The sequence below is a fragment of the Candidatus Pseudomonas auctus genome (assembly GCF_048654275.1).
In the GTDB taxonomy this organism is placed as follows: Bacteria; Pseudomonadota; Gammaproteobacteria; order Pseudomonadales; family Pseudomonadaceae; genus Aquipseudomonas; species Aquipseudomonas pharyngis.
Genome location: NZ_JBJYZK010000009.1, coordinates 115,344 through 230,686 on the forward strand (window position 1 = coordinate 115,344; position 115,343 = coordinate 230,686).

Below are 115,343 nucleotides of genomic sequence, written 5' to 3' on the forward strand. Positions count from 1 at the left end.
TGATCCGCGCCCTGCTCCCGGCCATGCTGCCGGAAGAGCCCGAAGCGCTGGAGATTCTGCGCAACGCCGCACAAAACCGTGGCGAGTTCCAGCGCATCTTCGCCTTGATCATCGAACGCTGGCTCGCCGGCACCTACGACACACCTGGCCTGGAAAGCTGGCTGGCTTTCGTCGAGCGGGTACAGGCCGGGCTGCAGCGGATTCTCGAACAGGCCGACAACACCCAGAAAATCGCGGTGTTCACCTCCGGTGGCACGATCACCGCCCTGCTCCACCTCATCACTCAAATGCCCGCCCGGCAGGCCTTTGAACTGAACTGGCAAATCGTCAACACCTCGCTCAACCAGCTGAAGTTCCGCGGTCGCGAGGTGGCTCTGGCTTCCTTCAACAGTCATGCGCATCTGCAACTGCTGAAGGCCCCGGAACTCATCACCTTTCGCTGAGTCCGGATTACTGTGACCCTGCTGCAATCAACCAAAAAGGATCGAACCATGACCTCCGTAGCTGATGCCGTAAAAGCAATGCAAGCCAAGTTCAACCCAGCCGCCGCTGCCGGTCTGGATCTGGTCTTCGGTTTCAACATCACTGACGAAGACAAGCAATACGCCCTGATCGTCAAAGACGGCACCTGCGACATCCAGGAAGGCGAAAACCCGGACGCCAACTGCACGCTGGTGCTGGACAGCGAAACCCTCAAAGGTATCGTCAGCGGCGAAACCGACGGCATGCAGGCTTTCATGGGCGGCAAGCTGCGCGTTGAAGGCGACATGATGCTGTCGATGAAACTGTCCGAGCTGTTTCCGGCGTAAGATCGCGGCTCCGATATTGCGGAGCCTGTCTGATAAAAAAATCCCGTACTTGTAACGGGATTTTTTTATGGTTTGAAAAAATCGGGTCGGTCAGTGCCGAGAACGTTCAGCCTCGTCCATCGCTCTGAATTCCTGTAGGTATTCAGCATCTGCTTCCTGGTCAACCGAAACCTTTCGCGCACTGTTGTTGTCGATCAGATCACCTGTCTGCGCATCCCTGCTGAAAGTGATCACAAAACGTTGCCCATCCAATTCAAGATAAAGGTTGTATAGATCAACTGGCTTGTCAGGCTGATCGAACTTGCTGACCCAATATCTGACACGTTGAGTCAATTGTGGCGGATGGTTGATCAGCGAGTCCGTATTGATTTCGGGAAAGTCATACTCGAGCGCAACCCCTGCAATCGCCACCAGATCCTCATTCATCTCTCGTGTTACAGGCAGTGGTTTGTTGCGCAGCATCGTGTCGACGCTGATTTCTGCTGGCGTCCCTGTCGTGCGCCGGCGGTACATTCCGCTTTCGAACCAGCGAGATGCATCGAAACGATTGTCTTCAGGGCTCCAGAGTCCGTAATTCATCATCACTTTTGAGGACATGTCGTCTTCCTTGCCAACCAGAAAATAGCCAATGCCTGCCACCACAAGAATCAGGGCGGTTACGGCGAAACACTTCGATAGTCGTGTTGTGGTCGTCATTTGACGGGTTTGTATTCGCATAGCTTTTTTGGAACGCCATCCGGCGTATTACCGGATCGAACGGGGTGGACAGCGCCTTCGGCATCCAGAGGATAACCAAGGGTGCTGTTGTACTGATCTCGTCCCTGAGCCTGTTTGAGCAATGCAGCATCTCTCTCCGACAAGGTTTTTTTCGGAGCAACGGGAGCGGTTTCGTGCGGTAACTGCGCTTCGGGATTTTTTTGCGCCGTTCGATGAGCAGCCAGGCGTCGCTGATAGTCACTCAGTTGTTTGCGATAAGCACGGCTCGCCGCCTTGTCGGCTTCCTGGCGGGCAGGTGCTTTCTCGACAGCCTGACGATCCTCGTCGGTTCCATAGGTCTGGTCATACAGACTGCGTCGCGGAAATGCCCACACAACGGCACCGGTCGCATTCGCCATAATCTGCGCCAGACTGCGTTCGTAGTGGGGATCCTCGTTTTCTCTCACCGTCAAATCAGCATCGATTCCCAGCCCGGTACGACAGGCGTAGGAATAGATCCTGGCTCCATAAGCGAAAGCATCGGGTGTAAACATTCGGGCCTGGGCGTCGCGCAAGCGGTAACTTTCACGCTTGTCGAGTTCATAACCAAACTCGATAGCACCCACCACGCCGTGTGAGAAGAAATCCATCTGCTTGATTTCACGCCCCCTGCGCTTGCGCGAAACCACAAAATCGACCAGTTGCGAGATATTGTCGTATTCGCGGTACTCGGCCTTATAGCGTTCCGTCACGATCTTTTTGACTTCGGCGAGAAGTTTCGGATCGTATTCATCCTTGAAGATGAGAAATGCTCTTTGCACGGAATAATTCGGTGTGGGCTCAGGATAGTTTTTTATTTGCCGTATACCCTGATTGATGAAGTTCATCATGTTGCCGCGCTGACCACGGATATTGGCCATGAAACTGATGTAGGAAGCCCCCACCACCGTCACATAATCCTGGGCGAGCGTACCTTTGACCTGAGTCGTCCCATGCTGGTCAGTGGTCTGGGCCTGTTTCTTTTTCGGTGCTGCCACGCGTCACCCTCCTTAGTAATCGATACCCAAAGCATCCAGATGCGCAGCTGCTTCCTTGCCCCATTGCACGGTTATGGAGGTCGGATTGGCGGTAAACACTCGCGCGGCATTGCCGTGGTTATCGGTGTGGCCGACCAAACGCTGGCCATCACCGGTTTCGATGCAATAAAGCATATCGGGAATGGCATCGCCGGTGTTCTCGTCCACCAACTGGAAGCGTTCGCTATGTTTAGGCACTGTAACGATCGGGGTGAAGGGAGCCTCGCCCACCTGCGTGCCGACAAAAACGTCGCCGGAGCCGGTAATGATCATTCCGCCATGGGCTGTGGCGCTGCCGAGGAAGGCGATTGGCTTGCCGTTGATCAGGATGTTGCCGATGCCCTCGGTGACGGAATCACCGCAGGCGGTGGTATCACCGACTCGCAGCACGGGCATGCCATTGATGTTCACATTGGGTGAACCGCTGGTGCTGGGGTTGGTACTGTGTCCAGTGATCGGGCAGGCATTGAGATCGCTGAGGCGCGCGGCAGGTTTTGCCATCATCTACATCCTTGTATGAGCGGAGCCGGGAAATTTACCGGATCTGCTCCGTGGGTGAAAGTCTGCCCTCCTGGCTGCCCGTTTCTGCCGTGACCGGTGTCACAAACGACGCCGCCAGCAGCTCCCGCGTATACGGGTGCCGGGCCGAATGGAATAACCCGGCCGTTTCGCCACGTTCCACCACCTCGCCATCCTTCATCACGATCAGATCGTGGGCCAGCGCGCGCACCACCGCCAGGTCGTGGCTGATGAACAGATAGGTCAGCCCGTATTCCTCCTGCAACCGGCGCAACAGCGCAACGATCTGCTTCTGCACCGTGCGATCCAGCGCCGACGTCGGCTCATCCAGCAGGATCAGATCCGGCTTGAGCACCAGCGCCCGGGCGATGGCGATGCGTTGCCGTTGCCCGCCGGAAAACTCGTGGGGATAGCGATGACGCGTCGCCGGATCGAGCCCGACCTCCTTCAGTACATTGATCACAGCCTGCTCGCGCGCCTGCGCATTCAAGTCGCTGTGCACCTGCAAACCTTCGGCAATGATCTGCTCCACACACAAGCGCGGACTCAGGCTGCCGAACGGGTCCTGAAACACCACTTGCAGGCGTTTGCGCAGCGGACGCAATTGCTTGCCGCTCAGTCGTTCAAGCGCCTCACCCTTGAAGCGGATGCTGCCGTCGGCGTCGATCAGACGCAAAATCGCCTGACCTAAAGTGGACTTGCCCGATCCGGATTCACCAACAATGCCCAAGGTCTTGCCCCGTTGCAGGTTCAGATCGATGCCATTGACCGCGTGCAGATAAGTCTTGGCCCGCAGCCATCCGCCGCCCAGCGGAAAACGCACATTCAGATCGCGAACCTCGAGCAAATCCTCCGCCGCATCACGACACAGTGCCGCACCGCCGGGTTCGGCGTTGAGCAATTCGATGCTGTAGGGATGTTGCGGCGCACGGAACAACTGCTCGCAGCTCGCCTGTTCGACGATTTCGCCCCCGCGCATCACCGCCACCCGCTGGGCAATGGTGCGCACCAGATTCAGGTCGTGACTGATGATCAGCAGCGCCATGCCCAGCCGCTGTTGCAGTTCCTTGAGCAGCAACAGAATCTTGCGTTGCACCGTGACATCGAGGGCTGTGGTCGGCTCATCGGCGATCAGCAACTGCGGTTCGCACGCCAGCGCCATGGCGATCATCACCCGCTGCCGCTGCCCGCCGGAGAGCTGATGCGGATACGCTTTCAGCCGCTCGCGCGGACGTTGAATGCCCACCAGTTCCAACAGCTCCAGAATCCGTTTGCGCGCCGCCGTGCCCGCCAGGCCTTTGTGCAGCGCCAGGCTTTCGCCGAGTTGCCGCTCGATGCTGTGCAACGGGTTCAGCGAACTCATTGGCTCCTGAAAAATCATTGCGATGCGGTTGCCGCGCAGTTGCCGCAGATAGCGCTCGTGCACACCCAGCAGCTCTTCGCCGCCATAACGGATGCTGCCGTCGATCTGCGTGATGTTCGGGTCCAGCAGTTGCAGAATGCTGTGGGCCGTCACTGACTTGCCGGAACCCGATTCGCCCACCAGCGCCAGGCATTCCCCCGGGCAAATGTCGAGGTCGATGCCGTGCACCACTTCCTGCCCTTTGAACGCCACCCGCAGGTCGCGTATTTCGATCAGATGTTCACGCATATCAAGTCCTGGGGTCGAAGGCATCACGGCAGGCTTCGCCGATGAAAACGAGTAAAGAAAGAATCAGCGCCAGGGCGAAGAACGCCGTCAGGCCCAACCACGGGGCTTGCAAATTGTTCTTGCCCTGACCAATCAATTCGCCCAGCGAAGCACTGCCGGCGGGCATGCCAAAGCCGAGAAAGTCCAGCGCCGATAACGTGGCGATCGCCCCGGTCAGAATGAACGGCAGGTACGTCAAGGTCGCACTCATGGCGTTGGGCAGAATGTGACGCACGATCACCTGCGAATCGCCCACACCCAGCGCCCGCGCCGCTTTCACGTACTCAAGTCCGCGGCTGCGCAGAAACTCGGCGCGCACCACGTCCACCAGACTCAGCCAGGAAAACAGCGCCATGATCCCCAGCAACCACCAGAAATTCGGCTCGACGAAGCCCGACAGAATGATCAGCAGGTAAAGCACCGGCAGCCCCGACCAGACCTCCAGCAAACGCTGACCGAGCAAATCGACCCAACCGCCGTAATAGCCTTGCAAGGCACCGGCCGCGATGCCGATCAACGCGCTCACCGCTGTCAACCCCAGAGCAAATAACAGCGACACCCGCGTGCCGAATATCACCCGCGCCAGCACATCCCGCGCCTGATCGTCGGTGCCCAGCCAGTTTTCAGCGGTGGGCGGGCTCGGGGCCGGTTCGCTGAGGTCGTAGTTGACCGTGTCGAAACCGAACGGGATCGGCGCAAACCACATCCGTCCGCCCTGCCCCTCGATCAGTTCACGCACCTGGGCACTGCGGTAGTCAGGCTGGAACGGCAGCTCGCCGCCGAAATCCTGCTCGGTGTAGCGCTTGAACGCCGGGAAATACCACTCGCCCTGATACGTCACCAGCAACGGTTTGTCATTGGCGACCAGTTCGCCGCCCAGGCTCAGGCCGAACAGCGCGAGAAACAGCCATAACGACCACCAGCCGCGCCGATGGGCCTTGAACCGCGCCCACCGGCGCTGTCCGATTGGAGAAAGCGTCGGCATCAGGCAGTCCTCGCGGTGAAGTCGATGCGCGGATCGACCAGCGTGTAACACAGGTCGCCCAGCAGTTTTATCAGGAGCCCGAACAGGGTGAAGATGAACAGCGAGCCGAACACCACCGGGTAATCCCGCGACACCGCCGCTTCGTAGCTCAGGCGGCCGAGCCCGTCGAGGGAGAAGATCACTTCGATCAAGAGCGAGCCGCCGAAAAACACCGTGACCAATGCCTGAGGCAATCCGGCCACCACCAGCAACATCGCGTTGCGAAACACGTGCCCGTACAACACCTGTCGTTCACTCAAGCCCTTGGCCCGGGCCGTGACCACGTACAGCCGCGAGATCTCGTTGAGGAAGCTGTTCTTGGTCAGGATCGTCAGCGTCGCGAAACCGCCGATCACCAGCGCACTGACCGGCAACACCAGATGCCAGAAGTAATCGGCAACCTTGCCCCACAGCGACAGCTCGGCGAAGTTGTCCGAGACCAGCCCGCGCACCGGAAACCAGTCCAGCGCCGTACCGCCGGCGAACACCACGATCAGCAGCAGCGCAAACAGAAACCCCGGCATGGCGTAGCCGATGATGATCGCCGCGCTGCTCCAGACATCGAACGCCGAACCGTTGTGCACCGCCTTGCGAATCCCCAGCGGGATCGACACCAGATAAGTGATGAGCGTCGCCCACAAACCCAGCGACAGGGTCACCGGCAGCTTCTGCCAGATCAGCTCGGTCACCGTCGCGCCACGGAAGAAGCTCTTGCCGAAGTCCAGTTGCGCGTAGCTCTTGAGCATCAGCCACAAGCGCTCGCCAGCGCTTTTGTCGAAGCCATACTGCCGCTCGATCTCGGCCACCAGTTTCGGATCCAGGCCCCGAGTCGCGCGGGACTCGCCGCCAATGCTTTCGACATGGCTGGCACCCACCGCCGCACCGACACCGATCCCCTGCAATCGGGCGATGGCCTGCTCGACCGGGCCACCGGGCGCGGCCTGCACAATCACGAAGTTCACCAGCAGAATCGCCAGCAAGGTCGGCACGATCAGCAGCAGACGCCGCAGGCTATAACCCCACATGGGCGTACTCCTTGTGCTGTTGCTGCATCTGCGTCGAGGTCAGCGCGGTCGGGCTGATTTCCCACCAGGTGTCGAGTCCGGCGTCGTACAACGGCGCAATTGCCGGGCGACCGAAGCGGTTCCACCAGACCGTGGAAATCCCCGGCGGGTAATAGTTGGGAATCCAGTAGTAGCCCCACTGCAGCACCCGATCCAGGGCATGGGCGTGGCGCAGAAGGCTCTCGCGATTGTCGGCCTGCACAACGCCTTCAAGCAGCGCATCCACCGCCGGATCGCGCAGCACCATGTAGTTGTTCGAGCCAGGATCGTCGGCACCCTCGGAGCCGAAGTAGTTGAACAGCTCGCGCCCCGGTGCCTGACTCACCGGGTAACCGACGACGATCATGTCGTAGTCGCGGCTGCGCACGCGGTTGGTGTATTGCGCGGTGTCGACCTGACGGATATCGAAGCCGATGCCGATCTGCGCCAGGTTGCGCTTGAACGGCAGCAGCAGGCGCTCGAAACCCTTTTGGCCGTTGAGAAAGGTGAACTGCAACGGCTCGCCGGCGGCATTCACCAATTGATCGCCACGGGGTTTCCAACCGGCGGCCTCCAGCAGTTTCAATGCCTGCAACTGTTGCGCGCGGATGTTGCCGCTGCCGTCGGTGCGCGACGCTTCGAACACTTGACTGAAGACTTCATCGGGAATCTTGCCGCGCCACGGTTCGAGGATTTTCAGTTCTTCGGCATCCGGCAGTTCGGTGGCCGACAACGCACTGTGGGAAAAGAAGCTGCGCTGGCGCAGGTACATGCTGCGCATCATCTGCCGGTTGCTCCATTCGAAATCCCAGAGCATGGCAATCGCCTGCCGCACCCGACGATCCTGAAACATCGGCTTCTGCAGATTGAACACAAAGCCTTGGGCACCTTGCGCGGCGCCGGGTGCGAGGTGTTCGCGCAGCAACTTGCCCTGCTCCAGCGCCGCCCCCGCATAACCGATGGTGTAACTGGTGGCGGAGAACTCGCGGTTGTAATCGAAGCCGCCGGCCTTGAGCACTTGTCGCGACACATCGGTGTCGGCAAAAAACTCCACGCTCAACTGATCGAAGTTATAAAGCCCGCGAGTGATCGGCAGATCCCTGGCCCACCAGTCCTTGATCCGCTGGAATTTCACACTGCGCCCGGCGTCCACCGCGCTGATCTTGTACGGCCCGCTGCCCGGCGGAATCTCGAAACCTGCGCCATCAGCAAAATTGCGCGTGCGCCACCAATGCTCGGGCAGCACCGGCAACGTCGCCAGATCCAGCGGCAAGGTACGGCTCTCGTTGTTCTTGAACACGAAACGCACCTGAGTCGGCGACTCGACCTGCACCTCGGCGACATCGCGAAACTGCTGGCGATATTTGAGGCTGCCCTGAGTGGTGAACAACTCGAAGGTGTAGCGCACGTCCTCGGCGGTGATCGGCGTGCCATCCTCGAACTGTGCCTTGGGGTTCAAGTAAAAGCGCAGCCAGCGCCGGTCCGCGTCCAACTCCATGCGTTGGGCCACCAGACCGTAGACGCTGTAAGGCTCGTCCTTGCTGCGATAGGCCAGCGGCGCATAGAGCCAGCCGTCAATGTCGGCAACGCCGGTGCCTTTGTCGATGTAGGGAATCAAGTGATCGAACGGACCGCTCTCCAGCGAAGAGCGGCGCAGGGTTCCACCCTTTGGCGCGTCGGGGTTGGCGTAGGCCAGGTGCTGGAAGTCCGGGGCGTATTTCGGGGCTTCGCCGTAGACCGTGAGGGCGTGTTGGGGCGCGGCGAAACTGAGCGGGCTCAACCACACTAAGGCGGCAAAAAGCATGAGTCTGAAGCGCATTGGCAAGGTCCTGATGATTGGGCGACGCCAAGGGCCTCTTCGCGAGCAAGCCCGCTCCCACACAGGTTCGTGGTGAACACAAATCCCTGGGGGAGCGAGCGTGCTCGCGAAGAGGTCAGAGCAGTCACCACACCTCCTGCCTACCTGGGATGTGCAGCAGGCAGGCATTTTTTATAGGGCGGGGTTTAGAACGATAAGTGACTAAAACCCGCCACGACCGATCATTTTCAGAACTTGTAATTGACCCGCGTGTACAGCGTGCGGCCAAACGGGTCGCCGTATTTCGGGTCGTAGCCGCTCTGGAACGTGTAGGTCTGGTTGCTGAACGGCGGCTCGCGGTCGAACAGGTTTTTCACCCCGAGGGTCACCGCCAGGGTCTTGCGCCATGTGTAGGTGCCGGCCACGTCCCAGACGTTGTACGAACCGACGTAATCGTGAGTCTCGCGATCCGAGTCGTGGTAACCACTGGTGTAGCGGTTGGTCAGGCTTGCGCCGAGCGGGCCGTAGTTCCAGCTGCCGGTCAGGCTGTGACGCCAACGGGCCACGGCGCCGGCCGAGGCAAAGTCGCCGCCGCGAAAATCGCCGAGCTTGTCGATGTAGTCACCCTTGAGCTGCTGCTGATAGTCATAACGGGTCACGTAAGTGCCTTGCAGACCGATGCCGAAATCACCGTACGGCGTGCTCGGCAGGCGATAGTCGAAACTCACGTCGACGCCGTTGGTCTTGATCTTGCCGAGGTTGGCCAGCCCGGTGACGATGTGATCGATGGAACCGTCGGGCTTGCGGATCAGGCGCTCCGGGTACAGCTCCGGGTTCTCGAACACCGCCGATTCGGGGAACTCGGCGATCTGGTTGGCGATGTCGATCCACCAGAAATCCAGGCCGGTGGTCAGGCGATCAAACGGCTGATATACGAAACCGAGGGTGACGTTGCGCGCGGTCTCCGGGCTCAGGTCGGTGTTGCCGCCGGAGGTGCGATTGAACTGCTGGGCGCAGTCGCGGTTGGCAATGCCGCCGTTGCTCGGGTTGCCTCCAGCGCACAGGCGCGGGTCGTTGTAGTTGGCGTTGGTGAACGAAGTAAACGTCGGGTTGTACAACTCGTACAGCGATGGCGCACGGAAACCTTCGCTATAGGCGCCGCGCACCACCAGTTCCTTGAACGGCTGGAAGCGGAACGAGTATTTCGGGTTAGTGGTGCTGCCGAAGTCGCTGTACTTGTCGTGGCGCACGGCGGCGGACAGTTCCAGGCTGTCGAGCACCGGCACGTTGACCTCGGCGTACTGCGCCGAGACGCTGCGATCCCCTTGTACGCTGCCGTTGGGATCAACACCCAGGCTCTGCACGTCGCCGGCAAACGCGGCGAAATCCTGATGGAAATCTTCCTTGCGGTACTCACCGCCCAGCGCCAGTGCCGAAGGCCCTGCACCAAACCAGTCGCCGATCTCGCGGCTGATGCGCCCGTCAATCGCCTTGACCCGGCCCACTGCCGTCGCGTAATCGCCATTTACCTCGTTGGCTGCCAGTAATGCCGAACCGGCAGCGGTCTGCGGGCCGAACGGGTTGATCACACCGTTGGCGATGCCCTGGCTGACGGCACGGTCGTTCACATAACCGCTGCGAATCGTGTTGACCACTTTGTTCTGGTTGTACGACGCGCCGAGGTTGTAATCCCACCCGACCAGGGTGCCGTCGAAGCTCAACAGCAGGCGCTGACCGGTGTTGTCGTCCTCATGCTGACGGGCACCGACGGCGGTTTCACGCCAGTTCACGTCCACCGGTTGCGTAGGGTCGAGGGCAAAACCGCTCGGTCCGGGCGTAATGCCGTTCCCCGGATAGAACGCCGTGCCAGGGTTGACCTGATTGCCCATCAAAGTGCCGGGCCCGATCTGGGTACGGTTTTCGTTGCGCGCCCAGAAGTATTCGAGGCTGACGTTGTGATCGTCCGACAGCTTGCCGGTGGCCTTGGCGAAGGCCGAGGTCTTCTCGGTTTCCGGCACCAGATCCAGGTAGCTCCACAGGCTCTGGCGGCAGATACCGTTTCGCGACAACAGCCCCGGCGCATTGCAACCGGAACCGGCCAGCGGGTTGGTGGCATTGCTGCCCTGGCTCCAGTTGGCGGGCGATGCCGTGCCGGAGGTGTAATCCAGACCGCGCCCTGGCTGGTAGTTATAGGTGTAGCCACGATCATCGGCGGCCAGGCGATTCTGCTTGTCGTAACTCACCACGCCGAAAACGTTGAAGCGATCGTCCTGTAAATCGCCAAAACCCCAACTGCCGCTGAAATTGCGACTTTCGCCGCCGCCAGAATGGGTCGGTGTGTCGTAGTTCGTGCTGATCTGACCTTCGGTGAGGCTGGTCTTGGTGATGAAGTTGATCACCCCGCCGATGGCATCGGTACCGTACAGCGCCGAAGCGCCGTCGCGCAGCACTTCCACCCGGTCGATGGCGGCGAACGGAATGGTGTTGAGGTCGACGCCAGAGCCATTGATCGCATTGGTCGCGTTGTTGCTCAGACGCCGACCGTTGAGCAGCACCAGGGTTTTGTTCGGGCCAATGCCCCGCAGGTCGGCATAGGACGCCCCGCCGCTGCTCGACCCCACCGAGCGCCCGGAGCCCACCGAAGACTGGTTGGCCGAGATGCGGTTGACCAGCTCTTCAGTGGTGGTCACGCCCTGCTTCTGCAACTCCTCGACCCGCAGGATGGTGACCGGCACGGCGGTTTCGGCATCGACCCGGCGGATCGCGGTGCCGGTGACTTCGACCCGTTGCAGTTGGGTGGTCGGTTCGTTTGCCGTGCTGTCGGCAGCGACTGCCGGCAACGTGTTGATCGCCAGCAGCAAGGCCAGGCTCAAAGGGGATTTAACGGGTGAAAAATGGATCATGAACAGCCATCCCTGCGTTTTGGTTTATGCAGGGATGTGCGATGGCAGACAGGGTTTTATAGGGCGCGATTTAGACCGTTGGGTGCTGAGGTTATGCAAAAAGACGCGCGTGATTTTTCATACCAGTTCCGCGTCCTTGAGCAATCGCGTATCCAGCCCGAATCGCTCTTGCGAGACCATCCTGAATTGCCCCTCTGCCAAATCGCAGCTCACCAGCAAATTCCACGAGTGCCGGGTGGCTGCCGATGGAATCAGTACAAACGGGTGCTCGGCGAGCAACGCGTCGGCAAAATCCTGCTGGTTGGGCGAGGCCTGTGCGGGACTCATCCAGTAGGGGTTGGGCAGCTCCTCGGGTTGCACGATTTTCACAAGCGCCTCACTGACCACCTCAAAGCACGTCAGCACATAGGGACTTCTATCAAGTGCGTTGAAACTCCCGTGAGCGGCCACCTCCAGAATGGCTGTAGATGGATCGATCGAAGCATAAACGACACGGCGGCCGGGCCGGTTCCATCGCCCGCCCTGCAGTTCTGAACCGATGCCGCTGTCCCATGTGCACCGGTAAAGCTCAGGGTCCAAACGCCACGCATACCAGCGGTCGTCCCAAGGCAGCGGGTTCATTGATAAACCCCGTATTTAATCCGGTGCAGATAAGCAATGACCGATTGATACCCCAGTGAGCTTTCGATCAATGCAACGGGTCTGTAACCGTTTAACCATTTGGTCGCCTTGCTCATCCACTCCTCGGCGCTCGGCTGATCGTGGAACACCTCGATAGCGGACTCAAGAGCGTGCGCATACTGAAAAGCGATCATGCTCTGCTGTCGGCTCATTCGCGTCGGCTCGCCACTATTCAGCAAGCGCCGCACGGTTCTGACGGACTTTCCGGTGATGAGCTGCACAAGCTCGCTTTCCCGGTAGAGCTCGGATGTTGAAATCATGTTCACAACGTCCCGCAGATCAAAACCTTCCCGCGCGTAACCAACAATGTGCATGGTGTCTCTGTCCCATATCCGGCCGTTCAGCAACACCTCAACAGGCTTCCCCTCGACCTTCTTCAGCCCCGTAAACCGGGGTGCTTTCGCTTGGGGCATCGGAACACCCTCCATAGGGCATCTGGCGTGATCGTGGCGCCAGGAATCACGAGGGGAATAAGTAGAGTTTTCGTGCTCGAGATGTGGGATTCGCATAATCCATCCAATGTCAGGGGCCCGAGTCTCCAGGCCGGTCAGTGACTTCATGTCACGACCGATGCTATAGGCCCCGCTTCCGACGGCCAACCTTAAAAAGTCGTCGGAAATATCCCCGTTTTCGCCCAAAGCCCGGCAACTTCCGTAGGACGCTGCCGGGCATTATTCCGTCCTCAACTGCCGAAGTGATAACTCACATCCAGCCACCACTGGCGCCCGTACGGGTCGTAGTTGCCGGTGGGGTAATACGGCCATCCCGCCGAGTCGTCATGCTTGACCTGATTGAGCACATTGTTCACGGTCAGCCCGACGCTTGCCCGGTCGTTGAGCTTGTACCGCGCACTGGCGTTGAACACCGTCCACGGCGACAGACGCCCGTCGCCCGCGCCATTGGTGACCGAGCCGTAACGAATCCCCATCAGCGTTACCGTGGCCTTTTGGTAATCCCAGGTCAGGCTGGCGTTGACCTTGCTGCGCCAGTCGTAGTTGGTGCGCGAAGTGCGCCAGTCCTGGGTCGGCGCCTCGTCCGATTCCTTGTAGTAATGCGAGAGCACCAGGGTGTAACCCAGCGCCGAACTGAACGCGCCGTACTGCCCGGCGCCCCAGCGGATGTTGCTTTTGAAGTCCAGGCCGCTGACCCGTTCGCTGGCGGCGTTGATCGCGTTCACCCGTACCCGTTGCAACTGATTGGGATCGACAGCGGCATTGCCGGGATTGCGATCGACACGCGCCAGGGTCGACTGGCAGTTGGCCGAGTTGATGTCCTGGGTGCCATTGCGGCATTCGTTCTCTTGCTGCAGCAGACGGTTTTCGTCGACGGTGGTCAGCAGGTCATCGATCTCCACCCGCCAAAAATCCGTGGAGAAATCGAAGTTGCGCGACGGCGACCAGACGAAACCGTAGGTCCAGGATTTGCCGCGTTCGGATTCCAGATCCGCCGTGCCGCTTTGGGTGTAATCGACCCGCCCGCGATCACAGGCGCCCTCCACGCCCTGGCTGCAGCCGTAATAGTCGATCTGCGCCGGGTAGTAACCGTTGCTGTCGGACTGATAGATGTAGTTCAGGTCCGGCGCGCGGAAACTGGTGCCGTAGCTGCCGCGCACCAAAAGGCTGGTCACCGGCCGCCATTCCAGGCCGAGGTTGTAGGTTTTCTGCTGCTCGGTGCGGCCGCTGAATTTGTATTGGTCCCAGCGCCCTGCCGCTGTCGCCAGCACCGTGTCGGTGACCGGAATGCTGAACTCGCCACCGGCCGCATAACGCTTGCGCGAGCCGCCGGAGCTTTGCGCAGGCGTCACGCCGTAGAAACTGCCGTCGTTGAGGCTGTCATCCGGGTCGATGCGGTATTCCTGCTTGCCCGCCTCCAGCACCCCGGCGAATCCCACCGGACCGGCGGGCAGGTCAAACAACTCGCCGTTGACCGACGCGTTGTAACTGGTGGAAACCGACTTGCTGCTCTGCGTCAGGTTGCCGCGAAACTGCTCCCACTCCTGGGTTGTCAGTGGCCGGTCGAGGCGCGAGGCATCCGGCGCGAACACCGGGTAACCGTCACGGGTGCCCAGCTGCGGGCCGAGGTAGAAATCCTGGATCGACGACAGCGGCGTGTAACGGGTGGTGCGCACGCTTTTGTACTCGGACCGGTTGGCCGCCAGTTCATAGTTCCACCCGGTGTCGGCGATCTTGTCCGAAAGGCCCAGGGTGCCGGTCCAGGAGGTGTCGCGCCACTTGCTGTTGTTGCTGGTGCGCCCACCGATTTCCTCTTCGCCGAAGCGTCGATACCAACGCTCCAGATTGCCGCTGTTCTGGTTGATGAAATCCGGCGAGGTGAAGCTCGGGCCCCGTGTGTTGTTCTGGATGTGATCGAGGCCGTACATCAAATCGGCGAAGACCTGCCCGCTGTCGCTGAAATGCCAGGTGCCACGGGTGTAGCCGTCGTAGTTTTCCTTTTGCGTCTGCACCGTCCAGTAATCGTTGTAGATCTGATCGGTGCGGCAACGTCCGCCGCTGTTGAACAGCTTGTTGTCGAACGTGCCCTGATACGCGCCACAGCCGGGTCCCAGGTAGCGGTTGTTGGTCAGGTCGCGACGGTAGCCGACATCCGCCAAAGGCCCGCTCTGCATGAAGCCGCGATCATCGGCCCAGATCGGATCGCGGTTGGTCAGTTCGAGCCCGAACAACCCGTCGAAGTCGCCCCAACTGCCGCCGCCGCTGATCTGCAAGCGTTGGTTGTCACCGCCGCCGCGCTCGCTGGTGCCGCCCTTGAGGTTGACGTCGACGCCATTCATTTTGTCTTTGAGGATGATGTTCACCACCCCGGCAATCGCGTCCGAACCGTAGATCGCCGATGCGCCGCTGCTGAGCACTTCGATGCGCTCGATGATCGCCGACGGAATGTTCGCCAGGTTGGTGAAGTTGACCTTGCCGTCATACGGCGTCGGGTAATCGGCGACCCGTCGGCCGTTGATCAGCACCAGCGTGTGGTTGGGGCCGAGGCCGCGCAGGTTGAGGGCGCTGGCCGCCGGTTGCCAGGTGTTGCCGTAGTCTTCGCCCTGGGTCATGCCGGTGTTCTGGGTTTGCGTGGCGAGGGCGTCGTAGACGTTCTTGTAGCCGCGCGCTTCCATCTCTTCGTGGGTGATGACGTTGACCGGGGTCGCACCATCGCTCTGGGCGCGGGCAATGCGCGAGCCGGTGACGGTGACTTTTTCCATGCGGTAATCGGCAGTTCTGGCGGGTGCCACGGCAGCGGCCTTGGCCGGCGCGGCACTCGGCGTATCGGCCGGGCGAATGCTCAGGCCCTGGCTGCCCTGCTCGACTTGCAGGCCGCTGCCGATCAAGGCCTTCTCCACCGCCTGGCGGCCACCCAATGCGCCGCGCACCGCACTGCTGCGCTTGCCCTGCACCAGATTCTGACTGAAGGAAATCGGCACGCCGGTCTGGCGCGAGATGTCCAGCAGCACCTCGTCGAGGGCCCCGGCGGCAATGTCGAAGGTAAAGACCTGAGCGGCGGCGTCTTGTGCCTGAACGGCGACCGGAACCATGCCCGTCGCCAGCACGATGGCCAGCGTCAGGCGGGACAATTGTTGTTGTTTGAATGAGAACATCGAGGGGCTTCCCTGTTGAAGGCGTCTGCAGGGAATGAGCAGCGGGCCGGCGCTTTTTATAGGGTCGCGGATAGACCGGGAAGTTATGGATTTATAACCGTGCTTCGATGCTGACCCAGTACGGGTTGTGCCAGGTGACACGGATCGGCAGAGAACGCTCCAGCAGCTGCAGGGTGCGGTCGCTGTCGTCCAGCGGATAGAGACCGCTGAGGCGCAAACCGGCGACCTCGGGACTCAGGTGCAGGATGCCGCGACGGTAGCTGCGCAGGCTGTCGATGACTTCGCTCAAGGGGCGATCACGCACTTCAAGCCGCCCTTGCACCCAGGCACTTTCCTGCCCTTTGCTGTGTTCCAGCGCGAGGATTTCCTGAGCGTTGAACAGCAGACTTTCGCCCGCCTCCACCACTTGCCGCGCGCCGCTGGCGGTGACCACTTCGACCTGTGAATGCAGCATCACCAGCCGCGTTGAATCCTCACCGCGCTGCACCAGGAATTTGGTCCCGAGCGCGCGCATCCGCCCATGCTCGGTTTCGACCACAAAGGGGCGTCCCAGATTTTTCGCCACATCGATCAGCAGTTCACCGCTGCGCAAGTCCAGCAGACGCTCAAGATTGTTGAAGCGCGGCACCACGCGGCTGCGGGCATTGAGGGTCAGGGCGCTGCCATCCTCCAGCGTGAACGCCCGACGCTCGCCCGTTCCGGTCGACAACTCGCCGGCCTCCGGCAGCCAGCCATAGCGTCGCCCGAGCAGACCCGCCAGCACCGCGATCCCGAGCACACTCAAACTGCCGCTGAGGAATCGACGCCGACTGGACGGCGCATTCAGGCTGTGCAGGACACTTTCACGCGGCAAGCCGCGCAGGTTAGCATGGCGCAGCAGGTTCAACCCGCCACCCATTTGCTCGATGATTTGCTGATGCCGTGGATCCGCCGTGCGCCAGGCGTCGAAGGCCGCGCGCTCCTGCAAGCTGACGTGCCCCGATTGCAGCAGCGCCATCCATTGCGCGGCTTCGTCGATCAGCGTGTCGTCCGGCCTCATGCCTGCATCGCCTGATAGCAACGTTTGAATGCCTCGACCATGTATTGCTGCACTCGGCTGGTGGACACGCCGAGGCGTTCGCCGATTTCGCTGTAGGTCAGGCCATCGAGCTGGTGATAGAGAAATGCAGCCTTGGCCTTGGCCGACAGGCCGTTGAGCAAGCGATCCACCGCCAGCAGCGTTTCGATCACCAATTCCCGTTCCTCGGGCGACGGGTGCACCGGTTCCGGCGCCAAGGCAAGGCTTTGCAGATAAGCGCGCTCCAGATCCTGCCGGCGCCAGCCTTCATAGACCAGCCGCCGCGCAATCGTGGTCAACAGCGCGCGGGGTTCGCGAATCGCCAGCGGATCGGGCAGTGCCAAAACCCGAAGAAAAGTTTCCGAAGCGATGTCCTGCGCGCTGTGCGGGCAGCCGAGGGTACGACTGACCGCCGCGCACAACCATCGGTAGTCCTTTTGGAACATTTGCCCGATGACCTGGTAATGCGGGTTGTGACTCCCCATGCCTTACTCCCTGAAAACGGGCTCCACCCGCTGCGAAAATCCATGGATACGCCGGGATCTTCCGGCGGTGATCAAGGGTGCGACTGTGCAATAGCGCCGGATACATTTGAAGTAATAAAAAATCAGGATCAGCAAACCTTTGAGAATAAGGCACGCCGTCGGCACGGCAACATTGCCTGACACAACGTTGATCTCGATCAGTGGCGCCCCCCACGCCAGTCTCTAACCTTGCGCCTCCATCGATAGCCACGGACGGCTCACCGGGAGCCTGCGGCTGAACTTTCAAGGAAGAGCAATCATGCGATCACTCAACATCATTCTTCTGTCGTCGGCGTTCAACGGCTTGACCCAGCGCGCGTGGCTGGAACTGCGCCAAGCCGGGCACTCACCCAGTGTGGTGCTGTTCACCGATGAAGCCGCCGTGTGCGAACAGATCGAAAACAGCGGCGCTGACCTGGTGATCTGCCCTTTCCTCAAGGACCGCGTTCCCCACGCGCTGTGGAGCAACCCGCAGCGTCCGGTGGTGATCATCCACCCGGGCATCGTCGGCGATCGCGGTGCCAGCGCACTGGATTGGGCGATCATGCGCGAGCTGCCGTCCTGGGGCGTGACCGCCCTGCAAGCGGTGGAAGAAATGGACGCCGGCCCGGTCTGGGCCACCTGCGAATTCAACCTGCCGACCGGCCTGCGCAAATCCGAGCTGTACAACGGGCGAGTCAGCGACGCGGCGATCCGTTGCATCCGTGAGGTGGTGGAAAAATTCATCGACGGCTTCGTGCCGGTGGCGCTGGACTACAACGATCCCAAGGTTCGTGGACGCTTGCAGCCGAACATGAAACAGGACGATCGCACCTTCAGCTGGCACGACTGCTCGCGCTTCATCAAGCGCTGCATCGATGCGGCGGACGGCCAGCCCGGCGTACTCGCCAGCCTGGCCGGCGGGCAGTATTACGTGTACGACGCACACCTCGATCATCGCACCGGCATGCCCGGCGAGATTCTCGCGGTACACGACGACGCGGTACTGGTGGCGACCGGTGATCACAGCCTGTGGATCGGCTCGCTGCGGCGCAAACCGCAACCGGGCGAAGAAACCTTCAAGCGTCCGGCGCGGCATGTACTGGCCGGGAAGTTGTCTGGCGTGCCGGTGCTGGACTGGTCGATTGCCAACGCGCCGTTCACTGACGAGATGTATCAGCCGATTCGTTATCGCGAGTCCGGTCAGGTCGGCGAGCTGACGCTGGAGTTCTACAACGGCGCCATGAGCACCGAGCAATGCCAGCGTATGGCCGAGGCGCTGCGTTGGGCCAAATCCCGCGACACTCAGGTGCTGTTGATCAAGGGCGGTCGCGGCAGTTTTTCCAACGGTGTGCATTTGAATGTGATCCAGGCCGCCGAAGATCCGGGTGCCGAAGCCTGGGCCAACATCCAGGCCATCGATGATGTGTGCAAAGAATTGCTCAGCGCACGGCAACTGGTGGTCAGCGGGGTTACCGGCAATGCCGGCGCCGGTGGTGTGATGCTCGCCCTGGCGGCTGACATTGTGTTTGCCCGCGCCGATATCGTGCTTAACCCGCATTACAAGAGCATGGGCCTGTATGGCTCGGAATACTGGACCTACAGCCTGCCCCGCGCCGTCGGCCCGGCCATGGCGGAACAATTGACCCAGGCCTGTCTGCCGGTCAGCGCGGCTCAGGCGCTGCAACTGGGCATGGTTCAGGAAATCGGCCCGCGCTGCCCGGACGAGTTCTCGCTGTGGCTGCTGCAACGGGCCAACAGCGTGCTGAGCGATCCGACTTATGCGCCGGTGCGCGAACGCAAGCTGCGGGTCGATCATGTGTTGATTCGTCAGTGCCGCGAGGCTGAGTTGCAGGAGATGCAGGAAGACATGCTGTACAACCGCAATCAGTTTGCCGAGAAGTGCCGGAATTTTGTGTATAAGCGCAAGACTTGCTGCACGCCGGCGCGGTTGGTGGAGGAATGGGCGCGGGTGGTTGATACCGAGCTGGTCAGTTGATCGGCGGCGTCTGTTTTTCCCCTCACCCTAGCCCTCTCCCGGAGGGAGAGGGAACCGATCGGGGGAAATTGAGGAGTTACATCGACTTGAAAGATCTGCTTTGAATCCATAATCGACACGATTTTTCAGGTCGATGTACAGCGCAAGACAACTCGGTCAGTCCCCTCTCCCTCCGGGAGAGGGCTAGGGTGAGGGGCTTTTGACTTACAATGCCCCAACCTCAACCACCGGCCCGCCCATGGACATTGACCTCGCCCGCACCTTTCTGGAAATCGTCCGCCACGGCAGCCTCGCCGCGGCGGCTGAAAAGCTGTTTGTCACGCAAACGGCAATCACCGCCCGGGTCCAGAAACTCGAAAGCCAATTGGGCAGCACGCTGTTCGTGCGCAACCGTGCCGGTGCGCGGCTGACCGCCAACGGCGAGGCCTTCGTGGTCTACGCCAATCAGCTGGTGCAGACCTGGGAAGCCGCACGCCGCGACCTGCCCTTGCCCGAGGGCTATCACAATGTGCTGCACATCGGTGGCGAGGTCAGCCTGTGCAACCCGTTGATGCTCAGTTGGGCCGCCGAATTGCGCGAGAAAATCCCCGGCCACGCCTTGCGCATGGAGATCCGCGATGGTGAAAACCTGCTGCGTCAGCTAGAACTGGGGGTGCTCGATGCGGCGCTGGTCTATCAGCCGGAATACTGGCCGGGGCTACAGGTCGAGCAAGTGCTGGAAGAGAAACTGATTCTGGTGACCACGCCCGGCCGCCCTGCCCCTTACGTGTACATCGACTGGGGCCCGGATTTCCGCCGCCAGCACGACGCCGCCCTGCCGGAAAAAGCCAAGGCTGCCCTGAGCTTCAACCTCGGCCCGCTGGCCCTGCAATACATTCTGGAGAACGGCGGCAGCGGCTATTTCCGGACCCGGGTCGTGCGTACTTATCTGGAAAGCGGCGCACTGGAGCCGGTGACCAAAGCCCCGGAATTCGGCTACCCGACCTACCTCGTCTACTCCCGCGACCGTGACTCGGCGATCCTGCAACAGGCGTTCGACCTGCTGCGTGAGGTGATCAGAGCCGATGACGACTGGTCGCAGCGCTGGAACCCGTTGAGCTGACGGCCGCTATGCACCGGAGCATGGCACTTGTGACCTGAAGGTTGGCGCTGCACAAACGGCCGGATCGGCTACGCTGCCGGGATAACGACAATATCCGCAGGTGAGCGCAGTGAGGCAGACCACCGAGGCATTTCGCAGCCGCTACCGGGCGGCGATTCATCCCCGCTACAACCCATGGCTGCACGGCGCGTTCGTGCTGCTGTTCGGCATGCTGGCCATCGGCGCGTTCTGGAGCAGCGTGCACCAGGTGCGGCCGCTGGAATGGCTGACCGTGCCGCTGACCCTGCTGTTCTTCAATTTCGGCGTGTACATGGTGCACCGCCACCTCGGCCACCACAAAAAGAGCTTCGCGCGGATGTTCTACGCCCGGCATGCCGGCGATCATCACAGTTTCTTCACCCCCGGCCACATGACCTACGACGGCGCCCGCGACTGGCGGGTGATCCTGTTCCCGGCCTGGCTGATTGTCCTGCACACGCTGGCGATCACCCTGCCCCTGTGGTGGCTGTTCGCGCAGGTCAACAGCAACGTCGCCGGACTGTTCGGTGGCTGCATGGTGTTCGGTTACCTGACCTATGAAGTGTTTCACGCATGCGAGCATCTGCCGCCGCAGAACCCGCTGACCCGCCTGCCGTGGATCCGCCAGATGCGCCGTCTGCACGAATTGCATCACCGTCGCGAGCACATGCAGGAGCGTAATTTCAATATCGTTTTTCCGCTGATGGACTACCTGTTCGGCACCCTCTACCGGGAGCCGGAAATCGCCCCTTTGACCGATTCGAGAACGCCCATGACCCGCATGCAGCACACAGTCGATATCGCCGGTGATCCGATTGCCGTCCTCGCCTACGCCGCCACCGTCAGTCGCTGGCCGGAGTGGCACCCGTCTTCGCTGAAGATCGACGGCCCGAGCGGTGCGTTGCATGCCGGTGCGCGATTCGACGAGGACATTCACGCCGGCGGTCGCGAGGGGCATTTGCGCTGGGAGGTCACCGAGTACCTGCCCGGCCGACGCTGGTGCGCCCGGGCCCAGGGTGATCAGGGTCTGTCGTTGCGGCTGACCTATGAATGCTCGGCGCACAACGCTGCCACGCGGTTCGTGCGCACCCTCGATTACCAGTTCGAAGGGATCGGCCTGCGCATCGCCAACCATCTGCTGCTCAAGCGGCGCATCGAGCGCGAGTCGGCAACGTCGATGCTGGCCCTGCGCGACATGGCCACCCGGCATCTCGCACTCGCGGGAGCCCACGTGTGAGATGGCGTTATCTGGTGTTGCTGCTGGTTGTCGGGGTTCTGGGCTTTTTGCTGTTGATGCCGACCAGGGTCGAGCCCGTGGCCTGGACGCCGCAACCGGCGCCCTCGCTGACCGAGGGCCAGTACGCTGACAATCAGCGGCTCAAGGGCGCGGCGCAAGTCGGCCCGAGTAACATCGAAGGCCCGGAAGCGCTGCTGCTGGAAAACGACTTTCTGATCACCGGACTGCACGACGGACGCCTGCTGCGCACCAGTCTCGATGGCCAGCAGCGCAAGGTGCTGGCCGATACCGGCGGCCGGCCGCTGGGGCTGGCGCGGCATCCCAACGGTTTGCTGGTGATCGCCGACGGGGTCAAGGGTTTGCTATCCCTTGATGCACAGGGGCAACTGGTGGCGCTGACCACCGAAGCCAATGGCCTGCCGTTCGGGTTTACCGATGACGTGGCCATCGACAAGTCCGGGCATTACGCCTACTTCAGCGATGCCTCCAGTCGCTGGGGTTATGGCCACGATGGCGAAGCGATCATCGAGCATGGCGGCGACGGGCGCCTGCTGCGTTACGACTTCCAGACCGGAAAAACCAGCGTATTGCTGGACAGGCTGGAGTTCGCCAACGGCGTGACCCTCGGCCCGGAAGACGCCTATGTGCTGGTCAACGAAACCGGCGCCTACCGTATCAGCCGCTATTGGCTGACCGGGCCCAAGGCCGGCACCCACGATCTGTTCATCGACAACCTGCCGGGGCTGCCGGACAACCTGGCGTTTAATGGTCGGGATCGTTTCTGGGTGGCGTTGTACACGCCTCGCAATCCGTTGCTCGACCGCACCGCCGCCCACCCTTTCGTGCGCAAGATGCTGGTGCGGGCGATGACCGTGCTGCCCAAACCGGTGGAAAAGCGCGGGTTCGTGCTGGGGCTGGATCTGGAGGGCAAGGTGATCGCCAATCTGCAGGATGCCAGCGCTGGCAATTACTCGCCGATCACCACGGTGCGCGAGTATGGCGACTGGTTGTATTTCGGCTCGCTGAAGGCGACGCACATGGCGCGGATGCCATTGGACGCCGCCTTGAAGTGAGGCCCTGGACTTTGTATTGAGTCGACTGGCCCTATCGCCAGCAGGCTGGCTCCCACAAAGAATTTGCATCCCAAATGTGGGAGCCAGCCTGCTGGCGATAGCGGATAGTCAGTTACTGGATCTATCGAAGGTTTCCGGGTCTTCGTCCTCCGGCACTTCCTCGCTCTTGCGGTCCTCTTCAGGATTACGGACGGTATGCGCCGGACTGTTGGGCTCGGGATGGGTGGGAACCGGGTCGAATGCGCCCTGTTCTTCACTGGGGAATTTTGGATCTTTCATAAGGCACCTCGTTGAGAGTCGCAATGTGAAGACTCTGAACATTCGAGGTGCCGGTCGGGGCTGTCGTTCCAGTCAATTCACCACCGCAGGCCGGTGGTGCGACTGACGGTCAGGATCGAGCCTGCAACTGCTCGACGATCTTGTCTTTGACCTGTAGGCGTTTCTCTTTCAGTTTCTTCAGGGTGTCGTCACTGGGCGCATCCGAAGTCGCCGTCTCGGCCTTGACGACGTCGGCGTCCGCCTGGGAATACTTGTTGATCAGTGCATCCAGATGTGGATCCGCGGTGCGTCGTTGCTGGATCTCTTCCTTTGTAAGTTTCAAGTCCTGTAACAAATCATGGGTCACCGGCATGGAACACCTCCGTCAGTTGATCGGCAGCCAACGCGACCGATTGCGCTGGCCAAGTATCAGAATGGCCTCGGTTGGCCACTTCTGTCGACCACCTGTCAGACCAGCGGTGTCCGTTCGTCGCCCATTCGCAAATGCGATAAAACCTTTGGTCGGCGAACTCCCTCCATTGAATAACGCTCACAAAAACCTGCGTGGAGAAACACCAATGGACGGATTCAAACTGCGTCATCTCTTTCTGGCCGTTGCGTTGAGCACCGGCATTGGCTCGGCTTTCGCCGCTACCGACAACGATTTTGTCGACAACGCAGCGGCCGGCGGCATCGCCGAAATCGAAACCAGTCGCCTGGCGCTGGAAAAAAGCCAATCCGCCGACATCAAAGCGTTTGCCAACATGATGATCACCGACCACGGCAAGGCCAACGATGAACTGGCGACGATTGCCAAGGCCAACGACATCGAGGTGCCGGACACCACGACCCTGGTCAAACAGGCCAAGGAAAAAATACTCGAAGTCCGTGATGAGTCGTTCGACGCCGCCTATGCCAACAATCAGGTGAAGGCTCACGAAGAAACCATCGAGCTGTTCAAGAAACAAGCCAACACCGTGACCGACGACAAAGTCAAAGGCGCCACCGAACTCAAAGCCTTTGCGCAGAAAATGCTGCCGGCACTGGAGAAACACCTGGCCCACGCCAAAGAGCTGCAGGCCAAACACCCCAGCAAGTAATCGCCAGGTACGCAAAGAGGCCGCCTCCATTGGACGCGGCCTCTTTGCGTTGGGGCTTTGTTGCAGGCAAGAGATCAGCATTCCTGGCCGCGCCGACTAGAGTTACGGGTGCGTTACTTGCGGCAGATCAAAAATATCCTCGGGGGAACGAACAACTATTTCGAACGGCCAAGGTCATTCACTTCGCGCCGGTCATTTCCCGAAGAACCGGCCCCCAATTCGCAATGGAGCAACAGGCACATGGCAGCACTGCAGAACAGCACACTCGATGCGATTAAAAACAATCAGGTTCAACTGCTGGGCGAATGGATCAAGGGACTGCAAGACAGCGGCGCCACCCGCAATCTCAAAGAACACGACTTGCAGCAGCAGACCAGTGAATTCCTGCAACTGGTGGTCAGTGGCCTGAAAAACGACAGCGGCACCAACATCACCGCGCCGGGCTGGGAAGGCATGCGCCAGTTCCTCGAAAAACTCTCCCACAGCCGTGCCCAGCTCGGTCAGGATTCACAGCAGACCGCCAGCTTCATTTTCTCGCTCAAGGGCCCGCTGTTCGCCCTGCTGCAAAACCATTATCAGGACCAGCCCGCCCTGCTCGCCGAACAGCTTTGGGAAATTTCCGAATTGTTCGATGCTTTCGGCCTGTACACCATTCGCACGTTCCAGAAGTCCCGTGAAGCGGTGATCAAGCGCCAGCAGGAAGAACTGCTGGAGTTGTCGACCCCGGTGGTCAAGCTGTGGGACGGCGTGCTCGCGCTGCCGATGATCGGCACCCTCGACTCGCAACGTACCCAAGTGGTGATGGAATCGCTGCTGCAACGCATCGTCGACACCGGCTCGGAAATCGCCATCATCGACATCACCGGCGTGCCGACCGTCGACACGCTGGTCGCCCAACACCTGCTCAAGACCGTGACCGCGATCCGCCTGATGGGCGCCGACTGCATCATCAGCGGCGTGCGTCCGCAGATTGCGCAGACCATCGTCCACCTGGGCCTCGACCTGCAAGGCGTGGTCACCAAAGCCAATCTGGCCGACGCACTGAAGCTGGCCCTGACCCGTCTGGGCATCACCCTCACCAAGACGGTCTGAACAATGGAACGTATCCCGATTCTTCAGATGGGTGACTTCCTGCTGGTGACCATCCAGGTCGACATGCACGACCAACTCGCCCTCACCCTCCAGGACGACCTGTCCGAACGCATCAGCAAAACCTCCGCGCGCGGGGTGCTGATCGACATCTCGGCGCTGGACATGGTCGATTCGTTCATTGGCCGGATGATCGGCACCATTTCCGGCCTGTCGAAAATCATGGATGCCGAAACCATGCTCGTCGGCATGCAGCCGGCGGTCGCCATTACCCTGGTCGAGCTCGGTCTGTACCTGCCGGGCGTCAGTACCGCGCTGAACGTCGAGCGCGGCATGAAACTGCTGCAGGAACGAGTACGCCAGCAATGACCGTGCGCAGCAGCGGTACCCAACCGATCAACATCGAGCAGGACGTGGTGCTGGCCCGGCAACAGGCGCGCAAACTGGCCACCGAATGCGGCATGCGCCTGATCGACCTGACCAAACTGGTGACCGCCGTCAGCGAGCTGGCGCGCAACACCATGGTGTATGGCGGGGGTGGCGACATGGACTGGCAGATCCTCGACGACAACCACAAGGTCGGCCTGCGCCTGACGTTCCGCGACGAAGGCCCGGGCATTCCCGACATCAAACTGGCGATGACCGACGGCTGGACCTCCGGCAGCGGTCTGGGCCTGGGCCTGACCGGGGCAAAGCGTCTCGTGGACGAATTTGAACTGGACACCGAGCCCGGCAAAGGCACTCGCATAACGATCACCCGATGGACATGAACATCAGCGGGACATTGACCCAGGTGTTGGTGATCGAGGACAGCAGCCAGATCGGCCATGCCCGGCGTACGGCCCAGCGTCTGGCCGAGCAACACGGTTTTGGCGAAAGCGATGCCGGCCGCGTCGCGCTGGTGGCCACGGAGCTGGCGAGCAATGTGCTCAAGCATGCCGGGCGCGGGGAATTGCACCTGCGCCTGTTGCCCCGTCAGGGTGACGACGGCATCGAGATGATTGCGGTCGACCGTGCCCAGGGGTTTGATCTGGACGCGTGTCTGGCGGACGGCTTTTCCACCGGTGGCACTCAGGGCATCGGCCTCGGTGCAGTGGCTCGACAGGCGGATATCTTCGACGTATTTGCCGATCATCGCGGCGCCGTGCTGCTGGCTCGTCTGTACCCGCGCAGCGACCGTCAAGCGGATCTGCCGTATGGAGTCAGCCAGCACTCGCTGCACAACGATCCAGCCTGCGGCGACGTCTGGCATCTGGCGATTCATGGCCGTGACATCAGTGCCCTGATCGTCGACGGTCTGGGCCATGGCGAGGACGCCGAGCGTGCGGCCCGTGCAGGAGAGAAAGCCTTTGCCCTGAGCCCGTTCGGAGCGCCGACGCTGCTGATGGAAGACATGCACCGCGAGATGATCGGGAGCCGGGGTGGCGCAGTGGCATTCGCGCAGTTTCACGCAGGGCGTGCCAGTCTGTCGTTCACCGGTGTCGGTAACATCGGTGCCAGCCTGATCGCCTCCGACAAGTCGCGCGGACTGGCCTCGCATCCAGGGATAGTCGGCGGCCAATACCGAAAAGCCCAGCCCTTTGACTATGCTCACGTGAACGGACATCTATTGATCATGTACAGCGATGGCTTGCAGTCCCGTTGGAACCTTCAAGACTACCCCGGTCTGGTGCATCGCCATCCCGCCGTGATAGCCACCGTCCTGCACCGCGATTTCTGTCGCGGGCGCGACGATGTAACGGTGCTGGTCGTTGCCCTGGAGGCAGCCCATGGCTGAGTCCCCGACACTGAGCAATGCCGAACAGGCTGCGTTGATCGCCCAGTTGCAGAGCGAAACCGCTGCGTTGCGTGAAGAGCTCGACGAAACCAATCAGGGCGTACTCGCGCTGTACGCCGAACTCGACACCCAGGCCGAACAACTGCGCCAGGCGTCCGACCTGAAAAGCCGCTTCTTGTCGTACATGAGTCACGAGTTCCGCACACCGCTGGGCTCGATCCTGAGCATCAACAGCCTGCTGGCCGACGAACTCGACGGCCCGCTCAGCCCCGAGCAGCACAAACAGGTGGCCTTCGTCAGCAGCGCCGCCCGGGAACTCAGTGACATGGTCGACGACCTGCTCGATCTGGCGAAGATCGAGGCCGGACGCATCAGTATTTCTGCGGCGTGGTTCGACATGTTCGACCTGTTCGCGGCGTTGCGCGGAATGTTCCGGCCGATTGTCGACGCCACCGCCGTCGACCTGATTTTCGAGGAGCCGGTAGGCCTGCCGCGTCTCTATACCGACGACAAGAAGCTCGCGCAGATTCTGCGCAACTTCATTTCCAACTCGCTGAAATTCACCACCCGTGGCGAAGTCCGGATCTCGGCGCGCCTTGAAGGTGAGGACAAGGTGCGGTTCGCCGTCAGCGACACCGGCATCGGCATCGCCCCCGAACTGCACGGCACGTTGTTCGAGGACTTTTCACAGGTTGACTCTCCTTTGCAAAAACGCCTGCGCGGCACCGGGCTCGGATTGTCCCTGTGCAAACGCTTCGCCGAATTGCTCGGTGGCGAGGTCGGCGTCCAGAGTACCCCGAGCGTGGGTTCGTGCTTTTTCGTGATCATCCCGTTGGCGATCGCCCAGGAGAGCGTCGATGAAACATGACATCCGTCTGTTGATTGTCGACGACAACGTCGCCACCCGTTACGCCTTGCGCCGACGGCTGGAACGCCACGGCTATGAGGTGTCAGAGGCCGGCACCGGTGGCGAAGGCCTGGCGTTGATCGCCAGTGAAAAGCTCGACGCGTTGATTCTCGACGTCAACCTGCCGGACATGAGCGGCTTCGATATTGTCCGCGAACTGCGCGCCGACGCCCGCACCGCCCTGCTCCCGGTGATCCACGTGTCGGCCGCGTCGATCCAGACCGGCGACATCATCACCGGCCTCGATGCCGGGGCCGATGCGTATCTGATTCACCCGGTCGATCCCGATGTGCTGCTGGCAACATTGCGCACCCTGCTTCGGGTGCGCGACACGGAGAACGCGTTGCGCGAAAGCGAGGCGCGTTTCCGCGAGATCTTCGTCAACATCTCCGCGCCCATCGCGGTGCTGGATGCCGACCTGAAAGTCCACGAGTGCAACCACGCTTTCTCCCAACTGATCCAAGACAACCGCGACCCGCAGACCCTCAGCGAATGCTTCGCCGAGGATCAGAGCGCGATCCTCGACGAACTGCGCCTGCGGCTGGTGGATGGCGAACGCTGGAAAGGCACGCTGAACATGCGCGTGCAGGGCGAGATCCGTGAGACCGAGTGGCAAATTTCCCCCTACCGCACCCCGAAACTGAGCCTGGTGTTCGTCGAAGACGTCACTGAACACCGTCACCGCGAACGTTCGCACCTGGCGCGGCTGGACGACACCACCACGCAACTGGCCAAGGAAGTCGCCGACCGGGTGCGTGCCGAATCGCAACTGCTGCAAGTACAGAAAATGGATGCGCTGGGCAAACTCACCGGCGGCATCGCCCACGACTTCAACAACCTCCTGACCGGGATCATCACCAGCCTCGAACTGATCCAGAAACGCGTCGCCGATGCGCGCCCGGACAAGGTCCAGTTCTATGCCGAAGCGGCCCTGAGTTCGGCGATGAGCGCGGCCTCGCTCACCCATCGCCTGCTGGCTTTTGCCCGCCAGCAACCGCTCGACACCCGTCCGGTGGACATCAACAAGCACGTCCGCTCGCTGGAAGAATTGCTGGTGCGCACCATCGGCGAACGCATCGCCCTCAAACTGGAAATGACCACCAAACCTGCCATCGCGCTGGTCGATCCGATCCAGCTCGAAAGCGCAGTGCTCAACCTGGTGATCAACGCCCGGGACGCATTGCCACGGGGCGGCAATATCTGGGTCAGCACTTACGCGGCGTATTCCCACGGCGACCCGAACCTCGCCGATGGTTCCTATGTGGCGCTATCGGTGCGCGATGACGGTACCGGCATCGAGCACAGCGTCATCGATAAGGTGTTCGAGCCGTTTTTCACCACCAAACCGCTGGGCCAGGGCACCGGGTTGGGGCTGTCGACGATCTACGGTTTCGCTCGTCAATCCGGTGGCGATGCGCACATCCGCAGCGTGGCGCGACGCGGCACCGAAGTGACGATCATGCTGCCGGCCACCAGTGATCCGACCGCTGTCGATGTGGCCCCTGTGACCATCGATCCGCAAGGCTCGGGCGAACATGTGTTGATCGTCGAAGACATGCCGGCCGTGCGCCTGTTCGTCACCGAAGTGCTGGAGGACGCCGGTTACCGCTGCACCCAGGCCGGCGACATCGAAACCGCACTGGAACGCTTGCAGAACGACCCGTCGATCGACCTGCTGCTGACCGATGTGGGTCTGCCTCGCATGACCGGCCGTGAACTGGCGGACGTTGCCCGGGGCTGGCGTGAAGCGCTGCCGATCCTGTTCATGACCGGTTACGCGGAAACCGCGATCAACCGCCAGGTGTTCCTCGGGGCCGGCATGGAGATGCTGGTCAAACCGTTCCAGATCCGCGAGTTGCTGGACAAGGTGCGCCGCACGCTCGACGGCGCCTGATACACCGCCATTGCGTGCAAGCCCGCGATGAGGCCCGCCTAGGCGACGCAGTTATCGGTTCAAGGCACGGGCTAGAAACGGCGCAGTCCGGCTCTTCTTGCTCGCCGCCACTTTCTGCGGCGTCCCGGCCACGACGATCTTGCCGCCCTGATCCCCGGCGCCCGGACCAATGTCGATCACCCAGTCGCTCTGCGCCACCACGCGCATTTCATGCTCGACCACGATCACCGTGTGCCCCGCCGTCACGAGCGTATCCAGTTGCTCCAGCAAGCGGTCGACATCGCGCGGGTGCAACCCGGTGGTTGGTTCATCCAGCACATACAACGTCGCGCCACGCTGGTTGCGCTGCAGTTCGGTGGCCAGTTTGATGCGCTGGGCTTCGCCGCCGGACAACTCGGTCGCCGGTTGCCCGAGGCGCAGGTAACCGAGGCCGATGTCGCGCAGCACCTCCAGCGAACGGCGGATCGCCGGTTGCTCGGCAAACACCGTCACCGCTTCGTCCACCGTCAGTTTCAGCACCTGCGCGATGCTCAAGCCCTGCCAGACAATGGCCAGGGTCTCGGGGTTGTAACGCGCGCCGTGACAGGTCGGGCACGGCGCATAAACGCTGGGCATGAACAGCAATTCGACACTGACAAAGCCCTCGCCTTCGCAGGTCGGGCAGCGTCCCTTGGCAACGTTGAAGGAAAACTGCCCGGCGTCGTAACCCGCGGCTTTCGCCTCATCGGTCGCGGCAAACAGCTTGCGCACGTTGTCGAACAACCCGGTGTAAGTCGCCAGATTCGAACGCGGCGTGCGGCCGATGGGTTTCTGATCGACCTGCACCAGACGCTTGATCGACTCCAGCCCGGCGCTGACCTGGCCGGTGCTGGCAGACGGGGTATCGTCTTCCAGATTGAGTTCTTCCGGCTCGGCGTCACTGACGCTGCGCCCGAGTTGTGCGCCGACCAGTTCCAGCAGCGCCTGGCTGACCAGACTGGATTTGCCCGAACCGGAAACACCGGTGACCGAGGTGAAACAGCCCAAGGGGAATTCGGCGCTGAGGTTATTCAGGTTATTGCGGGTGACGCCGTCGAGCTTCAGCCAGCCCGACGGTTTGCGCGCGGCGCGGTTCGGCCGTTGATGTTCGGCGAACAGATAGGCGCGGGTCTGCGAGTCCTCGATCGCGGCCAGCCCCGGTGGCGGGCCGCTGTAGAGAATCTGCCCGCCCTTTTCACCGGCCGCCGGGCCGACGTCGATCAGCCAGTCGGCGCGGCGCATCGTGTCCAGATCGTGCTCGACCACAAACACGCTGTTGCCGTCGGCTTTCAGGCGCTGCAAGGCTTCGAACAGCGCCTCGCCGTCAGCCGGGTGCAGGCCGGCGGAGGGTTCGTCGAGCACGTAGATCACGCCGAACAATTGCGAGCCCAATTGAGTGGCCAGTCGCAGGCGTTGCAATTCGCCGGACGACAGGGTCGGCGTGCTGCGCTCCAGCGCCAGATATCCGAGCCCGAGATCGGTCAGGGTGCTGACCCGCTCCAGCAAGTCCTCGGCAATGCGCTGCGCGGCCAGGCGTTTTTCCAGCGACAGGTTCGGCGTATGGCGCACGTCCGGCGCGTTGGCGTGGCCGCTGGCGCCATGAGCCACGCGTTGCTGGCGGGCTTCGCGGGTCTGGCTGTGGGTCAGGGTTTCACCGCTTTCATCGGCGTGTTCCAGCCAGCTCGCGTCCGCCACCGGCTTCAAGACTTCGGCGACTTGCAGCAGCGGCATCCGTGACAACTCGCCGATGTCATGCCCGGCAAACGTCACCGACAGCGCCTCGCGCTTGAGGCGCTTGCCATCGCACAGCGGGCAAAGGCTGCCGATCATGAACTGCGACACGCGCTTCTTCATCAGCGCACTTTGCGAATGGGTGAACGTGTGCAGGATATAGCGCCGGGCGCCAGTGAAGGTGCCTTGATAGCTCGGTTCCATGTTGCGCTTGAGGGCGACGCGGGTCTCTTCCGGCGTCAGCCCGGCGTACACCGGAACGGTCGGTGTTTCCTCGGTGAAGAGGATCCAGTCACGCTGTTTTTTCGGCAGCTTGCGCCACGGGATATCGACATCGATGCCCATGGTCACCAGGATGTCGCGCAGGTTCTGCCCCTGCCAGGCCAGCGGCCAGGAGGCCACGGCGCGCTGGCGGATGGTCAGATTCGGATCGGGCACCATCAACGCCTCGGTGACCTCGTAAACCCGGCCCAGTCCATGGCATTGCGGGCACGCGCCTTGTGGCGTGTTCGGTGAAAAATCCTCGGCATACAGCATTGGCTGACCCGGCGGATAGCTGCCGGCGCGCGAGTACAGCATACGGATCAGGCTCGAGAGCGTGGTGACGCTGCCCACCGACGAGCGCGTGCTCGGCGTGCCGCGCTGTTGCTGCAGGGCCACGGCCGGGGGCAGGCCTTCGATGGAATCGACGTCCGGCACGCCGACCTGATCGATCAGCCGCCGCGCATAGGGCGCCACCGATTCGAAATAGCGCCGCTGGGCTTCGGCATACAGCGTCGAAAACGCCAGCGACGACTTGCCCGAACCCGACACCCCGGTGAACACCACCAGTGCATCGCGAGGAATGTCGACGTCCACGTTCTTCAGATTGTGTTCACGGGCACCGCGCACGCGAACCATGCCGGCGGCAGAACTGGAATTGCGTCTGGAAGTCATCGGCCAGCCTTGGTCAGGGGATTAGAGCTCAGGTGCTGAGCACGGAACGGATCATCTGCAGCAGTGCTTCGGGGCCATAGGGCTTGCCGAGCAAATGGGTGTCGGGGCTGAGTTGGTGGTTGCGCGAGATGATGTCGCGGGTGTGCCCCGAGGTGAACAGCACGGCCACCGGAGGCATTTGCACCTTGGCCCACGCCGCCAGATCGGAGCTCTTGATAAGACCGGGCATGACCACGTCGGTGAAGATCAGGTCGACCCGAGCGCCTTCCATCAACATCTGCATGGCCGCGTCGCCGTTGCCGGCGATCAGCACGCGGTAGCCTTCTTCGCGCAACAGTTCGACCGCCGAGGTGCGCACCGCTTCGTTGTCCTCGACCACCAGGATCGTCTCGTGACCACCCGCCTGCTGATGATTGACGCTCGGCGAGTCATCGAGCACGGGGCGCAGGCTGCGTGGAAAGTACAACTGCACCCGCGTGCCTTCGCCGATCCGACTGTCGATCTCCACATGCCCACCGCTCTGCTTGACGAAGCCGAACACCATGCTCAAGCCGAGGCCGGTGCCCTGGCCGTCGGCCTTGGTGGTGAAGAATGGTTCGAACACCTGCTCGAGCATGTGCGGGGCAATGCCCACGCCGCTGTCACTGACCGAGACCCGCACGAAATCCCCCGGCACGATGCCCTTGCCCGAACAGAACGCCCGATCCAGTGAGAGGTTGGAGGCGCCAAGCACAATCGTGCCCTCGCCCTTCATGGCGTCCCGGGCGTTGATTGCCAGATTGAGAATGGCGTTTTCCAGTTGATTGCGGTCGACGTTGATGTGCCACGGCTCAACAGGCAGTTGCACGTCGATCTGAATGGTTTCGCCCAGCGCCCGTTGCAGCAACTCGCCCACGCCTTCGAAGATCTGGCGGGGGTTGCACACCGCCGGCGACAGCGGCTGACGCCGGGCAAACGCGAGCAGTTGCGAAGACAGCTTGGCGCCGCGCTCCACCGCCGCCAGCGAGGCGCTGACCCGACGCTGGACGTTGGCATTGTCCGGTTCATGGCGAGCCAGCAGGTGCAGATTGCCGGCGATCACTTGCAGCAGGTTGTTGAAGTCATGGGCCACGCCCCCGGTGAGGCCACCGATGGCTTCGAGCTTCTGCGACTGACGCAATTGCTCTTCGGCGGCGAGGCGCGCCTCGACTTCATCCGCCACCCGCTGTTCGAGGTTGCGGGTGAACTTGAGCAGCGATTCCTCGGCGGTCTTGCGCTCGTGAATATCGATCAACACACCGGGGAAACGGAACGGCCGGCCCTGCTCGTCGAATTCGCAGGCGCCGCTGGCAAGCACCCACAGACAACTGCCATCGGCACGCACCACCCGGTACTCGGCGTTGTAGGGCTCGCCGGTACGCACCGAATTCTCCACGCACTCCTGTACCCAATTGCGATCGTCCGGGTGAATGTGCGCTTCGGCGATATGCTGCGGCAGGTTGCTCAGGTCTTGATCAGGCGGGTAGGAAAATGTCCGGGCGAATCGCTCGTCGGCCGACAGCACGTTGTTTCTGACGTCCCAGACAAAAGAGCCGAGCAATGCCCCGGCATTGAGTGCCAGTCGCACCCGCTCGTTATCGGCGCGATAGGCATCTTCAGCGGCCTGGCGCAGACGCTCGGACAACACCAGTTCAGTGGTTTCCACCACCATCGCCATCACGCCCGAAGGCACGCCGGCATCGTTGGCTACCGGGCTGTAATACAAATCGAGCCAGACATCCTCGGGCACGCCGTCGCGCAGCAACACCAAGACCTTGTTGCGGTATTCCAGGGTGCCGCCGGCCAGACAGGTGTCGACCACATGCCGGTTGAAATCGGCCACCTCCGGCCAGCCCAGTTCCACCGGCGATCCGAGCAGGTACGGATGCCGGCCGCCGGCGAATCGCGAATAGGCGTCGTTGTAGATCATGTAACCGGCATGCCCCCAGAGCATGACCATCGGCAGCGGCGAGGCCAGCATCAGCTGGACCGTGCTGCACAGGCTGGCCGGCCAGGTTTCGAGGGGGCCCAGATCAGTCCTGCTCCAGTCAAACGCACGAATGCGCCCGGCCATCTCGCCTTGCCAGCCGTCACACCCATGGCTATCGGATAAAAACTGCATCAGCTGCTTCAACGCCTTGTAGTGGGTCCGGTTCTATCGCCGCGCGTTCAAACGCCACGCCCGTCTGTTTCGAGCGTGTCGGGCAGCGATGGTTTCATTAGAGGTATAGCCGATTTCACCTGCACTCGACGCTCACACTCCGATCAGGTGTTTGAGCGGATGGTAGCCGGTCTTCATTTTCGCAGCGACGTCGAGGATCGCCTTCTGGATGCCGTCCAGGTGCATGCAGGTCAGCTCGATCGCGGCGCTCTGATTGCCGGCCTCGATGTACTCGATCAGGCGCAGGTGCTCGTCATCACGGCAGGCTTCGTGGCTGTCGTCATCCAGCGCGGCGGCGTACAGCGAGGCGCGGGAAATCAGCTTCTGGAACCAGTCGAGCAGTACCGGGTTGTTCAGGCTACGGGCGAGTTTGATGTGGAACTCGCCAAGCAGGTGTATCAGCCGCTCGTGGTCGCCGGCTTCGTGGGCTTCGTCTTCCAGCAGCAGGTGGTCGCGCAAATCCTGCATCGCCGCAGAGTCCTTGCGCCGGCACAGTTCGGTGACGATGCCGATCTCGATCAGGCGCCGGGTTTCGAACAGCGAACGGATTTCCTCATCGCTGGGCAGCGACACCGACGCACCTTTATTGGGCTCGGTGGTGACCAGTCCGTCGGCCTCCAATTGCTTGAGCGCCGCGCGAACCGACGTGCGGCTGACATTGAACAATTCCGCCAGCGACGCCTCGCCCAGCTTCATCCCCGGACGCAGCGAACGCTTGCTGATCGCCTCGTAAACCCCTTGGTAGACGCGGTCGACCGTGGTTTCCGTTTTTTTCTCGGTCATTTGGAAGCTCCTTCAACGCTGGCGACGCTGCCCGACGAACGACTCAGTCAGGGAAATGGGGGGTTGCGCCAGCAGATTAATCCGGGTATTTGTAAATTGCATTCAGATATTGCATACAATAATTAGAGGATTGCACCATTATGGGTCAACCAATAGCCATTGAAGTGCGTAACGTATCCAAGCGGTATTCTGATGACCCTGGCCTCGCGCCTGCCCTCAACAACGTGTCGGTGAACATCGCCGACAACGAGTTTTTCACCCTCCTCGGCCCCTCGGGCTGCGGCAAGACCACCCTGTTGCGCACCATCGCCGGTTTCGAACACGTCAGCGACGGCGAGATCCGTCTGGCGGGCGAAACGGTCAATCACCTGCCGCCGTTCAAGCGTCGGGTCAACACGGTGTTCCAGAGTTACGCGCTGTTTCCGCACATGAGTGTCGCGCAGAATATCGCCTTCGGCCTCGAGATGCAGGGTCTTGATCGCAAGACGATTCCCGGACGGGTCGACGAGATGCTCGCGCTGGTGCAGATGGAGCACCTGGCCGGGCGCAAACCGGCGGAATTATCCGGCGGCCAGCAGCAACGCGTGGCGCTGGCCCGGGCCCTGGCGCCGAAACCGAAAGTGCTGTTGCTCGACGAGCCGCTGTCGGCGCTGGACCTGAAGCTGCGCAAGGAAATGCAGGTCGAACTCAAGCGCGTGCAGCAGGAAGCCGGAATCACCTTCATCTTCGTCACCCACGATCAGGAAGAGGCCTTGACCCTGTCCGACCGGATCGCGGTGATGTCCGCCGGCAAGATCCTGCAGATCGGCACCCCGACCGACATCTATGAACGCCCGCAGCACCGTTTCGTCGCCCAGTTCATCGGCGACATCAATTTCCTCCCCGGCGAACTCAAGCGCGGCGACCACAACGAAAACCTCTTCGTGCCCAGCGGCATGCCGGTGGAAATCCCCTGCCCGCCCCAAGGCGTCAGCGGCAGCAGCGTGCAACTGGCGTTTCGTCCCGAACGTTCGCAACTGGTCGCAGCGGATCAACCGCATCATCTGCGCGGGGTGATCGAAGCGGTGCTGTATGTCGGCACCGCGACCCTTTACCAGTGCCGTTTGAACAACGACATCAAAGTCATGCTGCGGGAAAACAACGAAGGCCTGAACCGTGGTCGTGCAGTCGGCGAGCACGTGGCGGTGCATTTGCCGCCCCAGGCCTGCCTGTTGATGGAGGCCTGAGATGAGCGTCAGCAGCACTTCCCCCTCCCTCAACCGCGCGCTGTTGCTCAGCCCGGTGGTGTTGACCCTGCTCGCCCTGATCGCCATTCCGCTGGGCATCATGGGCTACATCAGCCTGCTGCCGCGCAACACCTACGGCGGCGTCGACTGGCAGGCCCAATGGCAACTGCAAAGTTACGTGCAGCTGTTTTTCCAGGAAGGTTTTGACGGCGAACTGGAGCTGAACTGGGTCTACGCCCAAGCGCTATTGCGTTCGGTGTTCCAGGCCGGCGGCACCACCGTGCTGTGCTTCCTGTTCGGGTTTCCGGTGGCGCTTTGGATGTCGAGCCTGACCCCACGTCGGCGCAATGTGATGGTGTTGCTCATCACCATTCCGTTCTGGACCAACCTGCTGATCCGCAACTACGCGTGGCTGATCATCCTGCGCGAACAGGGCTGGGTCGCCCAAAGCCTCAACGCGCTGTTCCCGAGTGCCGGCGGCATCACCCTGCTCTACAACGACTTCGCGGTCAGCGTCGGTCTGGTCTACAGCTTCTTGCCGTTCATGATCCTGCCGATCTACTCGACCCTGGAAAAACTCGACTGGCGTCTGGTGGAAGCCGCCTATGACCTGGGCGCCAACCGCTGGCATGCGCTGCGGCGGATCATCCTGCCGCTGTCGATGCCCGGCGTGATTGCCGGCGCGTTGCTGGTGTTCGTACCGAGCCTCGGCGCCTTCATCACCCCGGCGATCCTCGGCGGCGGCAAGACCCTGATGATCGGCAACCTGATCCAGCAACAATTCGGCACCGCACGCAACTGGCCGCTGGGCAGTTCGCTGTCGTTCCTGCTGCTGGGGATTCTGCTGTTGTCACTGGTGCTCTACGCCCTGTATAGCCGCAGCGCGGCGAAAACCCTGAACCGGGGAGCGAAAGCATGATCTCTCTGCACCTGAAAAAACTCCCCGCAACCCGCGAAATCAGCCTGCTGATCCTCGCCTATCTGTACGTGCCGATCCTGGTGTTGATCGCCTACAGCTTCAACGCCAACCGTTCGGCGACGGTGTGGACCGAGTTCTCGTTCGCCTGGTACGGGCGGATCCTGGCCAACCCGTCGATCCAGACCGCAGCGCTGAATTCGATCATCGTCGCGACCATCGCCACCGTCTGCGCCACGGCGATTGCACTGCTGGCGGCGCTGGCGACCTACCGGCCGTTCTACGGGCAGAAAATGGTCGAGGGCGGGATCAACCTGCCGCTGATCCTGCCGGAGATCGTCACCGCCGTGGCCACCCTGCTGCTGTTCATGGCGCTGGGCATCAAGCTCGGGCTGATGACGGTGATCGTCGCGCACATCGGCTTCTGCATTCCGTTCGCCTACCTGCCGATCCGCGCGCGGCTCAACGATCTGGACAAGAGCCTGCTGGAAGCCGCCAACGACCTGTATGCCAATCCGTGGCAGGTGTTTCGCCGCGTGACCTTGCCGCTGCTGTGGCCGGCGGTGCTGTCCGGATCGGTGCTGGCGTTCGTGGTCAGCCTCGACGATTTCATCATGACCTTCTTCGTCGCCGGGCCCGGTTCGACCACGTTGCCGGTGTACATCTTCTCGGCGATCAAGGCTGGCGTAACACCTGAAATCAACGCGATTTCAACCCTGATGCTGGTGATTTCCATCGTGCTGGTGGTGCTGGCCTTCTGGCTTGGCCAACGCGGCAAACAACAATAAACCTGGAGCGCGCTCATGAAAGTGAAAAACATGCGTCTGGCAGTATCCGGTCTGGCCCTGAGTTGTTTCACCGCGTTCGGCGCCCACGCCGCCGAGCCCAAGCAATTGTTCTTCTACAACTGGACCGATTACTACCCGGTGGATCTGCTGGCCAAGTTCGAAAAGGAGACCGGGATCAAGGTCACCATGGACGGCTACGACAGCAACGAAACCCTGCTCGCCAAGTTGCAGGCCGGCGGCGCCGCGTATGACGTGATCGTGCCGTCGCAGTCGATCATGCAGACGCTGATCAAGCAGGACCTGCTGCTGGAAATCGACGCCCCGACCCTGAGCAACTTCCAGTACGTCAAAGGCCCGTTCCGCGACCCGAGCTTCGACCCGGGCCGCAAGTTTTCGGCGCCTTACCTGTGGGGCACCACCGGGTTTTCCTATGACAGCGCACGGGTGCCGGGCGGCAAGCTCGATGATTCGTGGAAAGAATTCTTCGAGCCGCGCAAGGAACTGCAAGGCCAGCTTGCCGCCCTCGACACCTCCAGCAGCGTGATCAACGCCGCCAGTCATTACCTGAACGTCGACGAATGCACGGAAAACCCGCAGGACGCCAAGCGCATCCTCGAGCTGCTGCAAAAGCAGAAACCGTTTTTGAAGATGTACAGCTCCGACAATACCGTCGACCGCATGGCCTCGGGCGAAGTGATCATGATGCAGAACTGGAACGGCTCGACGGCCCGCGCCACGTTGCAGAAGAGCACGATCAAATACGTGTACCCGAAAGAAGGCCTGGCAATGTTCCAGGACAACTTCGCCGTACCCAAAAGCGCGCCGCATCCGGGCAACGCGAAGATCTTCATCGACTGGATGATGAAGCCCGAGAACGCGGCGGCCGTGTCCAACGCGATTGCCTATGCCAACGGGATTCAGAGCGATCAGTTGCTGGATGCGAAATGGAAGGTCATGGACGCGATCAACATGCCCGAGGAGTACGCCTCGCGCCTGCGCCCGGAGAAGGAATGCAGCAACAAGGCGCGGGAGTTGCAGGATCGGATCTGGTCGAAGCTTAAGGGTTGATCCGAAACCGCAGCCCTCACCCTAGCCCTCTCCCAAAGGGAGAGGGAACCGATTGGGGAATATTCAAGAAATACACCGACCTGAACGTTTTGCTCTGAATCCATAATCGACTCGGTCTCTCAGGTCGGCGTAGTACCTGAGACGACTCGGTCGGTCCCCTCTCCCTCCGGGAGAGGGCTAGGGTGAGGGGAAAAAATCCAAAGAACAAATGAGGTTCCAATGACTGCCCCCCGCTGGCTCAGAAACATCCGCCCCTACGGCGCCCCCGCCGAAGACCTGCTGATCGAAAACGGCAAATTCACGCAACGCCGCCCGGCCTCCAATGCTCCGCTGGCCGCCACCGACATCGACGGCCAGAACCAGCTCCTGACCGCCCCGCTGGTGGAAAGTCACGTCCACCTCGACAAGACCCTGTACGGCCAGCCCTGGCGCCCGAACAGCGCCGGTCCGACGCTCAAGGACTACATCAGCAACGAGCGCCGCGTGCTGCGCGAAGTCAAAGCGCCGATCGCCGAACGCGCCGGCGCCCTGCTGGAGAACTGCATCGCCCGGGGTTCGCTGACGATGCGCTGCCACGTCGACATCGACCCGGAATTCGGCCTGCGCCACGTCGAGGCCATGCAACAACTGCGCGAAACCTACAACGACCTGATCGACCTGCAGCTGGTGGTCTTCCCGCAAACCGGCCTGATCAGCCGCCCCGGCACCGCCGAACTGATGCGCGAAGCCATGGCCCTGGGCGTGGAGAACGTCGGCGGGCTCGACCCGTGTGGCATCGACAACGAGCCGATCGCGCAACTGGATTTCGTGTTCAAACTGGCCAGTGAATTCCAGCGTGGCGTCGACATTCACCTGCATGACAAAGGTGAACTGGGCCTGTGGCAGATCGCCCGGATCGCCGATTACACCGAGCGTTTCAACCTGCACAACCGGGTGATGATCAGCCACGCCTATTGCCTGGGCATGCTGCCGTGGAGTCAGGTCAAACCGGTCGCCGAACGCCTTGCTGCACTGGGCATTTCGCTGATGAGTTCGGCGCCGGCCGACTGCGCCGTTCCGCCGTTTCTGGCGCTGCGCGAGACCGGCGTCAACGTGTGCCTGGGCTCCGACGGCATTCGTGATGCGTGGTCGCCGATGGGCAATGGCGACATGCTGGAACGGGCAATGCTGCTGGCGTTTCGTTTTGATCTGGGCAAGGACGATGAACTGGCGGCGGCGTTCGACGCGGCGACGGTCAACGGTGCGCGCGCATTGGGGATCGAGGATTACGGCTTCGCCATCGACCGGCCGGCGGACTTTCTGCTGATGCCGGTCGAAACCCTCGGTGAAGCGGTAGTCGCGCGGCCGGTGCGTCAGGTCTATCGCGGCGGCGAACTGATCGCCAGCGGCGGTCGTTTGCTGGGCAGCCGTCTGTGAAACGCATCGGCCTGAAGGCCGGTTGCGTGGTCGGTTTCGACGGCACGCAACATGTGCTGTGGCGCGACGGCGAAGTGGTGTTTGCCGGCTCGCGCATCGAATTTGTCGGGCGCGGTTATCAAGGGCCGGTGGATCAGTGGATCGACTACGGCAACGCACTGATCGGTCCCGGTTTTATCGACCTAGATGCCCTCGGCGATCTCGACTCCACGGTGCTGACCCTGGACAACGGTGACGAGCGTGCCATGGGCCGGATGTGGTCGGCGGAGTATCTGGCGGCCGGCCCGCGTGAGTCGTTCAGCCCCGAGGAAGAGGTCTTCAAATACCGCTACGCCTTCACTCAGTTGATCCGCAACGGCATTACCACGGCCATGCCGATCACCTCGATGTACTACCGCGAATGGGCGGAGACCTACGACGAGTTCGCCGCTGTCGCTGACGTGGCGGGCGAGTTGGGCCTGCGTACCTATCTCGGCCCCTGCTACATGAGCGGCATGAGTTACTGGCGCGCCGACGGCAGCCTCGCCCATCACTGGGATGAGGCTCGGGGCCTGGCTGGACTGGACGCGGCCGAACGGTTTTTCAAGGATTTCGATGGCGCCCACGCCGGGTTGATTCGCGGCGCGCTGCTGCCGGATCGCATCCAGACCTGCACGCCGAAACTGCTGCAACGCACATCCGCCTTGAGCCGCGAACTGAACGCACCGATGCGTCTGCATTGCTGTCAGGCGCCGGGAGAAGTGGCGATGGTCGAACAGTTGCGCGGCACCACGCCGCTGGGCTGGTTGCAGCAACTCGACCTGCTCACCCCGCGCAGCCTGCTGCCCCACGGCCTCTACACCTCGGGCGATGACGACTTGCAGCGGATCATTGATGGCGGCGCCAGTCTGGTGCACTGCCCGCTGGTGTTCGCCCGTGACGGCGAGGCGCTGAATTCGTTCGGCCGCTATCGTGCCAAAGGCATCAACTTCGCCCTCGGCACTGACACCTGGCCGGCAGACCTGCTGGAGAACATGCGCCACGGTTTGAACATCGCCCGGCTCATGGAAGGTGGTCCATCGCTGACCAGCAGCCTCGACCTGTACAACGCCGCCACTCTCGGCGGCGCCAAGGCGCTGGGCCGTGACGACCTCGGTCGTCTGGCCCCCGGCGCCAAAGCGGATATCACCGTGTTCAACCTGCGCGGTCTGCATCTGGGCCCGCTGTTCGATCCACTGAAAAACCTGCTGCTGGCCGGACGCGGCGACGACTGCCTCGCCAGTTACATCGACGGTCGCTGCGTGATGCAGGACGGTCAGGTCATCGGCGTCGACTACCCCTCTCTGCAACGCCAGGCCCAGCGCCAATACGAAAAACTGATGCGCAGCCACAGCGACCGGGCCTTTGCCCGACCGGATTGGAAAACCCTGTTCCAGCCGGCCATTCCGTTCGCCGACGACTACAGCGCCGAAGCGCCGTTGAGCGCCATCGATCCACTTCTTTAGAGAACACTGCCATGCACAGCTTCGATTTCAGCCAACTGAGCCCACGGGAAAAGTACAAGATTCTGATCGGCAGCGTGGTGCCGCGCCCGATTGCACTGGTCACCACCATCGACGGCGAAGGCCGGGTCAATGCCGCGCCGTTCAGTTTTTTCAATGCGCTGTCGGCAGATCCGCCCATTCTCGCGCTTGGCGTCGAGAACTATGGCGACCAGAGCCCGAAGGACACCACGCGCAATATCCAGATGAATCAGGAGTTCACGGTCAACATCGTCAGCGATGCACTGGTGGAAGCCATGAACGTCTGCGCCGTGCCGTTTGCGCCGGGCTTCGATGAGTTGACCGCTGCGGGCCTGACAGCAATCCCCGGCACCTCGGTCAAATGCCCGCGAATCGGCGAAGCACCGGTGGCGCTGGAATGCCGACGGATGATGGCGCTGAACATCGGTCAGTCCCGGGAGATCATTTTTGGCGAGGTGTTGATGGCGCATGTGCGCGACGAGTTGATCGACCCGAAAACCCTGTACATCGATCAATTGGGGCTGGATGCGATCGGGCGCATGGGCGGCCATGGTTATGCGCGGACCCGGGATTACTTCGACCTGCCGACCCGCTCGTTGCAAGCGTGGACGGAAGCGCCGGGGGGTGGCGAGCGGTTCTGGCCACAGCGCTGATCAGTGGAAGTCGCGGCTCTGTACGCGGATGCCGTTGAGCAGCGGAGTCAGATCGCTCAGGCGTCCGGCAATCAGGTGCCGCACCTCGCCTTCCCGCTCCCAGCGGCCATCGACCTTGAGCAGTTGTGAGCCCACCAGCACCTGACGCTGACGCTCGGCCAGATCGCGCCAGACCACCACGTTGACGTTGCCGAATTCGTCTTCCAGGGTCACGAAGGTCACGCCACTGGCGGTGCCCGGTCGCTGGCGACCGGTCACCAGCCCCGCCACGCTGACCGGCCGACCATGCTCGACTTCCAGCAACTCCCGGGAACTGCGGCAGCGCCGCGCCCGCAACTCGTTACGCAACAACGTCAGCGGGTGCGGCCCCAGCGTAGTGCCCAGCGTGGCGTAATCGGTGAACAAATCCTCGCTGACACTCGGCGTCGGCAGCAGCACATCCGGCTCTTCCTGACTCGGCAACCCGGCAAACAATCCGAGCTGTTTCTGCACCCCGGCCACTTCCCAGCGTGCCCGATGACGATGACCGGCCAGACCGCGCAATGCCCCGGCATCGGCCAACAGCGCCTGAGCGCGACTGTCGAGCCCGGCCCGTTCGCCCAGATCGGCGACATCGGCAAACGCCCCCCTCGCCCGCGCGCTTTCAATGCTGCGCGCATCTTCCTCGCGAAAGCCCTTGATCATCCGCAGGCCCATGCGGATGGCAGGTTGCTCGCCGGTGATCGGCTCCAGGCTGCAATCCCAGTCACTGGCGCGCACGTCCACCGGGCGGATCTGCAAATGATGCCGGCGCGCGTCCTGAAGAATCTGATCCGGGCTGTAGAACCCCATCGGCCAACTGTTGATCAGCGCACAGGCGAACGCCGCCGGTTCGTGGCACTTGAGCCAGCAACTGGCATAAGTCAGCAAGGCAAAACTGGCGGCGTGGGATTCAGGGAATCCGTAACTGCCGAAGCCCTTGATCTGCTCGAAGATCTGCGCGGCGAATTCCGGGCTGTAGCCGTTTTTCTTCATGCCGGCGGCCAATCGCTCCTTGTGCGGCTCCAGCCCGCCGTGGCGCTTCCACGCGGCCATGGAGCGGCGCAACTGGTCGGCCTCACCGGGGCTGTAGTCGGCGGCGACAATGGCGATCTGCATCACCTGTTCCTGAAACAGCGGCACGCCAAGGGTGCGCTTGAGCACCACTTCCAGTTCCGGGGACGGATAGGTTTCCTCTTCTTCCTGGTTCCGGCGGCGCAGGTACGGATGGACCATCCCGCCCTGGATCGGCCCCGGCCGGACGATGGCCACTTCGATCACCAGGTCGTAGAAGGTTTGCGGGCGCAGGCGCGGCAGCATCGACATCTGCGCCCGGGATTCGATCTGGAATACGCCGATGGTGTCGGCGCGGCTGATCATGTCGTACGTGGCGCGATCCTCGGCCGGAATCGTCGCCAGGCTCAGCTTCTGGTTACGATGACGGCGCAGCAGGTCGAAACAGCGGCGGATCGCGCTGAGCATGCCGAGGGCGAGGATATCCACCTTGAGCAGCCCGACCGCATCGAGGTCGTCCTTGTCCCACTGGATAATCGTGCGGTCGGCCATGGCGGCGTTTTCCACCGGCACCAAAGTGTCCAGCGGTTGCTCGGAAATCACGAAACCACCGGGGTGTTGCGACAGGTGCCGGGGGAAGCCGATCAGTTGCCCGGTCAGGCTCAGCACCCGGTGCAGCAGCGGACTTTCGGGGTCAAAACCACCTTCGCGCAGGCGCTCCACGGGCGGCGTGTCATCGCTCCAGTGGCCGCAGCAGTCGGCCAGCGCATTGATCTGGTCCGGCGGCAAACCCAGCGCCTTGGCCACATCGCGGATCGCGCCGGAAGCGTGGTAGGTGCTGACCACCGCGGTCAGCGCCGCACGACGGCGACCATAACGACGAAACACGTATTGCAGGACTTCTTCGCGGCGTTCGTGCTCGAAATCCACGTCGATGTCCGGCGGCTCGTTGCGCTCCCTCGACATGAAACGCTCGAACAGCAGCGTGGTGCGGTCCGGATCGATCTCGGTGATGCCCAAGGCAAAACACACCGCCGAGTTGGCCGCCGAGCCCCGGCCCTGACAGAGGATTTTCTGCTCCCGGGCGAAGCGCACCACGTCGTGCACGGTGAGGAAGTAGCTTTCGTAGCCGAGTTCGGCGATCAGCTTCAGTTCCTTGTTGATCTGCCTCAGCACCTTGAAGGGCGCGCCGTTTTCCCAGCGCCAGGCGATGCCCTGTTTAGTCAACTGTCGCAGCCAGGAACGGCCCGAGTGTCCATCGGGCACCAGCTCTTTCGGATATTGATAACGCAATTGGCTCAAATCGAACGTGCAGCGTCGGGCCAGGCTCACCGACTCGTCCAGCAATAGCTGCGGATACAGTTCCCGCAACACATCGAGGCTGCGCAAATGCCGCTCGCCGTTGGGGTGCAGGCGCAATCCGGCTTCCGCTACCGGGACGTGGTGTCGGATCGCGGTCATGGTGTCCTGCAAGGCCCTCCGGCCACGGGCGTGCATGTGCACATCGCCACTGGCCACTGCCCGAATCTGCAGTTCATCCGCCAGACTCAGCAGTGCAGCCAGTCGCCGCTGATCGTCCTGCCCGCGGTGCAACTGCACCGCCAGCCACAGCCGCTCGCCGAAGGTCTGCTTCAGCCAGCGGCCCTCTTCCACCTCATCGACCGAATCCGGCACCCACAGCACCAATAGCCCCGGCAGCGGTTCGCTGAAGTCCTCGCGCAGTATTTGATACTGGCCTTTCCGGGTTCGCCGTCGAGCCTGGGTGATCAAACCGCACAACGCCTGATAACCCTCGATGTTCTCGACCAGCAACACCAGTTTCGGGCCGTTCTCGATGCGGATTTCGCTGCCGATGATCAGCGGCAGCTCCACGGATTTGGCCGCCTGCCAGGCACGAACGATCCCGGCCAGGGTGCATTCATCAGTGATCGCCAGTGCCTGATAGCCGTGTTTTTTCGCCCGCTGAAACAGCTCCAGTGCACTGGACGCACCACGCTGGAAACTGAAGTTCGACAGGCAGTGCAGTTCGGCATAACCCTGACTCACGCGAACCAGCCCTGCAGCCACAACGGGCCGCCCTCACCCACTGCTCGGTACGCCCAGCCTTGCTGGCCGGCGCGGTTCTGGATCAGGTAATAGTCGCGGCGCACGTCGTCACCGTCCCACCAGCCGGACTCGATGCGTTCCGGGCCCATGAGAATCCGCGCCGAACCTTCGGGCACGGATTGCGGTTCGCCCAACAACCAGCCCGGACGCTGCACGCCCGGCAATGCAGGGCAACGCTGTTTGTCATCGGCGTTCTGCCACGCGCACTCCGGGCGATGATCGGCCTGAAAGCGCAGGCCCTGCACCGCCTCATCCCCCAGTCGCGCGCGCAGGCGTTCGCGCAACTGCTCCCAGGGCAAGGTCTGCTGCGGACGGTCGTCGAACAGCTCCTGAAACTGCGGCACGAAACTCGGCAGATCCTCGGCGCGCAGACGAAAACCGCGCACCGGGGCTTCGACCTGCACCTGCTCCAATCGGCCACGGGCCAGTTCAAAGAGCATCGCCGGATCGCGCTCGGCGCTGAGCAGGCCGACCTTGATCAGCGTGTCCGGCAACCCGGCGTGTTCCAGATGCAGGTCGAAGCGCTGCACGCCGCTGTCGCGCCCGCACAAAAACGCCGCCAGATCGGACGTCAGGCGGCGCAATGGAAACAGCAGCGCCTGATGGGACTGCACGTCGAAATTGAGTTCGATGCGCACATCGAAGCGATCCGGCGGCAGGTAGAACGCCAGCGCCAGCGGCCGTGCGCCGAACAGCGTGTCCAGGTGCTTGAGCATCGGTGCCTCGAAACGCCGGGCCAGGGCCTGACGCGGCAGGTTCTGCACCTGATGGAGGTTGCGCAGGCCCATGCGCGACAGCGCCGTGGCCACGCTCGGTTCAAGCCCGATGCGGTCGACCGGCAATTGCCCGAGATGATGACGCAGGGTTTCACCGTCGGGCACCACCAATCCGTCGTAGGCGTTGGCCAACACCCGCGCCGCCACCGGATTGGGCGCGGCGACGATGCGATGACGAAAACCCAGCTCCGTCAGTTCCGTGCGCAAGCGTGCCTCGAACTGCGCCCAGGAACCGAACAGGCCGAGGCTCGATTCGATCTCGAACACCACGGTGCGCGGATAATGCACGCTGACCTGGGCGCTGAAACGATAGGCCCAGGCGGCGAGAAACTGCTGCCAGTGCTCGACCTCGGCTGCGTCGTAATCGACGGTGGCAAACCCTTTGCTCATGGCCTGCGCGGCGGTCATCGATTGCCCGGGACGCAAGCCCAGTGCCCGCGCCGCCGGGTTGACCGCTTGCAGCACCCGGCGCTGGGCCGGGCCGCTCAGCAGCGCCAAGGGTTGCTCGGGATCGGGGCGCTGACGCAGTACGGCGTCGAGAGCCAATTGCGGGAACAGAATGCAAACCCAGCGCATGGCGACCTCAATGCCCCACGGCGAAGGCAATCGGTGCGCTGCGCGCCAGACCACCCCGGCACTTGAGCACGCGCAATTGCGCGGGTCGTGCATCGATGGCAATGCGCAATGCGGCCGGCGACGGGTTGACCGCCTCGCTCAATGGGCGCCACGCGAACGCCAGGGTCTGGCCGGTTTCCGCCGCTACCTGCAAACGGCGCAAGGCACGGTCATCGGCCTTGTGCGGCCAGCACAGCACCGCGCCGCAACTGCCCGAGCGCAGGCATTGTTCTGCCGCCCACAACGCATCGCGCTCGCTGGCCTGGATCACCGACAACTGCCGCAGATCGACCCCGGCATTGGCCCAGGCCTGCGGGTACGGCACAAACGGCGGCGCCACCAGCACGATGCGCTCGCCCGCCGCCGACAGCCGCGCCAACGTCGGCCACACCAGTTGCAGCTCACCGACACCGGGCCCGGCCAGCAGGATTTCGCTCAGCGCCGCTTCCGGCCAGCCGCCACTGGGCAAGGCCGCATCCAGCACCGCGTGCCCGGTGGGTTGCGGGCTGGCGGCCGGTGGCGCAGGCCGGCCCTTCCAGACCTGGCCGCCATTGAACAGCGTATCCAGCGCAACGACGGCCCCCATCAGCCTTGCCTCACCAGACCGCAGAACACCCCTTCGATGGCCAGATCCTGATCGCCCCGCACCACAATCGGCTGGTACGCCGGGTTGCGCGGCAACAGGCGAACCTCATCGCCGACCCGCTCGAAGCGTTTGATGGTGACTTCACCGTCGAGCCGCGCCACCACGATCTGGCCGTTGAGCGCCTCGGGGTTGCGCCGCACGCCAACCAGATCGCCGTCGAGAATCCCGTCCTCGATCATCGAATCGCCCTGCACCCGTAGCATGTAGTCGGGCGTGCGGGAGAACAGCGCCGGGTCGAGCATCAGCCGATTGTGCAGGTCGGCATCGGCGCCGATAGGCGCACCGGCGGCCACCCGGCCGAGCACCGGCACTTCGAGCAGTTCCGGCCGCGCCGGCTGCCCGAGCAGGCGAATGCCCCGGGCCTGATGCGGATTGACCTCGATGAACCCGGCTTCGGTGAGCGCCAGCACATGCTTGCGTGCCACGCTGCGGGAGGCAAAACCAAAAGCCTCGCTGATTTCAGCGAGGCTTGGGGGCTGACCGTGTTCGGCGATGCGTTCGCGGATGAAGGTCAGGATGGCGGTACGGCGGGGAGTCAGGGTCGTCATGGAGTACATTTGTACTCTTGTGGGAATTTCCTGACAAGCACCGCCAGTCAGCTCAAACCGCGTTCGGCGAGAAAGCCTGCGATGTAGTCGATAAACGCCACAACCTTGGCCGTCGCCCGTCGATGGCTCGGGTACACCGCCAGAATGTGCGGGCCAAAGCTGTCCGGGTCGATCTCGTAATCGGCCATGACCCGCACCAGTCGCCCGTCGGCGATGTACGGCGCAGCGCTCCACAATGGCGTGTGCAGCAAGCCGCGCCCGGCCAGGGCGCTGGCCAGCAGCAAATCGTAATTGTCACTGCGCAACAGCGGCGCCGCCGGTTGCGCCAGGCTCAGGCGCTGGCCGTCGCGCTCGGCCCACCAGAATTCGCGGCTGAGCAACGGATGCCGGTACAGCAGCCATTCATGCTGATCGAGGGTTTGCGGCGTGACCGGCAACCCTTTGCGCGCCAGGTATTCAGGGCTGCCGCACAGCGCCAGCCGATTGCTGCCGACCACCCGCGCAATCAGCCCCGGCAAATCATCGTGCCCTTCGCGCAACGCCAGGTCGTAACCGCTTTCCAGCAGATTGACGAATTCGTCGCACAAATCCACTTGCAGGCTGATCTGCGGGTATTGCTGCAAAAAGCCGTCACACACCTGATCGAGAAACGCCCGCCCGTAGGCCAGCGGTGCGGTGATTTTCAGGCTACCGCGCAGGCCGTGCTGCAACTGCTCGATTTCCTCGCTGGCCTCGTCCAGCCGCTGCAACACCTGCCGTGCGGTTTCCAGATACAGCCGGCCGATTTCGGTCAACAGAATCCGCCGCGTGCTGCGCTCGAACAGCCGCGCGCCGAGTTCGGATTCCAGATGATTGACCGCTTTGGTCAGGGCCGACGGGGTCTTGCCCAATTGCTCGGCAGCACGGCTGAAACTGCCGAGCTGCGCGGTGACCACGAACATTTTCAGTGCACCCAGCTTGTCCATGCTTTTTCCATTCAGGCAAAAACGTTTTTCGTGAGGGAGGCGTTCTGTCGGGCGTTGGCAGCCACTAATCTGGCCATCAGACGCAATAACAAGGAAATGTTCAATGAAAAGATTCATCCCGCATTTCACAAAAAATCTGCTGATCGCCGCTATGAGTTTTGCCTCGATGGAAGCCATGGCCGCCACCGATCTGGTGCTGTTCAATGGCAAGATTTTCACCGCCGACCGCGCTCAACCGAAGGTTCAGGCGCTGGCCGTGGAGAGCGGCAAGGTGCTGAAAGTCGGCAGCGACGCGCAGATCAAGGCCTTGATCGAGCCCGGCACCCAGGTGATCGACCTGAAAGGTCAGGCGCTGATGCCCGGCCTGATCGACAGCCACTCCCACGCAATTTTCGGCGGACTGGAAATGGTCTCGGCCAACATGGAAGACGAGGTGGTCGAACTCGACGAACTGGAAAAACGCCTGCGCGGCTGGCGTGACGACGGCAAGGCCCGGCATGGCGATGTGTTGAGCGTGGCCGGCATGAGTTCGGCGTATTGGGCCAAGGCTGAAGCGCTGGGCAAAATCTTCAATAACGGCGAATGGACCGACGTGCCGGTGGTGTTCACCGGCAGCGATCACCACACGGCGTGGGCCAACAACGTGATGCTCAAGCGTGCGGGCATCGACGCCGCGCTGCTGAAAACCCTGCCGGACGCGGAAAAAGACACCATCGGCAAACTGGCCAACGGTGAACCGAACGGCTTTGTGGTCGACGCCGGTTGGGATCGGGTCGCCTCGAAAATGCCGGTGCCGAGCCCGGCCGACATGCTCAAGGCCGCGCAATCGGCGGTGCGTTTCAACAATAGCCTCGGCATCACCGCGTGGATGGACCCCGCCGCCAACGCCGCGCCGGGCGAGCCGGTGTTCGCCCTCAAGCCCACCGAGAAAACCGTCGGCGTGCTGCCGGCCTATAAAGCCTTGTCGGAAAGCGGCGGCATGACTGCCCACGTCGTCGCACTGCTGGTGGCCAATCCGAAAAGCGTCCCGGCCGATCTCGACACCCTCGACAAGGTGCGCCGGCAGTTTCAGGGCATTCCCAACCTGACGCTGCCGGGGATCAAGATCTTTGCCGACGGCGTGATCGAATACCCGGCCCAGAGCGCGGCGATGATCGATCCCTACAGCAACTCGCACAAACAGGGCGAATTGCTGATCGATCCGCAGCATTTCGGCGAACTGGTCAGTGCCATCGACCAGCGCGGCTGGCTGGTGCACATCCACGCCATCGGCGACCGCGCGGTGCGCGAATCGCTGAACGGCATCGCCCAGGCGCGCAAGGACCGGCAAAGCGGCGTAACGCACTCGATCACCCACCTGCAAATGGTCAACCCGAAGGAGTTCGCCCGCTTCAAGCCGCTGAACGTGATTGCCTCGATGCAACTGCTGTGGGCCAGCGCCGACGACTACACCACCGACATGATCAAGCCTTACGTCAGCGCTCTTGCCTTTCGCTATCAATACCCGGCGCATTCGCTGCTCAAACAGGGCGCGACGATTGCCGGCGCCAGCGACTGGCCGGTGTCCTCGCCGAACCCGTGGAACGCCATGGCCCAGGCCATCACCCGCACCGGGCCGCTGGGCGTGCTCAACGCCGACGAACGCCTGGACCGTGAAACCATGTTCTACGCCTACACCGCCAATGCCGCGCGGACCATCGGCCTGGAACAACAGATCGGCTCGCTGAGCCCTGGCAAACAGGCCGACTTCATCGTGCTCGATCGCGACGTGTTCAGCGTCGACGACAAGGCCCTGCATGACACCCAGGTGCTGCAAACCTGGTTCGCCGGCCGTCAGGTCTACGCCCCTACCCTCCAATAACAATCGCCGTATCCGCTGCCCGACCCCGCGCCCGTCGCCGGGGTCCGGCGCAGCCTTGCCCGCTTCCTGCCCATAACAACCACAACAACGGGACTTCACATGAAAGCCTTGCCCTTGCTCGCCCTTACTTCCTTGAGCCTGCTGCCTTTTAGCAGCCACGCAATTGCCCTGAACGATGATTTCGCGGTGCTGGTCGATCTGACCCTGGCCAGCGATTACCGCACCCGCGGCATCTCCCAGACCCAGAACGACCCAGCCCTTCAGGCCGGTCTGACCCTGGCCCACAGCAGCGGCCTGTACCTCGGCGCATGGAGCTCGAACGTCGATTTCGGTGGCGGCCTGAAAACCCGTCAGGAAGTCGATTACTACGCCGGCTGGCTGTGGCAGGCCACCGAGGCTGTGAGCCTGGATCTGGGCTAAATCAAATACGCGTATCCCAAAGAGAGCCAGTTCAACCAAAGCGAGGTGTACTCGATTCTCAGCGCCTACGGCGTAAAACTCGCGGCCTATTACTCCAGTGACGCGCCGGGCATCGACAGCAAACAGAGCTCGCTCTACAGCTACATCGGCTATGAAACCGAATTGCCGTTCGATTCCGGGCTGAAACTGCGCTACGGCAACATGGACTTCAAGGATCCGCATATGTATTCGGCGTCCGGTCACAGCGAAGAGTCCTACCGGGAGTGGGAAGTCAAACTGACCCACAACCTGGCCGGCGTAGTGCTGGGCCTGAGCTACATCGACACCGACCTGTCGCAGAGCCAGTGCCTCAGCAACTGGGGCTTCAAGGACGTGTGCACGGCCACGGTCGTCGCCAGCGTCAGCAAGTCCTTCTGACCCGCCGCAAATCTCCCGTGGGAGCCGGCCTGCTGGCGCCCACATTTTTTTTGCACTTACCGTGATTTTGTTACCGGATGTTTACGGAATTTTTACCAATGCTCTTCTACAGTTACGCGCGTAACCGTATGGGTTTTCGACTGACGTAGAGGAAGGTTTCGAAATGGCTTTGGGCAAGGGACTGCGTTTACCGTCCATCACTCCGACCCGCCTGGTGCTGCTGTTTTCCCTGGCACTGGTGGCGCTGTACAACCTGGCGACCTGGAATGCCCTGGGAACGTTGATTACCCTACAAGGCGCACAGAAACTGGCGTTTTTCGCGTCCTTCGGGCTGTTTCTGTGGGCGGCGATCACCCTGCTGCTGACCCTGGTGTCGTTTCGCTGGACGCTGAAACCGGCATTGACGCTGGTGGCTGTGCTTTCGTCTTGCGCGGCGTATTTCATGAACGAATACGGCATCACCATCGACACGGTGATGATCCAGAACGTGTTCGAAACCAACCCCGGGGAAGCCACGGCGCTGTTCAGCGGCAAACTTCTGGCTTACGTGCTGGTGCTCGGTGTGTTTCCGGCCGTGCTGATCTGGCGCTGGCCGGTGGTTTATCGGTCGTTCTTTCGGGGCTTGCTGAACAAGGTGCTGGTGATCGTGGCCTGTGTGCTGGTGATCGGCGCTTCGGTGGGCGCGTTCTATTCGACCTACGCGCCGATCTTTCGCGAGGAAGACAAGCTCACCCACTTCATCAACCCGACCAACTACATCTACGCGATCAGCAAATACACCAAGCAACGGCTGGGGATCAAAAAGCATTTCGTGGTGCAGGCCATCGGCGAAGACGCAGTCATGAGCGCCAAGGCGGCCGGTCGCGAGAAGAAATCGCTGATGGTGTTCGTGGTCGGTGAAACTGCCCGGGCCGACCATTTCTCGCTCAACGGTTATGAGCGCGAGACCAATCCCGAGCTGAGCAAACTCGACATCATCAACTTCACCAACGTGCATTCCTGCGGCACCTCGACGGCGGTGTCGGTGCCGTGCATGTTCTCGATGTTCCCGCGCGAGGACTACAGCGACAAGAAAGGCAAAACCTACGAAGGCCTGCTGGACATCCTGCAACGGGCCGGCGTGCAAGTGCTGTGGCTGGACAACAACAGCGACTGCAAAGGCACCTGCCTGCGGGTGCCGAACCGCGACATCGCGAAGAACCAGCCGGGGCCGTTCTGCGACGGCAACAACTGCCTCGACGAAGCGCTGCTGGCCGACCTGCAAGGCTACATCGACAGCCTCAAGGGCAACGCGATCATCGTCCTTCACGCCGACGGCAGTCACGGCCCGGAATACTACGAGCGCTATCCGAAGGACATGGAGCGCTTCAAACCGATCTGCCACACCAATCAGTTGGGCAGTTGCAGCCGTGACGAACTGGTCAACGTCTACGACAACACGATCCTCTACACCGACCATTTCCTGGCCAAGGTGATCGAGCTGCTCAAGCGCAATCAGGACCACCTCGATACGTCGATGCTGTACGTCTCCGACCATGGCGAATCGCTGGGCGAGAACGGCCTGTACCTGCACGCCGCGCCCTATGCGCTGGCGCCGGAAGCGCAGACCCATGTGCCGATGGTGATGTGGTTCGGCAACAACACCCTGGCGCAACTGGGCATCGACCGTGGCTGCCTGCAAGGCAAAAGCAGCCAGCCGGATCTGAGCCATGACAACCTGTTCCACTCGGTGCTGGGGTTGTTCGAGGTCAGGACGTCGCTGTATCAGCCGGGGCTGGATATTTTCCATGGCTGTCGGCCGGCGATGACGGCGGGACAGTGATCCCCTCCAGTTGCGCCAGATAGGCCCACGGGTAAATCCCACGCTGATGGCCATCGCTGAACACCAGTTGCAGACCGTAGCCCTGAGCGTTCAATTCGAGGACCCGCACACGCGGGTCAACCATGGGCGGCGAGCCCCGAAGGCGAAACGCCCGGCATTGCGAGCACGGGCATTGGCGGCGCAGTTCGGCATGGTCAAGCAACTGCTCGCGGCCATCCGGCCAGCTCAGCCGCAACCGGTGCTCAGTTTGAGAATTGCCGACCGACAGCGGATTCATTGCAGCTGACTCAAGGCAATCCGCACGGCTTTGCGCACTTCCGGATCGCCGTCGTCCTGCGCGGCCTGCAATGCGGCCACGGCCCCATGATCGTTCAGTTCGCCGAGGGCCAGCGCGGCTTCCTTGCGCAGGTTGCTGATGCGGTGGCCGAGGGTGTCGATCAGCGCGTCGAGGGCTGGCACGTAACGCAAACGGCCGAGGCTGCGGGTCGCGCGCAGGCGCACTTGCCAGTAGTCGTCGGCCAAGGCTTCGATCAGCGCCGGGCCCGCATCGGTGTGGCCGACCTTGCCGAGGGTGGTCGCGGCTTCTTCGCGCACTTGCCAGGCTTGATCCTGCAAGGCCTGACGCAACGCAGGCAGCACGTCAGCGTCACTTGCCAGGCCCAGGGCGCCGGTGGCGGCGCGGCGCACTTCGGTGTCCGGATCATTGCTGGCCAAGCGGGCCAGGGCCGGCAGCGCGTCGAGTTGCTTGAGCCAGCCAAGCACGCCGACGGCTTCACGGCGCACGCTGGCGTCGGCATCGTTCAGCGCCTGAATCGCGGCCGGCGCAGCGCCGGGGAAGCGCAATTCACGCAAGGCCCGGAACGCGGCAATCCGCACGCCGGTTTCGGCATGGGCGGTCCACGGCAGAATCACCCTGCCCGCCGCTTCGGTCTTGAGCAGGCTCAGGCTTTGCGCCGCAGCGGCTTGCACCGCCGGCGACGGATCCGTCAGCGCCTGGCACAGCGCTTCAACCACCGGTTGGTCTTCCCAGGCTTCCAACAGGCGCGCCGCTTCGGCACGCACTTCTTCGGCGGGGTCTGCGGCCAGGCGCTCGACCAGCCAGAGCAGACCGTCCGGCTCTTCGAGGTCGGCCAGGTCGATCAGGGCAATCCGCCGCACCCCGGCATCATCGGCGGTCAGGCGTGGTTGCAGGGCGAGAATGTCGTCGTTATCGGTCAAAGCAAAAAATGAAGTCACAGGGCAAATCTCGGCAAGGCGTTTTCAGGAGGCAAACCGAGCGGATTGAGGCGCGGCAGCGGTCGGTCGTTGTCGTGGCGCAGCAGGTCGAGGCAGTGGCGCTTGAGGCGCGAGAACTCGTGGCTGGTCACCAGTTCGGTGGTGCGTGGCCGGGGGAATTCCAGGCGCAGGTCTTCGATGATTCGCCCCGGTCGTGCGCTCATCACCAGCAAGCGGTCGGCAAGGAACAGCGCTTCGTCGATGTCATGGGTGACGAACACCACGGTGGTGCGAATCCGTGTCCAGATGTCCAGCAGAAGTTCCTGCATGTTCAGCCGGGTCAGCGCGTCCAGTGCGCCGAAGGGTTCGTCCATCAGCAACAGCCGTGGCCGGTTGACCAGCACCCGGGCGATCTCCACCCGTTGCTGCATGCCGCCGGAAAGTTGATCGGGCCAGCGTTCGGCGAAACCTTCGAGGCCGACCAGTTTGAGGATTTCATCGGCGGCGCGATGGCGCTCGACTTTGCCGATGCCGCGCATCTTCAGGCCGAAGGCAACGTTGTCGCGCACCGTGCGCCACGGGAACAGGGTGTGATGCTGGAACACCATGCCGCGCTGTGGCGACGGGCCGGACACTTCGGCGCCATCGACTTTCAACTGCCCGCCATGGGGCTGCAGATGCCCGGCCAGCGCGCCGAGCAAGGTCGACTTGCCACAACCGGACGGACCGAGAATGCACACGAACTGACCCGGCTCGATCTGGCAATCCAGGCCCTGCACCGCTTCGAACGCTTGCCGGCCTTCGCCAAGGACGATGGATAGCTGACGGATATCGATCCGCCCTTCCGGGGTTTGCATCACGCTCATCAGGCTTTTCCTCGTGGTCGATGCCAGGGCGTGAATAGCCCGCCCAGGCGTTTGATCAGCAGGCTGCTGCCCATGCCCAACACGCCGATCAGCAGCATGCCGACCACGATGTCCGCATAGTTCTGGATGGTGTAGGACTCCCAGGTGTAGTAACCGATGCCGAACTGGCCGGAGATCATTTCAGCGGTCACCAGACAGAACCACGACGTGCCCATGCCGATCGCCAGGCCAGTGATGATGCTCGGCGCGGCGCCTGGCAGGATCACTTCCAGCAGAATCGCCCGACGCCCGGCCCCGAGGCTTTTCGCTGAGGCGATCAGACGCGGGTCGACGCCTTCGACGCCGTGCACGGTGTTGAGCAGGATCGGGAACAGCGCGCCGGTGAAGGTGATGAAGACCATCGACAGTTCCGACGACGGGAACATCAGGATGGCCAGTGGAATCCATGCCACGGCGGGGATTGGGCGCAGGACTTCCAGTGGCGGCAGCAGCAGGTCTTCGGCCCATTTCGAACGGCCGATGGCCAGGCCCAGGGCGATGCCGATCACCAGCGCCGCGAGGTAGCCGGCGAAGACCCGGCCGAGGCTGGCGCTCAGGTGCTGGATGAGCTTGCCGGAGTCGCCGAGGCCGAGGGCGGCTTCGATCACGGCCAGCGGGGTTGGGACGTTGGCGAAGGTGACGAGGCCGAGGTTCCAGTGGTGGCTGGCGGCTAGTTGCCAGAAGAGAAGGCAGAGCAGCAATGAGGCGGCTCTCGATGTCCAGCGTAGGGTGGGTGACTTCATGGATCGGGTTTCCAATTATGGAGCTGTGTTGTGGCTGAGATTTACCCCCTCACCCCAGCCCTCTCCCCCAAGGGGGCGAGGGGGAAAGGGAGCCGATCTTCAAGCGTTTCAAAATCTCGATTCGACTCGATAACGAGCAGGTGTTCATGATGTTCAAAACCTGAGCTCGACTCGATATTTCAGGTCGGTGTAGCTCCAGCAAACACCTCGGTCAGTCCCCTCTCCCTCCGGGCGGTCCGACGTTTCGGGAGGGTTAGGGTGTGGGGCTCTTGATCTTCAATCAGCGTGCAGCAACGGCCTGGGTCGTGGCATCGGTGAAGTCGAAGACCTTCCCACCCTGCGCCGACGCGTATTGCTGGGCTTGGCCTTTGAGCAAAAACGCGCTCAACCGCCCCTTCGCATCGCTGGCAAACCACGCCTGCTCCGCCAGCAACTTGATCCCGCTGTCACTCGCCTGGGCATAAACCGCCCGGATGTTCTTGCCTTCCGACTTCAGGCCGGCCAGCGCGGTGAACGCCTCTTCAGCCGAGGCATAGCGCCGGACCTTGTCCTCACCGCGCACCCAGATTTCCGCGACATGGCTGAAATCGCTGATAGCTTTTCCAGTCACCGCATCGACAGACTTCAACGGCGTCTGCGCGTAGTTGGCCAGTTGCGCGGTGTAATCCAGATTCGAGGCCTTGAACGCCGCGCGGATGTACTGATCGTCGATAAAGGTGTTCAGGTCGAGCCCGCGATCGGCCTTCTTCAGCAGCTTCAGCGTGTCGATGGCAGTGCCCAAGGCCTGGCGGTATTCCGGTTTCCAGCTCAGGTCGCGGGTCTGCACGCCGAGCGGGCCGTGGAACAGATAATTGACCTCGGCATCGACGCCGGTGACCTTGGCAATCAGCTCGCTGTATTTCTCCGGTTCGGCGGCCAGCAGTTGATTGGCCTCGATGCTGGCGCGCAGGTAAGCAACGACGATTTCCGGGTGTTTTTTCGCGTAGGCCTGATCCACCAGCGCACCGTGGAAGGTCGGTGCATTGGCCTGGGCGCCGTCGTAAATCTTGCGAGCGAAGCCACGGCTCGGGAACAGCTCGGCGAACGGTACGAAGTCGGCGTGGGCGTCGATCTTGCCGGCCTGCAACGCGGAACCTGCGACCTCCGGCGGCTGGGCGATGATGTTCACGTCCTTCAGCGGGTCCCAACCCTGCTCCGCCACCGCGCGCAGCAGCATGCCGTGGGCGGTGGAGGCGAACGGCACGGAAATGGTCTTGCCCTTGAGTTCGCTCAGCGACTGCACGCCCGACGCGCTCGGCACCACGATGCCGTTGCCGCTGCCCTTAATGCTGCCCGACAGCACGCTGATGAACAGGCTGTGTTTGCCGGCGGTTTCAAATGCCACACCGTTGAACGCACCGGGGAAATCGGCCATGGCGCCGAAGTCGAGTTTGCCGGCGACCATCTCGTTGGTCAGCGGCGCACCGCTGGTGAAGTTTTTCCACTGCACGTCATATTTGGCGTCTTTATAGGCGCCCTCGTGAGGCAGGTATTTGTCGAGCAGGCCCAGCTCACGAATCAACAGGCCGCCGGCGGCGCAGTTGATGGTGGTGTCCTGGGTGCCGATGGCAATGCGGATGGTTTCGGCCGAGGCCGACAGGGTGAACGAAGCCAGTACCAGACCGGCGATTGCTGCACGCAACATGGTTGAATCCCCTCGAATCATTTATAGGATGTTCGTCTCCGCCGCGATCAGGGCGCGGTGGGAAACGAGGGGTGTTTTTCAATTCAGCGTCCGGGGTTTACCGGATGGCTATCGGCTCGCCACAAATCCCCTGTGGGAGCGGGCTTGCTCGCGAAAGCGGTGTTTCAGTCAATAGTGATGCCAGCAATGCCGGCCTCTTCGGGAGCAAGCCCCCTCCCACAGTGGATTGGGGGTCACCGCAGGAGGTAAGGGATGTCCACTTTGACGGCACCGGTCGGGCAGTCCTTTTCGCACGGCATGCAGTACCAGCATTCATCGAACGCCATGTAGGCCTTTTGCGTGGCCGGGTTGATCGCCAGCAGGTCCATCGGGCAGACGTCGACGCACACGGTGCAGCCCTTTTCGGCGATGCATTTGTCCTCGTCCACGGTGACGGGGGCGTTGGAGCGGAAGAAGATTTCCTGGGCTTGATAGGCCATGGTTCGGACTCTCTCTAGTGATGCATCAAGCGGCGAAAGCGCCGACCCGCAAGCGGTCGTAGGCCTGCATTTCCTCGGCATCGAGGGGGATGATGTAAGGCTCGACGGCTTTCTTGAAACTGGTCATGCGCCCGTCCTCGCCCTTCTTCAGGTGGCAGTGGCAGAACCATTCGCGGTCGTCCCGTTGCGGATGATCGACGCGGTAGTGATACAGGCCCCAGCGGCTTTCGGCGCGGAACAGCGAGGCACGCGCAGCCATTTCGGCGCAGTCGCGGATCACGCTGGTTTCCATGGCGCGCATCAGTTCATGGGCGTTGTTGGCCTTCATCTCGTTGAGATCGCGCTCGATGTCGCTGAAGCGTTGCAGGCCGATTTCCATCTTCTTCGTCACTTTCGGCGGTTGCAGGTAGTCGTTGACGAAGCGCCGCAGCTTGTACTCGACCTGCGCCGGCGGCAGACCGTGTTCGCGATCCAGCGGTGCGTAGACCCGGGCCTTTTCCTTCTCGATCTGCTCGGTATCCAGCGCGGAGAACTCGCGCCCGGCAACAAACTCCGCCGCGTTGTTACCTGCGAACCAGCCGTAGGTGAACGCGCCGAGCATGTAGTTGTGCGGCACGGCAGCCATGTCGCCGGCCGAGTACAAACCCTTCACCGAGGTTTCGGCGCGCTCGTTGACCCACACGCCGGACGCCGAATGGCCGCTGCAAAAACCGATTTCCGAGATGTGCATCTCGACCATCTGCGTGCGGTAATCGGTGCCGCGATTGGAGTGGAACTGGCCGCGACTCGGGCGCTCGTTGCTGTGGAGGATTTCCTCGATGTTCTGGATGGTTTCCTCGGCCAGGTGATCGAGTTTGAGGAACACCGGACCGTTGCCGCTCTCCAGTTCCTGGTGAAACTCCCACATCATCTGCCCGCTCCAGTAGTCGCACTCGATGAAGCGTTCGCCCTTGTTGTTGGCGGTGTAGCCACCGAGCGGGCCGGTGACGTAGGCGCAGGCCGGGCCGTTGTAATCCTTGATCAGCGGATTGATCTGGAAGCACTCGAGGTTCGCCAGTTCGGCCCCGGCGTGGTACGCCATCGCGTAACCGTCGCCAGCGTTGGTCGGGTTTTCGTAGGTGCCCATCAGGTAACCCGAGGACGGCAGACCTAATCGGCCGGCCGCGCCACAAGCGAGGATTACTGCCTTGGCCTTGATCACATGGAAGTCGGCGGTGCGACAGTCAAACCCCATCACACCGTTGACGGCGCCCTCCTCGTCAGTCAGCAGACGGGTGCAGACCAAGCGATTGGTGATGTTGACCCTTGCGCGTTTCAACTGGCGATACAGGACTTTCTTGATGTCGTGCCCTTCCGGCATCGGCAGCACGTAGGCGCCCATGTGGTGGACTTTCTTCACCGCGTAATCGCCGGTTTCGTCCTTCTCGAACTTCACGCCCCAGCGGTCGAGCTGCTCGATGGTTTCGAAACTGTGGGTGGCATAGGCATAGACCGCTGCCTGATTGACGATGCCGTCGTTGGCGATGGTGATTTCCTTGGTGTACTGCTCGGGCGTCGAGTGGCCGGGGATGATCGCGTTGTTCAGGCCGTCCATGCCCATGCTGATCGCGCCGCTGCGCTTGACGTTGGCCTTGTCGACCAGCAGCACGCGCAACTCCTTGTTCTTTTCCTTGGCCTTGATTGCGGCCATCGGGCCGGCGGTGCCGCCGCCGATCACGACGATGTCGTATTCCTGTTCGAGGGTATTGCGGGTCATGGTCACGCCCCTTTTTGCCGGTCGATCCGCAGGCGGTACTGGAACGCATCGCCACGGTAGTAAAGGTGTTCGAAGTCCAGCGGCTGGCCGTTGGCGTCGTGGGTCAGGCGTTCGATACGCATGATCGGCGAGCCGGCCTCGACGTTCAGCGCCTGAGTCAGGTCGCTGTCGGCCAGCACCGCGTCGATGGCCAGATCGGCGTGGCCGAGTGCGATGCCGCAGTCGTTTTCGAGGATCAGGAAGATGTCGCGGGTGACCAGATCGGCCTTCTCCAGACGCTCGCCGACCGCTTTGGGCAGGTAGGTGATTTCCAGCGAAATCGGCTCGCGATTGATCAGGCGTACGCGTTTGATCTGCGCAACAGTTTCGCCTTCGGCGACCTGCAAACGCTCGGCGACCAGTTTGTCGGCGGCGATGAATTTGAAGCTGCGCAGGCGGTTGATCACCTCGTAGCCACGGCCGGTCATGGACTCGGCGAGGCCTTGCAGGGTGCTGACGTTTTGAAAGGTCTTGGGCTTGGCGACGAAGGTGCCCTTGCCGTGGATCTTGAAGATCAGCCCTTCCTTCTGCAGATCGCCCAGGGCCTGGCGCACGGTGATGCGACTGACCTTGAACAGGGCGCCGAGCTCGCTTTCAGACGGCATCTGGCTGTCTTGCGGGTATTCACCGTCGAGAATCCGGGCGCGCAGCACGTCGCGCAGTTGAGTGTGCAGCGGGACGCTGCCAAGAGAGAGAACGTTATCGGTCATCACGGGATCACTTGTTATAACGAGTTATGACGTGATCTTAGAGACGTTATGACAAGCTTGAGAAATACCGAATGAGCATAAGGTTAGATGCGCACAAAATACTGTGGGAGCGAGCCTGCTCGCTCCCACAGGGGATTTGGGTCAGGTTCGTTTGAGAATTTGATCCATGACCCAATCGGTCTTCAGGGCTTCGGCGGCGACTGCCGGATGCCGGGACTCACCGCGAATCTGCGCGTTCATGCCCAGTACGTGGTGCCACTGGATGTGATCGTGATGGGGTATTTCCAGGCTGATGTGTTCACCGGCATGCAACTCGACCGGGTGCTCGTCGAACACCGAAAAACCGATCCGCCCTTGGCTGCCGGTGATCTCGACCCGATCCTCGCGCCGGTCCGCAACGAAACTCCAGCAGCCCATGCCCAACGCGCCCGAGGCGAATCGCCAACTGGCGCTGACCGCATCTTCCGCCGCATACAACCCGGCCTGGCGTGCGGTGAAGCCGGCGACTTCGACGATGTCGCCGAGCAGGTACTGGAAGAGGTCAAAACCATGGCTGGCCAGATCCGCGAAATACCCGCCACCCGCCACCGCCGGATCGGTGCGCCAGTTTGCGCTGCCGTCCAGATCCTTGGGCGATGGTGCCTTGGTCAGCGTCCAGCTCAAATGCCGCACCTCACCGATGCGCCCCTGCTCCAGCCATTGCCGCACCTGCTGGAAGCGCGGCAATGAACGGCGGTAATAGGAGACGAACAGGTGCAAACCGGCATCGGCAAACACCTGCTGCATCTCGCGGCTTTGCCCGACGTTGAGCGCCATCGGTTTTTCCACGCAGCAATGCTTGCCGGCGGCGGCGACTTTCAGGCTGTAGGCGTGGTGGCTGTCGGGTGGCGTGGCGATGTACACCGCGTCCACCTCGGGGTCGTTGATCAGGGCATCGACGTCGGTGTAAGTCCGGGCGATACCGTGGCGCGCGGCGTAATCGGTCACCGCTTCGAGGCGTCGCCCCATGACGGCCACCAACGCCGAGCCGGGCGCCTTGTAGAAGGCCGGCCCGCTCTTGCGTTCAGCGACACTACCGCAACCGATCATGCCCCAACGCACCACGTGCATGCTTGCGCCTCAGCCGATGCGCAGTGCGCGCAGGTCGAGGTAGCCGTTTTGCAACGGCGGGCACCAGTAGTAGCCGCCGGTGATCGGCCGGCTGATGCGGTACAGACCGTCGGTGATGCCGTCTTCCAGACCGCTCATGCGCCGCAGTTGCGCTTCGAAGGCATCAAGGGAGAAGCCGAACGCGAGGAACATCAGGCCGGCGCGATCGCCTTCGATCCACGGCATCGAACGACGCACGACGAAGGCTTCCGGGGCGAAGCTTTCCTGGGCGGTGCGTTTGACGTGAGCGGACACCGGGGCGTCGTCGATCTCTTCGTTGTCGCTCAGGCGACGGCCCATGATGTTGTCCTTGTCTTCAGCGGAGAGTGCATGGAATCCCTTGAGGTCGTGCTGCCACTGCTGGATCGCAGCGAAGCTGCCACCGACCAGACCGTCAGCGCCTTCACTTTGCAGTGCGGCGGCGATGGCGGCTTCGTCATGGGGGTTTTCGGTGCCGTCTTCATAACCGGTGAGGTCATGGCCGTCCTTGTGGCGGAAAGCTTCCTGCATCTGCACCAGACGCAGCGCCGGGGCCAGGGCGGCCTCAAGCGCAGTGCTGCGGTTGAGCAGCTCGCCACGGTCGACGCCGTGCAGCCAGACCCACAGCGCGTGCTGGGTCGACGGGTTTTCCACGCCGACACCGGTCAGCGCCGGAAAGCTGCGCAGGCCGTCGACGTGCACATTCAGGGCCTTGGCCAGGGATTCACCGAAACCGACCACCGCCGACTTGCCATCCACCAGGTTCAGCAGGTTGTCGATCGCCTGCGGCAGCGCTTCAACCGACTCGAGAGCGAAAAACAGGTGACGTGCTTGCGGCGGAACAGGGGTGGCGAGAATGCCCGGCTGGTAGTAACTCATGTCGACTCCTTGGAAAGAGCGCGGAGTTTAACTGTAGGCGGAGGGTTTGTGGGGGATTGAAATGGGTTGGATAACGTCAAAAGCGCCCTCACCCCAGCCCTCTCCCGGAGGGAGAGGGAGCCGATCCGGGAATATTTAAGATGGATTGCGACCTGAAAAAACACCTGGGAATCCATAATCGACACAAACCTTTCAGGTCGATGTATAACGCCAGACACCTCGGTCGGCCCCCTCTCCCTCGGGGAGAGGGCTGGGGTGAGGGGTATCGGTCTCAAGTCAAATCACAGAACTCTCCATGCGCCACGCACTCGGACTCTTCCCCGTCCAACGCTTGAACGCCCGGCGAAAACTGCGCACATCGCTGTAGCCGACCTCCTCGGTAATCCGCTCGATCGGCATATCAGGATTGGCCAGCAAACTCATGGTGCGCGCCTGCCGCACCTGCTCCAGCAACGCTTCGAATGTCAGCGAGTGCTCAGTCAGCCGCCGGCGCAAAGTCCGGCTGCTCATGTTCAAGTCACCGGCAATCTTTTCAATGTGACTGCCCCGGCTCAGATCCCGGGCAATCGCCCGCTCCACAGCCTGGATCAGATCAAGTTTTTGATGAACCTGCGCCGCTTCCAGTTCCAGCAGTTTGACCGCCTGACGCAGCGCCAGCGAATGATGATTGGGCAGGTTCACATCCAGCCATTGCACGTCGATCAGCATCCGATTGTGCAGGCAACCGAAGCGCACCTCCGGCCCCAGCAGGCGCCGGTATTCATCAACGTAATCCGGCGCCGCGTGCATGAATTCCACGGCAATCGGCTTGAACGTCTCGCCCACCAGGGCCCGGCCATAGACCAGCAGGCTGGCGAAAAACTCTTCCACCGCAAACACCTGCACCTCGGCAAACGGCAGCCGGCATTCAACGTCGACGTAGACCTGATCGCCCACCACATCGACGCTGGAAACGACGATCCCGCCGGAGGTGTGCTGATGCCGAACCCCGATTTCGAACGCATCGCGCAAGGTCTTGCACAGCGACAGTACGTGCCCCAGCAAACCGAGCGTACCGAGCACGTTCTGCGCGCCCACCCACAGGCCCAGCCCCTGATTGGGCAAAGCTTTAAGCGCCCGCTGGATCATCGCCACGGCCTGGCGGTAGGAAATCCGCTGCGCCGGATCCTGCAGATCTTCGAAATCAAAACCCAGGCCACGGCACAGGCTCTGCGGCTCGACGCCCTTGTTGGCGGCGACTTCGGCCAGGGTTTGCAGGAGAAACGGCGACACCAGCGCCATTTCGAAGGTCGGGTCTTGGACTTTTACGTTCATGGGGGCTGACATTCCGGATCACGCTGAATTGTTATTTTTGTAACCGGTTATGTCGAAGGAAGTTAGCACAGGGTTGGCGGACTGTCCGCAGAAGTCCCCTTCCGTGTCCGCCAATACCCTGCCCTGTTGTGCGCCAAGGGCTTATTTCTATCGTGGCCGGGCACCCTGCGTGCCGGCGTTGCGCCCAAACACAATAATAATGAGGACGGACATGACCCCGAACCGCGCGACATTCCCTGTGCGACTGGCGCTGAGCCTGCTCGGCTGCGCCGCGACCCTGCCGGCGCTGGCCACCGAAGCCGGCGTCGACAACATCGGCCCCGGCACCGACGGCTTCTTCATGCTGCCGCTGGAAGTCGACAGCCTTCCGGAGAACATGGTCGCCTTCAACCTCTACTACAACCACTACAAGTCCCGAAAGCTCAACATCAGTTCGCTCGGCGGCAAGGTGCCGAATGTCGAGATCGAATCCACCGCCGTCATCCCGCGCCTCGATTACCTGAGCCCGGTGCGGATTTTCGGCGGACGTCTGGCCGGTTACATCGCCCAGCCGTGGCTCAAACAGGAAGTCTCGGTGTTCGGCCTGAGCGATACCCGCGAAGGCATGGGCGATACCACCATCGCGCCGATCATCCTGTGGGACATGGGCAAGGACCTGACCCTCGGCGCCGCCGTGGAAATCACCGTGCCCACCGGCGAATACAGCGTCGATCGCCTGGCCAACACCAGCAACAACTTCTACACCTACAAGCCGCTGTTTTCCTTCACCTGGCTGCCGACCGAGCGCACCGAGCTGTCGATGAAAACCACCTACAGCTTCAACGAGAAGAACAAGGACACCGACTACAAGTCCGGGCAGATCTTCCACTTCGATTACTCGGCCAGCTACAAGATCACCGACGACCTGATGCTCGGCATCAACGGCTATTTCCTCAAGCAGACCACCGACGACAAACAGTTCGGCCACACCGTGCAATTCGCCGGCGAAGACGTGAACGACGGCGTGCGCGGCAAGGTCTTCGCCATCGGCCCGGCGCTGCACTTTACCTTCCTCAAGTACGCCAGCGCGGAGATCCGCTGGGCCAAGGAGTTCGACGTGGAGAACCGGCCGGAGGGGGAAATGCTGTGGGCGAAGGTGAGCATTCCGTATGCGTTCTGAGTGCATTTGTAGGAAGGTGCGCGCGGATTTGTAGGCTGAAAACCTGAAAAACAGAGGGTAAGAATAGGCCTACAGTGGCAGTCGAGATTGCCGGACAACGGGGGGAAACGTCCGGCAGATTTCAAAGGGGCGCTTGCAGATACTGGGCTTCGTTATCCCATGGTTCTTCAAGGGCTCATGGGGTACATCGTCTGCCAGTGACGACAATGGGCCATTCCCCCTTAAACTGCTGAAATTGATCACGGAGATCACTATGAGCATATTGCATTCCCCGTTTTACGCTGACTTCGAATCCGAAGAAGAGGCAGAGAGCTACGATCGCTGGTTTCGTGCGGAGGTACAGGATGCACTTGATGATCCAAGTCCTGGCATTCCCCATGATGAAGTTATGGCAATGCTCGACCAGATGCTGGAAGAGATGCGCAGGAAGCGCCGCTCTGCTGCTTGAATGGAGCAGCAAGTCCTCGCGTCAACTGGCTGATATCTTCAAATACATCGAGCAACACAACACCAACGCTTCAATTTCGCTAAGAAACAAGGTGGGTGCAGCAGCACAGCGACTTTCATCAATACCTTATGGTTACCGACCCGGCCGAGTACCTGGCACTCGCGAAATGGTGATTCATCCGAATTATCTGCTGGTCTATCGAGTGAATGGCCACATCAAAATACTGAGGGTGCTTCACGCCCGACAAAAATACCCTCCAACTTCATCAACCTAAAAAAAAGGGCGACCAAACGGCCGCCCGAAGCGTACTACACGAGAGTTCTTTACAAAGTCAGCTGTCCCCGCTCCTCTTCGGTCAGCTGCTGTTTCGCCTGTTCATCCAGCGCCCCGGCGCCCAGCACCTGCACCGGGCTGTTGGGGTTGTAGCCGGGTGTCGGCGCGCGGCTGGCGCCATCGCGAGTCGGGGCCAGTTGTTCGTTGCCGAAGCTCAGTACTTGCACGGTGAACACCGAGGCCTGGTTCTGGCGCGAGGCGGCTTGTTGCTGACGGGCGACGTCTTCCGCCGCCTGGGTTGCCGACGACGCAGCGGAGCTGGCCGAGGTGATCGCCCCGGTGTTGACCGCCGAAACTACCGGCACGCCGGTCGCCTTGCCCTGCACCGAGATGTTGGCGGCGTTGACCACCGTCAGCGCGGCGATGTTGACGTTGCCCGACACGCGAATCCCCGCCTCGCCCGCATCGATGGTGCCCAGCGGCGCGATCAGGTCGATGTCCCCCGGGGCCACTTCGGCAATCGGGTTGAGCGTGGCGATACCGGCGCCGGTGCTCGGCACCGATGGCGACAGGGTCACGTTGCCCCAGGTGTCGTACACACGTTTCGGCGGCGTGTAGACCACGGTGGTTTTAGAGCCGCGACCGGCGTTGATGTCGCCCTCGGCAGACCAGCCAAGGATCGAGCCGCCGAACGTGGTCATGATCCGGCTCTGCCCCAGCAAAATACTGCCTTGGGAGTAAAGCTGAATGTTGCCCGAACCTTGGGTGATGATCCCTGCCGTGGACGGCGGCGCGGCACCCTCGATGCCGAACACCTGACCGCCGCCCGGCGTGAGCATCTGGATATCGCCACCGAACAGGGTCTTGACCCCGGCGCCACCGTAAAGGGTGATGTCGCCGTCATACCGGATCGGGTTTCCGGCCACGTCGGTGGTCGGGAACAGCGAAGCAATGGCGTTGCGACCACGCAGGTAACTGCCTTTGCGCGGGCCGTCGACATCGTTGTACTCAAGGCCACCGGCACGCAGTTCGGCGAAGTAAACCTGGCGGGCGAAGATCGCCTGCTCGGCGCTCGGCAATGCAGCGAAGAACGCTTGCGCCTGTTCGGCGTTGCCACTGAAGCCGTAGCCGAGGGTCAGCCAGCTCTGCAATTCGTCGAGGTAAGTCTTGACCACTTTGCCCGGTTGCCCGTTGAGCGACGCATTCGGGTCGGCGAGGTTCTGCGGGTTCAGGTAACGGGCGATGAACCGCGAGTAATCCGGCCCCTGCGCGCCTACACCGGCCTGCAATACCACGCTGGCCCCCGGTTGTTTATCGCCTGCCACCAACGATCCGAGGCTGGTGATGCTGGCGCGGTTTTCCATGAGGATGTTGCGCCCGGCATTGATATCGAGGACACCAGGACCGGCGATATCGAAGCTGCTGTAGAGAATGTCGCGACCGGCAGAAACGCGAGAAATGTCTCGTGGATCGTTATGGACAAACAGGTTGCCGGTGGACGTGATGTTCTCACGGTTGATGCCCATCTCTTCCGGCTGCACGGAGGTTGGCTGTCCAAGATTGGTCCCCGACGCGACAATGTCACGACCGGCGAGCATCCAGACCGGCCCGGCGGCCTCATACCAGGTCCGTTTGGATATTTCGAAATTCAAGGTCTCACCGGTGCGTATACCCACCAGATCACCGGTCAACGCATAAAAGCGTGCAGGCTGCTGCACATCGCTCAATCCCGAATAGCTGTCGGGACCGAATGCGAACAACGGATAACGCGTGTTTCCGTCCGGAACAACACCGTCGCGACTGTAATTGCTGGCCACCAGTGTGCCTTGCGAATTGGCATCAAAGCGATTGAACGCCGGATTGAATGGTGTCGCGATGGCTAAAGGACTGGCACCGGATTGATTGATCGCATAGCCACCCGCGTAGATCGAATCACCCGCCAACAATTCCAGCTGACCTGACTGCGATGGCGCCAGCAGCAACGAATAGGCTTTAAGCGGGTTGTTGCCAAGCCCGCCGTCAAAAGCGGCAGACGGACCGGCATAAATGGAACCCTGCCCCGCCACTGCCCGAAGGATAGAGGGATAGACGAATCGACCGTCCGTAGGCGAAGTGTTTCGCCCAAGGATCAGATTGTTGGAACCGTCGAACTCTGCGATCTGCGTACTGGGCGTGAGATTGCCACCCGCCGAAAACAAGTCGATTGCCGTATGGTCGGTCCACAACGAAAAACCACTCAGGATCCCGCCTCTCTTGATGTCCCCATTGCTGTCGAAAACAGGGGTCGCGTTCTGCAGGCTCACTCGCCCCGGATCCCCAGCCCCGCCCAACACCAGATCGCCACGGGTGCTCAGGCTCATGCCCGAGTCACCGGGAATCAACACCAGGCCACCGGAAGCTTTGCTGAGCGTGGCAGTAAACGGATCGAAAGCGCGCGTCTCTCGCGGGTCATTGAATTGCGAGGCCGCGCCGTATTGCAGATCAATTCCGCCCACAGCCCCGCCACTCAATTGTGCCGCGCCGCGCAGGTTGATCAGTGCACCTTGCAGATCGTGGAATGGTCGCGCCGTGCCGGTATCACCCGCCCGGGCTTGCAACGACGGGTTGAGCTGACCGCCAATGCGGATATCCATGTCACCGCCACCGGTCATCTGCACGCTACCATCGCTGCCGATTCTGCCTGTGCTGCCGACTGCCACGATCAGCCCTTGACTGCGCAGGTAATTGCGCGCATCGCCCATGGGCTTCAACAGGCCCGCGTCAGCCCCGGCGCGCAAACTGATGTTGCCGCCGCCCAGCGTACCAAAGCCGGTAAACCCCACCAGATACGGGTCGGTACTGGTTGCATTCGGTATCGGCTGAGTGATGTAACTGCCGAAGTTGATCCACCAGGCGGTCGGAACATCGGCACTCCCCGTCCCCTGGCGCCACAGCCAGTTGCCGACGGCGACGCTGGCGATCTGGTCGCGGAAACCGCCGGACGTGGTTTGCTCCTTGTGCCCTACCGAATCGCCGGAAATCGATCCACCGGCATTGATTGTGAGGTTACCGCCCAGCTGTGGATACCAGGCCTGATAAAGGCTGTCAGTGCCACCGTTGACCCATTTTTCGTAGTCGGCCCCCGTGCTGCCCAGAACCGAGTTGGTATCGGAAAGGTGCCCGCGTGGCTGGTTATAGAGCGGATCGACATTGGCCGACTGCGTCCCTGCGGTGTACACACCAAAAGGTGAGTCCATGCTCAGATTGCCCGCCGATATCAGGTCGAGATCGCCCGTCCCTGTGCGCAGCACACTGAACATCTGGGTGTGAGCCTTGGCGGATTTTTGCGGATTGTTTTCCAGGCACAACTCCGGCATCAGTTGGCAGAGGATCAGGTAGTCATCCGGAACGGGCTCGTAATCGGCGCCCATGCCACTGCCCGGTGCCCAGACCCAGCGCGCCATCGGCGCGCAATCGCCGGGACCGATCTCGCACAGAATCAGGTACTCCTCGGGGATCGGCTCATACGCGGGGAAGCCATACTGGTTGCCGACGGCCCAGACCAGTTTCGCGGCACCCTGAGTGACCGTCACGCCATAGTGAGTATCCGCCAGTCGCAAATTGCCTTCGCTGGTCACCGGTTTGACCATACGGTTATCGGCGGCCTCAAGATCGGCACCGGCCACCACACGCATTGACCACGAAGCACTGCCCGACGGCAACATGCTCGCCACTGCCCAGTTCTTGCCCTGCTGCGTGCCGTTGAACGGGCGCAACTCGATCAGGGACGTACCGTCGGCCAGTTTCACGTCCGTCATTGACGGAATCAGCGACCCGCGCAACAAGGCCAGTGAACCGCTCAACAGAACGCCGCCAGTGTTGCCGGTGTCTGCATCGACAGTCCCGGGGAGCGGCACACCCTTGGGCCAGGTCATCGCATCCAGTGCGGTCGCCTTGTTCAGGCGAATGCCTGCACCCAGGCGCGTAGTGGCTGGCAAGGTCACGCTGTCGCTGAGCAATGTTCCTACGGCGTACAGCAAATTGCCGTTCTGGTCGTGAATGGCGCCAGCCAGCACCGTACCGGCGCTGAAGGTATAGGACTCTTTCAGGGTCACCTGACCTGGCAGCAACGTACCGCTGGCGAAGGTCGCACTCTGAATCGCCACGTCATAGTTCAGCGTTGCACCTACCGGGAACCTCGTACCCTCGGCCAGCGAAACACCGGTGCCCGGAACGATCAGATCGCCGCCGAACGGCTGCACACCTGCAATCAGTTTCCAGCCGGCATCATCGACGGTTTCAGGTGGCGGGGCGAAGCCGTCGTTGATGCTGCCGTAAATATCGAGGTTGCCGCCGGCACGGATCACCAGGCTGCCGGCCTCCCCTGAACCGTAAACGGCAGGGTCCAGCCGCGTGTGCGGATTGAGACTGGCGTAGCGATAGCCCGAAAGGTCCAGATCGCCCTCCACCACCAGATCACCGTCGGCAGTCTTGCTGGCGATTTCCACGCCCGGCCGCAGATGGAATGCATCGGCGTAGGTGGCGTTGTTCAGCCCGGCGAGTTTGCGTTGCAGCAGATCACTGTTGCCCAGCGCAGCGTTGATGAAGTTGTTGCTGTCACCGTGAATGCGATCGAGCATGGCTTGATCGATGACCTGATAAGGCCGCCCGCTGACGGCCTGATCGACACCATCACGGGCATCGGTGTAACGGCGCATGCCATTGAGCCCGATAGAACGGGCGCCCTGAATGGTCAGCGCACCACTGGCGTCGATGGCGAGGTCATTGCTGCCCAGGCGTGGCGCGTTCAGCTCCAGCGTGCCGCGCAGCATTCCGTCATGTTGCCCTGCGAGGAAACCGGGCACGGCATCGGTGCCGTGACGCAGGTCGATGCGTGCGCCGCTGCCCAGCGTGAGCAAGCCATCGCCGGAACCGAGTTCGACCGTGGCACGGTTCGGCGCATCGATGATCTTGCCGTAGCTGTCGACCCGCAGCACGCGGCCATGGGCATCGAGCACGCTGTTGCCCGCGAGGGTCAGACCGTTTTTCGCCGACAGACGAATGCTGCCGACACGTTCGCCGCTGGCATCGATCAGACCGGCCACCGTCAGGCTGCCATTGTCCACCGACACATTGACTTCGCCAGCCTTGAGACCGTCGCCGATCACCAGATTGCCCTGCTTGAGTTGCAGGCTGCGACTGCCGAACACCTGACCTGCGTTCAACCGCTGATTGAGCGCCGCGAACTGCTCAGTGGCGTCACCGCCCAGGCGTTGAGCGCGAATGTCCACGCCCCCGGCCTTGTACGGCACCAACGTGCCCCCGGCGTCGTAGTAACCGCTGCTGCCGCCGACAATCTCGCCTTGCAGGTCGACCATCCCGGCTGCGTCCGCCAATGCGACGACGCTGAGATTGCCGGCCTGATTGTTCTGCGCCGACAGATCGATGCGCGAGCCCGCGGCCTGACGGATATTGCCGTTGGCGCTGTACAGCGAAACATCGCCGCCCCAGCTGTACTTGCTGACATCGTTGAACGGCAAGGTGCGCCCGGCCATATCCAATACGGCTCCGCTGCCCAGGGTCAGATCGTCCTCGGACTTCACCGTCAGCTTGCCGCTGGCCAATGCGATACGGCTGTCGAGCACGATGTCGCGGGCTTCGAGGTTCAACTCCGCCCCCAGGGCATTGGCCACTCCGACAGCCCCGGCGCCACTGAGCGTCAGGCTGTTGCCGGCCTTGAGCAGACTGACCGATGCCGCTTCACCAGTCAGCAACGGTGTGCGCAAATTCAGATTACCGCCACTGTAGCTGTAACCCTTGACCGGGTCGTAAGCGCCCTGCTCCTGATACACCGCCAGACTGCCCTTGTGATTGGCGGTAATGCGTTCACTGGCCGTCAGGTTAACGTTGGCAAAACCCAGCACCAGACGATTGTTCTGATCCAGACCATTGGGCTGTGGCATCGGCCCGTAACCCAACTCGATGCGTTGCGCCTGAATATCCAGCGTCCCCTTTCCGGTGCCGGCCCCCTCTTTGATCACCGTGCCCGGGTTTTGAGTGGCACCGTTCCAGATCAGATTGCTGGTACGGATGGTCGCCACATCATTGGCATCGCCCAAGCCGTAAATCGCAGATGTCACGAGTAACAGATTCTGCAACTTGCTCTGACCGGTCTGCGGATCCAGCGTATCGAGGGTCACGCTGCCAAAGAAGTTGATTGCATCGCGAGCGGTCAGGCTCAAGGTTTCAAGGGCTGGCGCACCATACTGGGTATCGCCGCGTAACAGGCGGTCAAGCACAGTCGGGTTCAGTACCAGGCCATTGGGTACGCGTTCGCCTGCTGCCGCCAGCGACGCTGCATTACCGACATTCACCGCGCCCACGGCGAGCGCCAGATGTCGGGTACCGAAACGTACTGTCTCACCCAGCTCGAACTGATCGTTGGTGGCGGCGGTAATGCTGCCATTGGAATAAAGCAGCGCCGGGTTGCTGCAGGCGTCAGACGCGCAGCTGCCGATACGAACGTTGCCGCCGGCGCCTTGGTCGGGTGCCAGCACATTGGTCCAGCCGTTGGACACCAACAACATGCTGGCGGCCCCCGGTTTATAGAGATAGCCGTCTGCGGAGTCATAAGCGACATTGCCGCGCCCCAGCGTATTGATGCCCGCCCCCGCCTCGACCGTTATCCCGCCGGCGCCCGATGTCGTGCGCAACAGCACTTCCGGCGCCGACAACACGGCCCCTTCACGCAGAACGATGCTGGAGTTATCACCCAGGAAACTGATGAGATTACCTTCCACGGTGTACCGCACATTCGGCATTGCACCGACGGTCAGACGTCCTGCATTCAGGTTGTTCAGGGTATCGGCATAGAGAGAGACGCCTTTGAAACCTTCCGTGGGAGCATGCCCTGCACCCAGGATTTCAAAATCTGCGCCGGCGTTGCCACTGCGTACCACCGCTGTGCCAACCCTGCCATTTTCGGCTGCCGCGAATAACGCGCTACCCGCGAACTGAAGCGCAATGTCTTGCTTGCCGCCAGCAACCAGACGCAAATCCAGTGTCTTGCCATCCATCGGTGCCAGCGCCCTTGGCACGCCACGGCGCGCGGCATCGCTCTGGATAAATGCAGTGAATCCGGTTTCGTTGTACTGCGAATAACGGCGCAACACATCAGCCGAAGTCAGAATGACCTGACTGGCCAGACTGTCGCGCAGGCCGGTATTGGCAATCGACATCTGTGCGTTGCTGGTCCACGAACCATTGCGCAATGTGCCCGTTGTCGTGCCTGGTGCGGCCTGACCATTGACCTCGACCCGGAACGCACCGGGCAACAGCGCGAAAGTAGAAGGTAACAGTGTGTAGGTGCCCGCCGGCAGCCCCGGAACACCAGCCCCCAGCGTGATTTGCTGGCCGATACGCGGGTCCACCGCACCGGCTTCGGCGAGCACGGGCGCGTAGGTACTCTGATTGCCCGGGACTATGGCGTAGACCGGGTTGCTTGCCAGCCCCGGCAAGCTGAATGTACCGTCAGCGGCGTTGCGTACCAGCGGGTTGAAACGCGCATCGGTTGAGCCGCCACGCCCGGAAACGAAACCGGCGCCGCGCAGATCGCCACCGCCCGAAAGGTCAATGACCGCGCCGCTCTGTACGTCAATGAATTGCGAGCGGATTGCCACGCCGGTGTTCTCGCCCGTGATCCCCTCAAGGGCGACGGACTTGCCGTTGTAAAGGTAATCGATGCCATCGGTGGTGCCACCATACGGCATCACCAGGCCGGCAGCGCTGACCGAGGTCAGGCTGCCGGGAAGCAGATGAACCTCGCGGGTCTGGGTCAACAGGTCGTCACCCAGAGAAATCAGGCCCAGCGGTGCGCGAATCACCCCTCCCTGCTCGACGTACCCGCCATACAGACTCAACTTGCCGAACACCGAGTACGGCAATGCAACGGGCGCCGCACCCCGTCCGCTGATGCGCAACGTGTGCGCCGGCGCCGTAATCGAGCCCTGATAACCGACACGCACTTCAGCCTGGACGCCGCTGGCGGGATAAATCTGTGCAGCGCCAAGGCTCAAGTCACCCGGCGTCCACAGGCGGGTCTTCTCCGCGCCATCGGTCTGTGCCAGGAAACGCAGATCACCGCTGCTGTCGAGCGATACCTGGCCAAAAGCCCGTCGGCTGTATTCAGCGGCAGGTCCGCTGACTTGCCGGATCACGCCCTGGGTACCGAACGACAGACCGTTGCTCAGATCCAGCAGATTCGCCGATGCGTTGAAGCTGGCCTCTGACAGTCGGGTCGTAGGATTGAGTGTTGCCTGAGGTCGAACCTTACCGACGATGCCGTAGTAGGTGCCGACTCCGGACAGGCGCAGATAGGGTGCGCTGACATTGACACGCGTTGCATCGTTCGACGACTCGGCCAGAGACAAGGCGCCCGCATACAGGCTCAGGCTCTGATTCATGTGCAGATTCACGTCACCGTCGAACGACAGCAGACCGTTGCTGAGCAGACTCAGGTTATCAAAACCACCACTCATCAAACCATCGGCACTCAAGCGCGCCTGCCCATAGCGCAAACCGTCAGCGCTATGGCCGGGTTCCAGATCCGATCCCAATCGCTGATCAGCCGCGCCTTGAGCAATGATCATCTCCCTTGGCGCTCGCACCTTGTTGTCCGCAGAGTCCGCGTACAACGGTGATTCCAGGGCAATGTCCAGACGTCCTCCAGCGGCCCCGAGACCACCCGCCACCGCACGCAGACTGCCTTCGATGAACAGACCGTTGTAAGAACTCAGGCTGATGCGACCACCGTCAGTGGCGATGCGGGTCGGGCCCTGGCCGGCGATATCGAGCAACGCCTCTGCACCCGAGGCATCCAGCCGTGCGCCTGGTCGTACGATCACGTAAGCATCGGCAGCGGTGGCTGTGGCGAGTTTCGAGTCGATCTCGCCGCCGATGACGATGCTGCCGCCCTTGCCCACCTGACCATACGTGCGCCCCAGAACGTCCGTTGCGGTACTGACTCGGCCGGATACATCCAGCACGGCCTGTTCACCGATCCAGATCGAACGGTCATGGGCCTTCGGATCGGCAACCAGGATGGACGTCGCCGGCTTGATCGAGCCGAACTGTTGCTGGCGGATGTCAATCGTGCCCCCCCTTGCATACAGCTCACCATCGACGGTGATCTGCCCGGCGCCACGCAGTTTGATGCTTTGTCCCGGGTCGACGCTGATGCGCGAGCCACGGCCCAGCGTCAAGGTGCTGTTGGCGGCATCGATCAGGTCGTCCAATGTCGCGCCACCTTGCAACGTCAGGCTGGCACCGGCGCGCTGGGTCAGAACGCCCTTGGTCGGGTTTTCCTGGAACAGCGTCGGGGTCCACAGCTCCAGCGCCGTACGCGGATCAACGCCGCTGATCTCGTTCGATGCCGCATCGCCGAAACGGTAGACCGGCATGTTCACGTCGATTGCGGTGCCTTCGGCAACTTCGAGTCCGCTCAGGCCGATCAGGTTGTAGGCGGAGAATCCCTTGTCGAACAGATCAGCGGACAGCAGCAGGGTGTTTTCCGCCAGGGTTTTATCCGTTTGCCCGACGAGTATTTTGTTGGCCTGCACCGTCAGGGTGCCGCCGCCCGTGACGCCGTACCCGCGCAGTTCGCCATCGAGGTTCAGGTGGGTCTTTCCTGGCGCGGAAATAGCGCTCGACTCCAGCGTCAGATCGCCGCCCTTGCCGCCCCGGGTTTTGCCATTGGCAAGCACGGCACCACCGGAAGAGACATCGAGCAGGCTGCCGGCAGCGACGTCGATATCGCCGCTGCTGCGGACCGATATCAGGCCACCGTTCAGATACGCCAGGCTGGCGTTATCGTCCGGGTTGGTGCGCAGGTTGCTCCACAGGCCTCGTGTATCGAGAAGCACGCCCTCGGCGATGCGGGTTTGTGTCGCCTTGTCGGTTTTGGCCGCCAGGCGAGTGTCGGTGTTTGTACCGCCGTTGAACTGATTGAGTACGTTGCCCAGACGCAGGCTGCCACCGCGAGCAGTCAGATCGGCGCCGACCTGCACATCCGGGGCGTAGAGGGTGATGTCGCCACCGCTGTCGACCGTAAGCGCACCGTCAACGGCGATCTGATCCTTGGCCGAAACCTTGAGCGCACTCAGGCGGAATCCGTTGAGATGATCGTTATCGAGATACAGCTTGCCCTTGCGGGCATCGGACACCGCGCCGGTCAATTCAAGATCGTTGCCGGCGACCGGGCGCGTGCCACCGATCTGCACCTGATCAAGCATTGGATTGAGGGTGTAGAGCAGGCCGTTCGACGCCGCGACAAAGGTCGGGTCGTAACTGCCGACAATCAATTGCGCACGCCGGGCCAGCGCGGTCTGGCTCTGCTGATAGCCGTCGAGCACCGGTTTCGGCGCCTGATTCTGCCGCTCGCCCTGGTACACGTCACCGATCATCTGCCCGTCGAGCACGGCGCTGGCAGTGGAAATCACCAGTTGCCCGGCATCCCGGCCCACGGTGTAACCCGACTCGAAGCGCGAACGCGGAGCGATCAGCGGGTTGTAGAAGTAGCTGGTCTGGCCCCAGCGCTCGCTGTTGTCTTCATAACCTTTGTACAGCCCGGTGTAGAGCAGATCCCCCGGTGCACGGGAAACTTCGTACAAGCGCCCGTCTGCGCCACGCAGCCAGCTCTGGCGGATCTGCCCGCTCTGCAGATCCAGGGTGCCGCCGGACAGGTTGATCAGCGAACCCTTTTCGGTGACCACGTCGTTGCCAGCGAAACTCACCACGCCACCTTGGGCCATCCACTCGCCGACGCTGTGCCCCTGGGTGCCGAGATAACCACCGACTTCCAACAGGCCACCGGCGGTGTACCAGCGATCCGTGGCATAGCCGTTGGTGCCCGCCGGTACGTACACCAGCTCGCGCACATCGACCCAAATGTCGTTGCTGTTGAGCGCGCCCTTCTCGCGGTTGACCGACGCATCCCGCTGCTCATTGCCCTGCACGTTGATCTTGATGCTGTTGTTTTCCATCGCCACCTTGACGCCGATGGCACCGGACACATCGATCATCGCGCCCTCACGCACCAGGCTGCGGCGCTGCGCGCTGACCGCGACCTGCCCGCCGGTGGCCAGGGTGATCGAGCCGTTCTGGAACTCGACGCTGCCGCCGCTCTGGATCTCGATGCGCGACTGGTCGCCACGGATCCGGTTGTTGGCCGTGACACCCGTCAGCGCGGCCTGATGCTGGCTGTCGAGGGCGGTCATGTCGCTGCTGTCGAGCATGATCGCCGTGGCACTGCCCTGCCCCAGCGTCACGCTGCCGTTGGTATCGGAGATCGGGTTGGTGAGGTGAATCGTGCCTCGCGTCGCCACTGACGTGCTGGCGAGCAATACGCCGTGTTGCACCACCTCATGACCGGTCAGGGTGATGTCGCCCGTAGCGGACTGGATCAATCCGTTGTTGCTGACCTTGCCCGCCACCGCACCGGCCTTGAATCCCGGAATCACTTCGCTGCCAAAGGTGGTCGACAGCGCATTGCCTTCGGTGCCCGAGCCCTTGCGGATGTAGAAACGGTCACCGGCGGCCAGCACGGTCTGACCCTTGGCAGTGTTGATGCTGCCGTCGTTCTGCACTTCGTTGCCGAGCAGCAGCGCATAGCCGCCGGCATCGGTGGAAGACGACGGTTTATGGGTTTCAATCGAGGCACCGCGCTCCACCAGCACTTTGCCGGCCGCATCGGTGAAGGTCGGCTGACTGCCGGTGCTGTCGAAATACAGACCCCGATCACGGAACTGGATATCGGTGATGTTCGCCGCTGCGGCCACCAGGTTGCGCACGTTGACCTGGCTGGTGCCGCTGAACACGATGCCGTTGCGGTTGATCAGCATCACCGTGCCGTTGCCCTTGATCTGGCCCTGAATCTGGCTGGCCCGGGCGTTCGGATCGTTGACCCGGTTGAGCACTGCCCAGTTCGACTGCTGCGCGAAATCGACCGTGGTGTTGCGACCGACGTTGAAGGTTTCCCAGTTGAGAATGGCCTTGTCGGCGGTCTGCTCGATCGTCACTGTGGTCTTGCCATCGACCTGGGTCTGCTGCGGGCCCTTCGCGTTCTGCCAGCCCTGGGTCAGGCTGTTGTCGATTTTCAGACCGCCCTCACCCAGACCGTCCGGCACAAACTGCACCGAGCCCAACACGGCGGCGCGCCCGGCCGCCTGCGCCGCCTGTTGCGCGGCGATTGCAGCGACCGTGTTGTTAAGGGTCTGAATCGAACGCTGCAACTGCGCATTGGCCTTCTGCTGCTGGGCCAGCGGCGGTGTCATTCCAGGCAAGCCACCCACGCTCGGACGCGCCGCCGCAGCCTGTTGCGCCGCGCCCTTGGCAGCAAACCAGCCCGAACTGAACGCCGTCTGCGCCTGCGCGCTGCCCGCCACCAGACACAACGCCACCGCGTGCGCCAACGGTTTGAGCAACCACAGCGCCGGCTCCATGGCTTCACGTTTGGAGGACAGAACGCTGGTACGACGACGGGATGGGCGAGCGAGCATCACTACGAGATCCTTTTTGATTGCCACACAAGGCCGCAGGCGTGCAAAAACCTGCTGTTACGTCATAGGCAGTTGGCGAGGGGCGCGACCGAACGGATGTCACACAAACTTCATGATTGAGGTGTATCCAGCCAAAAAAAATGGCGGCAACCCGAAGGTTGCCGCCATTTCTGTTACGACTGCGCGAGCTTACAAAGGACGACCGATGGTGTTGCACACGGTGGTGTTGTTGATGTCCAGGTTGTTGCCCGAGGTGTTGGTGATGAAGTTGGCGGTTACAGCGTTTTTCCAGGAATCAGGCACTGCGACGAACTTGTGAGCCTGAGTCGCGGCGTTGTTGCCCGGGATGCTGTAGTGCTTGGTCAGGAAGGCTTTGACGTCGGCGGCCACGGCTGCATCCTTGTAGCACTGACCGAAGATGAAGTTGGTGTAGGCAGCGAGCTTGTAACCCAGAGCCGGGTTGGCAACCACTGGCGACCAGTTGGCCGGGTTGGCAGCCTGGGCAGCGGTCGAAGGCGCGGTAACCGATGCCAGTGCCAGGTTGACGTTGGCCGAAGTCGGCTGAACACCGTTGACGCGGGCAACAACAGCGTTGCTGGTGGCATCTACACCGTCCGGACCGACGTAACCGATGGAGCCGTCAACTGCGTTCACGGCAGTGGCGACATCGGAAGTGTTGGCAACGCCGACCCAGTTCGAAGGCAGCGCGATGCCACCGATACGAGCGGCGGTGAAGGTGGTGCTGGTGGCGAACTGAGTCGGGCAGACGGCGTTCAGGTGACGGGTCAGGATTTCCGAAGTGCCGCTGGAAACGTTGCGATAAACAACGCGGATGGCGGTGGTGTCGGAAGTGCCCAACAGAGCACCCCAAGTGGTTTTGGCGCCGGAGAACACGTCGCACAGTTGAGCGCTGGTCAGGTTCAGAGCGGTCTGACCGGCTTTTTTGTAAGGGATGGCAACCGAAGTGGCAACCGAAGGCAGTTGAATCAGCGGACCGAACGAAGCGCCGTAGGTGCTGCTGTAGGTGCTGAGTTCCGAAGCGCTGAGGATCGAGTCGCTACCGGCGAAGTGCACAGTGCCAGTGGTGCTGAAGCCAGCCGGGTTGTTGGTCAGGAAAGCGGTCTTGCCACCGCCGCTGCCGATGGCAGCGTAGCTGAAGTTGGCTGGCAGGATGCTGTCGGACGAACCTTTGTACAGAGCGGCTGGCAGAGTTGCACCACCACCGGTAACAGCCATGGCTTGAGCGGAAGCCAGAGCGGCAACGGTCAGGGAAGCTGCGATCAGAGTGCGCTTGAACATGAAGAATCTCCTTTTCAACGTTGGTTGTGAACACAGGTTTTCAGGGGACTTGCATGACACTGGGAGGACTCACCGCCGACCTTCGCAAGCGGGGTCCGGGGTTAAGTCGCACTGAGAAATTCGCAGTTTCCGGTGACAGATAAAGGAAAAAACCTCGGGAGGTGCGAGGTGATTTTTGAGGGATTTTCTCGGGTGTTCTGGTGGTGAGCCGGAGGGTCTAAGACAAGCTTTTCGAGGGAGTCGGCCACAGCCCTTGAAGGGCCGTTGCAGATGACAGAAAGGAGAACCCGAGGATGGGGGGAATGAGGGTCGGGTGATGCTGAAGTCCAGGGAAAAAGTTTGGATTATTTGTTGCTCTGCCTGGCCCCATCGCGAGCAGGCTCGCTCCCACAATGGTCGGTGGTGAATACAGAATTGGAGTCCACCTCATACTCCTGTGGGAGCGAGCCTGCTCGCGATGAGGCCATCCCAAACAACATCAAACCAACAGACACACCCCTACTGCACCAACTGATTGATCTCGATGATCGGCAACAGCACCGCCATCACGATCACCAAAACCACCCCGCCCATCACCACAATCATCAGCGGCTCAAGCAACGCGGTCATGCCCATCGCCCGGCGCTCGATATCGCGAGACAGGGTTTGCGCAGCGCGTTCAAGCATCGGTGGCAGCGCGCCGGTTTTCTCGCCGCTGGCAATCAGGTGAATCAGCACCGGCGGGAACACGTTCTCCACTTTCAGCGCGGCCGCCAGGTTGACGCCCTCGCGCACCTTGGCGGTGGCCTCATTGACGCTCAGGCTCAGACGATCATTCGACAAGGTCTGCCGCGCCGCCTCCAACGCGCGCAACAACGGCACCCCCGCGCCGCCGAGAATCGCCAGCGTCGAGGCGAACCGGGCGGTGTTCAGCCCCAACACGAAGCGCCCGATCAGCGGCAGCTTCAGCACCCGATGGTGCCAACTCAAGCGCGCCGCCGGATTGCGCAAATACAGACGCCAGCTCCAGAACGCACCGGCCATGACGCCCGCGCACAACCAGCCCCACGCACGAATGAAATCACTGGCATTGAGCATCGCCAAAGTCAGCCCTGGGAGATCCTGGCGCGCCTGGGAAAACGCGCTGACCACCTGCGGCACCACGTAACTCAGCAGGAAAATCACAATGCCGATCGACACCAGCCCGACCACGCCCGGATAGATGAACGCAGTGAGAATCTTGCCGCGCAAGTTGTTGCGTTCCTCGATGTAATCCGCCAGCCGCTCCATCACCTGCGCCAGATCCCCGGACTCCTCACCTGCTGCAATCAGCGCCCGGTAAATCTCCGGAAAATCCCGTGGCCGCGCCGCCAGCGCTTCGGCCAGGCGCATGCCGCTGCGCACATCGGCGCGCACGGCGCTGAGGGTGTGGGCGATGTGCTTTTTCTCGGCCTGTTCGACTGTGGCGCTCAACGCGGCCTCAAGCGGCAGACTGGCGCCGAGCAGGCTCGACAGTTGCCGTGTGGCCCAGGCCAGATCGTTGTCCGAGAGTTTGGCGCTGAACAAGCCACCGCCACCGTGCTGGGATACGTTGCTTTCCTTCTCCACCGACAATGCCGTCAAACCACGACCACGCAGCACGCCAAACGCCGCGCCCTGACTCTCCGCCTCCAGATGCCCGGACTCGATCTTGCCGCTGGCATCGGCGGCCTCAAAACGATAGCGATTCATCAGGCGTCCCGTGTCACACGAAGGATTTCTTCAGGCGCCGTGGCACCGCTGCGGATCCAGCGCTCGCCGTCCTCGCGCAGGCTGAACATCCCGGCCTTGCTCGCCGCTGCGCGCAACGCCTGCTCCCCTGCCCCTTGGTGAATCAGGGTGCGGATGTCGTCATCGATGCAGAACAACTCGTGAATGCCGGTCCGGCCGCTGTAACCGGTGTGATTGCACGCCGCACAGCCCACCGGGCGCCAGGTGCCGGGCGTGGCCGGGTCTTCCTGTTTGCACTGATTGCACAGGCGCCGCACCAAGCGCTGGGCCAGAACGCCGAGCATCGACGAGGCCAGCAGAAACGGCTCGACGCCCATGTCGACCAAGCGGTTGACCGCCGACACCGCGTCGTTAGTGTGCAACGTCGCCAGCACCAGGTGACCGGTCAACGAAGCCTGCACCGCAATCTGCGCGGTTTCGAGGTCGCGGATCTCGCCGATCATGATGATGTCCGGGTCCTGCCTCAAAATGGCGCGTAGCGCGAGGGCGAAGGTCATGTCGATCTTCGCGTTGACCTGAATCTGGCTGATGCCCGGCAAGTCGTATTCCACCGGGTCTTCCACGGTAAGGATGTTGCTGGTGCTCGCATCCAGTCGCGCCAGCGCCGCATACAAACTCGTCGTCTTGCCGCTACCGGTCGGGCCGGTGACCAGCACGATGCCGTGGGGCTGGCGGATCAGGTGATCGAGTTTGGCCAGCACTTGCGCGTCCATGCCCAAGGTTTCCAGATGCAGGCGCCCGGCCTGTTTGTCCAGCAGACGCATCACCACTCGCTCGCCATGGCCGGTGGGCACGGTGGAAACACGAATGTCGATTGGCCGCCCCGCTACGCGCAATGCAATGCGGCCGTCCTGCGGCAGGCGTTTTTCGGCGATATCGAGCTGGGCCATGATCTTGATCCGCGACACCAGCGCGCCGTGCAATGCCTTGCGTGGCGAGACCACGTCGCGCAGGGTGCCGTCGACCCGGTAGCGCACCACCGAATGGGTTTCGAACGGTTCGATGTGAATGTCGCTGGCCTCATCCCGCGCCGCTTGGGTGAGCAAGGCGTTGATCATGCGGATCACCGGCGCGCCGTCCTGGGTGTCGAGCAGGTCGGTGATTTCCGGCATGTCCTGCATCAGGCGGTCGAGGTCGACTTCGTTTTCCGCCGCACCGACCACCGCCGCCGCGCTGCCGGTGTCGGCGTAGGCCGTGGCCAGCAGGCCGTCGAGCTCGTCATCGCGCACCCGCTCAAGTCTCGCCGCGCCGAACTGCCGCCGTACTTCGCTGATCGACCAGCCCGGCGTCGACGGGCATACCGTCAGCACGCCGTCGCGCAGCAGAATCCGCTGCGCCTTGGCCCAGGCGTAAGGCAATGCGCTCATTGCAGCGGCACCGCTTTGATGGTCGCGCGCGGGCCGGACACCGGCGCCGGCACGCCTTGAGCGGTGGCCGGCAACTGCGGCGCCTGCATGTCCGGCATCGCCCAGCTGCGCTCCGGTTGCAGACCGCCCTGCGCGCGGCGCATGAAGTCGTAGCGGTTCAGCGTGATGCTGCGCCCCGCCGCGCTGTCGCGGATGATGTACGGGCGCAGGAACACCATCAGGTTGGTCTTGGTGATCGAACGGCGTTCGTTGCGAAACAGCGCGCCCAGCCCCGGGATATTCGAGAGCCACGGCACCGCGTCATTGCTCTGGCTGTAGCCGTCCTGCAGCAGACCGCCGAGCACCATGATCTGTCCGTCATCGAGCAGGATGCTGGTGTCGAGTGCGCGTTTGCTGGTGACGATCCCCGCCGAGTTGGCCGCGGCCGAAGCACGTTCGTCGATGCTGCTGACTTCCTGATAGATGTCGAGCTTGACCGTGCCGCCCTCGGAAATCTGCGGCCGCACATTGAGCTTCAAACCGACTTCTTCACGGGTCACGGTCTGGAACGGGTTGTTGCTGGTGCCCCCGCCGCCGGTGACGTAGCTGCCGCTGACAAACGGGATGGTCTGGCCGACGAAAATGCTCGCCGCCTCGTTGTCCAGGGTCAGCAGGTTCGGCGTCGACAGCACGTTGGTGCCGCCCTTGCTCTTCAGCGCCCGGGCCAGCACTTTCAGGTCGAGGATCTTGCCGATGCCGGGAATATCGACGGTGCCGTTGACGTAGCCGAGGTTCAGGCCTTGGGGCAGCACATCGAGGCTGGTCTTGCCGTTGACGTTGATCCCCGAACCGCCGAGGTTGGCGCCACCGATCACACCTTTGCCGCCGAGGTTGCCGGTCTGCCATTGCACACCGAATTCGCTGGCGTCGTCCTCGCCGACTTCAACGATCAGGCTTTCGATCACCACTTGCGCGCGGCGCTGGTCGAGCAGGTCGATGACTTCGCGCAGGTTGCGGTACAGCGGTTCCGGCGCGGAAATCAGCAAGGTGTTGGTGGTGGCGTCGGCCTGAATGGTCACGCCGCCGGCGCTGAAGGCGACGTTCTGTTCGCTGCTTTGCGCATTGCCGCTGCCGCTGGTGGCGCCGCTGCCCTGAGCGTAACTGCCGCCGGTGCTGCCGCTGTTGGTGGTCGACGTGCTGCCGTTGGTTTGCGTACCGCTCTGGCCGTTTTGCCCGCCGCCCGAGTTGGTGGAACTGCCCATGTTGCTGAGCACCGAGCGCGCATTGTCGCTGGTGCCGCTGTCGCTCTCGCCAGTCAACAAACCGCGCAGTGCCTGGGCCAGTTTGCCGGCCTGGGCGTTGCGCAGATACACCACGTGCAGATTGCTCGGATTGCTCTGGGCGTTGTCGAGTTTGTAGATCAGGTTGCGCGCCAGCTCCGTGCGCTCGGGGCTGCCGGCGCGGATGATGATGGTGTTGGAGCGCGGGTCGCCGATCACCGCGATTTTCTGGGTCGGATCGTTGCCCGGCGCGTCGAGCAGGTCGGCGACCATGGGCGCGATGTCGGCGGCGATGCCGTTCTGGATCTGCACCACGTCGGTGTCGATGGCGCTCGGGGTGTCGATGCCCTGGATCAGTTGCGCGACCCGCGTGAGGTTCTCGGCGTAATCGGTGACGACGATGGTGTTGTTGCCCGGATAGGCGTTGATCGGATTGTTCGGCGACACAATCGGGCGCAGCACCGGGATCAGGTTCACCGCGTTCTCGTATTGCAGGCGGAACGTGCGAGTGAGCATGCCGTTGCCAGCCGGTTTGTCGGCGCTGTAGATCGGCCCGCCGAGCAACTTGGCGTCGGCCTCTGGCACCACCTGCGCCACGCCGCCGACATCCACCACGCTGAAACCCTGCATGCGCAGCGCCGCCAGCAACATATCGTAAGCCTGATGCGCCGGCACCTGGCCTTCAGAAACCAGCGTCAGGTTGCCCTTGACCCGAGGGTCGACCAGAAACTGCTGACCTGTGGAACGCGACAACGCCCGCACCACCGCTTGAATATCGGCGTCGACAAAATTCAGCGTTACCGGCTGATCGCCCAACGGATTGGCCGGCAATGTCGTGCCCCGCGCCGAGCCGCCGCTGCGGGCGCGCTCGGTGATGTTGTGCAATTGCTTTGGCGCGGGTCTGACCTGAGCTTGCGCGCGCTCGCGGTCGAGCACCGCGTCGCCACTGCGCTGGGTGTTGGCCAGCGGCCGGCCGAGTTCGCTGTCCACCAGCAGCGGCGGTTGATTCGGTGGTGTGGTGTTGCTGCACGCGCTCAATGCCATCAACAGCATCGGCAACGCCATGCGTTTGGATCCTGACCCCTTCATGAAGCTTCCTTAGCGCCCAGCGCCTGATCCATGCGTACGGTGCCCGACAGAGTGCCGGCGGTGTCATCGGTCGCGGCGGCGTCTGCGCGTTGCAGACGGGCCTCGACCACTTGCAGTGAAAAATTCCGCGGTTGGCTCAGCAACCAGTCGAGCACGGCGTCGGCCGGTGCCGCGTCGAAGGTCAACTGCCAGCCGGCGGACGCGGCAGCCAATTGGTAATGGCCGCCCAGTCCGCTGGCCTGCAAGGTCTGTTGCAGCGACTGCTCCAGGTTCTGCCCGTCCGGGCGCACGCTGACGTCGCGCAACAGCACTTCCAGCGCTTCGGCCTGGGCGCGCAATTTCGGGGTTTCGACTTGCGACGCAGCGATCTTCTTCAGCGGCGGCTGAACCAGCGCCACCCACACAAACAGCCCGAGCAACAGCGCCGCCATGCCGCCGACCATGCGTTTTTCCCGCAAGGCCAACGGCTGCCAACGGGCCCGCAACTGAGCATTGAAGCGCTGCCAACCGGCGCGGTACTTCGCAAGCGATGGGCTATTCATCTTCGGCTCCGCTGCTGTCGTCGCTGTCGGTGGCGGCGGTCGCCTCGCCGGCCGGGCGCAGGACCCAGCCGTCGTCATTCGGGCTGATGCTGATGCCGGCCTGGGCCAGCGTGCCTTGCCAGTCCTTGTCGTTGCCCGAACGCCGGGCCTCGGGCAGCAGGCTCAATTGCAACGCACCGTCGACAAACTCCAGCCGCTGCACCGTGCCCGCCATGGACGGCATGCCACTGCCGGCCTGCGAAACCAGCCGCGTGAAATCCTGCCCCGGCGCATCCACCGCGCCTTGCTGGCGAGCCGCGATTTGCTGACGAGCCTGTTGCAGCGGATTGAGGATTACCGGCAACTCGGGGAACGCCTGCTTCACCCGCTGCGCCATCTGCGCCTTGAGCTGCTGGCCCTGCCCGGCCTCGCGCGAGGCGTACAGGTTCAAACCGATCACCCACACCGCCAGTGCCAGCGCACAACAACCGAGCGCCCTGCCCCAGCCGCGATGTTCGGTGCCCGGTTGCTGGAGGCCGCCGTGCAGGCCCCAGTTCGGCAACGCGCCGGAGCAACGTTGCGTTTCAGCCAATGTCGATTGCACCGCCTCAGGCGCGCCGTCACCGATCCAGTGCGCCGGCAGACCGGTTTCCAGCAGCCACGCTTCATCGATCATTGGCTGCACCTGCGCCGCATTCGGGCCGTGGCGCAGCAACAGATGATCGTCGTGCAGGCAGCCGACGCCGCCGGCCATCACCGGCAAACTGTAGGCCGCCGGGTACAGGCCTTTGAGGTTCAAACCGAATTGCCCGAGGTGCTGCAAATCCTTGCGTGATACCCAGGCAATCTGCACCTGGCCGCTTTCATTGCGAGCGCTGTGGGCGATGTGCATCTCGGCGCTGTCACCGAGCATCAAGGCCTGCGCCGCACATTGCACAGCCGCAGCGGTTTTGTTCGCGGGCAGCGGCGGCAAATCGATACTCGCCAACAGGCTGTCCGACGGGTGCAGAAAACACACCAGCGGTTGCTTCGGCAGCGCACCGAGCCGCACACGTTCCTGGCGTGTGACCTGCCCCTGACGATCCAGCCACGCACAATCCACTTCACTGTCGAGACTCAGCTCCGCCAGCGGCGGCAGACTCACGCGCAACGGGCTCATACGCCCACCCGCGACCAGATCACTTGCGGCAACCGATCCTGGCTGCGATGCAACAACGCATCGAGGCTGACCCGCCGCTGATCCCGCCGCGCCTGCCCGCGCAGCCGGAACCAGTCGCTGGTGATACCGACCTTTACGCTGGTGATCTCCAGTTGCGGCAAGCGCAGGCGATTGACGAAATCCCCGCGATTGATAAACCAGCGCCCGGCGTCGCGCTCATTGATCAACGCCTGCGCCCGCTCCAGCGACAGCCCCGGCACATAAGCCGCCAACACCGGCGCGGTGGCCGTGTTGCCATTGAGCCAGGTGGTCGCCGGAATCACCGTCAGGTACGGCGCCAGTTTCGCCAACAGCGCATCGTTGACCCCGTCGACACTGCGTAAATCGTCAAGCGTGCGCAGCATTGGCAAGGTCGGCGGTTGCGGTTTGCGCGAAGCGGACGGCGACGTAGCGCGCCCACTGTCGAACGTATTTTTCGCCACAGGCTTGTCCACCACTTGGGCATTCAACAGGTGCGGATAAGAGCCGATCACCCGCTGACTGATGCGCCGGCTCAAGCCACTGCTGACACCGATCAACTCGCACAAACGCTCGAACGCCTGCACCTGCGCGTCATCGATCCGCTCGTTGGCCACCAGATTGCGCAGGTTGAACTTGCCCTGCTCGTCCTCCAGCCGCCCCTCGAAACCCTGGGTGTTCAACCGCTGCGCCCATGGCTGATCGAGTCGGGTCAGCGGATCGCGCTGCCGCGCGTCCCACAACAATTGCCGGCTGATCTCCAACCCGCCGTGCAACAGCCAACGGCCCTGCACGCGCAATTGTTCGGCTTCCAGCGCACGGGTCGAAACGCTCTGGCGCGTCAGCATGCCGGCAGCGATCACCGCAACCACCGCCGCAATCAGCAGCGCACTGATGATCGCCATCCCCTGCTGGTTCGATTGGCTGTTCATGACCGGCCTTACAACTGCCAGGAACCGATGTCGGCATTCACGCCATCGCCGTCAGGCTGGCCGTCGGCGCCGAGGGAAAAGATGTCGATCTCGCCGTTGGCACCGGGATTGAGGTACTGATAAGGACGACCCCACGGGTCATTCGGCAGGCGCTCCAGGTACGAGCGCCAGTTGCTGTTCTTCGCATCGGCCGGCCGCTCCACCAGCACTTTCAGGCCCTGGCTCTGGCTCGGGTAAGTGCCGTGATCGAGGCGATACAGCTTCAGCGCCTGCATCAACCCGCCAATGTCCTGCTTCGCCGCCGTGGCCCGCGCCTGATCCGGCCGGTCCAGCACCTTGGGCACCACCATCGCCGCCAGAATCCCGAGAATCACCACCACCACCATGATCTCGATCAGCGTGAAACCCTGCTGCCCACGGGGCATCCGGCTCGGTCGACTGGGCTGTTTGAATTGCGCGATATCCATCTCGTCATTCCCTGGCTTGATTCGATTCGACGCGCAGTGTTGCAAGAAGATATGTCAGGGATGTTGAAAATCCTCGGGTGTTTTCGTCGTCAAGCCGTCAAGCACGGGCGTTAGCGTCAAGGGCTGCCCGACCGCCCGAGACCCCGATGCGCACCCCCTCCCCGCAAGCCGGATTCACCCTGATTGAAGTGCTCGTCGCGCTGGCCATCATCGCCGTGGCCATGTCCGCCGCCGTGCGCGTGGCGGGGTTGATGACGCAGAGCAGCGGGGTTTTGCGGGATCGTTCGATTGCGATGATTGCGGCGCAGAGTCGGATGGCTGAACTTCGGTTGGAAGGGAGATTGCCGATGGGGGTTAAGGCGATGGAGTGTGATCAAGGGAGGTTGTTGTTGCGGTGTGAGCAGGTGATTGGGGGGGCGGAGAATGGGCGGTTGTTGAAGGTTGGTGTGCAAGTTTTTGATCGCAGCCAGGAAGCGCCGCCGTTGGCGCGGCTGGAGACGTTGCTTAGCCGCCCGGAAAATCCTTAATCCGAGCCCGCCCTAAATGTTGGCCCCAACGATGGTAAATGAATCAGTCGTGGGACATTTCCGCCACCCACCTAAAGATCTAAACCAACCTGCACATACCGCGTTGAATCCATAATCAACTCGGTCTCTCAGGTCGATGTAGAGCGCAAGACACCTCCGTCGGCCCCCTCTCCCTCCGGGAGAGGGCTGGGGTGAGGGCCGCTCTTGACCCATCCGTTTACCCACCCCCAAAAAACCCGTTTAAAAGACACCAACCGTTACTTCCCCAAGGCTACACAACCTTGCGTCATTACCTACGACTACGCCAGAATCCGCCGGCTTGTGTGTCTAGTACGCGGGTCTTATCGTTCCATGGTCACTGAAAAGCAGTGATCGGGTTTGGTAGCCCGCAGCGCTGACGCATTGCGTCACCTCATGCAGTTGCATTCATGCGACTGGATTTATGGTGGCCATGCTCAGGGCTTCTTCGGAAGCGCCGGTTCCAGTGCTCCGGTCTACCAACCTGCGTATGGTCGCCACCCCCTCGTTTGGTAGCGAGAGTGGTTGACTCCAATTTAATCAGTACTGGAGTTACATCAATGATCAAACCAACACCCAACCCACCAGAAACCGACCCGGTTTCCCCCTACCAATTCCCCGACTCCCGAACCCTCAACGAAGCCGCCGAACGCGCCCTCGATCACTACCTCACCCCACAACAACGCATCATGGGCAGTCACACCAAACACGACCCCATGTTCCTGGCCAACCCCGCCTACAACAGCGAATCCCTCCTGGCCAACGCCAGCGAATCCCTCGGCTCCGCCGCCGAAATGCTCAGCAACTTCGCCGCGATCCTGGAGCCTGCGCATCGCAAGACTGCGCTGGGGATTGCGCAGGTGGTTATGGTTGCGGGGTTGGCGGTGAATCAGGCGTTGGATCATGTTGAGGTGAAGACGTGATCGGCTGATTGCTGTCGCTCAATGGCCGGAAAGAAAATGGCCGAGGTTGTCAGGCGTAACTGACGACCTCGGCCAAATGAGCATTTCTATTTTTTGCGGCACATCTCGACGTCATCGTGAGTCTTCAGGTCGGTATCGATTCCCAAGCGATACCTGCAGTAATCAATAATCCACCCCCGCTCCTCTGCCGTCAGGCGCTCTACCTTCCTGATCTCTCCATCGTTCGCGTGGATGTTGTAGAACTTCATCTGAAACGTCGGGTGCTTCTTGATGAAGACAATGGTCTCGATGTCTCCGTCCTCAAGGGCTTCGTAGTAGCCGACGTAAAACACCGTCGTTACGACGAGGATCGCTGCGATTAGAAGCTTTTTCATTCCGTTGGTGCCGGTGGTAGAGGCTGAAGGGTTCTAGCATGAAAGGAGACTGATTGAATGCCAGAAAATAAATCAGCCCCCATTTTTTGCTGCCAGCTTAGCTCCCGCAGATTTCAGCGTCCTACACAATATCTGTGATCAACATAAATCCCTGTGGGAGCGACGGTGCGACGATTCGACTTGCTCGCGAAGGCGCCAGAATTGACACCAGCTTAATCAGCAGGTGACCCCGAGGTCTGCTTCACCGGCAATTGCAAATTATCCAACGCCCGATTCACCGCCAACTCCCCGAGCATGATCAACTGCGCAATCCCCAACAACGTCCGACGCTGCGAAGCCGGCAACAGACTGGCGACGTTCTGGGCAATGGTTTGGGCCGAAGCGAGTGTTTCACTGGCATCAATTAGCAGTTCTTCGTTTTTATTGTCCGCAGTCACGGCATACATCCCGCGGGTTCTACGTGGGGGCGGCGTGGAGCCGGGCGGACAGAGGTAATGGTCGAGCGCGCGGTCGGCGGCTTCGTGGAGTTTTCTGGAATCTATGGATTCGTAGGGGGAAACCGAGTCGGTTTCGGGCGGGTTGGGTGTTGGTTTGATCATGGTGAAGCTCCATTTTTATACCTGGTGGAACCACCAACACCTGTCGCTAAACAAGTAAGGGTGGCAGCTGTACGCGGGTTAGCGAACCGAGAGGTATAAGACCCGGCAGACCCGAGGGTCTCCCACGCACAGCCACCATATCGTCATCGCAAATGTCTGCGACAAACTGGAGTGTCGTTGAACTTATACCTGGTCAGGTCGCTAAACCCGGTCGCTGGATTACCAGCGACACGTAGACGATAAAGACCAGGTACAAAGCGCACAAGCCGGCGGATTCTGGCGTAGCTGTAGGCAACGGCGCAAGGATATGTAGCCTGAGAGAGTGTCTGGAGATGTCTTTTTAAACGCCGGCGTTTATCGAAATCTTACAGCGGCACCGCCCCACTACACTCCGTTCCTTTTTCCTGTTGATCCAACCCCACTCAGCGGATGACTCACCACGGCGCTACACCAGCAGCAACAAAGAAGCTCCGCAGCGTTGCCAGTCCTTCCGTCATCAGGTGTGCATCATCGTCGCTTACGGCTTTGGAACGACAATCTTCCAGGTTCAAACTCCTGACCAATCGCGCCAAAGCGTAGGCTTCGGCTCGCTCAAATTCGGCATATACCCTCTCCCTAGTTTGTGGATTGTCGGCAGTCATAATCAGATTTGGGCTATCGCTCATAGGACTTCCTCTGAATAACAAAGAGACTAAAAAAGTAGACTGATCTATTTTCTCGAAATAAATCAGCCGCCCTTTTGGTCCATATCAACGCAACTGGCTAACTCATGGATGCGGATGGAATTTCGAATAATCACAGCACTAAGGCGCCCTAACGGGCCCTACCTCCTTGCCATTCTTGATCCGTTGTACAAGGTGACCGTACCAACGCTATCAGAATCGTCAGTGGGACGACGGAACATCAAGATCAATGCATCGGATCTATCGTAGTTTTCAGTCATTGAAAGTAGTGACCAGCCATCATCAGTCCAGGCCCTGATAACTGTAGCCATAGCTTCATAGACTACATCCGCATTTCGCTCAAAAATTGTGTTAATTAGGTATTCATATTGAGCTTCGCGGAGGTCCTGTACTGGGGAGAGAAGGTGATTGAGTTTCTGTTTTTCGTCACCTAAAAAGCTTCTGAGGTCCTTGATCTGGCTTTTGATGTTGTTAACGGTTTCATTTATGTCACCAAGTGCAATCTTGGTATTGTCTCCAATTGAACCACTATTATTTATCGTAGCATCGCCCGATTGGGGGGGCGCAACCTTAGCAGGCTCAGCTTTGGCACCGAACAAATATCCCGCGATTGCCCCCAATATGCCTAGCGCGGCGCTGAGGTCGCTGGACTTGGCTAAGGCCAGCAATGAGGTAAAAATCGCAATCAAGACAATGCCGACAACTCGAAGATTGAGAGGTCCGAATCCTCCTTTCATCTTCCAAAAGACCCCAACTAAAGTACCAAAACCTAATACAGCGATGATCCAGATAATTTGCTGCTCCATAAATGCTCCCTGCATGGCCTCGAGTCGTTCGGTTGAGCATAGAATGATTTTCTGATTTGTCTCTAAACTCGATGAGAAGCCTCGCCCCCTGGTTCTCGCGCTATGGGCTTATGACGACGCCCACCCTTTATGCCAGCATCACCGCCGCTCACTGGCAGCCCGCCCACTGTACATCCAGAGAGCTTATCGAAGGCCTGCGCGATATCGACCAGTCCATTCTAATCATCCACACCACGTCCTACCGTGCCGAAGTTCATCGGCAGGACCTCGGCAGTGACCTTCCTTTGTATATCGCATAATTTGTAACCGGATGACACCGCATCTGGTGCGGAGAGCTGCCGACGCGTCGATGGGAAGCTAATATCTCATTCGTGCAGGCGCAGGCGCAGATTGAAGGACTCGGGTGCGGGTGCAGTGGGGTTGCGGATAGAGTAAAAATGGGGACTTACTTATTTTCAGGAAATAAATCAGTCCCCATTTTTCTTTTCACAAAAATCCAGTTCCTGCTTCCGGCGGCCATGCTCGACCCGTCGAAATATCCGGATGCCGCGGCTCATTATTAACTCGCCCCTTTTCATCTCGATATTCTTCGATGGCGAGCAAACACTGTTTGGCCAGCTCTGATTGCGCATCATTGGCAAGAAACATTGTAAACAGCCGCGCTCGTATTCCTATCAGTGGCAATCCGAACTCTTCAAAAGCACCACTCCATTGCTCCGACGGTCGCCGGGAAATAGCTAAGTTTCGCAATGCCCTCCCCAGATGTTGGAAAGGATTAGACGTTTGGATATTACCCTCAAAGAGGGCCATGAAGTTCTCCTCACCAGGTAAATCATTCATTGCCATTTCAAGAACACTACGAATGTTTCCGGGGGGAAGTGAAAGGTAACGTGTGATCAGAATCGTATGGAAATCAGGAAGCAAAATGGCAAGTCTGGTTAGCTCAGACGACAGGTGGAAACCATCGTTCGCTGGAATTCGACCTTCGCTAAGGTGCTCAAGTACAGCTACGACTGCTTCCAATGTGTTCAACCTCAACATCGCACTTGTCCATTGAGAATCACCAAAAAACGCGGGGTTCTCAGCGGCTAGACGCTCTAGCATCACAAACGCAGTATCGGCAGGACTTTGGGGAATAGTCTCCAACAGGCGCTGTAAAGCATTTGGGCTACGGTGCTGATCAGACAGTAATAAAATGGCCTCGTGCACCCGTTCTGGACTGTCAGAAAAAGGGAATAGATCAATCCACCCCATCAACTCTCCACGATTATTTTCAAGTCGCCATCTCTGCTCCTGAGCTTCAGACAGTAACTCCCGTAAGCCTTCCATCAATATCGCAGAAGGTATTACTTCGCCGGCACGAGCAGCATTTGCCAATAAACGATGCTTGCATGCTGTCGGCTGAGGAAGCGACAGAAGCAAATCTATCTCTTGTCGTTTGGATCCGTGTGGCAAAGCAAGACCCACACCTCCAAGAGCGAGAGCATGCTTCTGCTCAGCATCAGACTTTGAAGCGACTCCGAAATCCGCCGCCACGACAAAGATCGCCTCGGCGAAATCCGATGTCAAAGGGCTTTGCGTGACGCGCTCCGCTCTTCGAATCAGATGATGCGAGTAGTCCGTCCAGCGATTGAAAGTCGGTTTTTTTGAAGGAAAATTATCGGATTGCCAGATCTCCAACAATGCCCCTGCTGCCTCCTTGCCCCAGCGTAAATCACTCAACCCACGAATAAGGACTGCGACGGCAGGTGCATCATGCATAGCTGCCAAGGCCCGCGAGTACATTAACGAATGCCCCATTGGGATCACCCCTCCACGCCCCCCTGTTTGAAGCCAGCCAGAGCGTGCAATCTCATATTCGACCAAGTCACGTTCAATGAGAGTCCGCAGAAGCTCCGCCAACTCCGCATCTGCAACTCTTTCAGCGGCTCGAGCCACATCAGAAGCAACATTACGAGGTAGCTGAGGTGCAGCCAGTAGTGTTTCCATCCAAGTGCCAACGGCTCGAGACAAATTCGAGCGAGTTTCTTTGTCAAACGGAAGCTTCGTATCACCACCCGCCCGGCCATGACGGGCTAGGACGTCAGCTAACAAGCCGATGCGACGATAGTTGGCCTCCTCTGATTTGGATACAAGTACCTGTGCGAAGACGTTTTGCCGTGTGCCGGATAGCGCACCTACCAATCGATGGTGGGCTTTCGACAATTCCTCATCGTATCGCCCAAGCACCTCTACTTGGCTATCTATTACAAACAACTGGTCGAAGAGCACAGCGATGGTGACCGGGCCAATGACGGCCGAGGCAGCATTTAAACGACGCTCAGAGGTGAGCGGATCGATAGCAACCTCAGCAACCGGTCCTGAATCGATCAGTGGCGCCTGATTGAGATAGTCTTCTATGTGATAAGGAAGTGGTAAATCCGCAGCGATTCTGGCAACGAGCCCAGAAGCGACAGCGAGCGGATACACCGAGAACGAAGTCATCACCGCATGCTCGATCCGACTGCCATTGGGTTCGAACTCGACCGTCCCTATTAGCTGCGTAATTTGGAACTCCGCATCCTCTGGGTTCTCTTGCAAGATCCAGTCAAGCAATTGCCCTGGCGTAGTGTCAGCATTCCGTACCGTTCCACGCTGAGCTATAAGGCGCGCATCAAGCTGCAAGTCAGTGAGATGATCAGGGAACCCCGCGTGCGCTATTACTTCCCAAACCGCGTCCGAAGCGGTCTCCAGAATTAGGTTTACATGGCGGTCAGCTCGGCGGAACGCCAGTGCCGTTACGACAGCAGCAACTACGTCCGGATCAGGATCGGAAGCAGCCAGTTCAACGGCTAGCTCCAAACCATCGAATCCACTATTGCTCGCGATCTCAGGGAAAGCTATTAGTCGCTGGGCCGCAGGCAGCTCACCCAAATGGAGCGCACAATCGACACCGAGGACGCTGGGGTGAAAACGATCAACTAATCTGAATAGTCCGAACTGAATTTGACGTTCTGTGTTTGACACAAACGGCCAAATTGCATGCGCGAAATCGGGCTTGCCAGAGGTGATCATGAATCGCACAGCTCTATCAAGCTCGCCCGGGCTGTGCCAGCGCTCGATAAAAGTAAGAACGCGATTGCGCACTTCCCGCCATACCAAATCATCGGCTCTCTCGAGCATAACGGCAGCCAGAATCGGGTCAATTTCCAGTGCCTCATTAATCGCGACTGAGACCGAACGCACGCCTTCTTCGCCGTCACGTGAAACTCTATCGCATGCGAAGAGGACCGAATCCTCCCAGCTCGGCCAATTGAGCATTTGTTCGCGCAGTATTTTGAGCGCATCTGCATTCCCTGCTGATGATTCAAGCATCACACGTTCGACTTCCAAAGACGCATACCAGTCTTGGAACAACTGATGTTGGAAACTCACTGCTCCGTCGATACCAGTCGAGCGAACCAGCAAGTGCGCGGCAACTAATCCATCAACAATTGCACGGGGTTGCGGTGCTGAGCCAATTTGCCCCGCAGCGATAAGACACTTCGTGACATCTGAAATGATGCGATTAGCGCTGGTGTTGGCGACTATAGTGTTCGCGCCACGGGTTGCTTCGACCGCGAGCCCAATCAAAAAGGCGTTATGCTCACCAACACCATCTCGCTGCAAACGTTCGACTTTCTCAGGTGCGCTCTCATTCTGCTGCACGAACATGCGCAACACCGCTTCCTTCGTCACTGGGAATTCCGCACCTGAGGGCAACGTCAGCAAAGCATTTAGATAAAGTGGGTTGCTCACTAACTCGCGCACTCCACGCGTTCGCCATGCCCTATCCACAAAACCAACGCCCTCATCCCCCCTCACCGCTTGCGCGATCTCTAGCTGTTGCTCATCGGAAAGGGGATCTATCACGATAATCGGCCGAACGTCCGGTAGAGCCTGACGTCTTGAGCTGACGACAATGCCGAGTTGCGGGTAATCGCGCTGTAACGCCGCCAGGTCGCGGGTGGCTCGTAGCCGAGCATCGGCTGGCAGTTCGTTCCATCCATCCAACAGCAGAGCAAGATTCCCGTGGTAGGCCAGCTGCATCAAGTGCTCTCGCCTAATTCCATAAAAAGCGTTACGACGTAGGACAAAATCGAAAAAATCGTCCTGTCGGTCTGACCATTCACCGAGGGGTACAAGCAATGGAACCAAACCGTCCTGATTGCCCATGCATTCTGCTAGCTGTAAAAGCGTGGTCGATTTCCCTGTGCCACCTACCGCGACAAAGCCAACAGGCTCAGCAAGCGATACAACACGTGCAAAGCTTTCAATCGTCACTTGAGGTCTTGAACTACCTTCAAGTCTTAGTGTTAGCGCAATAGTTCGCGCGGGTTGACCGGGTACTGCACGAAAACCTTGTATGTCTACCAGTGTCGCCGCACGAAGTTTTCCTCCGACCACATCCAACGCTTCAACGGTTGGAAGATTGAGCCCACGAAGAAAATCCTGGTCCGCATCATCGAGCAGGTCAGCAGGCCTAACAGAACCTAGTGATTCGCCGCCGGCAATTGCATCGAGCGCTCGTTGTATCGCCTTACTCTTCCATTCGTGCAGCAGTGCCACCGTAAAGCGCGAATCATCGGAATCGATGAGTTTTGAACAACTCTGGCACATCCAGATACCATTCATGGAACTGCTGCGTTCGGCAGAGCTCATGTTGGGGTCGTAACGCATTCCTCCAGGTGCCGCTGCTGCGATGTGCGCACCGACGCCGATGTTTACTGCCCCTTCTTCCGCTAAAGCTGGACCGGAAGTCGAGCGCATACAGGATGGGTTTGAGCAGTGATAGCCCGCACGAGCAGCAAGATTACGAATAGTTTTGGCTCGGAAGTCGTCGCGCATAGGAATTGAAATTCTGAAATGAAAACTTACAGCTCTACCAATTTGATATCGCCAATTGTCTTGAGACTTACGAAATCAGTTTACTCTCAGTGTCAACTGAATAGAGTGACAGGCGAAAATTGTCAATTTGAGTCGTTTCCGATGAGCTGAAATCGGCTAATTAACTGACGAGCCTCTATCCGCCAGCAGTCAAGCTTGGACTAAAACAGTGCGCTTTCAAATTCTTTCGATGGGAACGATCGTCCAGTTATAAGGGGTTCGAATGTATCCCTCGCATTGGACCTGTACCGGCAACCTCAGAACGGTCCCCCCAAAAAACTGAATGAGCAAAATGATTGACTTCAATCCTGCAGAAATCACGGCCTCACCAACCTAGGCATCTCCACCCCCTCCCCCAACCTCTCCACCTCCAACCGCACCCTCTCCCCACCCTGCTCAATCACCACCCCATCCCCCTCCACCGCCACCAACTTCACCCCAGGGCTCACCCGCTCCCCCTGCAAAAAACTCCTCGGCGGTCCGTCGTTGAGGCTGAGTATCGCCACCGCCCCGCGACTCCCCGCCATCACGCCGCTGACCTTGATCTCCACCGGCACCGTGCGATTGGAAAACCACTGCAATGCCGGGTTATCGCTACGCGCCGCAAGCAGTTGCGGCGTAGCCGCCGGGGTGTGGGATTCGGCGGTGGTCAGGAGCAGGGATGACCAGGTGGCGATGCCGATCAGGGCGGTCAGCAGTGCGGCGGCCTGGATGATTTGGGGGGGTGAAAAGCGTGCGGTGAATCTCATGGGCTGAATCTCCTTTTAGTCCCGGTGACCAGACTACGCGGCAATTCTCACGGTTTTATTTCACACGCCTTACATGTTGGCCGTGCAGGATGGTTTTTTGGGACGTGCTGGACGCAAGGGAGTGCGTATTCGATGAACCGGTGCAGGCAGCAGGGTTTTACGTTGATCGAGTTGATGGTGGTGTTGGTGATCATCGGCATCGCCAGTGCGGCGATCAGTCTGAGTATCAAGCCCGATCCGTTGCAGTTGCTGCGCAAGGACGCCGAGCGCGTGGCCCAGTTGCTGCAGATTGCTCAGGCGGAGGCCCGCGCCGATGGCCGGCCGATTGCGTGGTTGAGCGATGGCAAGGGGTTTCGGTTCAGTCGGCGCAGTGACAGTGGCAAGGGTTTTGATCATTTCGATCGGGACCCGCAGTTGCGGCCGCGTCCGTGGCAGAGTCCGAAGCTGGAGGTGCGGGTGGAGCCCAAGCAGAAAGTGGTACTGAACGCGGAGTGGATCAATCCGCCGCTGCAGTTGACGCTGTCTGACGGGCTCAATCGGTTGAGTGTGCTGCGCGATGCCTCGGGCCGGATTAGCGTGCAATGAACAGACAACAAGGTTTTACGCTGATCGAGGTGATGGTCGCGATTCTGCTGATGGCGGTGGTCAGTCTGATTGCCTGGAAGGGGCTGGACAGTGTCACGCGCGCCGACAGCCATTTGCAGGCCAGTGGTGAGCAGAGCGACAGCCTGTTGCGGGCGTTGAATCAGATGCAGCGGGATGTGGAGATGCGCGCCGGGGTTGAGCTGACGGAGCCGAAGAAGGTTGGCACGGAGGATGAACCGGCGACGGCGCCGCCTGCCGTTACGGTGCGCAGCAGTGACAGCAAGGGGTTTCGGCTGGACATCATTCGTAGCGCGGCGGATCAGCCGGGGGCGTTGCAGCGGGTGCGCTGGTGGCTCAAGGGGGACACGTTGTATCGCGCGGTTGCGCCGGCACGTAGTCGGTATCCGTTGCCGGCGCCTACGGCTGGGGTGGCGGTGTTGGGTGAGGTGAGTGATTTGCAGGTGCGGGTTTGGGAGATGGATAAGGGGTGGCGGCAGTTGAGCGGGAATCGGCGGGAGGATCCGTTGGGGCTGGAGGTGCGGTTGACTCGGGAGACGGCGCAGGGGGTGGAGAAGTATCGGCAGGTGATGGGACCCTTGCAGTAATTGAAGTCACTGAGGTCCCTGTGGGAGCTGCGGTGCGACGATTCGACTTGCCAGCGATGGGGCCTTCACATCCAACATCTCATTGCCTGACATACCGCTATCGCTGGCAAGCCAGCTCCCACAGGGTTTTAGGGTGTTTGTGGGTGTTGTGTAGTTAGCTGAGGACGACTACGCCGCCCGGCAGTTCGGTGCATTTGACGCCGTAGGCATCGCGGATCAGTGCGCCGACGCCGGCCAGTTGGTCGAGGGAGAAACGTGCCTGTACGCGGCGCTGGCCGAGTTCGCGATTGAGCAGCAGCAAAATGCCTGGGCGGTAGCGGTTGATCTCATCGATCATCTGGCTCAGGGTCGCGCCGTTGAACACCAGGACCTGTTGGCGCCAGTTCATCACCGCCGCCGTATCGACACTTTGCACGGTGCCGACCCGTTGCGCGTCATAGGTCAGTTGCTGGCCCGGTTCCAGTCTCAGGCTACGGCCTTCAACTTCCACATCCACCGCACCATCAAGGCACGTCACGCAAACCTGTTGATCGAGGTTGCGCAGGTTGAACCGCGCCCTGCTCGCCCGCAACCAACCACCACCGGCCTGCATCGCCATCGGCAGTCGCGCGGTCTGCACTTCGACTTCGCCGCTGACCAGTTCAAAGCCCTGCACGCCCTCATCCACCGAACGCTGGTTGATGCGGGTCTGGGTGTTCAATTCCAGGCTCAAACCATCCGCCGGTTCGACGCGACGTTGCTGGCCAACTTCGGTGATGTAATCCGCGCCGAGCCCGGAGAAGCCGCCCGGGATCGTGCCGCGCACCAGCAGGAACGCCGCTGACGCGGCAACCGCGCCGCCGAGAAAGGCCCGTCGTCCAAACCGGCGTGGCGCCTGCGTCGCTTCCGCCGCCGGTTGCAGCAGGTGCCACAACGCCTTGCACTCTTCGAAGGCGCGGGCGTGTTCAGGGCTTTGGGCGCACCACTGGCGCAGCGCTCGGGCGTCGGCGACCGTGGCGCGGCCGGAGGTCAGCAGGATCAGCCAGTCGCGGGCTTCGCTTTGCAGACGCTCGGCAGGCGTGGGCTCGGCAGGTGTCAGACGGAAGATGTTCAAACGCGCAGGTACTCGACGGGTTGATCGGGAGCTTCATTCACTAGACGGTTTTCCGGCCCCGCGACCGAACCGCTGAAACACTTTTCTTTCCAGTTTGGCCGCGCAGTGTCCGAGGGCAGCCTTGATTTCCTTCTCGACCATGCGCGTGGAGATGCCGAAACGCTGGGAGATTTCCAGGTGCGGCGCTTCTTCCAGGCGTGCGGCGATGAAGATCCGGCGCCGCCGGGCTGGCAGTTCGTAGAGGGCGCTGAGCAGGGACTGGATTTCCTTTTGGCCGCCGACCACGCGCATCGGATCCAGCGCTTCGTCGCTGACTTGCAGCAGTTCTTCGACTTCGCTGCCGGTGAGCAATCGCGCATCGGCCTGGCGGCGGTCGGCGGCGATGTTCAGGGCCATGCGATAGAGGTAGGCGTTGGGCCGCAGCAGGTTCGGCGGCGCTTCCATGCGGTCGACCCGCAGGTAGGTTTCGTGCAGCACGTCGTTGGCCAGGTCCTCCGAGCCGAGACGGCGTCGCAGCCGCACCCGAAAGTCCTCGTAGGACGTCAGGAACAGCTGGACCATCGAACTTTGTCCGGCGTCTTTCATCCCCCGGAAACTCCTTCCCATTGTGTGCATTCCATGCGCTTTCCTGACGATTCGGGTAACAACAGCAACGTGACTGGCTGGCGCAATGCGCCGGGTGTGGGCCGGTCGATCTTGAGCGTGTGAAAACTGTCTACCAGCGCTGCATCGCGCCGAACATCGCCGGTCGAGGTGACCAACCGGTTGTGCTGCACCACGCCGTCGCGGCCGATCCACAACTGCAACACTGCGCGAAAACTGCCGGGCCGGGTCAGCGGCGAACGGCACAGGTTGCGTTCAATCGCGGCCTGCACCGCTGTGGCGTAACTGCGGTTGACGGCTGCGCTGGCGGGGGTCGGTTTCTCCGCCGGCATCGGCACGTCCTCGACTTGCGCCACTTGCAAGGTGAACGCATCGTCGCGGCTGTACTTGGCCATCAAGCCGCTGCCGCCGAGCATCCGCCGCAACGCTTCGGCGGCGGTGAATTCGCCTTCCACTGCCAACGAGCGGCGACCGCGACTCAACTGGCTGTCGACCAGCACCGCCATACCGGTGGCGCGGCTGAACTGTTCGAGGGCGCGGGCCAGTTCCTGGGCCGGGATGTGCAGCGTCATGCGCATCGTCGCCGGCATCGGGTCGGCGCTGACGCGGCTCAGAAACAAGCCAAGCAGCAGCCCCAGACAGAGCTGGCGCACGAGCGCTGAGCGCGCAAATTCGTCCCTGGCACGGCCTCGCTGCACGGCTGATGCACCCCTGAAAACCGTCATCCTGAGGGCTGTTTATGAATCTGGTGTGACGGCCACTGCAAAAAAACCATCACGGGATCGTTGCCGCCGTTGCACTAGACTCTTGAGCCAGAGCGGCCCCTTCGGGCCGGCCAGGAGGCAGGCATGAAATCAGTCTGGAAAGTCGTCTTCGGCGGGTTGTTGCTGACGGTGTTGGGCGGTGCGCACGCGGAGCAGCCGCTGGGCTGCGTCGAGGTGACGGTGGGTGGCTACAAGGCGCCGAATTACGACTGCCTGAGCCAGCAGATGGGTAATAACCCCGACGGCGCGGCGGCTGTGCAGAAGAATCAGGAAGCGATGAATGTACCGGTCAACAAGCGCCCGCCGAATCAGGTGGGGCTGGCGACGCCGGCGGCCACGAGTACGCGGATGGGCAATACGTTTGGCACGTCGGTGAAACCGCAGCGGCCACCGGTGAATACCGGTACTTCATCGCTGCTGGGCAAGTGATCAGTCGCTGGGGATCTGGCGGAAGCTCACCGCCAACCGGTTCCAGCTGTTGATGGTACTGACGGCCATGGTCAGGTCCACCAGTTCCGTCTCGTTGAACTGTTCCCGCGCCTGCTGGTAAACATCGTCAGGCACCCGGCTATCCGCCAGCAGCGTCACCGCCTCGGTCCAGGCCAGCGCCGCCCGCTCGCGCAGGTTGAAGAAGCCGCTGTCGCGCCAGACCGCGATGGCGTACAAGCGTCGATCCGTCTCCCCGGCCCGTCGCGCCTCCACCGAATGCATGTCGGTGCAGAACGCGCAGCCGTTGAGTTGCGAGGCGCGGATCTTGATCAGGTGCAGCAACGGCGGTTCGATGCTCAGGCTGCTGGTCAGCGCTTCCAGGGCAATCATCGCTTTCATGGCTTTGGGTGAAGCGCTGTAGTAATCCAGACGCGGGGACATGGGCGGGCCTCGGGCAGCAGAAGAGTGATTTCACGGTAGGCGCTGGTTGGGCAACGTTACAGCCCCAATTCCACGAAAAAATGGCAGACCATTTCCCCCGAGCCAAACACGATACCTGTGGGAGCGGGCTTGCTCGCGAAGGCGGTGTGCCAGTCGATTTTTTGTTGCCTGACACGACGCCTTCGCGAGCAAGCCCGCTCCCACAAGGGTAAGTGACCAATTCGATATTTTTGCTCTACGCAACTACTGCCCCGTAAACAAACGGGAGTAATCTGGCCGGCACATTCAATCACCCGGAGCGCCCCGTCGGTATGGAACTGCATGTCGTGATCAATGGCCGCAAGGATCTGGCCGGTCAGTTGTACCAGCAACTGCGCGGCGCCATTGAATCCGGGCGTCTGGCCGCCGGCACCCAGTTACCGCCCAGCCGTTTGCTCGCCGAGCAACTGGGGATCTCGCGCAAGACCATTTCCGACACCTACGCGCAACTCACCTACGAGAATTTCCTCACCGGCGTGATCGGCAAAGGCACTTACGTCAACGCCCGTTCGACGCCGGTGCAGCGCAAACAAAGCCATTGCGAACTGGCCAGTTCCGAAGTAATCGAGAGCTGGCGCAATCTGCCGGTGTTCCTGCGGCATCCAACGCTTGAAGGCTCGCTGCGCTACGACTTCATCGGCGGCGCCACCAGCAAGGGCCAGTTTCCCCAGGATGACTGGCGCCGCTGCGTCGCTCATGCGCTGCGGCAGATGGCCAATGCCAAAGGTTTCTACAGCGTGCCGGAAGGCCTGCCGGCGCTGCGCAATGCGATTGCCCGGCACATCGCGTTTTCCCGTGGCGTGAACTGTCAGGATGAGGACATCGTGGTCTGCAACGGCGCGCAACAGGCGCTGGATCTCATCACCCGCGTGCTAATCCGCCCCGGCAGTCTGGTGGCGATGGAAGATCCCGGTTACCCGCCGGCGCGGCTGCTGTTTGGCACTCATGGGGCGACGGTGGTCGGCGTGCCGGTGGATGCCGAGGGCATTCAGGTCGAGCGAATTCCCGAGGGCACGCGGCTGATCTACGTGACGCCGTCGCACCAGTTTCCGCTGGGCATGCCGATGAGCCAGGCGCGGCGCGAAGCCCTGCTGGAACGGGCCCATGAGCTCGGCGCGATCATCATCGAGGACGACTATGACAGCGAGTTCCGCTACGAGGGCCGCCCGACCGATTCGCTGCACAAGCTCGATCAGCGCGGCATCGTCGCCTACGTCGGCACCTTCTCGAAAACCCTGCTGCCAGAGCTGCGGCTCGGCTACGCGATCCTGCCGCCGGCGATTCTCGAGGCGGTGATTCGCGCCAAGCAGCTCACCGATCTGCACGCATCTACCCTGCCCCAATGGGCGCTTGCCAAGTTCATCGCCGAAGGCTGTCTGCTCAAGCACATCCGCCGCTGCCATACCATTTATGCCCAGCGCCGCGAGCGGATTCTGGCGCGCATGGTCAGCGACCTTTCGCCGTGGCTGGAAGCCGTGCCGCCCAGCGCGGGGTTTCACATGGCGGTGTTCTGCAAGGTGCCGATCGACTTGCCGCTGGTGATCGAACTGGCGAAAAAAGTCGAAGTCGGGCTGTACGCCATCGATGGCTTCTATTACCAGCAGGCGGCCAGAAGCGGGATGTACTTCGGTTTCGGCGCCATCGAGACGCTGGACATCGACATCGCGCTGGACCGCCTGCGCGACATACTGCAACAGGTCGTTGGTTAAATTGGCCTAAACGATTAACCGCCGATTGGTTATTGGTGATCCGGGGGTGCAGGCCTATTCTGCACAAGCGTTATCCCTCAGTGAGCAGGATTCGTCCGGCCTGATTCAGGAGTGTGAGCAATGTCCAACGAAGTGATCAACACCGTACAGGTGCAGGCTGCCGCCGGCCGATCGGAGGAGCTGGGCAAGCAGTTGCAGAAGATCGTCGAAACCCTGCGCCAGACGCCGGGCTGCGATTCCTACATGGTCGACCGCTGCCCCGAGGACAGCCACCGCTGGACGGTCAGCGCCCGCTGGCAGTCGGAAGCGGCGATGCAGGCGCATTTCAACCGGCCTGAGGCTCAGGGGTTTATTGACTTGATCGACAGTCGTCTGGCCAATAGCGTGGATTTCAACAGCTTCCCGATCGTATAAAAACAACAGGATCCACATCGATGGCGACGGAGCCCCCTCCGTCGCCATCGTTCGTTTTGCCGGCCTTGTTTTCCCGCGATTGGTCACCCGAACTTCCCGAATATTGGCCGTTTGAATACCCCGGCACGCGGACTACTGTGATCACCGACTCCCCCACTTCATCAGGTGATCACCATGAAAGTCCTGCACTTGCTTGCCGCCCCGCTCGCCGCTCTGGCCCTCACCATCAGCGCTTCGGCACTGGCCCACGGTACCGATTCCCCGTCCGAGAAAATCTCGGTGCTGCAGGACCAGATGCTGAAAAACGTCCCGGGCAAAAAAGCCCTGATGATCGAAGTCGACTACAAACCCGGCCAGTCCTCCATCGCCCATAAACACGATGGCACCGCCATGGCGTACGTGCTCGAAGGCGAGATCGTTTCCCAGGTCAAGGGTGAGCAACCGATCACTTACAAGAAAGGCCAGTACTGGTACGAGCCGGCCGGCTCCGAGCATTTGATCTCGAAAAACGCCAGCAAGAGCAAGCCGGCCAGGTTGCTGGTATTCATGGTGCTGTCGCCCGACGAGCAAGTATTGATCCCATTGAAAAACTGATGGCTGTTTAACCAGCCATAAATAAAAGGCGGAAATTTTTGATTTGCGCCTTTTTTATTTCTCGCGGCAATTAATCAAGAAGGCTTACAGCCAATAAAACTATTGCATGACAGTCATTCAGCAAATTGTCAGGTTGTTTTCAGTTTGGCGGGAGTAGTCTGAGGCGACTGTCGCCGGTTCTATTTAATCAACCCCGACATGCCTGACTTTCCGACTGAAGTTGCTTCACGGGAGACTCACCATGAAACTTGCATTTGCCAGTACTCTGGCGATATCGGTTTTAGCCTTGTCAGCCTGTTCTGTTCCAACCGCTCCGAAAGCGGTTTCCTCCCTCGATACGCTGTTCAACCAACCGGTGGGACGCAGCAGCGCCACCCAGGTCAAAAGCGGTCCTGGTGTCTCGCTGGGTGTCATCTACAGCCCAAGCACCCAGGCCAACCGTGACTATTTGCGCAACTACCAGGCCAACGCCGGCACCGGTTTCGGCCAGAGCCTGCTGGTGCAGCCGATTCATGACGCCTACGTCGCCACCTCGAAACCGGACATGGCGGTGGATTGGGTGAAAGCCTCGCTGCAACGCCAGTTCGGTTCGGTGACGGTGTACCCGGACATGCAAAGCCTGCGTGCGGCCAATCCGGATGTGGTGGCGATCGTCGACACGCACAGCCAGTTGATTACGTCGCGCAGTTCGAACATCAAGGCGGATGTGAGTGCGGACTTTTATGACGGGAAGTTCAACTATATCGGGACGGCCAAGGGGTCTGAGGCAAAAGAATTGACGCCGGTCTGGGCGGACTTCAAGCGTTCAGAGGAGATTGTTGCGGATATTAATCAGCAACAGGAAGTTCAGGTTCGGGCGCTGCAGAAGTTTGACCAGTCGCTCAGTAATTTATTGACCAGGTCGGCAGGTAACGTGTCGATGCTTGAGAGTAAACAAGGTTTTAATGTGCGGTGATAGTTGAACCGCTGCCCTCACCCTAACCCTCTCCCGGAGGGAGAGGGGACTGACCGAGTGGTATTGGCGAAATACATCGACCTGTTATTCCTGAGTCGAACTCAAGTGTTGAAAAGCACACAAATCGGCTCCCTTTCCCCCTCGCCCCATTGGGGAGAGGGCTGGGGTGAGGGGCTGGATTTGTGCAGCAACACACAAATACCGCCAAACCACAGGCATAAAAAAGCCCCGCCTCTTTCGAGAGCGGGGCTTTTTCATTCAACGGTTACTCAAGCAAGCTCAAGCTCCGCCGTCGCCGCAGCAGGCACAACCGCCTGACCGCTCAGCGCCACGTCGTTCAGCTCACGGTTGGCCACCGCGTACATGGCGTAGTCGGTGCCGCTGGCGGCACGGATTTCCACCAGCATGGCGCGCCAGCGCTGGATCATCGCGTCGTGTTGCGCCATCCACAGCGCCAGACGCTCTTCCACGTCCAGGCTACCGCCGCCCGCTTGCAGAACGGCGATGGTGATCGCGCGTTGCTGCCAGTCGACGTCGTCGCGGAACGCTTCACGGGCCAGGGCCTGCCAGTTGTTTTCAACCGGCAAGGCGCTGATCTGCGAAATGTACCAGGTGATGTCCAGCGCGCTGCCCACGGCGAAGTACGCCTTGGCCACTTCGGCTGGATCCTGACCGGTCACGTCGGCGGCTTCGATGATCGGCAGCAGCGTGTAGAGGTGGGTAGTACCCGCCACCATACGCGCCAGCAGTTCCGGTACACCGGCGGCGACGTACGCCTGATAGCGCGCCTGCCAGTTTTCGCGGATTTCGCCGCTCAACAGTTCGTCCAGCTTCAGGCCCAGCTCTTTGAGGTGCGGACCGAAATGCGCGACGTCACGGGCAGCGTTCTGCTCGTTGCGACGGGCACGCAAGAACCAGCGCGTAGCGCGACGGCCCAGACGCATCAGCTCGTCCATCAGCTCCAGCTGCACGTCAGCGGAGACCTGATAGTCCAGGGCTTCGATCTGACGGAACCAGTGCGGGAGGTGGAAGATGTCGCGCACGATCACGTAAGCGCCCGCCACGTTCGCCGGGGTCATGCCGGTCGACTCTTTGAGCCGCTGAACGAAGGTGATGCCCATGTGGTTGACCAGATCGTTGGCGATCTGGGTGCTGACGATCTCGCGCTTCAGGCGGTGACGACGCATGGCTTCAGAGAACTTGCTGACCAGGGTCGGCGGGAACGCCGTTTCCATGTCGCGGGTCAGGTAGTCGTCGTCCGGCACCAGGGAGCCCAGCAGCTGCTCCTTGAGGTCGATCTTGCTGTACGAGATCAGCACCGACAGCTCAGGACGGGTCAGGCCATGGCCTTCGGCAACGCGTTCGGCCAGTTGCTCTTCGGTCGGCAGGAACTCGATGGCGCGATCCAGCTTGCCACGGCCTTCCAGATCGCTCATCAGACGCTTGTACTCGGCGATCCGCGCGTAGGCACGGCGGGCCGCCAGGGACAGGGCCTGAGTCTGCTTGTAGTTGTTGCCCAGCACCAGACCACCGACTTCGTCGGTCATGCTCGCCAGCAACTGGTTGCGTTGCTTGTCGGTCATGTCGCCGGCCTGAACCACTTCGTTCAGCAGGATCTTGATGTTCACTTCGTGGTCGGAGCAGTCCACGCCACCGGCGTTGTCGATGAAGTCGGTGTTGGAACCGCCGCCATTGAGACCGAATTCCACACGACCCAGTTGGGTCATGCCGAGGTTACCGCCCTCGCCCACCACTTTGCAGCGCAGTTCGTTGCCGTTCACGCGCAGCGCATCGTTGGCCTTGTCGCCGACATCGGCGTGGCTTTCGGTGCTGGCTTTGACGTAAGTACCGATACCGCCGTTCCACAGCAGATCCACCGGTGCCTTGAGCAAGGCATTCAGCAGTTCGGTCGGAGTCAGCTTGTCGGCCTGGATGTCGAAGCGCTCTTTCATCTGTGGCGAGATGGCGATGCTCTTCGCGCTGCGCGAGAAGATGCCGCCGCCTTCGGACATGATGCTGGTGTCGTAGTCGGACCAGGCCGAACGCGGCAGGTCGAACATGCGCTGACGCTCGGCGAAGCTGGTGGCCGGATCCGGGTTCGGGTCGATGAAGATGTGCATGTGGTTGAACGCGGCAACCAGTTGCAGCTTGTCGGACATCAACAGGCCGTTACCGAACACGTCACCGGCCATGTCGCCCACGCCGACCACCGTGATGCTGTCTTCCTGGACATTGATGCCGCGCTCGCGGAAGTGGCGCTGTACGCCAACCCACGCGCCCTTGGCGGTGATGCCCATTTTCTTGTGGTCGTAACCGGCCGAACCACCGGACGCGAACGCGTCACCCAGCCAGAAGCCGTAATCGATGGCAATGCCGTTGGCGATGTCGGAGAAGGTCGCAGTGCCCTTGTCCGCCGCGACCACCAGGTACGGGTCATCGTCGTCATGACGCACGACGTTGGCCGGCGGTACCAGTTTGCCGTCCTTCAGGTTGTCGGTGATGTCCAGCAGACCCGAGATGAAGATGCGGTAGCAGGCGATGCCCTCGGCCGCGATCTCGTCACGGCTGCCGCCCAGTGGCAGACGACGCGGCAGGAAGCCACCCTTCGCACCCACCGGCACGATGACCGAGTTTTTCACTTGCTGGGCTTTCACCAGGCCCAGGACTTCGGTACGGAAGTCTTCTTCACGGTCGGACCAGCGCAGGCCGCCACGAGCAACGTTGCCGAAGCGCAGGTGCACGCCTTCGACCCGTGGCGAGTAAACGAAGATTTCGAACTTCGGCACCGGTTTCGGCAGCTCAGGGATCAAGTGCGGGTTGAACTTGAAGCTGAAGTACGACTTGTTCTGGCCGTTGGCGTCGGTCTGGTAGAAGTTGGTACGCAGGGTCGCTTTGATCAGGTCCAGATAACGACGCAGGATGCGGTCTTCGTTGAGGACTTGAACGTCGTCCAGCGCGGTCAGGATCGCCTGTTCCAGACGCTGTTGCTTGTCGTCCAGGTCGTCGCTGCCGAGCTTGCGGGCCAGGTAGAAACGGGTCTTGAACAACCGGGTCAGTTCGCGAGCGATGTCGGTGTGGTTGTTCAGGGTGCTGGCGATGTAGCCGAGGTCGAAGCCCAGGCGGATCTGCTTCAGGTAGCGGGCGTAAGCACGCAGCAGCGCCACGTCGCGCCATGGCAGGCCGGCGGTCAGCACCAGACGGTTGAACGCATCGTTCTCGGCATCGCCACGGACGATGTGGACGAACGCGTCCTGCAGGGTGTCGTTGAGTTGCTGGATGTCCAGGTCCAGGCCTTCGGCGGCGGTGAACGCGAAGTCGTGGATCCAGAACTCGCGGCCGTTGGTGTGACGCAGACGGTACGGGAATTCACCCAACACGCGCAGGCCGAGGTTTTCCAGGATCGGCAACACGTCGGACAGGGCCAGCGGGGTATCGGCGTGATACAGCTTGCAGTGCAGCTCGCGCGGGCCGGAGGCCAGCGGCTGGTAGAAGCTCATGGCCAGCGGCTTCTTCTCGCTCAGATTGAGCAAGTGCTGCATGTCGACCACGGCCGAATGCGCAGCGAAACGCTCGCGGTAGCCGGCCGGGAAGCCTTTCGGGAAGTCGGCCAGCACGTTGGTGCCGTTGGCTTCGCCGAAGGTTTCGACGGTCAGGGCGGCGTAGTCGTCCTGCCAGCTGCGGCAGGCCTGGATCACTTCGTTTTCCAGTTGCAGCGGGTCGATGTCGATGCGGTTTTTCGGGTCGACGCGCAGGATCAGTTGCACGCGGGCCAGCACGGACTCGGAGAAGAACGTCCAGAATTCGCAGTCGGAGGCTTTCAGGCGCTCCATCAGCACTTGCTGGATCTTCTGGCGAACTTCGGTGGAGTAGATGTCACGCGGCACGTAGGCCAGGCAGTAGCAGAAACGACCGTACGGGTCTTTGCGCAGGAACACGCGGATCTTGTTGCGTTCCTGGATCTGGACGATCGACATCACGGTGCTGAACAGTTCGTCGACCGGAGTCTGGAACAGGTCGTCACGCGGCAGCACTTCCAGAACCTGTGCCAGTTCCTTGCCCAGGTGAGCCTTGGACTGGAAGCCGGAACGGCGCTCGATTTCCTCGACCTTGCGGCGGATGAACGGAATGACACGCACGCTTTCGCCATACACCGAAGAGGTGTACAGGCCCATGAAGCGGTGTTCCTTGATCACTTTGCCGTCGGCATCGATTTCGCGAATCGACACGTAGTCCGGGTAGGCCGGACGGTGCACGCGGCTCGGATGCGCGGCCTTGGCGAACGACAGCAGGGTCGGTTCGCGCAAGTAGTTCACGGCATAGTCTTCGATGTGGCGGTCTTCGTTGGTCAGACCGGTGCGCAGCATCTTGGTCAGGCCGAGGAAGGAGTTCTGGTCGTATTCGATATGGCCACCATCGGCCTGATCGACAACGGTGAACTCTTCGTAACCAAGGAAGGTGAAGTGGTTGCCCACCAGCCATTCCAGGAAGCTCTTGATTTCGTTCTTTTCGTCGGCATCGACGGCGAATGCGCTGTTATCGAGCTTGGTGAGGATTTCCTGCACCTTGGCCTTCATCGGCTCGAAATCGGCGACCGCGACGCGGACTTCACCCAGGACCTGTTCCAGTTCCTTGGACAGCACATTCAATTCGGCCGCGTTGGCGCAGCGGTCGATTTCCAGGTACATCAGCGACTCGTGCAGCACGCCTTCGCCGGTGGTGCCTTTTGGCAGGATTTCCAGCAACTCGCCCTTGCTGCCACGACGCACGCTCAGCACGGTGGTCTGCAGGGTGTGGATGCTGTAGCCGCGACGGTTCAGCTCGGTACGCACCGAGTCCACCAGGAACGGCAAGTCATGGTGCAGCACTTCGACCGCGGTGTGGGTCGACTGCCAGCCATGACGTTCGTAATCGGGGTTGTAGACGCGCACTTGCGGTTGCGCGTGATCGAAGCGCTCAAGCAGGCGCCACGCAGAAAGAGTACAGCCAGCGAGGTCGGAGAGGCGACGTTGGGTCAGCTCGTCCAGGGAAATGATGCCGAAGAATTGTTCAGCGAACAGCGCCACTTGTGGCAGTGCCTGTTCACTGATGTGCTGCGCCAGTGCCGCTTGCAGTTGGTGCTGGAAGTCGGCTTTGCTGGCTGCGGTGAAGAACGCCATCTGTGGTACTCCGCTTGGGCTTGTTATTGATGGAAAGCGTCGCGTGCAAAACCCCTTTCGGGGCGTTCCGTCGCCCTGTTCCTGATTCTCGGGCAGAGGAAACAGGGTGACAGGTGGGTGAAGCTGGACGAGACACTCAGGTCACATTCACCTTCCATGAATGGGCATCTGCAAAAACGACTGTCTGGCGCCGCTCGCGGGGCCTTGGCAATGCCTTTACGGGTGCTCATCCGTTGCGCAGCTTAATGGGTGCGACAATGTGTCTGCTTGCGGTGCTGCGACATATTCGGTCATTGGCACGTAAACCAAGGCCTGCGCATCGGTAAACACTAGCAGTCATGGGGCGGAACGCCGGTCTCAATCCCCGTTTTTAAGGTACAGGCGTGCCAGGAATGACCATTGATCTGTGTCGCGTTCACGACACATCCTCTGACACTCTCACATGCAGAAATTCCCGCGGACTGGCAGAATCGCGCCCAATTGCGACCAACACGCCCGCCGAGGCAGGAATTCCCCATGCAAATGACCACCGCCCTTTTGATCGTCAACCCGTGCGACGACGAAGAAGACAACATGGCCATGCTCTGCTGCCACAGCGACAAGGGCGAAATGTTCCTGATGAGCCGCTATCCGGACGAGGACGAGCTGGAGATCACCCTGGATGGCGAGCCGTCCACGCTCGATGGCGTCAAGGTCACCCTGACCAGGACACTGCTGAAGATCGAAATCGCCGCGGCGGATGCCGATGCGCTGAACGGGGATGATGTGCTGGAAATCACTTTCAACCCGGACATGGTCGATCTGGCCGAGGTTGAGGAAACCCTGAAGAACATTCTTGATGGCACCGGGACCTTCATTAGCGAAGTTTAATGGCGTCCGCACTGGCCCAATCGCGAGCAGGCTCGCTCCCACAGTGGACCGTGTCTTACTGACAGAACGCGGTCACTGTGGGAGCGAGCCTGCTCGCGATAGGGCCCGAAAGAACACCGCACCTCCCCCGCCCTACAAAATTCCAACAATTGCCCCGGTCATTTCCCGCACTTTGCGCAAAATGCCGTTAGTCGCCACCCCCTGCGATGGATTAAAGTAACGCCCCCAGCCCCGGCGTTATCCGAACGCCTGTGGCCACCCTTTCCAGGAACAGTCATCGATGGAACATCGTGAAGCGCTGCTGGCGCTGCGAACCTTTCTTTCAACGCAGATTCTCGGCCAGGAAAAACTCATCGAGCGCTTGCTCATCGCCCTGCTCGCCGACGGCCACATGCTGGTCGAGGGCGCTCCGGGTCTGGCCAAGACCAAAGCGATCAAAGAGCTCGCCGAGGGCATCGAAGCCCAGTTCCATCGCATCCAGTTCACTCCGGACCTGCTGCCGGCCGACATCACTGGCACCGAGATCTATCGCCCGGAAACCGGCAGTTTCGTGTTCCAGCAAGGGCCGATCTTCCACAACCTGGTGCTGGCGGACGAAATCAATCGCGCCCCGGCCAAGGTGCAATCAGCCTTGCTCGAAGCCATGGCCGAACGTCAGGTCAGTGTCGGGCGCAGCACTTACGAGTTGTCGCCGCTGTTTCTGGTGATGGCCACGCAGAACCCGATCGAGCAGGAAGGCACCTATCCGTTGCCCGAAGCGCAGCTCGACCGGTTCCTGATGCACGTGAAAATGGGTTTCCCGGACGCGGCCGTCGAACGCCGGATCCTGCAACAGGCCCGGGGCGAAGCCCTCAACGGCGAAACCAAGCCCGAACGCCGGGTCAGCCAGCAGGCGATCTTCGCCGCGCGCAAGGAAATCCTCGGGCTGTACATGGCGGACGCCGTGGAGGAATACCTGGTGCAACTGGTCATGGCCACGCGCAACCCGGCCAAGTTCGACCCGGAAATGGCCGAGTGGATCGCCTACGGCGCCAGCCCGCGCGGCTCGATTGCCCTGGATCGCTGCGCCCGCGCCCACGCCTGGCTGGCCGGTCGCGACTTCGTCAGCCCGGAAGACATCCAGGCGGTGCTGTTCGACGTGTTGCGTCACCGCATCATTCTGTCGTTCGAAGCCGAAGCCGCTGGCATCGACCAGGATCGGGTGGTGCAACGGATTCTCGACGTCGTAGCCGTCGCTTGACCTCGATGAACGCCTCCCTGCCGTCCGAACCGGGCATCCGCATCAGCCTCGCCGAGCTGATCGAGATGCGTCACCGCGTGCGCGAAGTGCAGCTGTTTTCGACGCCGAGCCAGCGCAGCCCGCTGATCGGCCTGCATCACTCGAAATTCCGTGGTCGCGGCGTCGACTTCGATCAGGTGCGGGTCTATCAGGCCGGCGACGATGTGCGCACCATCGACTGGCGCGTGACGGCACGGACGCAGGAACCGCACACCAAACTGTTCCATGAAGAACGCGAACGGCCGATTTTCATCATGGTCGAGCAAAGCACGCGGCTGTTCTTCGGCTCCGGGCTGATGTTCAAATCGGTGCTTGCAGCGCAGGCTGCGGCGCTGATCGGCTGGGCAGCGCTCGGTCACAACGACCGGGTTGGCGGGCTAGTGTTCGGCGACAACGAGCATTACGAAATCAAACCACGGCGTAGCAAGCAGAGCCTGTTGCAGCTGCTCAACCGGCTGGTGAAGGTCAACCAGTCGCTGCACAGCGAGCGGGAGCCGGATCGCGATGCGTTTGGCGTGGCGTTGCGCCGGGCCCGCGAGGTGCTGCGACCGGGCAGTCTGGTGATCGTGATCTGCGACGAGCGCGCACTGTCCGACAGCGCCGAGCAGCAATTGAGCCTGCTGTCGCGCCATTGCGACCTGTTGATGCTGCCGCTGTCCGATCCGCTGGATCATGCCCTGCCCGCCGCCGGACTGCTGAGGTTCGCCGAGCGCGGCGCGCAGCTGGAACTCGACACCCTGAACTTCGATCTGCGCCAGACCTATCGCGCCCAGGCTGAAGCGCGGATCGCTCGCTGGGAACTGCTCGCGCAGAA

The 115,343-nt window shown here is 61.3% G+C and carries 90 protein-coding genes and 2 pseudogenes (2 of these 92 cut by a window edge); 38 read left to right on the plus strand and 54 right to left on the minus strand.

Annotated elements, in window-relative coordinates; all coding sequences use genetic code 11:
* Both ACKUG4_RS17970 and ACKUG4_RS17975 read left to right on the plus strand, forming a co-directional pair.
* Positions 1-443 carry the 3' portion of a histidine phosphatase family protein gene (locus ACKUG4_RS17970; RefSeq protein WP_085695919.1) on the plus strand. It extends 268 nt beyond the left edge of the window, so the window shows 443 of its 711 coding nt (coding positions 269-711); its start codon lies off the left edge, out of view; the stop codon is at positions 441-443.
* Positions 444-491: 48 nt separating this feature from the next.
* Positions 492-809, plus strand: coding sequence for an SCP2 sterol-binding domain-containing protein (locus tag ACKUG4_RS17975; RefSeq protein WP_007959502.1), 318 nt, complete (start codon positions 492-494; stop codon positions 807-809).
* 90 nt (positions 810-899) lie between these two features.
* On the opposite strand, the gene ACKUG4_RS17980 is transcribed toward ACKUG4_RS17975, so the two are convergent.
* The 13 genes from ACKUG4_RS17980 to ACKUG4_RS18040 all read right to left on the minus strand — a co-directional run bounded on the left by ACKUG4_RS17980 (position 900) and on the right by ACKUG4_RS18040 (position 17,388).
* Positions 900-1,505 (minus strand): hypothetical protein, encoded by a 606-nt coding sequence (locus tag ACKUG4_RS17980; RefSeq protein ID WP_445434524.1) that lies wholly within the window; start codon positions 1,503-1,505, stop codon positions 900-902.
* The gene (locus tag ACKUG4_RS17985) at positions 1,502-2,542 is read right to left on the minus strand and encodes a hypothetical protein (protein ID WP_085646805.1); all 1,041 of its coding nucleotides are present in this window, start codon (positions 2,540-2,542) and stop codon (positions 1,502-1,504) included. Before ACKUG4_RS17985 ends, ACKUG4_RS17980 begins: the two co-directional genes overlap by 4 nt.
* A 12-nt stretch (positions 2,543-2,554) precedes the next feature.
* On the minus strand, positions 2,555-3,082 hold the full coding sequence (locus ACKUG4_RS17990) for a PAAR domain-containing protein (RefSeq protein WP_064381302.1): 528 nt from the start codon (positions 3,080-3,082) through the stop codon (positions 2,555-2,557).
* 34 nt (positions 3,083-3,116) lie between these two features.
* A complete protein-coding gene (locus ACKUG4_RS17995; RefSeq protein ID WP_445434525.1) occupies positions 3,117-4,751 on the minus strand; it encodes an ABC transporter ATP-binding protein in 1,635 nt (544 codons plus the stop codon).
* Between the two features lies 1 nt (position 4,752).
* On the minus strand, positions 4,753-5,775 hold the full coding sequence (locus ACKUG4_RS18000) for an ABC transporter permease (protein WP_236187740.1): 1,023 nt from the start codon (positions 5,773-5,775) through the stop codon (positions 4,753-4,755).
* Positions 5,775-6,839 carry a microcin C ABC transporter permease YejB gene (locus ACKUG4_RS18005; protein ID WP_039768842.1) on the minus strand — a complete coding sequence of 355 codons (1,065 nt, stop codon included), beginning with the start codon at positions 6,837-6,839 and terminating at the stop codon, positions 5,775-5,777. The genes ACKUG4_RS18000 and ACKUG4_RS18005 overlap by 1 nt, the downstream gene beginning before the upstream one ends.
* Positions 6,826-8,676, minus strand: a complete 1,851-nt coding sequence (locus ACKUG4_RS18010; protein ID WP_445434526.1) for an extracellular solute-binding protein — start codon at positions 8,674-8,676, stop codon at positions 6,826-6,828. Before ACKUG4_RS18010 ends, ACKUG4_RS18005 begins: the two co-directional genes overlap by 14 nt.
* Positions 8,677-8,903: 227 nt before the next feature.
* Positions 8,904-11,558, minus strand: coding sequence for a TonB-dependent receptor (locus tag ACKUG4_RS18015; protein WP_445434527.1), 2,655 nt, complete (start codon positions 11,556-11,558; stop codon positions 8,904-8,906).
* Between the two features lie 117 nt (positions 11,559-11,675).
* On the minus strand, positions 11,676-12,179 hold the full coding sequence (locus ACKUG4_RS18020) for an RES family NAD+ phosphorylase (RefSeq protein WP_064597057.1): 504 nt from the start codon (positions 12,177-12,179) through the stop codon (positions 11,676-11,678).
* On the minus strand, positions 12,176-12,652 hold the full coding sequence (locus tag ACKUG4_RS18025; protein WP_172829488.1) for an antitoxin Xre/MbcA/ParS toxin-binding domain-containing protein: 477 nt from the start codon (positions 12,650-12,652) through the stop codon (positions 12,176-12,178). Before ACKUG4_RS18025 ends, ACKUG4_RS18020 begins: the two co-directional genes overlap by 4 nt.
* A gap of 269 nt (positions 12,653-12,921) precedes the next feature.
* A complete protein-coding gene (locus ACKUG4_RS18030; RefSeq protein WP_445434528.1) occupies positions 12,922-15,846 on the minus strand; it encodes a TonB-dependent receptor domain-containing protein in 2,925 nt (974 codons plus the stop codon).
* Positions 15,847-15,937: 91 nt separating this feature from the next.
* Positions 15,938-16,885, minus strand: a complete 948-nt coding sequence (locus tag ACKUG4_RS18035) for a FecR domain-containing protein (protein WP_085646812.1) — start codon at positions 16,883-16,885, stop codon at positions 15,938-15,940.
* On the minus strand, positions 16,882-17,388 hold the full coding sequence (locus ACKUG4_RS18040; protein ID WP_011334510.1) for a sigma-70 family RNA polymerase sigma factor: 507 nt from the start codon (positions 17,386-17,388) through the stop codon (positions 16,882-16,884). Before ACKUG4_RS18040 ends, ACKUG4_RS18035 begins: the two co-directional genes overlap by 4 nt.
* 298 nt (positions 17,389-17,686) lie before the next feature.
* On the opposite strand from ACKUG4_RS18040, the gene ACKUG4_RS18045 reads away from it, so the two are divergent.
* The 4 genes from ACKUG4_RS18045 to ACKUG4_RS18060 all read left to right on the plus strand — a co-directional run bounded on the left by ACKUG4_RS18045 (position 17,687) and on the right by ACKUG4_RS18060 (position 22,835).
* Positions 17,687-19,405 carry a hydrogenase maturation protein gene (locus ACKUG4_RS18045; RefSeq protein ID WP_445434529.1) on the plus strand — a complete coding sequence of 573 codons (1,719 nt, stop codon included), beginning with the start codon at positions 17,687-17,689 and terminating at the stop codon, positions 19,403-19,405.
* A 238-nt stretch (positions 19,406-19,643) separates the two neighbouring features.
* On the plus strand, positions 19,644-20,507 hold the full coding sequence (locus tag ACKUG4_RS18050; protein WP_039768849.1) for a LysR family transcriptional regulator: 864 nt from the start codon (positions 19,644-19,646) through the stop codon (positions 20,505-20,507).
* Between the two features lie 109 nt (positions 20,508-20,616).
* Positions 20,617-21,762, plus strand: a complete 1,146-nt coding sequence (locus tag ACKUG4_RS18055) for an SRPBCC family protein (protein ID WP_445434530.1) — start codon at positions 20,617-20,619, stop codon at positions 21,760-21,762.
* A 56-nt stretch (positions 21,763-21,818) separates the two neighbouring features.
* On the plus strand, positions 21,819-22,835 hold the full coding sequence (locus ACKUG4_RS18060) for an SMP-30/gluconolactonase/LRE family protein (protein ID WP_371857713.1): 1,017 nt from the start codon (positions 21,819-21,821) through the stop codon (positions 22,833-22,835).
* 108 nt (positions 22,836-22,943) lie between these two features.
* On the opposite strand, the gene ACKUG4_RS18065 is transcribed toward ACKUG4_RS18060, so the two are convergent.
* On the minus strand, positions 22,944-23,114 hold the full coding sequence (locus ACKUG4_RS18065; protein WP_445434531.1) for a hypothetical protein: 171 nt from the start codon (positions 23,112-23,114) through the stop codon (positions 22,944-22,946).
* A gap of 109 nt (positions 23,115-23,223) precedes the next feature.
* Positions 23,224-23,466, minus strand: coding sequence for an HP1242/YdcH family protein (locus ACKUG4_RS18070; RefSeq protein WP_064597076.1), 243 nt, complete (start codon positions 23,464-23,466; stop codon positions 23,224-23,226).
* 205 nt (positions 23,467-23,671) lie between these two features.
* On the opposite strand from ACKUG4_RS18070, the gene ACKUG4_RS18075 reads away from it, so the two are divergent.
* The 7 genes from ACKUG4_RS18075 to ACKUG4_RS18105 all read left to right on the plus strand — a co-directional run bounded on the left by ACKUG4_RS18075 (position 23,672) and on the right by ACKUG4_RS18105 (position 29,860).
* On the plus strand, positions 23,672-24,193 hold the full coding sequence (locus ACKUG4_RS18075; RefSeq protein WP_085646817.1) for a DUF4142 domain-containing protein: 522 nt from the start codon (positions 23,672-23,674) through the stop codon (positions 24,191-24,193).
* Between the two features lie 240 nt (positions 24,194-24,433).
* Positions 24,434-25,285: an STAS domain-containing protein gene (locus tag ACKUG4_RS18080; protein WP_064597079.1), complete on the plus strand. Its 852-nt coding sequence runs from the start codon at positions 24,434-24,436 to the stop codon at positions 25,283-25,285.
* Positions 25,286-25,288: 3 nt separating this feature from the next.
* Positions 25,289-25,651: an STAS domain-containing protein gene (locus ACKUG4_RS18085; protein WP_011334518.1), complete on the plus strand. Its 363-nt coding sequence runs from the start codon at positions 25,289-25,291 to the stop codon at positions 25,649-25,651.
* Entirely contained in the window at positions 25,648-26,052 is a 405-nt protein-coding gene (locus ACKUG4_RS18090) for an anti-sigma regulatory factor (protein ID WP_039768856.1), read from the plus strand. The genes ACKUG4_RS18085 and ACKUG4_RS18090 overlap by 4 nt, the downstream gene beginning before the upstream one ends.
* Complete coding sequence (locus tag ACKUG4_RS18095) at positions 26,049-27,059, plus strand: ATP-binding protein (protein WP_445434587.1); 1,011 nt, start codon at positions 26,049-26,051, stop codon at positions 27,057-27,059. The genes ACKUG4_RS18090 and ACKUG4_RS18095 overlap by 4 nt, the downstream gene beginning before the upstream one ends.
* The gene (locus tag ACKUG4_RS18100) at positions 27,052-27,927 is read left to right on the plus strand and encodes a sensor histidine kinase (RefSeq protein WP_085646818.1); all 876 of its coding nucleotides are present in this window, start codon (positions 27,052-27,054) and stop codon (positions 27,925-27,927) included. Before ACKUG4_RS18095 ends, ACKUG4_RS18100 begins: the two co-directional genes overlap by 8 nt.
* Positions 27,917-29,860, plus strand: a complete 1,944-nt coding sequence (locus ACKUG4_RS18105; RefSeq protein WP_445434532.1) for a PAS domain-containing hybrid sensor histidine kinase/response regulator — start codon at positions 27,917-27,919, stop codon at positions 29,858-29,860. The genes ACKUG4_RS18100 and ACKUG4_RS18105 overlap by 11 nt, the downstream gene beginning before the upstream one ends.
* Before the next feature lie 51 nt (positions 29,861-29,911).
* On the opposite strand, the gene ACKUG4_RS18110 is transcribed toward ACKUG4_RS18105, so the two are convergent.
* The 3 genes from ACKUG4_RS18110 to ACKUG4_RS18120 all read right to left on the minus strand — a co-directional run bounded on the left by ACKUG4_RS18110 (position 29,912) and on the right by ACKUG4_RS18120 (position 35,507).
* Positions 29,912-32,545, minus strand: a complete 2,634-nt coding sequence (locus tag ACKUG4_RS18110) for an excinuclease ABC subunit UvrA (RefSeq protein WP_445434533.1) — start codon at positions 32,543-32,545, stop codon at positions 29,912-29,914.
* Positions 32,546-32,573: 28 nt separating this feature from the next.
* On the minus strand, positions 32,574-34,685 hold the full coding sequence (locus tag ACKUG4_RS18115; protein ID WP_236187726.1) for a hybrid sensor histidine kinase/response regulator: 2,112 nt from the start codon (positions 34,683-34,685) through the stop codon (positions 32,574-32,576).
* A 132-nt stretch (positions 34,686-34,817) separates the two neighbouring features.
* A complete protein-coding gene (locus ACKUG4_RS18120) occupies positions 34,818-35,507 on the minus strand; it encodes a GntR family transcriptional regulator (RefSeq protein WP_039768861.1) in 690 nt (229 codons plus the stop codon).
* Positions 35,508-35,647: 140 nt separating this feature from the next.
* Here ACKUG4_RS18120 and ACKUG4_RS18125 point away from each other — a divergent pair, with 140 nt between their 5' ends.
* From ACKUG4_RS18125 to ACKUG4_RS18155, 7 genes are all read left to right on the plus strand, one after another.
* A complete protein-coding gene (locus ACKUG4_RS18125; RefSeq protein ID WP_445434534.1) occupies positions 35,648-36,733 on the plus strand; it encodes an ABC transporter ATP-binding protein in 1,086 nt (361 codons plus the stop codon).
* 1 nt (position 36,734) lies between these two features.
* Positions 36,735-37,652, plus strand: coding sequence for an ABC transporter permease (locus ACKUG4_RS18130; RefSeq protein WP_064597098.1), 918 nt, complete (start codon positions 36,735-36,737; stop codon positions 37,650-37,652).
* A complete protein-coding gene (locus tag ACKUG4_RS18135) occupies positions 37,649-38,437 on the plus strand; it encodes an ABC transporter permease (protein WP_064597101.1) in 789 nt (262 codons plus the stop codon). The genes ACKUG4_RS18130 and ACKUG4_RS18135 overlap by 4 nt, the downstream gene beginning before the upstream one ends.
* 15 nt (positions 38,438-38,452) lie before the next feature.
* Entirely contained in the window at positions 38,453-39,505 is a 1,053-nt protein-coding gene (locus ACKUG4_RS18140; protein ID WP_064597104.1) for an extracellular solute-binding protein, read from the plus strand.
* A 219-nt stretch (positions 39,506-39,724) separates the two neighbouring features.
* Positions 39,725-40,921 carry an amidohydrolase family protein gene (locus tag ACKUG4_RS18145; protein WP_445434535.1) on the plus strand — a complete coding sequence of 399 codons (1,197 nt, stop codon included), beginning with the start codon at positions 39,725-39,727 and terminating at the stop codon, positions 40,919-40,921.
* The gene (locus ACKUG4_RS18150; RefSeq protein ID WP_445434536.1) at positions 40,918-42,405 is read left to right on the plus strand and encodes an amidohydrolase family protein; all 1,488 of its coding nucleotides are present in this window, start codon (positions 40,918-40,920) and stop codon (positions 42,403-42,405) included. Before ACKUG4_RS18145 ends, ACKUG4_RS18150 begins: the two co-directional genes overlap by 4 nt.
* 11 nt (positions 42,406-42,416) lie before the next feature.
* Positions 42,417-43,076 carry a flavin reductase family protein gene (locus ACKUG4_RS18155; protein WP_064381260.1) on the plus strand — a complete coding sequence of 220 codons (660 nt, stop codon included), beginning with the start codon at positions 42,417-42,419 and terminating at the stop codon, positions 43,074-43,076.
* On the opposite strand, the gene ACKUG4_RS18160 is transcribed toward ACKUG4_RS18155, so the two are convergent.
* The 5 genes from ACKUG4_RS18160 to ACKUG4_RS18180 are packed head-to-tail and all read right to left on the minus strand — an operon-like array spanning position 43,077 to position 49,764.
* Complete coding sequence (locus tag ACKUG4_RS18160) at positions 43,077-46,175, minus strand: error-prone DNA polymerase (RefSeq protein WP_445434537.1); 3,099 nt, start codon at positions 46,173-46,175, stop codon at positions 43,077-43,079.
* Positions 46,151-47,566 (minus strand): Y-family DNA polymerase, encoded by a 1,416-nt coding sequence (locus ACKUG4_RS18165; RefSeq protein WP_445434538.1) that lies wholly within the window; start codon positions 47,564-47,566, stop codon positions 46,151-46,153. Before ACKUG4_RS18165 ends, ACKUG4_RS18160 begins: the two co-directional genes overlap by 25 nt.
* 7 nt (positions 47,567-47,573) lie before the next feature.
* A complete protein-coding gene (gene imuA / locus ACKUG4_RS18170) occupies positions 47,574-48,191 on the minus strand; it encodes a translesion DNA synthesis-associated protein ImuA (protein ID WP_445434539.1) in 618 nt (205 codons plus the stop codon).
* Entirely contained in the window at positions 48,191-48,808 is a 618-nt protein-coding gene (gene lexA, locus ACKUG4_RS18175) for a transcriptional repressor LexA (RefSeq protein ID WP_445434540.1), read from the minus strand. Before lexA ends, imuA begins: the two co-directional genes overlap by 1 nt.
* A 38-nt stretch (positions 48,809-48,846) precedes the next feature.
* Positions 48,847-49,764: a LysR family transcriptional regulator gene (locus ACKUG4_RS18180; protein ID WP_085745456.1), complete on the minus strand. Its 918-nt coding sequence runs from the start codon at positions 49,762-49,764 to the stop codon at positions 48,847-48,849.
* A 103-nt stretch (positions 49,765-49,867) separates the two neighbouring features.
* On the opposite strand from ACKUG4_RS18180, the gene ACKUG4_RS18185 reads away from it, so the two are divergent.
* The 3 genes and pseudogenes from ACKUG4_RS18185 to ACKUG4_RS18195 all read left to right on the plus strand — a co-directional run bounded on the left by ACKUG4_RS18185 (position 49,868) and on the right by ACKUG4_RS18195 (position 54,284).
* Positions 49,868-51,625, plus strand: a complete 1,758-nt coding sequence (locus ACKUG4_RS18185; RefSeq protein WP_445434541.1) for an amidohydrolase — start codon at positions 49,868-49,870, stop codon at positions 51,623-51,625.
* 99 nt (positions 51,626-51,724) lie between these two features.
* Positions 51,725-52,462, plus strand: a pseudogene (locus ACKUG4_RS18190) (TorF family putative porin).
* 163 nt (positions 52,463-52,625) lie between these two features.
* Entirely contained in the window at positions 52,626-54,284 is a 1,659-nt protein-coding gene (locus ACKUG4_RS18195; RefSeq protein WP_445434542.1) for a phosphoethanolamine transferase, read from the plus strand.
* Positions 54,285-54,291: 7 nt separating this feature from the next.
* Here ACKUG4_RS18195 and ACKUG4_RS18200 read toward each other — a convergent pair.
* From ACKUG4_RS18200 to ACKUG4_RS18250, 11 genes and pseudogenes are all read right to left on the minus strand, one after another.
* Positions 54,292-54,561: pseudogene (locus ACKUG4_RS18200) on the minus strand (DUF971 domain-containing protein); the annotation flags it as partial.
* A complete protein-coding gene (locus tag ACKUG4_RS18205; protein ID WP_445434543.1) occupies positions 54,558-55,520 on the minus strand; it encodes a HEAT repeat domain-containing protein in 963 nt (320 codons plus the stop codon). The pseudogene ACKUG4_RS18200 and the gene ACKUG4_RS18205, both read right to left, overlap by 4 nt.
* Positions 55,517-56,365, minus strand: coding sequence for an ABC transporter ATP-binding protein (locus tag ACKUG4_RS18210; protein ID WP_445434544.1), 849 nt, complete (start codon positions 56,363-56,365; stop codon positions 55,517-55,519). The genes ACKUG4_RS18205 and ACKUG4_RS18210 overlap by 4 nt, the downstream gene beginning before the upstream one ends.
* The gene (locus tag ACKUG4_RS18215; RefSeq protein WP_064597129.1) at positions 56,365-57,147 is read right to left on the minus strand and encodes an ABC transporter permease; all 783 of its coding nucleotides are present in this window, start codon (positions 57,145-57,147) and stop codon (positions 56,365-56,367) included. Before ACKUG4_RS18215 ends, ACKUG4_RS18210 begins: the two co-directional genes overlap by 1 nt.
* A gap of 280 nt (positions 57,148-57,427) precedes the next feature.
* A complete protein-coding gene (locus tag ACKUG4_RS18220) occupies positions 57,428-58,831 on the minus strand; it encodes an ABC transporter substrate-binding protein (RefSeq protein ID WP_445434545.1) in 1,404 nt (467 codons plus the stop codon).
* 233 nt (positions 58,832-59,064) lie between these two features.
* Positions 59,065-59,310: a 4Fe-4S dicluster domain-containing protein gene (locus tag ACKUG4_RS18225; protein WP_003225615.1), complete on the minus strand. Its 246-nt coding sequence runs from the start codon at positions 59,308-59,310 to the stop codon at positions 59,065-59,067.
* A 25-nt stretch (positions 59,311-59,335) separates the two neighbouring features.
* Positions 59,336-61,066: a fumarate reductase/succinate dehydrogenase flavoprotein subunit gene (locus ACKUG4_RS18230; RefSeq protein ID WP_445434546.1), complete on the minus strand. Its 1,731-nt coding sequence runs from the start codon at positions 61,064-61,066 to the stop codon at positions 59,336-59,338.
* 2 nt (positions 61,067-61,068) lie between these two features.
* Entirely contained in the window at positions 61,069-61,815 is a 747-nt protein-coding gene (locus tag ACKUG4_RS18235; RefSeq protein ID WP_039768890.1) for a GntR family transcriptional regulator, read from the minus strand.
* A 141-nt stretch (positions 61,816-61,956) separates the two neighbouring features.
* On the minus strand, positions 61,957-62,925 hold the full coding sequence (locus ACKUG4_RS18240; protein ID WP_445434547.1) for a Gfo/Idh/MocA family protein: 969 nt from the start codon (positions 62,923-62,925) through the stop codon (positions 61,957-61,959).
* A 9-nt stretch (positions 62,926-62,934) separates the two neighbouring features.
* Positions 62,935-63,822: a Dyp-type peroxidase gene (locus ACKUG4_RS18245; RefSeq protein WP_445434548.1), complete on the minus strand. Its 888-nt coding sequence runs from the start codon at positions 63,820-63,822 to the stop codon at positions 62,935-62,937.
* 276 nt (positions 63,823-64,098) lie between these two features.
* Positions 64,099-65,136 (minus strand): AraC family transcriptional regulator, encoded by a 1,038-nt coding sequence (locus tag ACKUG4_RS18250; protein ID WP_064597144.1) that lies wholly within the window; start codon positions 65,134-65,136, stop codon positions 64,099-64,101.
* A gap of 211 nt (positions 65,137-65,347) precedes the next feature.
* Here ACKUG4_RS18250 and ACKUG4_RS18255 point away from each other — a divergent pair, with 211 nt between their 5' ends.
* The 3 genes from ACKUG4_RS18255 (at position 65,348) to ACKUG4_RS18265 (ending at position 67,017) form a co-directional block, all read left to right on the plus strand.
* Positions 65,348-66,295 carry a SphA family protein gene (locus tag ACKUG4_RS18255; RefSeq protein WP_085646836.1) on the plus strand — a complete coding sequence of 316 codons (948 nt, stop codon included), beginning with the start codon at positions 65,348-65,350 and terminating at the stop codon, positions 66,293-66,295.
* 253 nt (positions 66,296-66,548) lie between these two features.
* A complete protein-coding gene (gene relB, locus ACKUG4_RS18260; RefSeq protein WP_064597149.1) occupies positions 66,549-66,743 on the plus strand; it encodes a type II toxin-antitoxin system RelB family antitoxin in 195 nt (64 codons plus the stop codon).
* On the plus strand, positions 66,676-67,017 hold the full coding sequence (locus ACKUG4_RS18265; RefSeq protein ID WP_082934424.1) for a type II toxin-antitoxin system RelE/ParE family toxin: 342 nt from the start codon (positions 66,676-66,678) through the stop codon (positions 67,015-67,017). Before relB ends, ACKUG4_RS18265 begins: the two co-directional genes overlap by 68 nt.
* Before the next feature lie 49 nt (positions 67,018-67,066).
* Here ACKUG4_RS18265 and ACKUG4_RS18270 read toward each other — a convergent pair whose 3' ends face one another.
* From ACKUG4_RS18270 to gspG, 9 genes are all read right to left on the minus strand, one after another.
* Positions 67,067-79,549, minus strand: a complete 12,483-nt coding sequence (locus ACKUG4_RS18270) for a filamentous hemagglutinin family protein (RefSeq protein ID WP_445434549.1) — start codon at positions 79,547-79,549, stop codon at positions 67,067-67,069.
* A gap of 189 nt (positions 79,550-79,738) precedes the next feature.
* Positions 79,739-80,848, minus strand: a complete 1,110-nt coding sequence (locus ACKUG4_RS18275; RefSeq protein ID WP_064597155.1) for a substrate-binding domain-containing protein — start codon at positions 80,846-80,848, stop codon at positions 79,739-79,741.
* Between the two features lie 498 nt (positions 80,849-81,346).
* Positions 81,347-82,558, minus strand: a complete 1,212-nt coding sequence (gene gspF, locus ACKUG4_RS18280) for a type II secretion system inner membrane protein GspF (RefSeq protein ID WP_102621804.1) — start codon at positions 82,556-82,558, stop codon at positions 81,347-81,349.
* A complete protein-coding gene (gspE, locus tag ACKUG4_RS18285) occupies positions 82,558-83,964 on the minus strand; it encodes a type II secretion system ATPase GspE (RefSeq protein ID WP_085646839.1) in 1,407 nt (468 codons plus the stop codon). The genes gspF and gspE overlap by 1 nt, the downstream gene beginning before the upstream one ends.
* Positions 83,961-86,312, minus strand: coding sequence for a type II secretion system secretin GspD (gene gspD, locus ACKUG4_RS18290; protein WP_445434550.1), 2,352 nt, complete (start codon positions 86,310-86,312; stop codon positions 83,961-83,963). The genes gspE and gspD overlap by 4 nt, the downstream gene beginning before the upstream one ends.
* Complete coding sequence (locus tag ACKUG4_RS18295; protein WP_445434551.1) at positions 86,309-86,854, minus strand: type II secretion system protein M; 546 nt, start codon at positions 86,852-86,854, stop codon at positions 86,309-86,311. Before ACKUG4_RS18295 ends, gspD begins: the two co-directional genes overlap by 4 nt.
* Positions 86,847-87,992, minus strand: coding sequence for a type II secretion system protein GspL (gspL, locus tag ACKUG4_RS18300; RefSeq protein WP_445434552.1), 1,146 nt, complete (start codon positions 87,990-87,992; stop codon positions 86,847-86,849). Before gspL ends, ACKUG4_RS18295 begins: the two co-directional genes overlap by 8 nt.
* Positions 87,989-88,942, minus strand: coding sequence for a type II secretion system minor pseudopilin GspK (gene gspK / locus ACKUG4_RS18305; RefSeq protein ID WP_445434553.1), 954 nt, complete (start codon positions 88,940-88,942; stop codon positions 87,989-87,991). Before gspK ends, gspL begins: the two co-directional genes overlap by 4 nt.
* Before the next feature lie 8 nt (positions 88,943-88,950).
* Entirely contained in the window at positions 88,951-89,409 is a 459-nt protein-coding gene (gene gspG / locus ACKUG4_RS18310) for a type II secretion system major pseudopilin GspG (RefSeq protein WP_011334561.1), read from the minus strand.
* Between the two features lie 146 nt (positions 89,410-89,555).
* On the opposite strand from gspG, the gene gspI reads away from it, so the two are divergent.
* Both gspI and ACKUG4_RS18320 read left to right on the plus strand, forming a co-directional pair.
* Positions 89,556-89,936 carry a type II secretion system minor pseudopilin GspI gene (gspI, locus tag ACKUG4_RS18315; RefSeq protein WP_262193303.1) on the plus strand — a complete coding sequence of 127 codons (381 nt, stop codon included), beginning with the start codon at positions 89,556-89,558 and terminating at the stop codon, positions 89,934-89,936.
* A gap of 578 nt (positions 89,937-90,514) precedes the next feature.
* Positions 90,515-90,877 (plus strand): DUF6124 family protein, encoded by a 363-nt coding sequence (locus tag ACKUG4_RS18320; protein WP_445434554.1) that lies wholly within the window; start codon positions 90,515-90,517, stop codon positions 90,875-90,877.
* An 86-nt stretch (positions 90,878-90,963) separates the two neighbouring features.
* On the opposite strand, the gene ACKUG4_RS18325 is transcribed toward ACKUG4_RS18320, so the two are convergent.
* The 6 genes from ACKUG4_RS18325 to ACKUG4_RS18350 form a co-directional block, all read right to left on the minus strand.
* Positions 90,964-91,251 (minus strand): hypothetical protein, encoded by a 288-nt coding sequence (locus ACKUG4_RS18325; protein ID WP_445434555.1) that lies wholly within the window; start codon positions 91,249-91,251, stop codon positions 90,964-90,966.
* 212 nt (positions 91,252-91,463) lie between these two features.
* Positions 91,464-91,850, minus strand: coding sequence for a DUF6124 family protein (locus ACKUG4_RS18330; protein WP_445434556.1), 387 nt, complete (start codon positions 91,848-91,850; stop codon positions 91,464-91,466).
* Positions 91,851-92,284: 434 nt separating this feature from the next.
* Positions 92,285-92,515 (minus strand): DUF7706 family protein, encoded by a 231-nt coding sequence (locus ACKUG4_RS18335; protein WP_445434557.1) that lies wholly within the window; start codon positions 92,513-92,515, stop codon positions 92,285-92,287.
* A 158-nt stretch (positions 92,516-92,673) separates the two neighbouring features.
* The gene (locus tag ACKUG4_RS18340; protein WP_445434558.1) at positions 92,674-93,339 is read right to left on the minus strand and encodes a hypothetical protein; all 666 of its coding nucleotides are present in this window, start codon (positions 93,337-93,339) and stop codon (positions 92,674-92,676) included.
* Between the two features lie 486 nt (positions 93,340-93,825).
* Positions 93,826-98,205, minus strand: coding sequence for an NACHT domain-containing protein (locus tag ACKUG4_RS18345; RefSeq protein WP_445434559.1), 4,380 nt, complete (start codon positions 98,203-98,205; stop codon positions 93,826-93,828).
* A 356-nt stretch (positions 98,206-98,561) separates the two neighbouring features.
* Positions 98,562-98,993 (minus strand): type II secretion system protein N, encoded by a 432-nt coding sequence (locus ACKUG4_RS18350; RefSeq protein WP_445434560.1) that lies wholly within the window; start codon positions 98,991-98,993, stop codon positions 98,562-98,564.
* A gap of 132 nt (positions 98,994-99,125) precedes the next feature.
* Between ACKUG4_RS18350 and gspH the strand changes: the two genes are divergently transcribed.
* Together gspH and ACKUG4_RS18360 are read left to right on the plus strand one after the other, a co-directional pair.
* Positions 99,126-99,578 (plus strand): type II secretion system minor pseudopilin GspH, encoded by a 453-nt coding sequence (gene gspH / locus ACKUG4_RS18355; RefSeq protein WP_011334577.1) that lies wholly within the window; start codon positions 99,126-99,128, stop codon positions 99,576-99,578.
* Positions 99,575-100,183: a type II secretion system protein GspJ gene (locus ACKUG4_RS18360; RefSeq protein ID WP_134023274.1), complete on the plus strand. Its 609-nt coding sequence runs from the start codon at positions 99,575-99,577 to the stop codon at positions 100,181-100,183. Before gspH ends, ACKUG4_RS18360 begins: the two co-directional genes overlap by 4 nt.
* 154 nt (positions 100,184-100,337) lie before the next feature.
* Here ACKUG4_RS18360 and ACKUG4_RS18365 read toward each other — a convergent pair whose 3' ends face one another.
* The 3 genes from ACKUG4_RS18365 to ACKUG4_RS18375 are packed head-to-tail and all read right to left on the minus strand — an operon-like array spanning position 100,338 to position 102,577.
* Positions 100,338-101,276 (minus strand): FecR family protein, encoded by a 939-nt coding sequence (locus ACKUG4_RS18365; protein ID WP_445434561.1) that lies wholly within the window; start codon positions 101,274-101,276, stop codon positions 100,338-100,340.
* Between the two features lie 33 nt (positions 101,277-101,309).
* Positions 101,310-101,861 (minus strand): RNA polymerase sigma factor, encoded by a 552-nt coding sequence (locus ACKUG4_RS18370; RefSeq protein WP_011334580.1) that lies wholly within the window; start codon positions 101,859-101,861, stop codon positions 101,310-101,312.
* Positions 101,858-102,577, minus strand: coding sequence for an STN domain-containing protein (locus ACKUG4_RS18375; protein WP_445434562.1), 720 nt, complete (start codon positions 102,575-102,577; stop codon positions 101,858-101,860). Before ACKUG4_RS18375 ends, ACKUG4_RS18370 begins: the two co-directional genes overlap by 4 nt.
* 150 nt (positions 102,578-102,727) lie before the next feature.
* Between ACKUG4_RS18375 and ACKUG4_RS18380 the strand changes: the two genes are divergently transcribed.
* Positions 102,728-103,072, plus strand: coding sequence for a hypothetical protein (locus ACKUG4_RS18380; protein WP_445434563.1), 345 nt, complete (start codon positions 102,728-102,730; stop codon positions 103,070-103,072).
* Here the strand turns inward: ACKUG4_RS18380 and ACKUG4_RS18385 are convergent, their stop codons facing one another.
* Positions 103,073-103,513 carry a carboxymuconolactone decarboxylase family protein gene (locus tag ACKUG4_RS18385; protein ID WP_007959341.1) on the minus strand — a complete coding sequence of 147 codons (441 nt, stop codon included), beginning with the start codon at positions 103,511-103,513 and terminating at the stop codon, positions 103,073-103,075.
* Between the two features lie 311 nt (positions 103,514-103,824).
* Here ACKUG4_RS18385 and pdxR point away from each other — a divergent pair, with 311 nt between their 5' ends.
* From pdxR to ACKUG4_RS18405, 4 genes are all read left to right on the plus strand, one after another.
* A complete protein-coding gene (gene pdxR, locus ACKUG4_RS18390) occupies positions 103,825-105,261 on the plus strand; it encodes a MocR-like pyridoxine biosynthesis transcription factor PdxR (RefSeq protein ID WP_445434564.1) in 1,437 nt (478 codons plus the stop codon).
* A gap of 120 nt (positions 105,262-105,381) precedes the next feature.
* The gene (locus tag ACKUG4_RS18395) at positions 105,382-105,675 is read left to right on the plus strand and encodes a putative quinol monooxygenase (protein WP_039773274.1); all 294 of its coding nucleotides are present in this window, start codon (positions 105,382-105,384) and stop codon (positions 105,673-105,675) included.
* A gap of 174 nt (positions 105,676-105,849) precedes the next feature.
* Positions 105,850-106,269, plus strand: coding sequence for a cupin domain-containing protein (locus ACKUG4_RS18400; RefSeq protein WP_445434565.1), 420 nt, complete (start codon positions 105,850-105,852; stop codon positions 106,267-106,269).
* A gap of 241 nt (positions 106,270-106,510) precedes the next feature.
* On the plus strand, positions 106,511-107,224 hold the full coding sequence (locus tag ACKUG4_RS18405; protein ID WP_064597202.1) for a hypothetical protein: 714 nt from the start codon (positions 106,511-106,513) through the stop codon (positions 107,222-107,224).
* A 269-nt stretch (positions 107,225-107,493) separates the two neighbouring features.
* Here ACKUG4_RS18405 and ACKUG4_RS18410 read toward each other — a convergent pair whose 3' ends face one another.
* The gene (locus ACKUG4_RS18410; protein ID WP_445434566.1) at positions 107,494-112,380 is read right to left on the minus strand and encodes an NAD-glutamate dehydrogenase; all 4,887 of its coding nucleotides are present in this window, start codon (positions 112,378-112,380) and stop codon (positions 107,494-107,496) included.
* Positions 112,381-112,896: 516 nt separating this feature from the next.
* Here ACKUG4_RS18410 and ACKUG4_RS18415 point away from each other — a divergent pair.
* From ACKUG4_RS18415 to ACKUG4_RS18425, 3 genes are all read left to right on the plus strand, one after another.
* Entirely contained in the window at positions 112,897-113,250 is a 354-nt protein-coding gene (locus tag ACKUG4_RS18415) for a hypothetical protein (RefSeq protein ID WP_064597206.1), read from the plus strand.
* Positions 113,251-113,530: 280 nt separating this feature from the next.
* On the plus strand, positions 113,531-114,490 hold the full coding sequence (locus ACKUG4_RS18420; protein WP_011334589.1) for an AAA family ATPase: 960 nt from the start codon (positions 113,531-113,533) through the stop codon (positions 114,488-114,490).
* 5 nt (positions 114,491-114,495) lie between these two features.
* Positions 114,496-115,343: the 5' portion of a DUF58 domain-containing protein gene (locus tag ACKUG4_RS18425; protein WP_007959332.1), read on the plus strand. The gene runs 97 nt beyond the window's last position; the window shows 848 of its 945 coding nt (coding positions 1-848); its start codon is at positions 114,496-114,498; the stop codon falls past the right edge of the window.

Coding starts and splice junctions, on each gene's coding strand:
- ACKUG4_RS18265 (WP_082934424.1), top strand. CDS start 66,676: ATGAAGTTATGGCAATGCTCGACCAGATGCTGGAAGAGATGCGCAGGA.
- ACKUG4_RS18135 (WP_064597101.1), top strand. CDS start 37,649: ATGATCTCTCTGCACCTGAAAAAACTCCCCGCAACCCGCGAAATCAGC.
- ACKUG4_RS18405 (WP_064597202.1), top strand. CDS start 106,511: ATGAAACTTGCATTTGCCAGTACTCTGGCGATATCGGTTTTAGCCTTG.
- ACKUG4_RS18085 (WP_011334518.1), top strand. CDS start 25,289: ATGGAACGTATCCCGATTCTTCAGATGGGTGACTTCCTGCTGGTGACC.
- ACKUG4_RS18045 (WP_445434529.1), top strand. CDS start 17,687: ATGCGATCACTCAACATCATTCTTCTGTCGTCGGCGTTCAACGGCTTG.
- ACKUG4_RS18050 (WP_039768849.1), top strand. CDS start 19,644: ATGGACATTGACCTCGCCCGCACCTTTCTGGAAATCGTCCGCCACGGC.
- ACKUG4_RS18115 (WP_236187726.1), bottom strand. CDS start 34,685: ATGCAGTTTTTATCCGATAGCCATGGGTGTGACGGCTGGCAAGGCGAG.
- ACKUG4_RS18335 (WP_445434557.1), bottom strand. CDS start 92,515: ATGAGCGATAGCCCAAATCTGATTATGACTGCCGACAATCCACAAACT.
- ACKUG4_RS18410 (WP_445434566.1), bottom strand. CDS start 112,380: ATGGCGTTCTTCACCGCAGCCAGCAAAGCCGACTTCCAGCACCAACTG.
- ACKUG4_RS18100 (WP_085646818.1), top strand. CDS start 27,052: ATGGCTGAGTCCCCGACACTGAGCAATGCCGAACAGGCTGCGTTGATC.
- ACKUG4_RS18025 (WP_172829488.1), bottom strand. CDS start 12,652: ATGCCCCAAGCGAAAGCACCCCGGTTTACGGGGCTGAAGAAGGTCGAG.
- ACKUG4_RS18180 (WP_085745456.1), bottom strand. CDS start 49,764: ATGGACAAGCTGGGTGCACTGAAAATGTTCGTGGTCACCGCGCAGCTC.
- ACKUG4_RS18120 (WP_039768861.1), bottom strand. CDS start 35,507: ATGACCGAGAAAAAAACGGAAACCACGGTCGACCGCGTCTACCAAGGG.
- pdxR (WP_445434564.1), top strand. CDS start 103,825: ATGGAACTGCATGTCGTGATCAATGGCCGCAAGGATCTGGCCGGTCAG.
- ACKUG4_RS18105 (WP_445434532.1), top strand. CDS start 27,917: ATGAAACATGACATCCGTCTGTTGATTGTCGACGACAACGTCGCCACC.
- ACKUG4_RS18245 (WP_445434548.1), bottom strand. CDS start 63,822: ATGAGTTACTACCAGCCGGGCATTCTCGCCACCCCTGTTCCGCCGCAA.
- ACKUG4_RS18370 (WP_011334580.1), bottom strand. CDS start 101,861: ATGAAAGACGCCGGACAAAGTTCGATGGTCCAGCTGTTCCTGACGTCC.
- ACKUG4_RS18235 (WP_039768890.1), bottom strand. CDS start 61,815: ATGACCGATAACGTTCTCTCTCTTGGCAGCGTCCCGCTGCACACTCAA.
- ACKUG4_RS18250 (WP_064597144.1), bottom strand. CDS start 65,136: ATGAACGTAAAAGTCCAAGACCCGACCTTCGAAATGGCGCTGGTGTCG.
- ACKUG4_RS18270 (WP_445434549.1), bottom strand. CDS start 79,549: ATGCTCGCTCGCCCATCCCGTCGTCGTACCAGCGTTCTGTCCTCCAAA.
- ACKUG4_RS18345 (WP_445434559.1), bottom strand. CDS start 98,205: ATGCGCGACGACTTCCGAGCCAAAACTATTCGTAATCTTGCTGCTCGT.
- ACKUG4_RS18000 (WP_236187740.1), bottom strand. CDS start 5,775: ATGCCGACGCTTTCTCCAATCGGACAGCGCCGGTGGGCGCGGTTCAAG.
- ACKUG4_RS18145 (WP_445434535.1), top strand. CDS start 39,725: ATGACTGCCCCCCGCTGGCTCAGAAACATCCGCCCCTACGGCGCCCCC.
- ACKUG4_RS18330 (WP_445434556.1), bottom strand. CDS start 91,850: ATGATCAAACCAACACCCAACCCGCCCGAAACCGACTCGGTTTCCCCC.
- ACKUG4_RS18210 (WP_445434544.1), bottom strand. CDS start 56,365: ATGAGCGTGATGCAAACCCCGGAAGGGCGGATCGATATCCGTCAGCTA.
- gspD (WP_445434550.1), bottom strand. CDS start 86,312: ATGAAGGGGTCAGGATCCAAACGCATGGCGTTGCCGATGCTGTTGATG.
- ACKUG4_RS18395 (WP_039773274.1), top strand. CDS start 105,382: ATGTCCAACGAAGTGATCAACACCGTACAGGTGCAGGCTGCCGCCGGC.
- gspG (WP_011334561.1), bottom strand. CDS start 89,409: ATGGATATCGCGCAATTCAAACAGCCCAGTCGACCGAGCCGGATGCCC.
- imuA (WP_445434539.1), bottom strand. CDS start 48,191: ATGGGGGCCGTCGTTGCGCTGGATACGCTGTTCAATGGCGGCCAGGTC.
- ACKUG4_RS18165 (WP_445434538.1), bottom strand. CDS start 47,566: ATGCGCTGGGTTTGCATTCTGTTCCCGCAATTGGCTCTCGACGCCGTA.
- ACKUG4_RS17990 (WP_064381302.1), bottom strand. CDS start 3,082: ATGGCAAAACCTGCCGCGCGCCTCAGCGATCTCAATGCCTGCCCGATC.
- ACKUG4_RS18020 (WP_064597057.1), bottom strand. CDS start 12,179: ATGAACCCGCTGCCTTGGGACGACCGCTGGTATGCGTGGCGTTTGGAC.
- gspH (WP_011334577.1), top strand. CDS start 99,126: ATGAACCGGTGCAGGCAGCAGGGTTTTACGTTGATCGAGTTGATGGTG.
- lexA (WP_445434540.1), bottom strand. CDS start 48,808: ATGTACTCCATGACGACCCTGACTCCCCGCCGTACCGCCATCCTGACC.
- ACKUG4_RS18070 (WP_064597076.1), bottom strand. CDS start 23,466: ATGCCGGTGACCCATGATTTGTTACAGGACTTGAAACTTACAAAGGAA.
- ACKUG4_RS18130 (WP_064597098.1), top strand. CDS start 36,735: ATGAGCGTCAGCAGCACTTCCCCCTCCCTCAACCGCGCGCTGTTGCTC.
- ACKUG4_RS18360 (WP_134023274.1), top strand. CDS start 99,575: ATGAACAGACAACAAGGTTTTACGCTGATCGAGGTGATGGTCGCGATT.
- ACKUG4_RS18030 (WP_445434528.1), bottom strand. CDS start 15,846: ATGTTCTCATTCAAACAACAACAATTGTCCCGCCTGACGCTGGCCATC.
- ACKUG4_RS18040 (WP_011334510.1), bottom strand. CDS start 17,388: ATGGGGAGTCACAACCCGCATTACCAGGTCATCGGGCAAATGTTCCAA.
- ACKUG4_RS17995 (WP_445434525.1), bottom strand. CDS start 4,751: ATGCGTGAACATCTGATCGAAATACGCGACCTGCGGGTGGCGTTCAAA.
- ACKUG4_RS18010 (WP_445434526.1), bottom strand. CDS start 8,676: ATGCGCTTCAGACTCATGCTTTTTGCCGCCTTAGTGTGGTTGAGCCCG.
- ACKUG4_RS18400 (WP_445434565.1), top strand. CDS start 105,850: ATGAAAGTCCTGCACTTGCTTGCCGCCCCGCTCGCCGCTCTGGCCCTC.
- ACKUG4_RS18090 (WP_039768856.1), top strand. CDS start 25,648: ATGACCGTGCGCAGCAGCGGTACCCAACCGATCAACATCGAGCAGGAC.
- ACKUG4_RS18015 (WP_445434527.1), bottom strand. CDS start 11,558: ATGATCCATTTTTCACCCGTTAAATCCCCTTTGAGCCTGGCCTTGCTG.
- ACKUG4_RS18340 (WP_445434558.1), bottom strand. CDS start 93,339: ATGGAGCAGCAAATTATCTGGATCATCGCTGTATTAGGTTTTGGTACT.
- ACKUG4_RS18005 (WP_039768842.1), bottom strand. CDS start 6,839: ATGTGGGGTTATAGCCTGCGGCGTCTGCTGCTGATCGTGCCGACCTTG.
- ACKUG4_RS17975 (WP_007959502.1), top strand. CDS start 492: ATGACCTCCGTAGCTGATGCCGTAAAAGCAATGCAAGCCAAGTTCAAC.
- ACKUG4_RS18125 (WP_445434534.1), top strand. CDS start 35,648: ATGGGTCAACCAATAGCCATTGAAGTGCGTAACGTATCCAAGCGGTAT.
- ACKUG4_RS18320 (WP_445434554.1), top strand. CDS start 90,515: ATGATCAAACCAACACCCAACCCACCAGAAACCGACCCGGTTTCCCCC.
- ACKUG4_RS18385 (WP_007959341.1), bottom strand. CDS start 103,513: ATGTCCCCGCGTCTGGATTACTACAGCGCTTCACCCAAAGCCATGAAA.
- ACKUG4_RS18325 (WP_445434555.1), bottom strand. CDS start 91,251: ATGAAAAAGCTTCTAATCGCAGCGATCCTCGTCGTAACGACGGTGTTT.
- ACKUG4_RS18230 (WP_445434546.1), bottom strand. CDS start 61,066: ATGACCCGCAATACCCTCGAACAGGAATACGACATCGTCGTGATCGGC.
- ACKUG4_RS17980 (WP_445434524.1), bottom strand. CDS start 1,505: ATGACGACCACAACACGACTATCGAAGTGTTTCGCCGTAACCGCCCTG.
- ACKUG4_RS18035 (WP_085646812.1), bottom strand. CDS start 16,885: ATGAGGCCGGACGACACGCTGATCGACGAAGCCGCGCAATGGATGGCG.
- ACKUG4_RS18140 (WP_064597104.1), top strand. CDS start 38,453: ATGAAAGTGAAAAACATGCGTCTGGCAGTATCCGGTCTGGCCCTGAGT.
- ACKUG4_RS18155 (WP_064381260.1), top strand. CDS start 42,417: ATGCACAGCTTCGATTTCAGCCAACTGAGCCCACGGGAAAAGTACAAG.
- ACKUG4_RS18195 (WP_445434542.1), top strand. CDS start 52,626: ATGGCTTTGGGCAAGGGACTGCGTTTACCGTCCATCACTCCGACCCGC.
- ACKUG4_RS18295 (WP_445434551.1), bottom strand. CDS start 86,854: ATGAATAGCCCATCGCTTGCGAAGTACCGCGCCGGTTGGCAGCGCTTC.
- ACKUG4_RS18420 (WP_011334589.1), top strand. CDS start 113,531: ATGGAACATCGTGAAGCGCTGCTGGCGCTGCGAACCTTTCTTTCAACG.
- ACKUG4_RS18110 (WP_445434533.1), bottom strand. CDS start 32,545: ATGACTTCCAGACGCAATTCCAGTTCTGCCGCCGGCATGGTTCGCGTG.
- ACKUG4_RS18065 (WP_445434531.1), bottom strand. CDS start 23,114: ATGAAAGATCCAAAATTCCCCAGTGAAGAACAGGGCGCATTCGACCCG.
- ACKUG4_RS18350 (WP_445434560.1), bottom strand. CDS start 98,993: ATGAGATTCACCGCACGCTTTTCACCCCCCCAAATCATCCAGGCCGCC.
- ACKUG4_RS18095 (WP_445434587.1), top strand. CDS start 26,049: ATGAACATCAGCGGGACATTGACCCAGGTGTTGGTGATCGAGGACAGC.
- ACKUG4_RS18380 (WP_445434563.1), top strand. CDS start 102,728: ATGAAATCAGTCTGGAAAGTCGTCTTCGGCGGGTTGTTGCTGACGGTG.
- gspF (WP_102621804.1), bottom strand. CDS start 82,558: ATGAATCGCTATCGTTTTGAGGCCGCCGATGCCAGCGGCAAGATCGAG.
- ACKUG4_RS18060 (WP_371857713.1), top strand. CDS start 21,819: ATGCCGACCAGGGTCGAGCCCGTGGCCTGGACGCCGCAACCGGCGCCC.
- gspE (WP_085646839.1), bottom strand. CDS start 83,964: ATGAGCGCATTGCCTTACGCCTGGGCCAAGGCGCAGCGGATTCTGCTG.
- ACKUG4_RS18415 (WP_064597206.1), top strand. CDS start 112,897: ATGCAAATGACCACCGCCCTTTTGATCGTCAACCCGTGCGACGACGAA.
- gspK (WP_445434553.1), bottom strand. CDS start 88,942: ATGAACAGCCAATCGAACCAGCAGGGGATGGCGATCATCAGTGCGCTG.
- ACKUG4_RS18075 (WP_085646817.1), top strand. CDS start 23,672: ATGGACGGATTCAAACTGCGTCATCTCTTTCTGGCCGTTGCGTTGAGC.
- ACKUG4_RS18240 (WP_445434547.1), bottom strand. CDS start 62,925: ATGCACGTGGTGCGTTGGGGCATGATCGGTTGCGGTAGTGTCGCTGAA.
- ACKUG4_RS18255 (WP_085646836.1), top strand. CDS start 65,348: ATGACCCCGAACCGCGCGACATTCCCTGTGCGACTGGCGCTGAGCCTG.
- gspL (WP_445434552.1), bottom strand. CDS start 87,992: ATGAGCCCGTTGCGCGTGAGTCTGCCGCCGCTGGCGGAGCTGAGTCTC.
- ACKUG4_RS18225 (WP_003225615.1), bottom strand. CDS start 59,310: ATGGCCTATCAAGCCCAGGAAATCTTCTTCCGCTCCAACGCCCCCGTC.
- ACKUG4_RS18275 (WP_064597155.1), bottom strand. CDS start 80,848: ATGTTCAAGCGCACTCTGATCGCAGCTTCCCTGACCGTTGCCGCTCTG.
- ACKUG4_RS18185 (WP_445434541.1), top strand. CDS start 49,868: ATGAAAAGATTCATCCCGCATTTCACAAAAAATCTGCTGATCGCCGCT.
- ACKUG4_RS18215 (WP_064597129.1), bottom strand. CDS start 57,147: ATGAAGTCACCCACCCTACGCTGGACATCGAGAGCCGCCTCATTGCTG.
- gspI (WP_262193303.1), top strand. CDS start 89,556: ATGCGCACCCCCTCCCCGCAAGCCGGATTCACCCTGATTGAAGTGCTC.
- ACKUG4_RS18080 (WP_064597079.1), top strand. CDS start 24,434: ATGGCAGCACTGCAGAACAGCACACTCGATGCGATTAAAAACAATCAG.
- relB (WP_064597149.1), top strand. CDS start 66,549: ATGAGCATATTGCATTCCCCGTTTTACGCTGACTTCGAATCCGAAGAA.
- ACKUG4_RS18220 (WP_445434545.1), bottom strand. CDS start 58,831: ATGTTGCGTGCAGCAATCGCCGGTCTGGTACTGGCTTCGTTCACCCTG.